Origin of the sequence: Sphingorhabdus sp. (assembly GCF_040079335.1) — a bacterium.
Taxonomy (GTDB): domain Bacteria; phylum Pseudomonadota; class Alphaproteobacteria; order Sphingomonadales; family Sphingomonadaceae; genus Sphingorhabdus_B.
Genome location: NZ_JBEBKL010000002.1, coordinates 1 through 115,343, shown reverse-complemented (window position 1 = coordinate 115,343; position 115,343 = coordinate 1). Strand labels below are relative to the sequence as shown.

Annotated in this window: 96 protein-coding genes, 2 tRNA genes and 1 pseudogene (1 of these 99 running past the window's edge); 52 read left to right on the top strand and 47 right to left on the bottom strand. The window is 57.2% G+C overall.

Annotation, left to right across the window (positions count from 1 at the left end; translation table 11 throughout):
* Both ABL922_RS01235 and ABL922_RS01230 read left to right on the top strand, forming a co-directional pair.
* A protein-coding gene (locus ABL922_RS01235) for a GNAT family protein (RefSeq protein WP_349022385.1) crosses the window boundary here: on the top strand, positions 1-133 show its final stretch. The gene continues 467 nt to the left of window position 1, outside the view; 133 of the gene's 600 nt are visible here — the last part of the coding sequence; its start codon lies beyond the left edge, outside the window; its stop codon occupies positions 131-133.
* A gap of 14 nt (positions 134-147) precedes the next feature.
* A complete protein-coding gene (locus ABL922_RS01230; RefSeq protein ID WP_349022384.1) occupies positions 148-579 on the top strand; it encodes a hypothetical protein in 432 nt (143 codons plus the stop codon).
* Here ABL922_RS01230 and ABL922_RS01225 read toward each other — a convergent pair.
* Positions 576-1,298, bottom strand: a complete 723-nt coding sequence (locus tag ABL922_RS01225) for a dienelactone hydrolase family protein (RefSeq protein WP_349022383.1) — start codon at positions 1,296-1,298, stop codon at positions 576-578. The two genes, ABL922_RS01230 and ABL922_RS01225, sit on opposite strands and share 4 nt — an antisense overlap.
* A 97-nt stretch (positions 1,299-1,395) precedes the next feature.
* Here ABL922_RS01225 and ABL922_RS01220 point away from each other — a divergent pair, with 97 nt between their 5' ends.
* From ABL922_RS01220 to ABL922_RS01160, 13 genes are all read left to right on the top strand, one after another.
* On the top strand, positions 1,396-1,647 hold the full coding sequence (locus ABL922_RS01220) for a DUF6489 family protein (protein WP_298604969.1): 252 nt from the start codon (positions 1,396-1,398) through the stop codon (positions 1,645-1,647).
* A 9-nt stretch (positions 1,648-1,656) separates the two neighbouring features.
* Positions 1,657-2,949, top strand: coding sequence for a tRNA uridine-5-carboxymethylaminomethyl(34) synthesis GTPase MnmE (gene mnmE, locus ABL922_RS01215; protein ID WP_349022382.1), 1,293 nt, complete (start codon positions 1,657-1,659; stop codon positions 2,947-2,949).
* A 70-nt stretch (positions 2,950-3,019) separates the two neighbouring features.
* The gene (mnmG, locus tag ABL922_RS01210) at positions 3,020-4,927 is read left to right on the top strand and encodes a tRNA uridine-5-carboxymethylaminomethyl(34) synthesis enzyme MnmG (protein ID WP_349022381.1); all 1,908 of its coding nucleotides are present in this window, start codon (positions 3,020-3,022) and stop codon (positions 4,925-4,927) included.
* Positions 4,924-5,604, top strand: coding sequence for a 16S rRNA (guanine(527)-N(7))-methyltransferase RsmG (gene rsmG / locus ABL922_RS01205; RefSeq protein ID WP_349022380.1), 681 nt, complete (start codon positions 4,924-4,926; stop codon positions 5,602-5,604). The genes mnmG and rsmG overlap by 4 nt, the downstream gene beginning before the upstream one ends.
* Entirely contained in the window at positions 5,601-6,380 is a 780-nt protein-coding gene (locus tag ABL922_RS01200; protein WP_349022379.1) for a ParA family protein, read from the top strand. Before rsmG ends, ABL922_RS01200 begins: the two co-directional genes overlap by 4 nt.
* On the top strand, positions 6,377-7,318 hold the full coding sequence (locus ABL922_RS01195) for a ParB/RepB/Spo0J family partition protein (protein WP_349022378.1): 942 nt from the start codon (positions 6,377-6,379) through the stop codon (positions 7,316-7,318). Before ABL922_RS01200 ends, ABL922_RS01195 begins: the two co-directional genes overlap by 4 nt.
* Before the next feature lie 210 nt (positions 7,319-7,528).
* Complete coding sequence (locus ABL922_RS01190; protein ID WP_349022377.1) at positions 7,529-8,029, top strand: DUF4402 domain-containing protein; 501 nt, start codon at positions 7,529-7,531, stop codon at positions 8,027-8,029.
* Between the two features lie 185 nt (positions 8,030-8,214).
* Positions 8,215-9,045 (top strand): molecular chaperone, encoded by an 831-nt coding sequence (locus ABL922_RS01185; protein WP_349022376.1) that lies wholly within the window; start codon positions 8,215-8,217, stop codon positions 9,043-9,045.
* A 32-nt stretch (positions 9,046-9,077) separates the two neighbouring features.
* On the top strand, positions 9,078-11,762 hold the full coding sequence (locus ABL922_RS01180) for a carboxypeptidase-like regulatory domain-containing protein (protein ID WP_349022375.1): 2,685 nt from the start codon (positions 9,078-9,080) through the stop codon (positions 11,760-11,762).
* Between the two features lie 36 nt (positions 11,763-11,798).
* The gene (fghA, locus tag ABL922_RS01175; RefSeq protein WP_349022374.1) at positions 11,799-12,641 is read left to right on the top strand and encodes an S-formylglutathione hydrolase; all 843 of its coding nucleotides are present in this window, start codon (positions 11,799-11,801) and stop codon (positions 12,639-12,641) included.
* Entirely contained in the window at positions 12,638-13,147 is a 510-nt protein-coding gene (locus tag ABL922_RS01170; RefSeq protein ID WP_349022373.1) for a molybdenum cofactor guanylyltransferase, read from the top strand. The genes fghA and ABL922_RS01170 overlap by 4 nt, the downstream gene beginning before the upstream one ends.
* Before the next feature lie 48 nt (positions 13,148-13,195).
* Positions 13,196-13,269: transfer RNA gene (locus ABL922_RS01165), tRNA-Gly, on the top strand.
* A 202-nt stretch (positions 13,270-13,471) separates the two neighbouring features.
* The gene (locus ABL922_RS01160) at positions 13,472-14,680 is read left to right on the top strand and encodes an integrase arm-type DNA-binding domain-containing protein (protein ID WP_349022372.1); all 1,209 of its coding nucleotides are present in this window, start codon (positions 13,472-13,474) and stop codon (positions 14,678-14,680) included.
* Positions 14,681-15,251: 571 nt separating this feature from the next.
* Here the strand turns inward: ABL922_RS01160 and ssb are convergent.
* Positions 15,252-15,620, bottom strand: a complete 369-nt coding sequence (ssb, locus tag ABL922_RS01155; RefSeq protein ID WP_349022371.1) for a single-stranded DNA-binding protein — start codon at positions 15,618-15,620, stop codon at positions 15,252-15,254.
* Positions 15,621-15,932: 312 nt separating this feature from the next.
* Between ssb and ABL922_RS01150 the strand changes: the two genes are divergently transcribed.
* The gene (locus ABL922_RS01150) at positions 15,933-19,442 is read left to right on the top strand and encodes a DNA methyltransferase (RefSeq protein ID WP_349022370.1); all 3,510 of its coding nucleotides are present in this window, start codon (positions 15,933-15,935) and stop codon (positions 19,440-19,442) included.
* Between the two features lie 35 nt (positions 19,443-19,477).
* Here ABL922_RS01150 and ABL922_RS01145 read toward each other — a convergent pair whose 3' ends face one another.
* The 3 genes from ABL922_RS01145 to ABL922_RS01135 all read right to left on the bottom strand — a co-directional run bounded on the left by ABL922_RS01145 (position 19,478) and on the right by ABL922_RS01135 (position 25,529).
* Positions 19,478-20,098: a thermonuclease family protein gene (locus ABL922_RS01145; RefSeq protein WP_349022369.1), complete on the bottom strand. Its 621-nt coding sequence runs from the start codon at positions 20,096-20,098 to the stop codon at positions 19,478-19,480.
* A 31-nt stretch (positions 20,099-20,129) separates the two neighbouring features.
* Positions 20,130-21,077, bottom strand: coding sequence for a hypothetical protein (locus tag ABL922_RS01140; protein ID WP_349022368.1), 948 nt, complete (start codon positions 21,075-21,077; stop codon positions 20,130-20,132).
* Positions 21,078-21,233: 156 nt separating this feature from the next.
* A complete protein-coding gene (locus tag ABL922_RS01135; protein ID WP_349022367.1) occupies positions 21,234-25,529 on the bottom strand; it encodes an AAA domain-containing protein in 4,296 nt (1,431 codons plus the stop codon).
* Positions 25,530-25,829: 300 nt separating this feature from the next.
* Between ABL922_RS01135 and ABL922_RS01130 the strand changes: the two genes are divergently transcribed.
* Positions 25,830-29,252: a TM0106 family RecB-like putative nuclease gene (locus ABL922_RS01130; RefSeq protein WP_349022366.1), complete on the top strand. Its 3,423-nt coding sequence runs from the start codon at positions 25,830-25,832 to the stop codon at positions 29,250-29,252.
* A gap of 218 nt (positions 29,253-29,470) precedes the next feature.
* Here the strand turns inward: ABL922_RS01130 and ABL922_RS01125 are convergent, their stop codons facing one another.
* The 12 genes and pseudogenes from ABL922_RS01125 to ABL922_RS01070 all read right to left on the bottom strand — a co-directional run bounded on the left by ABL922_RS01125 (position 29,471) and on the right by ABL922_RS01070 (position 42,429).
* A complete protein-coding gene (locus ABL922_RS01125; protein WP_349022365.1) occupies positions 29,471-30,922 on the bottom strand; it encodes a DNA polymerase in 1,452 nt (483 codons plus the stop codon).
* Positions 30,923-31,074: 152 nt separating this feature from the next.
* A complete protein-coding gene (locus ABL922_RS01120; RefSeq protein ID WP_349022364.1) occupies positions 31,075-32,592 on the bottom strand; it encodes an RNA-directed DNA polymerase in 1,518 nt (505 codons plus the stop codon).
* Positions 32,593-32,971: 379 nt separating this feature from the next.
* Positions 32,972-34,156, bottom strand: coding sequence for a tyrosine-type recombinase/integrase (locus ABL922_RS01115; protein WP_349022363.1), 1,185 nt, complete (start codon positions 34,154-34,156; stop codon positions 32,972-32,974).
* Complete coding sequence (locus ABL922_RS01110) at positions 34,153-35,016, bottom strand: site-specific integrase (RefSeq protein WP_349022362.1); 864 nt, start codon at positions 35,014-35,016, stop codon at positions 34,153-34,155. Before ABL922_RS01110 ends, ABL922_RS01115 begins: the two co-directional genes overlap by 4 nt.
* Positions 35,017-35,076: 60 nt before the next feature.
* A pseudogene (locus ABL922_RS01105) lies at positions 35,077-35,238 on the bottom strand (Arm DNA-binding domain-containing protein); the annotation flags it as partial.
* 511 nt (positions 35,239-35,749) lie between these two features.
* Positions 35,750-36,973, bottom strand: a complete 1,224-nt coding sequence (locus ABL922_RS01100) for an iron-containing alcohol dehydrogenase (RefSeq protein ID WP_349022361.1) — start codon at positions 36,971-36,973, stop codon at positions 35,750-35,752.
* Complete coding sequence (locus tag ABL922_RS01095; RefSeq protein ID WP_349022360.1) at positions 36,973-37,296, bottom strand: hypothetical protein; 324 nt, start codon at positions 37,294-37,296, stop codon at positions 36,973-36,975. The genes ABL922_RS01100 and ABL922_RS01095 overlap by 1 nt, the downstream gene beginning before the upstream one ends.
* Positions 37,297-37,344: 48 nt before the next feature.
* Positions 37,345-38,931: a heme-binding protein gene (locus ABL922_RS01090; RefSeq protein ID WP_349022359.1), complete on the bottom strand. Its 1,587-nt coding sequence runs from the start codon at positions 38,929-38,931 to the stop codon at positions 37,345-37,347.
* A 37-nt stretch (positions 38,932-38,968) separates the two neighbouring features.
* Complete coding sequence (locus ABL922_RS01085) at positions 38,969-39,289, bottom strand: hypothetical protein (protein ID WP_349022358.1); 321 nt, start codon at positions 39,287-39,289, stop codon at positions 38,969-38,971.
* A gap of 45 nt (positions 39,290-39,334) precedes the next feature.
* Positions 39,335-40,591 carry a homogentisate 1,2-dioxygenase gene (locus tag ABL922_RS01080; protein ID WP_349022357.1) on the bottom strand — a complete coding sequence of 419 codons (1,257 nt, stop codon included), beginning with the start codon at positions 40,589-40,591 and terminating at the stop codon, positions 39,335-39,337.
* Positions 40,592-40,674: 83 nt separating this feature from the next.
* On the bottom strand, positions 40,675-41,319 hold the full coding sequence (locus tag ABL922_RS01075) for a TetR/AcrR family transcriptional regulator (protein ID WP_349022356.1): 645 nt from the start codon (positions 41,317-41,319) through the stop codon (positions 40,675-40,677).
* A gap of 270 nt (positions 41,320-41,589) precedes the next feature.
* The gene (locus ABL922_RS01070; RefSeq protein WP_349022355.1) at positions 41,590-42,429 is read right to left on the bottom strand and encodes a LysR substrate-binding domain-containing protein; all 840 of its coding nucleotides are present in this window, start codon (positions 42,427-42,429) and stop codon (positions 41,590-41,592) included.
* A gap of 80 nt (positions 42,430-42,509) precedes the next feature.
* On the opposite strand from ABL922_RS01070, the gene ABL922_RS01065 reads away from it, so the two are divergent.
* From ABL922_RS01065 to ABL922_RS01025, 9 genes are all read left to right on the top strand, one after another.
* The gene (locus tag ABL922_RS01065) at positions 42,510-42,950 is read left to right on the top strand and encodes an OB-fold domain-containing protein (protein ID WP_349022354.1); all 441 of its coding nucleotides are present in this window, start codon (positions 42,510-42,512) and stop codon (positions 42,948-42,950) included.
* The gene (locus tag ABL922_RS01060) at positions 42,947-44,083 is read left to right on the top strand and encodes a thiolase family protein (RefSeq protein ID WP_349022353.1); all 1,137 of its coding nucleotides are present in this window, start codon (positions 42,947-42,949) and stop codon (positions 44,081-44,083) included. The genes ABL922_RS01065 and ABL922_RS01060 overlap by 4 nt, the downstream gene beginning before the upstream one ends.
* 14 nt (positions 44,084-44,097) lie before the next feature.
* Positions 44,098-44,877 carry an SDR family NAD(P)-dependent oxidoreductase gene (locus ABL922_RS01055; RefSeq protein ID WP_349022352.1) on the top strand — a complete coding sequence of 260 codons (780 nt, stop codon included), beginning with the start codon at positions 44,098-44,100 and terminating at the stop codon, positions 44,875-44,877.
* Positions 44,878-44,890: 13 nt separating this feature from the next.
* The gene (locus ABL922_RS01050; RefSeq protein WP_349022351.1) at positions 44,891-46,030 is read left to right on the top strand and encodes a CoA transferase; all 1,140 of its coding nucleotides are present in this window, start codon (positions 44,891-44,893) and stop codon (positions 46,028-46,030) included.
* Between the two features lie 32 nt (positions 46,031-46,062).
* Positions 46,063-46,848 (top strand): enoyl-CoA hydratase/isomerase family protein, encoded by a 786-nt coding sequence (locus ABL922_RS01045; protein WP_349022350.1) that lies wholly within the window; start codon positions 46,063-46,065, stop codon positions 46,846-46,848.
* Between the two features lie 3 nt (positions 46,849-46,851).
* Positions 46,852-48,000, top strand: a complete 1,149-nt coding sequence (locus ABL922_RS01040; RefSeq protein WP_349022349.1) for a PrpF domain-containing protein — start codon at positions 46,852-46,854, stop codon at positions 47,998-48,000.
* Between the two features lie 346 nt (positions 48,001-48,346).
* A complete protein-coding gene (gene pabB / locus ABL922_RS01035) occupies positions 48,347-50,116 on the top strand; it encodes an aminodeoxychorismate synthase component I (protein WP_349022348.1) in 1,770 nt (589 codons plus the stop codon).
* Between the two features lie 70 nt (positions 50,117-50,186).
* The gene (locus ABL922_RS01030) at positions 50,187-51,389 is read left to right on the top strand and encodes a pyridoxal phosphate-dependent aminotransferase (RefSeq protein ID WP_349022430.1); all 1,203 of its coding nucleotides are present in this window, start codon (positions 50,187-50,189) and stop codon (positions 51,387-51,389) included.
* A gap of 111 nt (positions 51,390-51,500) precedes the next feature.
* Entirely contained in the window at positions 51,501-51,671 is a 171-nt protein-coding gene (locus ABL922_RS01025) for a hypothetical protein (protein WP_349022347.1), read from the top strand.
* A gap of 256 nt (positions 51,672-51,927) precedes the next feature.
* Here ABL922_RS01025 and ABL922_RS01020 read toward each other — a convergent pair whose 3' ends face one another.
* The 13 genes from ABL922_RS01020 to ABL922_RS00960 form a co-directional block, all read right to left on the bottom strand.
* Positions 51,928-52,611, bottom strand: coding sequence for a PepSY domain-containing protein (locus ABL922_RS01020; protein WP_349022346.1), 684 nt, complete (start codon positions 52,609-52,611; stop codon positions 51,928-51,930).
* A gap of 4 nt (positions 52,612-52,615) precedes the next feature.
* Positions 52,616-53,242 (bottom strand): trimeric intracellular cation channel family protein, encoded by a 627-nt coding sequence (locus tag ABL922_RS01015; protein WP_349022345.1) that lies wholly within the window; start codon positions 53,240-53,242, stop codon positions 52,616-52,618.
* Positions 53,242-54,636: a dihydrolipoyl dehydrogenase gene (lpdA, locus tag ABL922_RS01010; protein WP_349022344.1), complete on the bottom strand. Its 1,395-nt coding sequence runs from the start codon at positions 54,634-54,636 to the stop codon at positions 53,242-53,244. The genes ABL922_RS01015 and lpdA overlap by 1 nt, the downstream gene beginning before the upstream one ends.
* A 10-nt stretch (positions 54,637-54,646) precedes the next feature.
* Positions 54,647-55,873 (bottom strand): 2-oxoglutarate dehydrogenase complex dihydrolipoyllysine-residue succinyltransferase, encoded by a 1,227-nt coding sequence (odhB, locus tag ABL922_RS01005; RefSeq protein ID WP_349022343.1) that lies wholly within the window; start codon positions 55,871-55,873, stop codon positions 54,647-54,649.
* A gap of 21 nt (positions 55,874-55,894) precedes the next feature.
* The gene (locus ABL922_RS01000) at positions 55,895-58,705 is read right to left on the bottom strand and encodes a 2-oxoglutarate dehydrogenase E1 component (RefSeq protein WP_349022342.1); all 2,811 of its coding nucleotides are present in this window, start codon (positions 58,703-58,705) and stop codon (positions 55,895-55,897) included.
* Between the two features lie 151 nt (positions 58,706-58,856).
* A complete protein-coding gene (sucD, locus tag ABL922_RS00995; RefSeq protein WP_349022341.1) occupies positions 58,857-59,741 on the bottom strand; it encodes a succinate--CoA ligase subunit alpha in 885 nt (294 codons plus the stop codon).
* 26 nt (positions 59,742-59,767) lie between these two features.
* A complete protein-coding gene (locus tag ABL922_RS00990; RefSeq protein ID WP_349022340.1) occupies positions 59,768-60,091 on the bottom strand; it encodes a hypothetical protein in 324 nt (107 codons plus the stop codon).
* On the bottom strand, positions 60,091-61,053 hold the full coding sequence (gene mdh, locus ABL922_RS00985; RefSeq protein ID WP_349022339.1) for a malate dehydrogenase: 963 nt from the start codon (positions 61,051-61,053) through the stop codon (positions 60,091-60,093). Before mdh ends, ABL922_RS00990 begins: the two co-directional genes overlap by 1 nt.
* A gap of 358 nt (positions 61,054-61,411) precedes the next feature.
* Positions 61,412-62,800 (bottom strand): M20/M25/M40 family metallo-hydrolase, encoded by a 1,389-nt coding sequence (locus ABL922_RS00980; RefSeq protein ID WP_349022338.1) that lies wholly within the window; start codon positions 62,798-62,800, stop codon positions 61,412-61,414.
* A gap of 22 nt (positions 62,801-62,822) precedes the next feature.
* Positions 62,823-63,935, bottom strand: a complete 1,113-nt coding sequence (gene zapE / locus ABL922_RS00975) for a cell division protein ZapE (RefSeq protein ID WP_349022337.1) — start codon at positions 63,933-63,935, stop codon at positions 62,823-62,825.
* Entirely contained in the window at positions 63,932-64,429 is a 498-nt protein-coding gene (locus ABL922_RS00970; protein ID WP_349022336.1) for a PaaI family thioesterase, read from the bottom strand. Before ABL922_RS00970 ends, zapE begins: the two co-directional genes overlap by 4 nt.
* Positions 64,426-65,205, bottom strand: coding sequence for a succinate dehydrogenase iron-sulfur subunit (locus ABL922_RS00965; RefSeq protein WP_349022335.1), 780 nt, complete (start codon positions 65,203-65,205; stop codon positions 64,426-64,428). Before ABL922_RS00965 ends, ABL922_RS00970 begins: the two co-directional genes overlap by 4 nt.
* Before the next feature lie 35 nt (positions 65,206-65,240).
* The gene (locus ABL922_RS00960) at positions 65,241-66,038 is read right to left on the bottom strand and encodes an NTP transferase domain-containing protein (protein WP_349022334.1); all 798 of its coding nucleotides are present in this window, start codon (positions 66,036-66,038) and stop codon (positions 65,241-65,243) included.
* A gap of 101 nt (positions 66,039-66,139) precedes the next feature.
* Between ABL922_RS00960 and ABL922_RS00955 the strand changes: the two genes are divergently transcribed.
* The 3 genes from ABL922_RS00955 to ABL922_RS00945 are packed head-to-tail and all read left to right on the top strand — an operon-like array spanning position 66,140 to position 68,850.
* Positions 66,140-66,841 carry an HAD-IB family phosphatase gene (locus ABL922_RS00955; protein ID WP_349022333.1) on the top strand — a complete coding sequence of 234 codons (702 nt, stop codon included), beginning with the start codon at positions 66,140-66,142 and terminating at the stop codon, positions 66,839-66,841.
* On the top strand, positions 66,842-68,017 hold the full coding sequence (locus ABL922_RS00950) for a hypothetical protein (protein ID WP_349022332.1): 1,176 nt from the start codon (positions 66,842-66,844) through the stop codon (positions 68,015-68,017).
* Positions 68,014-68,850 (top strand): FkbM family methyltransferase, encoded by an 837-nt coding sequence (locus tag ABL922_RS00945; protein ID WP_349022331.1) that lies wholly within the window; start codon positions 68,014-68,016, stop codon positions 68,848-68,850. The genes ABL922_RS00950 and ABL922_RS00945 overlap by 4 nt, the downstream gene beginning before the upstream one ends.
* Here ABL922_RS00945 and ABL922_RS00940 read toward each other — a convergent pair.
* From ABL922_RS00940 to ABL922_RS00915, 6 genes are all read right to left on the bottom strand, one after another.
* Positions 68,836-70,479 carry a methyl-accepting chemotaxis protein gene (locus ABL922_RS00940; RefSeq protein WP_349022330.1) on the bottom strand — a complete coding sequence of 548 codons (1,644 nt, stop codon included), beginning with the start codon at positions 70,477-70,479 and terminating at the stop codon, positions 68,836-68,838. The two genes, ABL922_RS00945 and ABL922_RS00940, sit on opposite strands and share 15 nt — an antisense overlap.
* A 110-nt stretch (positions 70,480-70,589) precedes the next feature.
* Positions 70,590-71,498 (bottom strand): alpha/beta hydrolase, encoded by a 909-nt coding sequence (locus ABL922_RS00935; RefSeq protein WP_349022329.1) that lies wholly within the window; start codon positions 71,496-71,498, stop codon positions 70,590-70,592.
* Between the two features lie 79 nt (positions 71,499-71,577).
* Entirely contained in the window at positions 71,578-72,069 is a 492-nt protein-coding gene (rpsI, locus tag ABL922_RS00930; protein WP_349022328.1) for a 30S ribosomal protein S9, read from the bottom strand.
* Positions 72,069-72,548, bottom strand: coding sequence for a 50S ribosomal protein L13 (gene rplM / locus ABL922_RS00925; RefSeq protein WP_349022327.1), 480 nt, complete (start codon positions 72,546-72,548; stop codon positions 72,069-72,071). Before rplM ends, rpsI begins: the two co-directional genes overlap by 1 nt.
* Before the next feature lie 135 nt (positions 72,549-72,683).
* Positions 72,684-72,995: a divalent-cation tolerance protein CutA gene (gene cutA / locus ABL922_RS00920; protein WP_349022326.1), complete on the bottom strand. Its 312-nt coding sequence runs from the start codon at positions 72,993-72,995 to the stop codon at positions 72,684-72,686.
* 11 nt (positions 72,996-73,006) lie between these two features.
* Entirely contained in the window at positions 73,007-74,062 is a 1,056-nt protein-coding gene (locus tag ABL922_RS00915; RefSeq protein ID WP_349022429.1) for a COX15/CtaA family protein, read from the bottom strand.
* Between the two features lie 228 nt (positions 74,063-74,290).
* Here ABL922_RS00915 and ABL922_RS00910 point away from each other — a divergent pair, with 228 nt between their 5' ends.
* Positions 74,291-74,656 carry a hypothetical protein gene (locus ABL922_RS00910; protein WP_349022325.1) on the top strand — a complete coding sequence of 122 codons (366 nt, stop codon included), beginning with the start codon at positions 74,291-74,293 and terminating at the stop codon, positions 74,654-74,656.
* 96 nt (positions 74,657-74,752) lie between these two features.
* On the opposite strand, the gene ABL922_RS00905 is transcribed toward ABL922_RS00910, so the two are convergent.
* Together ABL922_RS00905 and ABL922_RS00900 are read right to left on the bottom strand one after the other, a co-directional pair.
* On the bottom strand, positions 74,753-76,810 hold the full coding sequence (locus ABL922_RS00905; RefSeq protein ID WP_349022324.1) for a protein-disulfide reductase DsbD domain-containing protein: 2,058 nt from the start codon (positions 76,808-76,810) through the stop codon (positions 74,753-74,755).
* Positions 76,810-77,175 (bottom strand): response regulator, encoded by a 366-nt coding sequence (locus tag ABL922_RS00900; protein ID WP_349022323.1) that lies wholly within the window; start codon positions 77,173-77,175, stop codon positions 76,810-76,812. Before ABL922_RS00900 ends, ABL922_RS00905 begins: the two co-directional genes overlap by 1 nt.
* 68 nt (positions 77,176-77,243) lie before the next feature.
* Here ABL922_RS00900 and ABL922_RS00895 point away from each other — a divergent pair, with 68 nt between their 5' ends.
* Genes ABL922_RS00895 through ABL922_RS00880 form a run of 4 tightly spaced genes read left to right on the top strand, consistent with a single transcriptional unit; the run spans position 77,244 to position 79,792 of the window.
* The gene (locus ABL922_RS00895) at positions 77,244-77,531 is read left to right on the top strand and encodes a DUF3572 domain-containing protein (protein ID WP_349022322.1); all 288 of its coding nucleotides are present in this window, start codon (positions 77,244-77,246) and stop codon (positions 77,529-77,531) included.
* Positions 77,528-78,175, top strand: a complete 648-nt coding sequence (locus tag ABL922_RS00890; RefSeq protein ID WP_349022321.1) for an HAD family hydrolase — start codon at positions 77,528-77,530, stop codon at positions 78,173-78,175. The genes ABL922_RS00895 and ABL922_RS00890 overlap by 4 nt, the downstream gene beginning before the upstream one ends.
* Positions 78,172-78,630, top strand: coding sequence for a RidA family protein (locus ABL922_RS00885; protein WP_349022320.1), 459 nt, complete (start codon positions 78,172-78,174; stop codon positions 78,628-78,630). Before ABL922_RS00890 ends, ABL922_RS00885 begins: the two co-directional genes overlap by 4 nt.
* Before the next feature lie 10 nt (positions 78,631-78,640).
* On the top strand, positions 78,641-79,792 hold the full coding sequence (locus ABL922_RS00880) for a GNAT family N-acetyltransferase (RefSeq protein ID WP_349022319.1): 1,152 nt from the start codon (positions 78,641-78,643) through the stop codon (positions 79,790-79,792).
* Here the strand turns inward: ABL922_RS00880 and ABL922_RS00875 are convergent.
* The 4 genes from ABL922_RS00875 to ABL922_RS00860 are packed head-to-tail and all read right to left on the bottom strand — an operon-like array spanning position 79,789 to position 83,665.
* Positions 79,789-81,108, bottom strand: a complete 1,320-nt coding sequence (locus ABL922_RS00875; protein ID WP_349022318.1) for an amidohydrolase family protein — start codon at positions 81,106-81,108, stop codon at positions 79,789-79,791. The genes ABL922_RS00880 and ABL922_RS00875 overlap by 4 nt on opposite strands.
* Positions 81,108-81,527, bottom strand: coding sequence for a DUF2497 domain-containing protein (locus ABL922_RS00870; protein WP_349022317.1), 420 nt, complete (start codon positions 81,525-81,527; stop codon positions 81,108-81,110). Before ABL922_RS00870 ends, ABL922_RS00875 begins: the two co-directional genes overlap by 1 nt.
* 33 nt (positions 81,528-81,560) lie before the next feature.
* Positions 81,561-83,024 (bottom strand): TolC family outer membrane protein, encoded by a 1,464-nt coding sequence (locus ABL922_RS00865; protein ID WP_349022316.1) that lies wholly within the window; start codon positions 83,022-83,024, stop codon positions 81,561-81,563.
* A complete protein-coding gene (locus ABL922_RS00860; protein WP_349022315.1) occupies positions 83,021-83,665 on the bottom strand; it encodes a protein-L-isoaspartate O-methyltransferase in 645 nt (214 codons plus the stop codon). The genes ABL922_RS00865 and ABL922_RS00860 overlap by 4 nt, the downstream gene beginning before the upstream one ends.
* A 267-nt stretch (positions 83,666-83,932) precedes the next feature.
* Between ABL922_RS00860 and ABL922_RS00855 the strand changes: the two genes are divergently transcribed.
* Together ABL922_RS00855 and ABL922_RS00850 are read left to right on the top strand one after the other, a co-directional pair.
* A tRNA-Cys gene (locus tag ABL922_RS00855) sits at positions 83,933-84,006 on the top strand.
* A gap of 46 nt (positions 84,007-84,052) precedes the next feature.
* Complete coding sequence (locus ABL922_RS00850) at positions 84,053-85,033, top strand: aldose epimerase family protein (RefSeq protein ID WP_349022314.1); 981 nt, start codon at positions 84,053-84,055, stop codon at positions 85,031-85,033.
* On the opposite strand, the gene galK is transcribed toward ABL922_RS00850, so the two are convergent.
* From galK to ABL922_RS00835, 3 genes are all read right to left on the bottom strand, one after another.
* The gene (galK, locus tag ABL922_RS00845; protein WP_349022313.1) at positions 85,020-86,192 is read right to left on the bottom strand and encodes a galactokinase; all 1,173 of its coding nucleotides are present in this window, start codon (positions 86,190-86,192) and stop codon (positions 85,020-85,022) included. The two genes, ABL922_RS00850 and galK, sit on opposite strands and share 14 nt — an antisense overlap.
* Complete coding sequence (locus ABL922_RS00840) at positions 86,189-87,220, bottom strand: UDP-glucose--hexose-1-phosphate uridylyltransferase (protein WP_349022312.1); 1,032 nt, start codon at positions 87,218-87,220, stop codon at positions 86,189-86,191. Before ABL922_RS00840 ends, galK begins: the two co-directional genes overlap by 4 nt.
* A 434-nt stretch (positions 87,221-87,654) precedes the next feature.
* Entirely contained in the window at positions 87,655-88,362 is a 708-nt protein-coding gene (locus ABL922_RS00835; protein WP_349022311.1) for a hypothetical protein, read from the bottom strand.
* Between the two features lie 778 nt (positions 88,363-89,140).
* Here ABL922_RS00835 and ABL922_RS00830 point away from each other — a divergent pair.
* The 12 genes from ABL922_RS00830 to ABL922_RS00775 all read left to right on the top strand — a co-directional run bounded on the left by ABL922_RS00830 (position 89,141) and on the right by ABL922_RS00775 (position 104,773).
* A complete protein-coding gene (locus ABL922_RS00830; protein WP_349022310.1) occupies positions 89,141-90,664 on the top strand; it encodes an exopolysaccharide biosynthesis polyprenyl glycosylphosphotransferase in 1,524 nt (507 codons plus the stop codon).
* 66 nt (positions 90,665-90,730) lie between these two features.
* A complete protein-coding gene (locus ABL922_RS00825; RefSeq protein WP_349022309.1) occupies positions 90,731-92,002 on the top strand; it encodes an oligosaccharide flippase family protein in 1,272 nt (423 codons plus the stop codon).
* A 34-nt stretch (positions 92,003-92,036) separates the two neighbouring features.
* Positions 92,037-93,935, top strand: coding sequence for an asparagine synthase (glutamine-hydrolyzing) (gene asnB, locus ABL922_RS00820; protein ID WP_349022308.1), 1,899 nt, complete (start codon positions 92,037-92,039; stop codon positions 93,933-93,935).
* Between the two features lie 31 nt (positions 93,936-93,966).
* Positions 93,967-94,806, top strand: a complete 840-nt coding sequence (locus tag ABL922_RS00815; protein ID WP_349022307.1) for a class I SAM-dependent methyltransferase — start codon at positions 93,967-93,969, stop codon at positions 94,804-94,806.
* A gap of 374 nt (positions 94,807-95,180) precedes the next feature.
* The gene (locus ABL922_RS00810; protein ID WP_349022306.1) at positions 95,181-96,056 is read left to right on the top strand and encodes a hypothetical protein; all 876 of its coding nucleotides are present in this window, start codon (positions 95,181-95,183) and stop codon (positions 96,054-96,056) included.
* Positions 96,057-96,110: 54 nt separating this feature from the next.
* A complete protein-coding gene (locus tag ABL922_RS00805; RefSeq protein ID WP_349022305.1) occupies positions 96,111-97,202 on the top strand; it encodes a glycosyltransferase family 4 protein in 1,092 nt (363 codons plus the stop codon).
* A gap of 10 nt (positions 97,203-97,212) precedes the next feature.
* Positions 97,213-99,384 (top strand): bi-domain-containing oxidoreductase, encoded by a 2,172-nt coding sequence (locus ABL922_RS00800; RefSeq protein ID WP_349022304.1) that lies wholly within the window; start codon positions 97,213-97,215, stop codon positions 99,382-99,384.
* 1 nt (position 99,385) lies between these two features.
* Positions 99,386-100,552 (top strand): hypothetical protein, encoded by a 1,167-nt coding sequence (locus tag ABL922_RS00795; RefSeq protein ID WP_349022303.1) that lies wholly within the window; start codon positions 99,386-99,388, stop codon positions 100,550-100,552.
* Positions 100,549-101,316: a WecB/TagA/CpsF family glycosyltransferase gene (locus ABL922_RS00790; protein WP_349022302.1), complete on the top strand. Its 768-nt coding sequence runs from the start codon at positions 100,549-100,551 to the stop codon at positions 101,314-101,316. Before ABL922_RS00795 ends, ABL922_RS00790 begins: the two co-directional genes overlap by 4 nt.
* 249 nt (positions 101,317-101,565) lie before the next feature.
* Entirely contained in the window at positions 101,566-102,699 is a 1,134-nt protein-coding gene (wecB, locus tag ABL922_RS00785; protein WP_349022301.1) for a UDP-N-acetylglucosamine 2-epimerase (non-hydrolyzing), read from the top strand.
* Positions 102,696-103,976 (top strand): UDP-N-acetyl-D-mannosamine dehydrogenase, encoded by a 1,281-nt coding sequence (gene wecC, locus ABL922_RS00780; protein ID WP_349022300.1) that lies wholly within the window; start codon positions 102,696-102,698, stop codon positions 103,974-103,976. The genes wecB and wecC overlap by 4 nt, the downstream gene beginning before the upstream one ends.
* Positions 103,977-104,050: 74 nt before the next feature.
* Entirely contained in the window at positions 104,051-104,773 is a 723-nt protein-coding gene (locus ABL922_RS00775) for a methyltransferase domain-containing protein (protein ID WP_349022299.1), read from the top strand.
* A 142-nt stretch (positions 104,774-104,915) separates the two neighbouring features.
* Here the strand turns inward: ABL922_RS00775 and ABL922_RS00770 are convergent, their stop codons facing one another.
* On the bottom strand, positions 104,916-107,054 hold the full coding sequence (locus ABL922_RS00770) for a polysaccharide biosynthesis tyrosine autokinase (RefSeq protein WP_349022298.1): 2,139 nt from the start codon (positions 107,052-107,054) through the stop codon (positions 104,916-104,918).
* An 801-nt stretch (positions 107,055-107,855) separates the two neighbouring features.
* Here ABL922_RS00770 and ABL922_RS00765 point away from each other — a divergent pair.
* Both ABL922_RS00765 and ABL922_RS00760 read left to right on the top strand, forming a co-directional pair.
* Positions 107,856-110,198 (top strand): O-antigen ligase family protein, encoded by a 2,343-nt coding sequence (locus ABL922_RS00765; protein ID WP_349022297.1) that lies wholly within the window; start codon positions 107,856-107,858, stop codon positions 110,196-110,198.
* A gap of 11 nt (positions 110,199-110,209) precedes the next feature.
* Complete coding sequence (locus ABL922_RS00760; protein WP_349022296.1) at positions 110,210-111,229, top strand: NAD-dependent epimerase/dehydratase family protein; 1,020 nt, start codon at positions 110,210-110,212, stop codon at positions 111,227-111,229.
* Positions 111,230-111,396: 167 nt separating this feature from the next.
* On the opposite strand, the gene ABL922_RS00755 is transcribed toward ABL922_RS00760, so the two are convergent.
* Positions 111,397-112,584 (bottom strand): O-antigen ligase family protein, encoded by a 1,188-nt coding sequence (locus tag ABL922_RS00755; RefSeq protein WP_349022295.1) that lies wholly within the window; start codon positions 112,582-112,584, stop codon positions 111,397-111,399.
* Between the two features lie 601 nt (positions 112,585-113,185).
* Here ABL922_RS00755 and ABL922_RS00750 point away from each other — a divergent pair.
* Both ABL922_RS00750 and ABL922_RS00745 read left to right on the top strand, forming a co-directional pair.
* Positions 113,186-114,001 carry a hypothetical protein gene (locus tag ABL922_RS00750; protein WP_349022294.1) on the top strand — a complete coding sequence of 272 codons (816 nt, stop codon included), beginning with the start codon at positions 113,186-113,188 and terminating at the stop codon, positions 113,999-114,001.
* Positions 113,901-115,343, top strand: a 1,443-nt coding sequence (locus tag ABL922_RS00745; RefSeq protein WP_349022428.1) for a DNA polymerase Y family protein, incomplete at its 3' end; no start/stop codon positions are given. The genes ABL922_RS00750 and ABL922_RS00745, both read left to right, overlap by 101 nt.

The window sequence follows — 115,343 nt, the reverse complement described above, 5'->3', positions numbered from 1 at the left end:
CGACGGCCTAATCCGCAACCACCAGATTCTTGACGGTCGCGTTCGAGACACCGTGCTCTATTCGATCCTCGCCAATGAATGGGAAGGCGTGAAGCGCAATTTGCAATTTCGTCTTGCACGGAACGGCAACTGACCTAAGTTTCTTGCATGGCGGGCAAAATGGTTCCGATAGCGCATATCGTTTCACGGTCTGAGGCTTTGGTGGTTGCTTCGATGCTGGATGCCGCCGGAATTATCGTCCGAATCAGCGGCGAAGCCCACGCATCTGTCTCAGTCAATTCTGTGGCACTGGGCCATTATCTGCTGACCGTTCCCGATTGGCAACATGACGATGCCAGCCAGATTGTCGCCGAAACCTTTGCGGCGTCGGATTGGCAGTTCAGTGAAGGTCTACAGACAGCGGTTATCAAGCTACTGCTAGCAAATCTGGGTTCGGCCTACGCGGTGTTGCTACTCACCACGATGAAAATCGGCCTAAGTTCCCCATTATATCTAGGCCTGCCTTTTTTGATGTTGTTTAGTACTCCCGCCAATCCGCAAGGCCGCAGCGACTATTATCTGGCCGAGACCAGTCGCTAACCCAAATGCTCCGAAAAGAACGCAACAGTGCGTGAATCGGCGAGCTTGGCACCTTCCTCATCCCTGCGATTGCCCATCTCGGCGGCAAAGCCATGATCGAGCCCGACATAGTCGTGCAAGACGACTTTGGGATGACTATCCAGACCAGCATGCATCGCAGCCTGTGCTTCGGGGCCGACAAAATGGTCGGCGGTCGGGATATGCAGCATCAACGGATTGGCGATGGCGTGGCTCTCGCCCAGCATCGTATCAATCATGACGCCATAATAGCCGACCGATGCGTCCACATCGGTGCGCGTTGCGGCCATATAGGCGAGGCGCCCGCCAAGGCAGTAACCGACGCAACCGACCTTCTGCACAGCAGGCGTGCCGAGTTCACCGCGACGGATGGCTTGGACGGCAGCCTTGATATCCTTCACCGCGCTGTCCGAACCCTTGGTGTCGGCAAAGGTCTGGAAATAGCCAAAGGCTTCCTGCAGCTCCGCCTCGACGTCGGGGTTAAGTTCGACGCCCGGCGCGAACCGCCAGAAAATGTCGATCGCGACTGCAAGATAGCCCGCAGCAGCCCAAGAGTCGCATTTCTGCCGGATACCGGGATTCACACCGAAGATTTCCGGAATCACGATAATCGCAGCCTTGGCTTCGCTTGACGGTTTGGCAACATAGGCACCGAACAGGGCTTCTTCGTCAAATGCGCGGATCGTGGTCATTTCACCCATGGTCTTTCTCCCGAAATCAAAAAATTGCCCCTCGCGCTTATGCGACTATAGTGTGATCGACAATCGGGTTATTGCCCGAAAGGCAGGGAGGCTAACCATGAAATTCAACATTGAAGTCGATACGACCCCCGAAGAGGTTCGGCGCCTGATGGGGCTGCCCGATCTGTCCGAAGTGCATGAGGTCTATCTCGACAAGCTGAAAAAGGTCGCCGACAAAGGCCTGACGCCCGATATGGTGCAGGGAATGATCCGCAACTGGGTCCCAATGGGTGATCAGAGCATGGATTTCATCAAAAGCTTGATGGGCGGACTCGCTGGTGGTGGCCTGGGCGGCAAGGACAAGAAGTAGCTTCACCCTATGGACAGCGTTGATACGATCTTCGCGCTGTCCAGCGGCGCGCCGCCTGCCGCGATCGCGGTTGTGCGGATCAGCGGGCCCAAGGCGCTCGAGGCGGTAAAGCGGCTCTCAGGCACATTACCTCCCCCGCGTAGGGCTACGTTGCGCAGTCTGACCGATCCCCATGACGGAAGTCTGCTTGATCAGGCACTGGTGCTGATCTTTCCGGGGCCTGCGACGGCTACGGGTGAGGATTTGGCCGAACTCCACCTGCACGGCGGCCGGGCTGTGGTTCGGGGAGTCGAATCAGCACTTGGTGCGATTCTGGGGCTTAGAAAGGCTGAGGCGGGCGAGTTCACCCGCCGCGCCTTTTCCAATGGCCGGATCGATCTCAACGAAGCCGAGGGGCTGGCCGATTTGTTGTCCGCCGAAACCGAATGGCAGCGCCGTTCGGCAGCGGCGATGGCGGGCGGGGCATTCAGTCGTGCCGTTGAGGGTTGGCGCGAAACCCTGTTGCGGCTTGCCGCGATGCTGGAGGCGGAACTGGATTTTTCCGACGAAGGCGACGTTGATGAACAGGATTATTCTAAAATAACAAATGGTTGTAGAAAACTTCATGACGCCATAGAAGGGCATCTGAAGCTGCCTGCTGCAGAGAAATTGCGCGATGGTTTGCGCGTCGTGCTGGCTGGCCCACCCAATATCGGCAAATCCACCTTGCTCAACGCTTTGGTCGCGCGCGAGGCTGCGATTGTGTCCGATATTGCCGGCACCACGCGCGATGTGATCGAGGTGCCGGTGGCGCTTGAGGGGATACCGTTCCTCTTCACCGACACCGCCGGGCTTCGTGATGATAGCGGCGATGCCATTGAGGCGATCGGCATAGAGCGCGCGAACAAGGCGATCGCAGAGGCGGACATGCTGTTGTGGCTCGGGCCGGAAGGTCAGGGACCAACGCATTCGAAGTTGATCGAGATTGAAGCGAAGGCGGATATGGCCAAACATGTTCGCAAATCTGAAGCGCTCATCGTATCGGCCAAGACAGGGGACGGTATGGGTGAACTGGTTCAGCTGCTCGCCACATATGGTCGCGACATGCTGCCTCCGCCCGATGCTTTCGCGCTCAACCAGCGGCAAAGGCATTTGCTGCGGGATACGGTGCTGTTCCTGTCACACGCCATCAAGGCGGAAGATCCGCTGATTATGGCTGAGGAGTTGCGGCAGGCTCGACTTGCGCTCGACGCGCTGACGGGGCGAGCCAGTACCGAAGACATGCTCGATGCACTGTTCGGGCGATTCTGCATCGGTAAATAGCGCCTGTTCCACGTGGAACATCTTCGACATATTTTGACGCTTGGGAGCGGGTGCGCTATGCGCAGCGGCGATGAGCAATCGGGCAGATATAGATTTTGACGTTGTCGTGATCGGCGGCGGGCATGCGGGTGTGGAAGCGGCCACCGCTGCTGCGCGCATGGGTGTGCGCACAGCATTGGTCAGCTTTGCCAGAGACACCATCGGTGCCATGTCGTGCAACCCGGCCATAGGCGGATTGGGTAAGGGGCATCTGGTCCGCGAGGTAGATGCCTTTGACGGGCTGATCGCGCGGGCCGCCGATGATGCAGCGATCCATTACCGCATGCTCAATGCCTCCAAAGGGGCTGCGGTGCAGGGGCCGCGTATTCAGGCCGACCGCAAATTGTTCAAGGCATCGGTCCACGCCCAGGTTGCGGCAACGCCCAATCTTACCGTTATCGAGGGCGAGGCTGCCGAGCTACGTTTCGAATCGGGTAGCAGTGAACGCAAAGTGGCGGGGCTCGATCTTTCGGACGGCACCGCTTTGGCAGCCAAAGCTGTCATTCTCTGTACAGGGACATTTCTAGGCGGAACGCTGTTTCGCGGCGAAGAGCGCCTGACCGGCGGTCGCGTCGGTGAAGCGTCGGCGATCAAACTGGCCGAGCAGATCCGCAGCGCTGGTTTGCCGATGGCGCGGCTCAAAACCGGCACGCCACCGCGCCTTGACGGGCGCACGATCAACTGGGCGGTTCTTGAAGAGCAGCCCTCGGACGATGGCAGTTGGACAATGTCGGCGATGACTGCGCGTCGCCATGTGCCGCAACTATTCTGTGCAATCACGCGGACAAATGCGCAAACCCACGACATCATTCGCGGCGGTCTCGATCGTTCGCCGCTCTTCGGTGGGGCAATTCAGGGTCAGGGCCCGCGCTATTGCCCATCAATTGAGGACAAGATTTTTCGTTTTGGCGACCGCGAAGGTCATCAGATCTTCCTCGAGCCCGAGGGGCTCGACAGCCATTTGATATACCCGAACGGCATTTCGACCTCGCTGCCGTCCGATGTCCAACTGGCGATGGTTCGTTCGATGCAAGGGCTGGAAACGGTTGAAATGGTCGTTCCCGGCTATGCCGTGGAATATGACTATATCGATCCGCGGGCACTCGACCGGACGCTCAAAGTACGCGAGTTTGAAGGGCTTTATTGCGCCGGCCAGATCAACGGCACCACCGGCTATGAGGAGGCGGCGGCGCAAGGCTTGGTAGCTGGTATGGGGGCCGCGAGCGCGATATTGGGTCGGAACATGCCCCCGCTCGATCGCTCGAACAGCTATATCGCCGTGATGGTCGATGATCTGGTGCTTCACGGTGTGACCGAGCCCTATCGTATGCTCACGGCTCGTGCCGAGTATCGATTAAGGCTTCGCGCCGATAATGCCGCCACACGACTCACGCCGTTGGGGATAGAGGCTGGTGTCGTCGGTGCTGGTCGAAAGGCGCAGTATGAAGCGAAATCATCCGAGAAAACGCGGCTTGCTGCACTATTGGATAACGAGGCAACGGCTGACCAACTGATCGCGGCAGGCTTATCTGTAAAGCGCGATACAGGCAGAATGGCGCTAATCGATTGGCTCCGCTTCCCGGATGTCCGCTTGGCCGATCTGTTGAATGTTTCACGTGAAACACAAGCACAACTGTCAGAGTATTGGTCTGAAGATGTGATGGCCGAGCTGGAGCAGGATGGCCGCTATGCGCCCTATATCGATCGGCAGGCAGCAGAATTACGCGACTTGGCGGCAAATGAGCGCATCGGAATTCCCGACAGCATCAATTATCGCGCCATGGCTGGACTTTCGAACGAGATGGTTGAGCGGCTCGATAGCGCACGCCCTGATACGCTTGCAGCGGCGAGCCGGATTCGCGGGATCACACCCGCAGCACTGGCCGCCATTCTCGTCCATGCCAAGCGCGCGCAAGCCAGCGCCAAGCAGGCCGCATGATCGAAGATGAAGCCCGGAAATGGCTCGAACAGAATTTCGATGTTCCACGTGAAACATGGGAGAAGCTGGAGGCCTTTGTCGCTTTTCTCAAGGCTGAGGCGACGGAGCAAAACCTTATCTCTGCGTCAACGCTTGACCAAATCTGGGTGCGGCACATCGTTGACAGCGCACAATTGCTGGCCTTTGCGCCTTCCGGCCCTGGCCAATGGATTGATCTTGGAGCCGGCGCGGGCTTCCCGGGTATCGTCATCGCGTTGCTTAGCGACTGGAAAGTCGCTCTGGTTGAATCGCGCGCCAAGCGTATCGATTATCTTGAGCGGACCTTAGCACATCTTGGTCTTGAAGGTCGGGCGGAGGTTGCCGGGATGCCTGTCGAGCGCGTCGAAACGCAGAAATATGATGTAATCAGCGCCCGCGCCTTCGCACCTCTCCCTAAATTGCTGAACTTATCCGCGCGATTTTCCACAGATAAGACGAAATGGCTGCTGCCAAAGGGACGAAATGCGGTTAATGAACTTGAGGAAGCCCGAAAGGCGTGGGATTTGGATTTCTCGGTCCAACCCAGCGTGACCGACCCCGAAGCGGGGATTTTGGTGGGCACAGTGCGCGGAACCAATATTCGGCCCGTTTCCGGGACAAATGCTGGTGCTGCGGCGAAAGGACGGCGGAAGAGATGATCCGGATCGCCATTGCGAACCAGAAGGGCGGCGTCGGCAAGACGACGACCGCGATCAATCTGGCCACAGCCTTGGCCGCCTGCGGTCGTCGTTGCCTGCTGATAGACCTCGACCCGCAAGGCAATGCCTCGACAGGCCTCGGCGTGAAAGCCGCCGATCGCGAATATAGTAGCTATAATCTGTTGATGGGCGAATCCACGCTCGCCGAAGCTGTCGCTGGAACCATGATCCCGGGCCTCGATATCCTTCCGGCCACGGTTGACCTGTCGGGCGTAGAGGTAGAGCTGGTCGACCATCCCGATCGCGCGCATAAACTGCAAAAGGCATTGGCGGTTGAAGAAAGCCGCTGGGATGTTTGCCTGATCGATTGCCCGCCTTCGCTCGGCATGCTGACGATCAACGCGCTGGTCGCCGCGGATTCGATTCTGGTGCCGCTGCAATGCGAATTTTTCGCGCTAGAGGGATTAAGCCAGCTTTTACAAACAGTTGAGCGGATCCAGAATCGCTTCAATTCATCGCTTTCGATCCTCGGCGTGGCGCTCACCATGTTTGATCGCCGCAATCGCCTGACCGATCAAGTGGCAGAGGATGTGCGCAGTTGTCTGGGCGATCTGGTGTTCGAAACTGTGATCCCGCGCAATGTTCGCCTCTCCGAGGCGCCGAGCCACGGCCTGCCCGCCTTGATTTATGATCACCGCTGCTCGGGCTCGGAGGCCTATATGAACCTCGCGCGCGAACTGCTGGCGCGCCTGCCCGCACAGGAGATGGCAGCATGAGCGAAGGGGAGAAGCCGCTGCGCAAGAAAATGGGGCTGGGCCGGGGCCTTGATGCGCTTTTGGGTGAAGTGTCGCTCGATCGAAGCGCGAGCCGCGTTGCAGGTGGGGGCGAATCTGCCTCTTCCGGAGGATCGCAAGCGTTTGACGGTGTATCGACTATCGCCACAGCCGACATCCACCCCAATCCCGCGCAGCCGCGCCTGCATTTCAGCGAGGAATCGCTGCAGGAACTGGCCGCGAGCCTCAAGCGCCACGGGTTGATCCAACCGATATTGGTGCGCCCGCATGGCGGCAGCTATCAGATTGTGGCTGGCGAGCGACGCTGGCGCGCGGCGCAAAAGGCGCAACTGCACCAGATGAAGGCGGTTGTGCGCGAGCTTTCCGACGAGGAAACGCTCGAAATCGCACTGATCGAGAACATCCAGCGCCAGGATCTGAACCCGATCGAAGAGGCGGAGGCCTATCGCAAGCTGTGCGACGATTTCGGCCATAGCCAGAACGAATTGTCGGCGATTGTCGAAAAGTCGCGCAGCCATGTCGCCAATATGATGCGTTTGCTCGAATTGCCGACGCTGGTCCGCGAGCTGGTGATCGAAGGCAAATTGTCGATGGGCCACGCGCGCGCCTTGCTGGGCAGCGAAGACAGCGCCCGTCTGGCGGCGGTGGTCGTCAAGCAAGGTCTGTCGGTTCGCCAGACCGAGGCATTGGTCCGCCGTTCACGCGTCGACGAGGGCAAGGCTCCCAAGCCACGTATTCAACAAGGCTCGAACAACGATGCTGATATCCGCGCCGTCGAACAGCATTTGGGCGACCTTCTAGGACTCAAGGTAAAGATCGCACATAAGGGGCAGGGCGGGGCAGGCGCTGTCACCTTCGAATATCGCAGCCTCGACCAGCTCGACATGCTGTGTCAGCGCCTGACGGGCGAGCAATTCTGAAATTTTACGTGATTTTATAAGGCTATTGTGTACCAATATCCGCCGCGTTAATCCTATAAATATCTGTATCATATGCATTTTATGTGCGAATTAACTATAGCGCGTTAACCATGCGCAGAAGCATCATCTTATGATTCGATGTCCATAAGCGACCGTGAATGCAGTGGGGCATTCCGAATTTTTTAGTTTGTCGCAAAAGGGACCAGATAAATGATCAACAAGATGAAGCTTGCGCTTGCTGGCGCAATCGTCGCTACCGGCATGGTTTCGAATGCCGCTTATGCTGCCACTGAACAGGCCGATGCCACCGTTCAGGTGCTTGCCGCTGTGCAGCTTTCGGCTGTTACCGACCTTGATTTCGGTGTTGTCGCTGCTTCGGCCGCTGGCGGCACGGTTTCGCTCGGCGCCGCTTCGGGCGCAACGCCTTCGGCTACCGGTGTTATTGCCATCAGCGGCGGTGCTCCGGCCAGCTTCCAGGTGACTCAGGCCACCAACGGTGAAGTCATTGACCTGACCGTCGGCAACCCCGCTCCGTTGACCGGACCGGGTGCTGACATAGCGCTTTCTGGCCTGACGCTGTCGAATGCCAGCATCACCTTTAACTCGGCTTCGCTGCAGACCGTCTATGTTGGCGGCACCATCTCGCTGAACCCGAACCAGGTTGCAGGCACCTACACCGGCACGTTCGACGTGACCGCTGAATATCAATAAGAACTGAAACGCAGCCCAAAGCTGCGACCAGACCTCAAAAACCCCGGCAGGCCCAGCGCTTGCCGGGGTTTTTCCTTGGTTCCCGCCGCATCGTTAGCGGCTTGGTAACCATGTCCTGTTAGTCCGAAATGGAGGGATACCCGTGTTTCCCATCCGCATTGGACCAGATGAGACAGGTTAAATATATGAAGTTTCTTCGGAATATGGCTGTGGCTACATTGAGCGGGCTGGTTGCGATCGCGGCCTTGTCGGGTGCGCCCGCACAGGCTGCCGGCGATTTGCTGGTCGCGCCGACACGCGTCATTCTCGATGGCAAGCGCGGCACACAAGTGATCCTCAACAATGTCGGCGCCGAAGAAACCACCTATCGCATCTCACTCGAGATCAAACGGATGGGGGAAGACGGCCGTCTGGAGGACATCGATCCGGCTGGAACCAACGAAGCCGAAAAGGCCGCACTGGCGCTGGTCCGCTATGCGCCGCGCCGCGTGACCTTGCCGCCCAACCAGCCACAGTCGATCCGCATTGGCCTCAATCCCGCCGATACCCTGCCCGATGGTGAATATCGCGTGCATATGCTCTTCCGTGCGATTCCGAAGACTCAGGCGGTAACCGATGAGGCAGGGGCGAGCGATCTCAAGATCCAGCTGATCCCGCTCTATGGCATCACCATCCCCATCATTGTCCGCAAAGGCAATCTCTCGGCTACCGCCGCGCTCGCCAACGCCCGTTTGGGCCGCGACGAGGATGGTCCGGTGCTTGAGCTTGATGCGACCCGCAAAGGAACCCGATCGGTCTATGGCGAATTCCGCGTGATGAAGCCTGGTCAGGCGAAACCGATCATCGTGCAAAAGGGCATCGCCATCTATCCCGAAATCGGCAAGCGGAGGGTCGACCTTCCGCTCAGCGACGAAGAGGCGGCGGCCATTCGCGGTAGCGAGGTCATCATCGCCTATCATGACACGCCGGAAAATGGCGGTGGAATGATCGCCGAACTGCGCACGGTCGTGCGTTGAACAAACGGAGCTGAGCCAGAACGGCAACGGCCATGAAGTCGTTTCTTTCCAGACTATGCCGGGGCTTTATCGCCCTGGCCCTAGCCACCGGAGCCATATTGGCCCCGGTGGTTCCTGCGTTTGCGGCAGGATGGAAAGCCAATGACGATGACCAGTTGCTCCTTGATGTGCGCGTCGGGCGCTATCGCGTGGGCGATGGCGTGCGTGGATATCAGACCGATGCCGGCGCCTGCATCGATTTCGCCGATCTGATCATTGCATTCGACCTTCCGGTCCGGCTCGACAAAAAGTCGCGCCGCGCGACTGGCTGGTTGTTTGAAGAAAGCCGGACATTCACCCTCGACCGCGAAGCCAATAGAGTACAAATCATGAACAAAAGTTCGGCGCTTGCAGCGTCGGACATTTATGACACTCCCGAAGGCTGGTGTGTCGACAGCAAGGCGCTGAGCCGCTGGCTCGAAGTGTCGCTGACACCCGATCTCTCCGATGCGTTGCTGGTGGTCAAGGCCGATCGCAAACTGCCCTTCGAAATGGCCGAAGAACGCAAGGAACGCGCAGCGAAGGTCCGCCCTGCGGCGACATTTGACCTGCGCACGCTGCCACAGGCCAAGGATGCCTATCGTTTTTGGCGGACGCCCTCGGTCGACGTCGTGGCGTCAACCGGCTTTGCCAAGGAAGCGCAGGGTTCGGGCAAGTTCAACGCACGCTATGATATTTTTGCCAGCGGTGAAGTTGCTGGCGCCTCCTTTGATGCGCGGCTTTCCTCCAATGAAAGTGGTGTTCCAGAAAGTTTCCGCGTCCGTGCCTATCGCACCAGCGCAGAAGGCGATCTGCTTGGGCCGTTCAAGGCAACGCATTTCGGTGTGGGTGACGTGAATCTACCAGCATCCTTCGTTGGTAGTCAGTCGACACCCGGCCGCGGCCTGTTCGCGACCAACCGGCCGCTCTCGCGCCCCGACAATTTTGATCGCACCAGCTTCCGTGGCGAATTGCCCGATGGCTGGGATGCCGAACTGTACCGCAATGATCAGCTGATCGGCTATTTCCAGAGCCGCGGCGACGGGCGCTACGAATTTCTCGATGTGCCTTTGCTCTATGGGCAGAACCGGATGGAGGTTGTGCTCTATGGCCCGCAGGGGCAGATCAAGCGCGACGTTCGAATGATCCCGGTCGGGGCCAATTCGATCCCGCCGCGCGAAACTTACTATTGGGCCGGGGTCCAGGATGCTGGGCGTGACCTGTTCAACTTCGGTGATAGCGACGATCGGCCCTATAATGGCCTGCGCGCCGGCTTTGGTGTCGAGCGCGGGCTCGATGCAAAGACCTCGATCGGCGCTTCGGCGATCAGTTCGATCTATGAAGGGCGCCGCGACAGCTATGCCGAAGCGATGATTCGCCGTGCGGTCGGCCCGACGCTGATCGAAGTGGCGGGTGCGGCCAATATCGACGGCGGTTATGCCATTCGCGGGCAGATGCTGGGACAATTTGGCCAGGCGATGGTCGGTGCCCAGTCACTCTGGCTGTTTGGTGGCTTCCGCAGCGAGCAATATCTGCCCGGATTGCGCGCCGAACATATGCTGTCGGTCGACCACAGCCTGAAAATCGGCAATAAATCCATACCTTATGGTGTCAGCGCGACCTATCGCGAATGGCTCAACGGCAATAGCTCGCTTGAGGCCAAGGCTAGATTATCGTTTAATATCAATAATATAAATGCTTCCACCGACCTTGTCTGGGAACAGATGAAATTCGCCTTTGGTACCGATCCCCCGCAAAAGCTCGATGCATCGCTGCGCCTGAGTGGCCGTGTCGGCGGATTGCGCCTGCGCGGCGAGGCGCGCTTTGGCCTGCTCGGTGATGCCGGTTTCAAGGAATCGCGCATCACCGGCGAATGGCGTGCTGACGACAAGGCGAATTGGCGGGCCGAATTTGGCTACGACGCGCTCAACAAGCGCGGGCGGGCGACTTTCGGCTATACGCGGCATTTCGACAAGTTCGCACTGACTGGCCAGGTCATGGGCGCAACCGATGGCGCAGTTGCCGCACAGCTGAGTATTGCTTTCAGCATGGGGCCAAACCCGCATGGCAAGGGCTTCCACATCTCTTCGGAGAAACTGGCGTCAAGCGGTCAGGCGGCGGTGCTGGTTTATCAGGATCTCAATGCCGATGGTGTCCGTCAAACGAATGAACCTGTTGAAAAAGCTGTAGAAATTACGGCCGGCTTGAATGGCCGCGGGAAAGCTACCGACGATAACGGCCAAACGATCATCGGCGGTCTAGAGCCGTATAAGCCGATCCTGATCGGGATCGACGCAGGCAGCCTGCCCGATCCGTTCGTGCAGCCTGCCAATAGCGGCATGGTTGTCACCCCGCGCCCGGGCGTGCCGATCATTGTCGAGCTTCCGCTTGTCTCGGCGGGGGAAATCAGCGGCTATCTGCTCAAAGAGGGCGGCAAAGCGATGAACGGGGTCGATCTGGAACTGCTCGACAAGGCCGGTCGTGCCGTAAAAACCACGCGTGCCGAATATGACGGCTTCTTCCTGTTCGAAAGCGTGCCTTATGGCCAATATCGCCTGAGGGTTGGCGCGGTCGCGGCGGGCATCGTCGGGGTTCAGCCCGAGATCAGCGTTGCAGCCGCGCTCGATCGCAAGAACCCGACGGTGGATCTGGGTCAGATCGTATTGAAACCCGCGCAAAGGATCGCGGCAAGCAACTGACTTGACCCGCTGGCTGCAACAGGCTTTGGCTGCGGCATGACATATGAAATGCTATCGACCAATCGGAGCTTCGGTGGAACGCAGGGGGTTTACACCCATGACTCCGCCGAAACCGGAACCCGCATGACCTTTTCGGTTTTTGTCCCCGACCACGCACCGGGTGCGAAACTGCCGGTGATCTGGTATCTCTCCGGCCTCACTTGCACCCACGCCAATGTGACTGAGAAAGGCGAGTTTCGCCGGGCCTGCGCCGAACTCGGGTTGATCTTCGTCGCGCCCGATACCTCCCCGCGCGGGGAGGGCGTGCCCGACGATGCCGATGGCGCCTATGATTTCGGACTGGGCGCAGGTTTCTATGTCGATGCGACCGAAGTGCCCTTTGCCAAGCATTACCGGATGCGCAGCTATATCGAGCGCGAACTGCCCGAATTGATCGCGGGCCATTTTCCCGTCGATATGTCCGCCCAGGGTATCATGGGCCATTCGATGGGCGGCCACGGCGCGCTGACAATTGCATTGCGCAACCCGGGGCGGTTCCGTTCGACCTCGGCCTTTGCGCCGATTGTCGCGCCAAGTCAGGTGCCTTGGGGGCATAAGGCGTTGGGCGGCTATCTGGGGGAAGATCGCCAAAGCTGGGCGGACTATGACGCTTGTGCGTTGATCGAGGGTGGCGCGAAGCTGCCAGATTTGCTGGTTGATCAAGGAGAGGCCGATAATTTCCTCGCCGAACAACTCAAGACGCACTTGCTCGAGGAAAGCTGCGCCAAGGCAGGACAAAAGGCGAAGATCCGGATGCAGCCGGGCTATGATCACAGCTATTATTTCATCTCGACCTTCATGGCCGAACATCTCGCCTGGCACGCAGCCCGGCTGAAATGAGGCTATTGGGCGCGATCCTTGCCGGCGGGCAATCGCGCCGTTTTGGATCTGACAAGGCCGAGGCGCTTTTTGAGGGAAAACCGCTGCTCGACCATGTGGCAGACGCGCTTCGCCCGCAGGTTGCGGATCTGGTTGTCGCTGGAAAGCAATGGCCCGGGCTGGAAACGGTAGCGGATATTCCGGAAGCGAGGATCGGTCCGCTCGGCGGTCTTGCAGGCGCGCTCGATCTTGCATGGCGTCATGATTTTGATGCGGTGCTCAGTTCGGGTTGTGATGTCATCGGGTTGCCTTCCAGCCTTTCCGCGCTTTTGGGCATAGGTCCGGCCATCGTCGCGGACATGCCGATTGTCGGGCTTTGGCCCGTATCCGTCCGCACGACGCTGATCGACTGGCTTGCCGATCCGCAAAATCGATCGGTCTATCGCTTCGCCGATCACATAAGTGCGCGTCGAGTTGAGCTGGATGTTCCCTTACGGAATATCAATCGTCCTGACGACTTACCTTAGCGGACTGGTGTGAGTGCTATTCAATGCGTATCTAATGGAAGGCGAATCGCGGGTGTAGCTCAATGGTAGAGCAGCAGCTTCCCAAGCTGACGACGGGGGTTCGATTCCCCTCACCCGCTCCAGCCCTCCCTTCCCATAACATCCCGAAAATGCTACGAAACCCCTGGAAATTCTAGGGTTTTCACAACGCATTTGTCCCGCTTACGCCCGCATTTTCTCGCCGCATCTCGCGAATCAGGGGGCCATTTTGGGGGCCAAGTGGGTTTCGGTCAATTCGAGTGGCCCCCAGGCTGGGGGCCACTTGGGATGGAAGGGATTGAAATCGTGGCACTTACTGACCTCGCCGTCCGCAATGCTAAGCCGGGACCAAAGCCCTACAAGATGGGTGATTCCCACGGCCTGTTCCTGCTGGTCCAGCCAACGGGCGGAAAACTCTGGCGGTTCAAGTACCGGGTCGATGGTCGCGAGAAGAAACTGGCGATTGGTCCCTACCCGGAAATCGGCCTGGGCGAGGCACGTCGGCGGCTTGACGAAGCCCGCGAAGCTATGTCCGCCGGCAAGGATCCGGCACGTGAAAAGCAACGCGACAAAGTCCGGTCGAAGCTGGAGGCCGAGAACACCTTTGCTGCCATCACCGCAGAATTCTGCGACAAGCGCAGACGGGACGGTCAGCGCGCGTGGGCACCGGCTACCGCCAAGCGTTGCGAGTACCTTCTGTCAATCCTGTGCGGTTCAATCGGCACCATGCCGATCGCCGAGATTGAGCCGGCTGACGTGCTGGTCGCGGTTCGCCGGATCGAAGTCAAAGGCAAACTCGAAAGCGCCCGGCGCACGCTCCAGCTGGCAGGCTCTGTGTTCCGCTATGCGGTCGCCACAGCACGCCTCAAGTCCGACCCAACGCGTGACCTCAAGGGAGCACTGACGAGCCCCACCGTCACACATTACGGCGCGGTTATCGACCCCGCTGGGGTGGGCGAGCTACTCCGGTCAATCGATGGCTATGAAGGCCAGCCGATCACCAAATTCGCGATGCAGCTCGCGCCACATGTGTTCGTCCGGCCTGGTGAGCTTCGGCACGCGGAATGGCCCGAAATCGATTTGGATGGGGCGCTGTGGACGATCCCGGCGAGCAAGACCAAGATGCGCAAGAAACATGTCGTCCCGCTCTCGCGCCAAGCCATTGCGATCCTAAATAGCGTGCAGCCGCTGACCGGCCCAAGCGGCTATGTCTTCCCCTCCGTCCGCACCCGCCGACGCCCAATGAGCGACAACACGATCAACGCCGGGCTGCGTCGCCTAGGCTATGCGACCGACGAAATGACCGCCCACGGTTTCCGCGCGATGGCATCCACACTGCTCAACGAAAGCGGTAAATGGAACCCCGACACCATCGAACGCGCACTGGCCCACGGCGACACCGACAAGGTACGCGCCGCGTACCATCGCGGGGCCCATTGGAAGGAGCGCGTGGCCATGGCGCAATGGTGGAGTGACTACCTCGACGAGCTGCGGAACGGGACGAAATCGGTCTGATGGGCGATCTAACGAGCTGATCGCTGGCAACTGGCGCGCAAATCGCGACTTGCGCGCGACTTGTCAGGATAGGTTATTGTTATTACAGTATTTATCCTCTTCGCAGACGCGATTGCAAATCGCGATTTGCAGGCAAATCGGATTGACACCAGCTCGAAATTTCCAGTTTTTGCCAATTCTACCAATAACTTGCACCCTGCAGCCCACTGCGTACGGTGTGCTTGCATTTTCAGTGCTCCAAAGGTGGATTCTATGACCTAAACCGACTTGGAAATAAGCCCATGAAACTGCGGGTTTCGACGGATTTCATAGCCCGATTGGCGCCTGAATGGAATCAAAAACGGGCAGACATCGCCTCACTATTTTTGGCAGTTTTCCGTCAAATGGTCAGCAAATAGCCATATTTGGTGGTCAAAACGCGAGGCGTTCCGCGCCTCTCCGCCAACCCCCTGCCCTGCGAATGGCGGGTCATTTTTGGCAGATCATGTGTTGCGGCGTTGGCACTAAAAAAGGCCCCGCAGCGGGTGCTGCGGAACCTTTTTTTTGTTCGACGATCAGTGATGCTGCGGCGCTACTTTGAGCGCCGCTTCTTGGGTTCATCATTGAAGGCTTCCTTCGCCTTGGCGAGGAAGTCGACCTGCTCGGCGATGATCTCGCATCCATAACGGTCGGTACCATTCTGATCGGTCCATTTGGTGTAATGGATACGTCCCGTGACCATGATCATCGCACCCTTGGCGACATGCTCAGCAACGCATTTGCCGACGCCGTTGAAGCAGGTGATCCGGTGCCATTCGGTCTCGGTCTGGCGATTGCCTTCGCCGTCTTTGAAGCTGCGGGTGGTTGCGAGTGATACCGTGGTAATCGTTGCGCCTGACTGGGTGTTACGGACTTCGGGAGTGTTGCCAACGAAGCCGACGAGAGTGACTGTGTTTTTCATGGATTTGACCTTTCGAAGCTGTTTCTAACTGTCCAAGGGACCATCCCTTTGACTGAGCCCCGTTAAGACCGGGCACGGGCAGGACTGCACCGAGCGCAGCGAGGGAAACCCCGCTCACAGGAGTGGTGCGGGCAGCGGCGCGAAGCGCAGCAACACGGTCCGCATGAGTGCGGGTTGCAGACCTGCCCGGGTCCGGTCAGGGGCGTGGATTAGTCATGAAAGGGGATGCTCATTTGGGCGGCTACGGCTTTGATTTGGAACGCCCATGAAGAAGGCTCTGCCCGCCATTGTCATTGCTTGGGAACCCGTGCTGTGCTTAACACCAGAACCATGCAGGGGCTTTCCGACATCGATACATTTATTGCCGCATGGCGCGATACGGGAGGTTCGGAACTCGCCAATACGCAGAGCTTCATCAACGGACTGTGCCAGATACTCGGAATTGACGCGCCTGCGGGCAGCCGGACCGACGATGTGCATAATGATTACGTGTTCGAGCGCCGCGTATTTCAGGATAATGGCGATGGAACGCAAAGCTTCGGCCGCATCGATTGCTACAAGCGGGGCGCGTTCATCCTCGAAGCTAAGCAAGGCAGCGAGGCCGATCGGGCGGCGGCAGAACGTAACGAAGACGATCTCGACATTTTCGGCCAGACCGCCAGTGCCCGCGTCAAGCGAGGAACTGCGCGGCGCGGCACGCCGGGCTGGGCCAAGGCGATGGTGCAGGCCAAAGGGCAGGCCGAACGCTATGCCAAGGCACTGCCCATAGACCATGGCTGGCCGCCCATTTTGCTTGTGGCAGATATTGGCTATTGCATCGAAGTCTATGCCGATTTCACCGGAACGGGGAAAGCTTATGCGCAATTCCCGGATCGGGCGCGCTACCGCATCATGCTGGAGGATCTGCACGATGAGGCAGTGCGTGATCGGCTGCGCGCGATCTGGACCAACCCCAAAAGCATCGACCCCGCCGCGCGCGCCGCCGCCGTCACACGTGATATTGCCAATCTGCTCGCGACGGTAGCCCGCAGGCTTGAAAAGCGCGGCTATAATGCCGAAACGACGAGCGGCTTTTTAATGCGGGTACTGTTCACGATGTTCGCCGAAGACAGTGGTCTTATCCCGCACAAGAGCTTCACCAATCTGCTTAAAAACCAGCGCGCGCACCCGGAACATCTGGAACATCAATTGGCCGCATTATGGGCGGCAATGGATGAGGGGCAATTCTCGCCTGCGCTGGGCGTGCCGCTCAAAAAGTTCAACGGCTATCTGTTCAAGGAACGCACCGCGATTCCGCTTGATGCCGAAGAACTCGAGGTGCTGATCCAGGCGGGCGAGCATGTGTGGACAGAGGTGGAGCCTGCGATTTTCGGCACACTGCTGGAACGCGCGCTCAACCCCAAAGAGCGGGCAAAGCTTGGCGCGCATTATACCCCGCGCGCCTACGTGGAACGCCTGATCAGCCCGACGATTATGGAACCGCTGCGAGCGGATTGGAACGGCGTGCGCGTCGCCGCGTCTGAGCTGATCGGCGAAGGCAAGGCCAATGAGGCCAAGGCGCATGTCGAAGCGTTTCACGCTAAGCTGGCGCAGACCAAGGTGCTTGATCCGGCGTGCGGTACCGGCAATTTCCTCTATGTCGCAATGGCGAGGATGAAAGAACTAGAAGGCGAAGTGCTTGATCTGCTGATCGAGCTGGGCGACGACCAATATGTTGCAGAGATTAGCGGCCACACCATCACGCCGGAAAACTTTCTGGGAATCGAGATCAACCCCCGTGCCGCCGCGATTGCGCAGCTGGTGCTGTGGATCGGATATCTACAATGGCATTTCCGCGTCAACGGCGCAGACAAAGCCCCGCCTGAGCCTATCCTGCGCGATGTGCGCACAATCGAAAATCGGGACGCCCTGATCGATTGGGACAAGCGCGAACTCGTCTGCAATGATACAGGCAAGCCGATGACGCGCTGGGATGGCGAGACGATGAAGGATCATCCTGTGACGGGCAAGAAGGTGCCCGATGAAGAGGCACAGGTTGAGGTTTATCGCTACATCAAACCGCGCGCGTCCAAATGGCCCAAGGCAGATTTCATCGTTGGTAACCCGCCGTTCATTGGCGGCAAGGATGTTCGCGAACGATTGGGCGATGGCTATTTTGAGGCTTTGTTTAAAACCACCGATGTCCCCGAAAGCGCGGACTTCGTGATGCACTGGTGGGACAAGGCGGCGTTGGCTGTGAGCAAATCTGCCACGCGGCGTTTTGGCTTTGTGACGACCAACAGCATCACGCAGGTGTTCAGTCGGCGCGTGATTGCCAAGTATCTGGAAGCCAAGGACCGCGTGAGCCTGCTCTTTGCCACTCCCAACCATCCTTGGGTCGATGAGAAGGACGGGGCAGCCGTGCGTATTGCGATGACGGTTGCGGCCAAGGGCAAGGCCGAAGGGCGGTTGCTCTCGGTCTCAGATGAAAGCGCAGCGCCGGAGCGGGTGGAGTTTTCGGAAAGTATCGGCGCGATCAGCAGCGATCTGCGCACCGGAGTCGATGTATCGAGCACCGGTCCGCTGAAAGCGAATGAGAAGCTGGCTTCGCGCGGCGTTCAGTTGATGGGCGACGGTTACATCGTCACGCCAGAACAGGCCGCACAGCTTGGCGCGAGTGAATCCCAGAGCAGGATTCGAAGCGGAAGCAGTGTGGAGCCCGACGTGATCTTCGACTATCGCAACGGTCGCGATCTCGCGTCCCGTCCACGCGGAGTGAAGGTGATAGACCTTTACGGTCTGAGCGAAGCGCAAGTGCGCGATGGCTATCCGGCAGTGTATCAGCACTTGATCAATGCCGTGCGACCGCAGCGCGATGGACAGGCATCGAAGAGCAAGACCGCCGACGCTAAGAAATATGCCGAAGAATGGTGGTTGTTTGGCAAGACCCGCCCGGAAATCCGCAAGGCCTTGGCGGGCGTGAAGCGCTACATCGCCACCATCGAAACCGCCAAGCACCGCGTGTTCCAGTTCCTGCCCATGTCGATCCTGCCGGATAATATGCTGGTCTGTATTGCGCTGGACGACGCTTATCATCTTGGCGTCCTGTCGAGCCGTTTCCATGTCCTTTGGGCAATGGAGGCGGGCGGAACGCTTGAGGATCGGCCTCGTTACAGCAAAACCCAATGCTTCGACCCCTTCCCCTTCCCCACCGATGTCCCCGAGCCTTTGAAGGACAGGCTCCGTGTCGAGGCTGAGGCGCTCGACGCGTTGCGCAAGCGCGTGCTAGCCGAGCATGATGATCTGACGCTCACCAAGCTCTACAATGTGCTGGGCGCGCTAAAAGAAAACCGCGCGCTGACCGATGGGGAGCGGGACATTCATGACAAGGGTCTCGTGACGATGATCCGCCAACATCATGATGCTATCGATGCGCTGGTAGCGCAGGCTTATGGCTGGGATGCGAACTTGGCGGACGAAGAAATATTGACCCGCATCGTCGCGCTGAACAAGGCGCGCGCCGCCGAAGAGTCCAAGGGCGTAATCCGCTGGCTCCGCCCCGACTATCAAGCGCCCGACTATTCTGCGCCCGTCAACGCCACGCTCGATCTGGGTGAGGCTGCCGCGCCGCAACCGGACAATATCATCCCTTGGCCCGAAAAGCTGCCAGACCAAGTCAGCGCAATCGCCGCCGTCCTCGCAGCAGCACCAACCCCGCTTGCCGCGCAAGACATCGCCCGCAATTTTAAGGGCAAACGCGCCGCTTCGGTCAAGCCTGTGCTGGATGCACTCGCGGCAATCGGCCAAGCAAGACGGTTAAAGGACGGTCGGTACGCTGCATAACCAGAAGCCGAAAAACTTAAGTCGTCATTTATCGCTTACAACAATGTGCCCTGCCCACTTTCTTCGGGTTTCTTGCGCCGCTGACGCCGCTTGAAATCCCATGGCGGCTCGGGGTTATCCATAGCCCATAGCCCGCGCCGATTTCGCTGCGCGTCCTGCTGCGCCCTGAAATATTCGTCTTCGCGCTCGAATGTCCATCGCTCGACCACCCAAGCCCAGCCATTTACGATCATCTCAAGCTCAATGTTTCGGGTAGCTGGGCGAGCGTTCTTAACGGTGCCTGTGCTGCACAGACCGTTTAGATAATAGTTGATCCTGCCTACCTCCAATTGCTCGGTCAGGTATCCCATGCACAACATCCGTTTGTACGGATCAATCGGAACACCGCCGGTTGATTCCTTACCTATTGGATCAAGACGAAGTGTTTTCCCGGCGATCAAACTTTGAAGAAATGCCTGCGATTCAGGGCCGAAAGGCTGTTCAATCTCAGGTGCATCGATGAATGCGAAGCGAAAGGGGATGCGTGGAACCCAGGCTTCGCGCAAAGGATGCCAGACGTTCGCCAAAAAGCCGTCACCATCAAACACCTTAACGACGTTGGCCTTCAAAAACTCAGCTGGTGAGGCTGGGCCGGGATCATCGGGAACAATGATCATGACAGACCGTTCGTCTCGTTCGTCTCGTTCGTCATTTTCTGAGCAACCAGCCAAAGCGCTCAGGATCTTGTTCGATCAAAAACTCAATTATCCGCTGCCTCTGCGATCTTGGTGTTCGGGACAGCAATGCGCGCAAGTCTTGATCGATGGCGTGTCTGTCCGCGCCAAGTTTCTCGGCCCTCACATACCATTCGCGCCCCGCTATCAAGTCACCGAGCTCGATATGAACAGCGCCGAGCAACGTGCATGGACGAAAGTCCTTCGGCGTCAATGCATGCGCTTCTAGTCCCATCGCCTTTGCTTCATCAAGGTTATGCAGGTCGCGGAACGCTCCTCCACGTGTAGTTAGAAGCGCAGAACGCACTTTGGCTTCAGTTCCCGCTTTTGCGAGTGCCTCGTCCGTCAATCCCAACGCCGAGCTCGGTTTCGCTGCCTTTCGCCAGTGACTGCTTGCGTTGATGGCGTTCCAGGGGTCGTGTGATCTTTCCCATTCGCGCGTTAGCGCTTCTGCCTCAATCGTATGCCATGCTCGTTGAAGTTCTTCGGTCCAGCAATCCTCAGCTTCGGTCTGAAGCCAGACAACATCATCCGCAGTCAGCCGATCGCCGCTGGAAACGCGCCGAAGCAGCGACATCACGCGCGGATACTGTTCCGAATCTACAAATCCGATCCCGAAACGTTGTCTCAGTTCTTTAGCTTCACGTTGCCTTCTGAGTTTGGGATCGCGCGCCTGTGCGGCAAAAAACTCCTTGAGTTCGGCAGCGCGCTGCATGGCCTGTGCAGCAAGCGCTTCCGCGCTTTCAGCGGCGCGCTTATCAGCAAGTGCAATACGATCCGCGCGCTCTAGTTTTGCCTTTTGCTGAAAGGCCTCCCAACAAATCTCTCCGGCAACCAACAGGCAAAGGGCGTCGAGTTTATTTGTCGCCAAAAATCCTAGCGACAATCCGCTAAGCGGAACACCGTCGTCGATCTTCTTCAATATTCCATTGAGCCGAGCACCCGACTGCGACGCACCCGGGAGGTCGTCGAGAAAATACCGGCTAGCTAAACTACCTATCATATTGCCTATTCACAGGATCTTTGGTTCGTTTACGCTAACGATAACATCTTAATCGCCAGATTTTAAAGAATGTCGCTAACGCCATCGTCTGCGATAGCGCCGATTGTTACTGAAACTTCCCCGCGGTTTTGCTGCCTTCTGGAGTTGAGCGGCCCGTTTACAAGCCATGCAAACTCTTCCAATTGCACCTGTGCCACCATTCAAAGCAGGATCAAAAAAGTCAGATTGCGGCCTGATGCAATTGCATTTTGTGCAGGGCTTCAGTTCTTTCGACGCAAGGCCGCCCGCTATCGCTTGCACTTCCTCAACTGCCTTAACATCTTTTTCGCCTTCAATCTGATCGACAAGTCTGCTCAAGCGATCCGACAATGTCGTGATCGGGTCATTGCCTAGGTTGAAGCGATTGATGCGCACAAACCGATATCCATAGCTTTCAAGCGTGAGTTGTCTCTCGATATCGGACTCCAGCATATACCGCTCATGTGTTCCGACATTAATCGACTTTCCTGGCTGGAAGTGATATTCGAACCCGTCATATTCGATAACAATACTAGCCGAGCCTTTGTCCGTGGAATATGTGACGAGAAAGTCCACTCGCCACGCAGGATGATTGTAAGTCGGATCGAGTTGCCGGAGATAATCCCCGATTGGAAATTGAGGCAAAATTTCAATGTTGTCCCGGTTTTCCTGGAAAAATGGTGTTTTTTGCAGCCAGTCGAGAACTTTAGCTTCCATCGGGCTATTCTGGTCAGTGAGGTCGACAGATATGTCACCCCTTTGAAGAAGATTATTATAATGGTTAAGAACGCGTCCGATTGACCCTTTAAAGGTGGCTATTGGTTTCGACAAAACGAACCAGATCATTTCCTCAGCGCGGCTAAATCCAACGTTGAGCCTTTGAACTTTAAGCTTTTCTTCGACCCGCTCTTCGGCGTCTGTAAGATCGACGGGGAACACATAATTCAAAGCATCTTCTTGAGAAGTCGCAACCATCGAATAGAAGATAATTTGCCTTTCTTCGCCTTGGCAGCTGTCGAACGTCATAACTTTAAGGCGAAGCCGATCCTGAAAATCAGCGCCCGAAGCATGAGAGAAAAGCATCTTCGAAAGTAGTGTCTGTTGCTCACGAAATGGCGTGATAACGCCAACGGTGGGAGGATCGTCTTCCTCGAGCAATTCTAAAAGCTGCAAAAGGATGAACCGGGCTTCCGCTTCATTGGTACCGCGCGTTGTCTTTGCGTCGCCGACGTCAATCTGATCAAAACGGATAACCTCATCGACCGGTACACCACGAATTTTTATCGCCTGAAGCTGACTGCCGTAAAATGTCTGCGACGAGTAACTGATGAGTTCCTGATATGAACGAAAATGCTTCCTAAGCATTATCGAATAATTGGCGCAAAGCTGACAGAATTCCAGAATTGAGCATTTCACATCGAACCGGGACAGGCGTTGAAGCGTACCTGCATCACTCGCTACTTTTTGTTTGAAATAGGCATTGAGTTCTGCCTTGTACTTCTCGTTGAGTGCAATGCTAGCGTTGGAAGATTTTGTGTTGCTGAACTGCTTGCTGTCTCCCAGCACAACCAGTTTTTTTGCGCGAAGCATCGCCGGAAAGGCTTGGGCAACAGAAACCTGTGACGCCTCATCAATCACGACAACATCGAACACGCCTGGCGCGAGCGGCATATATTCACCAAATTGCCGAATGTTTGCGATGATAACCGGAAAGGCATTCTTGACGTTGTCAAATTTTTCTTCCGGAAATTTTTGACGATTTGCGATGATCGAAGACAGAACCCGGGCATCTGCGCGTGATGTGTCCATGAAATCGACAAGGCGCTTGTCTACTTCAGTGTTCATGACCGAGACGTTAAGTCTTTCGAGGACCGATTTGCTTCCCGCATAGTCGAATTCCGGTGCTTTGATAAAAGCTGAACGCGTGGTAATCCAACAGCGCAGATATTTGAGCCCGACTACCCATCGTCCAGCGATTTGCTCCGGGTCGCCAATGAACAGTTTGTCTGGCATTGTTCCACCCATGCGGGACAGAAGGGCTGCTAATAGTTTTGCAACATTCGTCGCGATCCGAGGCGCTAAACGGTTCTGCGCTATTCTCGAGTACACCTCGGGAAGGTCTCTTTCATCAAGTGAAAACTCCGCCAAGCCCATTTTCAGTTTGGTCGTGCCGCTTTGCATTTCGCGAAGCGTGTCGACCTCGCGCTTTAACAAAATTGGACGTGTCGCGTTCAACTCTGTGTTTAAGTCGCGCTCGATCCCACGGATCGCTGAGCCTCGAAAAAGATATCCAAACACCGGCATTTTCATTTGGTCAAATTCGAGAAGCCAACGGCTTATATTAGCCAATTGTTGAATTGAGCAACTTTCAAAAAGTGCCAAGGCTGTTGAATCAACCTGTTCATAAAGATCCAAGGCTGCAACGTCCAACCGAGCTTCCTTTTCCATCGTCGCCAAATCGGTGGCACCACGGTTAATCAGCTCATGCAAATATGGTTGCAAAGAAACAGTGTTGTTCACACATTCAGAGAGATTGGAGATCAGGGTCTCGTGACCTACTGCCTGCAGGATCGGCACGAGTTCTGGGCTGAAGTGCTCGACCTCCTGTTCGAGTGTATGAAGGTCGGCTAGGTCTTTGAGTGAAATACTGCCCAGCGTCTCGCTTGTGCGAGCTATTCTGTCCTTCATCATCTCACGCGTGTCTGAGAGCTCACCGACTATTCGTGGCTGATTTGCCTTGCTAGCCCGAACATAGGCAGAAATCTGCGTAAGAGTTTGCTGCGAAGTAAGTTTTTTGAAATTTGCTTTATCCTGCCCAAGCCGCAGTATTGGGTTGACGAAATCCTTGCTGTGTCGAACTTGGCTCATTGTTTTGGACAATTTGTCTTCGACGACATTCAACGCCTCCGTCTTATCAGACAAAATAAGGCAAGATTTTCCCTTTAGCGCGCAGTCGGCTGCGATCGCGGTAATCGTGTGCGATTTCCCAGTTCCTGGTGGGCCTTCAACCACGATTATACGACCTTGAGGGTTCTGGATCGCAGAAAGGATTTTAATTTGCTCTTCGTTGAGAGGCACTGGCGAGTCGATTACCACGCGATCAACAATTGACCTGTTATCCCATTCGGCATCTACGTCAGCTGATATGCTAGTTGGATTTTCTACCAGTACATTGCCGACGATGCCTTCGAACAGCTCCATTACTCCCGCCTGATTGAGGCGTGCTTGCGTTATCATTTCCTCGTAATCATTGAGGAGCGCTTCGTCTGACCGATCAGAGACGGCGAAATGAAGCGCTGTCGATAGATGCACATTTGTATTCGAGGCTTCTGCAATAGAGCCGGCCTTGAGCTCAATTTCTCCTCCAAGATCGAGAGCATTGGCAACCTTCGTAAAGAGCGGCTGCACAATTTCGAAGAGATTTTGGTCGGGCGACACATAGACAATGCGATCGCTTATCGGGTTGAGCCACTGTCTTTTTGCGCGCTCACCCAACTCCTGCAGCACATAGTCAATCGCCCGCTTGTTTGCGTACAAATGGTTAAGGAGGCTAAAGAGGTAGCCGCCTTCCGACAGGCGCTCAACTTCAATAGGTACGTAAAACAGTGGGTAAGAGTGCCCTCCAAATTTCATTTGGCCAATGTAGAGATAAAGCTGAAGACCTTCGCCTGTCATCGCGTATGTTTCTAGATCGCGGAACTCAAGAAAGGCGTCAGCCGCCATAAAATTTTCGAAATAGCTGATCAAATCGCCATGGATCAGTTCGATGGATAGGAGTGCTTCCAAAGCCTCTGCCAACTCGGCTTTTTCCCCTGTGGCTAGAAATCTACTTAAAATTTCCGGCAAAACCTCATCGAGCTTACTGATGACAATGGGTATAATGTCAGACTCAGCCGAATATATTGAATCATGAGCGGAGTACGCTTGTTGCGATAATGGACCGTCAAGCAATGCGAGTAATGGAGCGACAATCTGGCTACCGACCTCTTCAGCTAACTTGGTCCTGATATGATCGACCCAATTCTCTGGGTTATCTATTGCCATACCAACGCTTTTACCAACCTCTGTGAGCAGGACAGAACGGACATTGCGCAATTCGGGTTCTGAGATTGCCTTGATCTGTTCCTTGACAATCGCGCGAAGAGTGTTGCTGATAGGGCGTGAATAGACCTTCGGCTGGAATTTCAGACCTGGGGCGCGGTCAAATTGTTTTCCCAGAATTTGCCAAAGATTGTGCTGAAGCAGGGGGTAAGCAGCAACACGCATAGCAGATCGAAAACCGCTGTCATTTTGCAAAACTATCCGTCGGCGTGGCGCTTGCTGACGCTTGAAATCAGATTCTAAGAAATCCAAGAAATATTGGGAAACCTTAATTGAAATCTCTTTTATGGTCTCGCTCGCTATTCCCACCTTTTCACCCCCGCACTTAACCAAGCGTCCCTTTAGCGCAGACCTGTCGACCAGCCTAACATTGAACAATCAACAGAAACGCTTCGGATCTGCAACATGTAAGTCTGTGCTAGCATAATTGTTGTCGAAATAACTGCTGCAGCATAACATAATCGGAACGCATTCAGCGAGAAGTCCGGGCGGGACAAGGAATTCGCTAGTGCAATTTCGTGATCCTTTGCATTGTGTTAAGCAAGGCTATTCTTGCCGATTTCGGAGGAGCTCGTTTTGCAAATTCTAGATGATCAACTGCGCCTAAGTGCAACCGATCTGGCAGGGTACCTAAATTGCCGTCATTTGACGCAGCTTGAACAGGCAGTCGCTCGCGGAGAGCTTTCGCGTCCGAAATTTTTTGATCCGATGCTGGAGGCTCTCTGGGAACGCGGCAAGCAGCACGAGCAAGACTATGTTGCGCATCTTCAAAGCCTGGGCTTGGCTATAACCCTGATCGAAGGCATTGAGGTGACAGATGCGGCCGTGGCCGATACTGTCGCCGCCATGCATTCCGGCGTCGATGTGATCGTCCAGGGGGCACTTAAAGGCGGCACTTGGGCTGGTCGGGCTGACATTCTAAGACGTGTCGAGACAACCAGCGATCTTGGTGCTTGGTCCTATGAAGCTGTCGACACGAAACTCGCCCGCGAAACCAAAGGTGGCACGGTCCTTCAGCTGTGCCTCTATTCGGAACTAATTGCTGAAATGCAGGGCGCCATGCCAGTTTTTGCCAGCGTCATACCACCTAAGACGAATTTCGAACCTGAGCGATTCCGATTGGCAGACTTCTCCGCTTACTATCGGCAGGTAAAGGCGGAATTGGCCGCGACTGTCGTTAGCGAGCTGCCGGTCCAGACCTATCCTGAGCCGACTTCGAACTGCGATGTTTGCAGCTGGAGCGCGAAATGCTCAAAGCAGCGACGCGATGATGATCATTTGTGTCTAGTTGCTGGCATTTCGAGTATGCAGATCGCCGAGCTAAAGGACCACGGCGTAATGACTGCAACTGCATTGGCGGAGCTGCCTTTGCCGCTGCCTTGGAAACCGGAGCGGGGTTCGAAGGAAGCGCTGGCTCGTGTCCGCGAGCAGGCTCGAATCCAGATCGAGACCCGCGCGGCAGGTGAACTCCGCTATGAGATGCTGATCCCGGTCGCCGGTTTCGGGCTCAATTGCCTGCCGGAACCCTCGGATGGCGATATCTTCCTCGACTTCGAGGGAGATTCCTTCGTTGGCGAGCACGGCCTCGAATACCTTCTCGGCTTCCACTTCCTCGAGAATGGCGAAACCCAATATCGCGGCCTCTGGGCATTCGATCGCGCGGCCGAAAAGAGTGCGTTCGAGACCTTCATCGACTTCGTACTTGAAAGGCTCGAGGTTCAACCCGACCTCCATGTCTATCACTACGGCGGTTACGAGACCGGTGCCCTCAAACGCCTGATGGGGCGCTACGGCACGCGCGAAGACGAACTCGATCGGCTGCTTCGGGGTCAGGTCTTTGTCGACCTGCTAAGCGTTGTCCGTCATTCGCTGCGGGCCGGCGTTGAAAGCTACTCGATCAAGAAGCTCGAACCGCTCTTCGGGTATGTGCGCGATGCGAGCCTGCCCGATGCCAATCTGGCGCTCAATCGCCTCCAAGTAAGCCTTGAGCTCAGTGATCCCGACGGGATTCTTCCGCAGGATCGCGATACAGTTGAAGCCTATAACCGGGACGATTGTGTCTCGACCCGCAAACTGCGCGATTGGCTCGAAGGCGAGAGGGCCAAGCTCATCGCGCAGGGCACCGCGATCACAAGGCCGGAGCCAGCAGATAGCGCACCAAGCGAGAATTTGGCCGAATGGCTCGAAGTCATTGGACCACTTGTCGAACAGTTGGTTGCCGATGTCCCGGTTGAACCTGCTGAAAGAAGCAGTGAACAGCATGCGCGCTGGCTCCTCGCCAATCTTCTCGAATGGCACCGCCGCGAAGAAAAGGCGACCTGGTGGGAGCTCTTCCGTCTCCGTGATCTTTCGGCAGACGAGCTGCTCGATGAGCGCGCGGGTCTGGCGGGACTGACCTTTATCGAGACTGTGGGCGGGACAGCGAAATGTCCGATCGATCGATACAGTTTCCCTGCCCAGGAAGCCGATATCCGGCCTGAGAAGAGCGTAAAAGCACCCGGCGGGCAGAGCCTCGGTACTGTCGAGGACATCTCGAGAGAGAACTGGACCATCGACATCAAGAAGACGTCGGCCATGGCGGGCGAACATCCCGAAGCTTTGTTCGTCCACGAGTTCGTATCCTCCAAGCCGATGCAGGAGTCGCTCGTTCGCCTAGCGACTTACGTTTGTGAAAACGGCATGATCGGCAGCGGCTCCTATGGCGCGGCGCGCGACATGCTGATGCGCGTTGCCCCGCGGGTCGGCGAAGATGCCGCATTGCGCCTGGACGGCGAGAAGCCATTGGACGCTGGTGTGCGGATAGCTCCGCTCATCGCCTCCGGCGTGCTGCCAATTCAGGGGCCTCCTGGCACGGGCAAGACCCACACCGGCGGTCACATGATCTGCGAGCTGGTCAAGCAGGACAAGAAGGTAGGCATCGTTGCCAATGGTCACGAAGTGATCCGCAATCTGCTTAACAAGACCATCGAGGTCGCAGAGGAAACCCACACGCCGCTCATCTGCATTCAGAAGCCGAAAGGCGGTTCGAAAGAGGATGCGACCGACCGGTTGCGTTTCGCCAAGAAGAACAACGCCGAGGTTTACGCCGCACTGCAGGCGGATTGCGGCGTCGCCGGTGGAACAGCCTGGCTATGGTCGGATGCGGCTGCCTTCGAGTGCCTCGACGTCCTTTTCGTTGACGAAGCGGCACAGATGTCGCTCGCCAACGTTCTCGCCGTCTCGCAAGCAGCCAAGACCATGATCCTGCTGGGCGATCCCCAGCAACTTGATCAACCGATGCAGGGCAGTCATCCGGATGGCACAGGATGCTCAGCGCTTGATCACCTGCTTTCCGGCAAACAGACGATTGGACCTGACGAAGGCCTATTCCTCGATGTGACCTGGCGCTTGCACCCGGATATCTGCGCCTTCACATCGGAGCTCTTCTACGAAGGCAAACTGACTTCGAAGGAGGAGACAGCCGGTCAGCTGATAAAGGCAAGTGGTATCGCAAATGGGACGGGGCTTCGCTTTGTGCCTGTCGAGCACAAGGGCAATCAGAACTGTTCGCCCGAGGAAGCCGATGTCATCGCGAAACTGGTCAGCGAGATCTTGGTCCAGGGCGCAACGTGGATTGATCGGAATGGCAATGAGAGACTGATCGATATCGCGGATATTCTGATCATCGCGCCCTACAACGCGCAGGTTTTCGAGATACAGCGCCGCTTGCCCCAGGGGCGGGTTGGAACGGTCGACAAGTTTCAAGGCCAGGAAGCACCGATATCGATCTACTCGCTCGCCAGTTCCTCGCATGCCGACGCGCCAAGGGGCATGGAGTTTCTCTACAGCCTAAACCGCTTAAACGTTGCAACTTCACGTGCCAAATGCGTGAGCATCCTTGTAGGGTCGCCGCAAATATTCGTCGCAGAATGCCGTACGCCGCGTCAAATGCAGCTTGCAAACGCCTTCTGTCGGTACCTTGAGCTTTGCCGTTAAACAACCACCCAGCATATACTTAGAGTAAGCAACATTCGTTGCTCGCGACGTGTTAAAACCATCTGCTTGGCGGATGAACCAATGGCAGTTTAGAATGGCCGATGCTCAAAAGCGCACTGTCGCCACTGTCCAACTGAGAAGTCAACCTGAATCCCTTAACTTTGCGGTCATCCAGTGTTCAAAGCATGACTGAAGAAACATGCCGTTCGTTCATCCGCTCAGTCGGTGAAATTACCCGCCTTAATCTTGGCGTTCACTCCAGGAATCCGATGTGTAAATCGCTCGACCATTATCTCACTCGCGCATTGCGCCCGTCGTTCGAAATCGCCGTCGTCAGGAAATTGGAGTAACACTGCATCATGTACGGGCAGCACTACCGGCTCTACGCCGAATTCTGCGATAATCCCGTTTAAGGCTTCTTTGAATATGAGCGACGCTGTGGACTGGACAGGTTGGTTCAGCGCCCAACGCTGTTCCTTCAAAGACAACGGCCCACCACCATTCGTACGAAGGCGCCGATTGCCGAACAGGCTCGCAACGTAGCCGTCTGCTATTAGCGCATCGTTTTGCCTGGCCCGAAAGCTCGCGAGCTCAGGGAAGGCTTCGAAGAACCCAGTGATCTTAGCAGCATATGTGGTTCTCTCGCCTGGGGGCGCATCTCCTGCCAACATTGTAGCAATTCGATCAGGTGTCATGCCGTATGAGAAGGCGAGAAAGACCCGCTTGGCGACCGGACGCTGCGCGGCGTTGTCGAAGAGCAGCTCCGCAAGAGCACTGTAGAGATCGCCCTCATTATAGGCGCGAATGAGCCCCGGATCTCCCGATAATCCGGCGAGTACTCCCGGCTCAAATTGGGCATAGTCAAGATAGATTAGCCGATGATGCGGCTCCCCGGTGATCAACCCACGGTATGCGCGCCGAAGCTGTTGGAGATAAGGGTCTGAGACCAAGATGCGACCGCTGATCGTGCCCAAGACATGGAAGATCGGAAAAAGACGATTGGTCCCACCGAGTGCGCGGCGGACTATGCTACCGTCACGTCCTGCCTTCATCATCGACACGAATGCCTCGGCAAAGGGAGATGCTAGCGCAGCCATCTCGAAGGCGCTTTGTAACTGGCCACCGGGATCAAGATCCATCAGATAGGCTACGTCGGTATCGGACAAATATTGCTGCACATTCCAATAGTTCAGGCCAGTGGGGTTCCTGTTTAGATGCTCCGCAACCCGTCGATAGGCGGCATATTTCTCGGCCGAGATTTGCTCGAGAAGGGCTTCCGCAATGGACGCGTCGACCCGGACACCGAGAAACTGTCGATAGGCGAAAGCGCTCTGCAATGGCCATTCAACAGTCGTAAGTCGATCATATTCCCCTTTCTGCCTCAGACGGGACTCCAAGCCACGCCAGACATCAGCTAAGGCTTCACCCGCCGCTTCCAATAAGCGTGTTAGCTCGCCTAGGTCTGGTCGGATCTCACGCGACAGTGCAAGTCGCTCAAACAGGTCCGCGTCGGTCTTGTTGGCAAATTGGCGCTTCAAGACAGGCCAAACGTTCCAAAGCTTTTCGCCGCCTTCATCCTTTGGCCGCCCCGCGAGAATTCGTAAGGCGTCGCCGAAATCTAAGATCTGCGTCGGCGGTCGATGGTTTAGGCGGCGTAGATCGTCGATCAACCGTGGCAAATCGTAAGTAAGCAATCGCGTAGGAAATCTGCTCAGTTCACGAGCATTGACATGCAAGCACTCACCTGAAGGCTTTCGAATGAGAAAGTGAGAAGTTTGAACCGCGAACGGGTCTGGAACGTAGGCTAGGAATGATATCTCAGTCATGAGGCGCGCTCAGTGTCGAGGATGCCGGTAATCGACACCGGGAGTGGTGGCGCGACATAGACGCCTTGGCGATTAAAGCTCCTGTAGACGTTCTTCAGATCATTGCGAAGTTTAGGTTGTACATGTTTGCGGATATAGGGCGCATAGTGGAGTTCTTGGATAGCAAGGAGCGCCGCGCGTTGTCCCATAAATGACTCAAGATCGCCAAATCTTTGTGCGATTTCCTCTCGGTCCTTTTTGCTACCAAATGCGCCAGCATAAAGCGTCGCGCCGCAGCGAGTCGCACAGTCGGGCTGATCCTGCACTACGGACATGGCGTAGGTAACTAGTTCAGACTGATTGAAATCCTTTTGGACAAGCAGCGCCCAGAGCCGGTAATTTTGCCAAGTGTAATAATTGCGTCCGTCGTCTTGGAGTAGCTGCGCAACACGATCGAGATCGTGGTTGGTCGTCGGAACAGCACGTAGATAGCGCGCCAGTTCGTCGGTCGCGGCCGGATGCGTAGAGAGAGCATCAATTACGAGTGGCGTAATCGGCGCGAAATATGCATCGGGCACTTCGAACTCTGGGCAGCTCGCAAGCGCTTCGAGGCGGCGAATGCAATACCGGAACGCGCGACTGCCGACCTCGCCGCCACGCAACAAACGCTGCGAGAGGTCCCTCAACAGCGGAAAAGAACGGCTAATCGAGCGAAGCGACCGAGTTTGCCAGATCGAATCTATCTGTTGTAGTTCAGCCTCACCCACATCAAGGCATTTCGAGACCTCTGCAGTCTGCGTCAAAGGCACAATCTCGGTCTTGCCTGAATTGACTGCAAGTCCACGTTTGCGCAGTTCGAGGCTAAGGGCTTTGAGCGCCTGGCGCGCCTGATGCTCACTGTCACAGGCGATTTTGATGTCATCCATGTAGCGGAAGTACCGGTAGCCTTTGTCGATCATCGCTCTGTCGACCGGTAACATATAAATGTTCGCCAGAAACGACGAAGCATCGCGATTCTGCGGTAGGCCCGCATGTTCAGAGTAACACCAGCTCTTTAGACATTCGAAAAGTGACGCGATGTAGGTGCGGATGACCGCTTTCTCGCCGGAATCGGTGTGAAGCTCGGGTAACAGATCAATGAGCGTTTCGTGTAACTTTTTTAGATCGATATTCTCAAAGTAGTTTGTGAGATCGGTTGAAAGAAGGAACCCAGCGCTAGTCAACCCATCGCGTACCACACCGGTAAAGTCTTGCCAGGCGGGAATTGCGCGCCGAAATAGATAACGGTCCTCCGATTTCTCAGCGGCGCGATGACTAAATACGCACCATGGAATAAGCGGGTCGTACAGTGGAACAAGACGCGCTGCGAGTGCATGATATAGGGCGCGCTCAGCGAGACTAATCTCCAAACCGTAGCGCAACGTGAAATTGTTCTTGGGTATGTTAAAGAGGGCGCGCTTCTCCGGCTTGAACGCGCCTTCGTTGCGGGCGAAGTTATCTCTTAGGATCGCTTCGATGTGCTCGTTATCGAGCATATCCTCGAACCGTCGGGGATCAGGAAACCAGTCATCCAATAGGTCTCGGCGCAATTGGCGCTTAATGATACCCTCATCGAATTCGATCGATCCAAGTATGACCGTCACTTATTTGACCATCGCTAGCGCCATTACTTTAGAGGTATAGCGACTTAGGTCTTGTTTTCAAGAACTCTGCCAACTTGAGCTTGCAGGAAGCGATCGATCCAGATTCCGCAGCTTTTGAGGGGTAGATATGTGGTGCGAATGGCGAAAATAGGGCAGCTTTGCTTCAGTAACCTACATCACCTCGGAATGTCAGCTAACACTTGGAGCATTCTTGAAAGCTGCCAGACCGGATCGTCCAAGAATTCGGAATCCAAGTTCGCTGACGCAAAAGTCATCCAGCCCGGCCTTCCAACAACTCCCCTACCCTTTCCGCCGCAGCAACAACCTGCCCGTCATCCAGATGCGCGTAACGCGCTGTCGATCCAATGCGGGCATGGCCAAGCAGCTTCCCGATCATGGGTAGCGTCTCGGACATTGCCGCAGCATGACTTGCAAAACTGTGCCTAAGATCATGCAGTCGGACATGGAGTAAACCTGCGGCCTTCCTAGCCTCGCGAAAATGGTGCTGCACCGATGACCTGAATTGCGTTGGCTTATCATGCCAAAATATCTGGTCATGCGTTTTATGTCGCGGCATGGCGTCGAGCAACGCTCTGACCTCTTCCCCGACCCAAACGGTGCGCGGTCCGGTCTTGCCGTCGTGCAATAACAAACGCCGCCCTTTGACCTCACCCCATGTTAGTCCGAGGATTTCGCTTTTGCGGCATCCGGTGAGCGTAATCACAAGCAGAGCCGTAGCCTGCATAGGAAAGTCCTGTTTCAGCTCTTCGAGCACGGCTCCAAATCGCGCCAGTTCATCAACGGACAGAAAGCATTGAAATTTGCGTTTGCGGTTGGGCCGGATACCGCGACAGGGGTTTGAACATTCCTCGCGGTAGCCCCAGCTTTCCGCCTTGTTGAACATGGCGCGTACCAGTTCAAAGCAGCGGTTTCCGGCACCCGGCCCTCCCCTGTCGGTTACGCGCTTGAACCATTTGAGCACCTCGGCTTGCGTAATCTCGTCAACGAAACGACCGGGAAAGGCATTGTCCAAATATATCCGGCGCGAAATGTTATGGCTGGCAATCGTCGATGGTTTCCACTGGATGGCGACCTTCTGCCAAAACTCTTCCAAAAATACGTCAAAGCGCGGTGAGGAACGGATACGTTTTGCCGCGTCGGCTGGATTGTCGCCGGTTTGTGCGCGCAACAATATGCGCTTTGCGACATCGGTAGCTTCGGCATTGGTGAGCAGAGTGGCATTTCCAATCGTAACGGTGCGCACGCGGCCCGCCATCATGGTCTGCACGATATAGACTTTCCGGCCTGAGGCATAATGGCGAATGCCAAAGCCCGCCAAGGTCAAGGACCAGATGGTCTGTCTTGGACGGCCCCAGCGACGTATCCCGTTGAAGGGAGCGATACCGACGGTTGCAAGTTCTTCTGCAACAATGCGGGCAAGGCTATGGGCGGTCATGCTTTTACTCCCATTGCTGAAGCAATCGAGGAACAGATGCGTGACGCGGCATCCATTACGGCGTCGTCGGCCAAATGCGCATAACGCGCGGTTGTCTCTGGAAGTGAATGACCCAAGAGCTTACCGATAACGGTGAGCGAGATGTCATCCCGGATAGCAACCGAGGCAAAACTGTGTCGCAAGTCGTGCATCCGGACATCGGGTAGTGCCGCGCGCTTGCGCAATATCCGCCAAATGGGATCGACGTTGAAGGGTACATGGGTTTTGCGGACACAGCCAAAGAGCAAGCCCGATTGCGAACGATTGGGTAACGCGTCGATAATCGCCTGTGCCTGTCGGTTGAGATAGATGACCTTAGGCCCTGTCTTGCTGTCGGGAAGAAACAGGCGCGGTGGCTTGATATACTCCCAGCGCAATGCGACGATTTCACTGCGCCGTGCGCCAGTGAAAATCAGCAGCCTGATGATAGCAACCGCCTTCGGGAATTCGCTTTCCGCGTCGCAAAGAACGGCAAAAAGACGGCGGTACTCAACAGGGCTGAGATATCGTTCGGGAAGTTTCCGCTTGAAACGCGGTGTTCCCCTGCACGGGTTCGAACCTCTGCGCCTATAACCCAATTGCTCGGCATAATTGAGCATCACTGCCAGCACCGGCAACGTGCGATTGAACACGCCCGAGCGCGAGGCCATCGCATCACGCCAGCGCATGACATCGCACCGCGCAATTGAGGCCAATGGCATATCGCCAAAGACCGGAATCAGTTCCGAATAAACTGCCTGGCGATTGCGATAGACCGTCAGTGGTTTCCAATGCCGCTCATAATCGCTCAAGAATTCATCGACATAATCGGCAAATATCACAGACTTTGACAAGCGCTCTTTGGCTCTTGTTGGCAGGCCATCGAGCTGGTTTGCCGCCAACCGTTCGCGCGCCTTCCGCCTTGCCTCTTCGGCGCTGACCTTGCTGATTGGTCCCAGACTGATCGTGCGTTGAACCCCGCGTTCGCGATAAAAGACGACCCAGCTTTTTCCATTGGGCGGACGGAAACGAAGACCAAAACCGGTAAGCTCGCTATCCCAGATCGTTTCGCTATGCTTGCCGCAACTTCTGCGCGCGGTATGATCGCTCAGCCGGACAGGTGGATTTTGTCGTCGGCGATCCGTTTTTGAGTGCTGATTCGTTTCCTCTTCAACGCCCGTATTCGGGGTAAGCGGATAGCCATTTTCACCCCCCGGAACGAGCGTGTCGCCCGCGACACAAACTCGTTCATTTTCAACAGTATAACTTTCTAAACTTGCCGAGATCGGCGTACGGTGTGCTTATGAACCAACTCGGAATTTGGGCTCGGCGCACTGTCTCTAAGTTTGTTGAAGGGATGAAAGTTCGACACAGCGGAGCCACAGCCCAGCGGCGCTTGAGACTTTCCTATCTCGCTGACATTGCAGCCGTTCGCTGTGCCGAACCCGGTCACCAAAACCGGCCTTTCGTTCAATAGGATGGCAAACTCCAAAATTAAGCGGTCTTAGCGGTGTCCAGCGCCAGCCCGTTCTCCCACTTTGTTGAAAGCGATCGAAAATGCTCTGATCGAGCCATTCAAATCAAAGTCGCAGAATACGTGCGGTCAGCCAGGCGCAATACCGCGCGCAGATCATCCGCCGTCGTGATAGGCCGGAGGTTGTTCCGGGTGACCTGGGGGTGGTCAAGGGCCGGTTGGATGCAGGCCTCAACCTGCTCGGCGCTCAATCCCAGGTCCTGCAGACTGCGCGGCAGGCCCAGGTCTGACAGCAAACCTTCCAGCACATCGGCAAATGAACCGGAGCGTCCCAGCAGACGCAGGACATTGCCATGCTGCACGGCGGCGTGCCGCTCGGACCAGCGGGCCTGTGCCAGCATCAGGACGCAGGCGGCTTCGCTGTGCGGAACATTGGCAAGCGGGCCGACGATGTGGACCATCCAGTGGCTGAAGCCGTGCGGCACCGATAGCTGCCCCATCCCGGTGTACCAGGTGGCCAACTGGCAGTTCGAAAAGGCTTCCAGGTCGGTGCCGCCCTTCAGCCGTGGCAGGTTCTCGATGAAGAGCTGGATGGCCTTTTCCGCCAACAGACTGGCAAGGGGGTGCGGCTGGGTGGAGCAGGCCGTGTTGATTGCATGGTCCAGCCCGCGAATGCCGGTCGAGAGCAGCAGCGACAGCGGCGTTCGCGCCAGCAGTTGCGGGTCGTAGACGATCCCTTGCGGCGCCCCGTCCACCGTCAGGAACCGCGCTTTCAGGTGGGTCTGTTCGTCGACCGGTGTGCTGACCGGCGTCCATTCCGAGGTGGCAAGCGTCGTGGGAATGGCGATCTGCCGGATCCGGGGCGGGGTGCGCGTGGCCGCAATCACTTCGGTGCCATCGGCCGATAACTTCATTTGCAACTTGAGCAGCCCTTCGCGGTCAAAGACCTGTTCGGAAATGCAGTGCTGCATGGTCTTGCACATGTCCATGACCGAGCCGCCGCCAACTGAGACGATCACGTCGGCATCGCACGCCTGCGCCTCAACCGCAGCGGCCAGGACGTTGGACAAGGGCGAATGCTCTCCAACCTTGTCAGTGATTCCGACGCAGCGATCCCCCAGCGCGCTCGCCAATCCGCTGATCACGTCCGTCCGGGCGTTGAGCGTGCGCGAGCAGACGATGTAGGCCCGGCGGTAGCCGAACCAGTCCATCATGTCCGGCAGCCCTTCGTGCGCGGGCGTGCGGTGCAGGATCCGTTCATGGCCCGAGAAGCGATAGCGCGTGCCTTCGCGGTAGGCCTCGCCGGCCGATGACGAGTCCGGCATCACTTGGTATCGCGCCAGGCGTACTTGCCGAAGTGCAGGGCCACGAACACGCCGGTCGACAGCGCGCCGAGGATGGCGGCAACGAAGCCCCCGTTCATGCCGATGGCAATCGGCGCCTTCTCGACCAGGACCAGGCCCGCGATGACATTGAACAGGCCCCAGAACACATTCACCAGCGCCGAGGAATGACCGATGGTGGGCGGGCTGGCAAAGGGCGAGGGAAAGGTGCGTCCTTGCAGGCCAGCGGCGAGGTGCGGGATGGCATTGCAGAGGAACATGCCGGCAAAATACTGCATGACGAGAATCTGGGTGCTGGCTTCCATGGGACGGCTCCTTACTGAGCGGTTTGAGTGCGAAAGGGAACGAAAGGATCAGGTGACCCCGGCGGCGGCGAGCGCGGCTTGGGCGACTTGCATATCCTGGCTGTAATGCCCGCCGCTGACCCCGATGGCGCCAACCAGAGTGCCATCGATCATCACCGGATAGCCGCCCCCGAACACCACGAGGCGCGGGGTGTGGACAAAGCCTGCGGCCAATGGCGGGTCATTCTTGATGAACTCGTGCAACCCGTCGGTGGGCATGCCGGTGGCCGCCGAAGTGTACGCCTTGTCCTGGGCGATGCCGACGCTGAGCAGCGAGGCATGGTCCATGCGCTGGAACAGCACCATGTTGCCTGCGCTGTCGCAGAGCGAGATAGACATCGGGACGCCCATGTCGCGGGCCTTGGCAACGGCACCCGTCATCAGCCGGGTGGCCAGTTCAGCGGACATATTCTGCTTGTTCAGCAGCAGATCGGCAGTGGCGGGGGCCGCCGCTTCGCTTTCCTCTGCCGGAATGCTGGCGGCCATTGCGGGCTGGCTGGCGCCATCCGGCGTGACCGTCAGCGGATCGCGCACGTTGAGCATGATCAGGCTGCATTGGTGGACGGCGGCGCTGGCGGCCCCGTCCTGGAACAGCTGCAGCAGCTGCGGTCCCGGTCCGTGGGTCACACCGCGCGGATCGAGCGTCATGAGGCCGGTTTCCAAGCCAAGGCCCTGGGCGTCCGGGTGCCCATCGTGCACGAAAAGGACGTGGTCGAACTCCACGCTGTCGCGGAACGAGGGCATTTTCAGGATGCCGGGATCGGTCGGGCCGGGCGTCGGCATGGCCGTGGCGATATGGAACCGGTCGCTCAGGAAGGTGATGTGGCCGCTCGGCACCACTTCGGCGCGGTGCGAGGAGATCGAGCGAATATCCCGAATGTTGAGGCGGATGGGGTAGAGATCGCCCTGCCAGCCCTCGGCGTCGAGCGGGTTGAACGGGTATTGCAGGTTGGACACCTTGCCGCCGTGCTTGATCCGAACCCTGGTTGGGCGTTCGCCCTGCTGGGCGCGGAACGCCTCGTCGATGGCGGGAACATCGAACAGGCCGGCATCGAACGGCAAGTGGCGACCGAGCATCGAGTCTTCCGGCAGCCGGTAGGGCGCATCGGTGGATTCGATCAGCAGGACCTCGACGCTGTTACGCACTTCGATCCGCCACAGGGTGCCGCGCGGCTGGATCAGGTAATCGCCCTTCTCCAGGCTGATATGGCCAAAGTCGCAGAACAGCTCGCATTCGCCCGCGTGGATGAAGAGCAGTTCATCGCCGTCCGCATTGCGCACCAGGTGATCCATGTCGCCGCTGCACTTCCAGAAGCGGATGCGCACATTGGCGTTGCTGGCCAGTTCGCGGGCATCCCACGGCGAAGTGCTGCCGGGGATGCCATGCCGGGTATCGAAGCGGTGCGGACGCGGCCCCTGCTCGTCGATGCTGCTCCAGCCGGTCGGCGGGCTCCGATGATAGAAATGGGTGGAGGCACCGAAAAAGGCGTTACGGGCAAGCTCGCGCTCCCAAAGCCCTTCTGGAACGTCGGCGTGAGCCTGGCGCGGGGCGATCCCGCGCGACAGCGGGGCCTTGAAATTCCACTTCTTGCTCACTGGTGTCCTCCTGTTTTCCTGCCCGGCCCGCGCTTGTTCAGCGCCCGCCCGCAGTGACCCGGCCAAAGTGCCTGGCAATGAAAATACCCGTGCCGATGGCGCCAAGCAGGGCGCTGATGCAGCCCGCGTTGAGGCCCACAGTCAGCGGGGCCGCGCTGATCAGGAGCAGACCGACGACGGCGTTGAACACGCCCCAGAACACGTTGGTGAGCGCCGAGGAGTAGCCGATGGTTGCCGGGATCGAGAAAGGTGTCGGGAACTTGCGGCCCTGCAATCCCGCCACCAGGTGCGGGACGCTGTTGCACAGGAGCGCGCCGGCAAAGAACTGCTGCACCAGTGCAAGGTATTGATCATTCATGAGACTGGTCCTCGCTCAGATGATGGGTCACGCGGAGCGGCTGGCTCAGTAGCAAGCCATCCGGATGCGGTAGCGCAGCTGGACATAGAGGAAGCGGGCGATGGCACCCGCCTTGGCCAGCTGGCGCAAGGGGTGGAATTTGCGCACCGCATCCGGGGCGTTCTTGATACCGTCGGCCAGCATCCATTCCACAGCGGGCAGCTCGTAATGCCGGGCATGCTTGCCAAGCTTCAGCGGATCGCGGGTATCGAACATCAGGACGATGAACTGGTTGTCCATCTCTGCCGCAGGGTTGTGAAAATACCGCTGCTGCTCAGGCAGAGGGCCGTGAGTCAGGCCGCGCGGATCGAGGGTCATCAGACCGGGGTCAAAGCTCTCGGTCAGGGCCGAAGGCTGGCCATCGTGTAGGAACAGCACCTCGTCACACTCGACGTTGTCATGAAACGCCGGCAGTTGCAGCGCGGTCGGATCGCTGGGCGATGGGTAGGGCAGGAACGTGCACACCAGGAACCGGTCGCTCAGGAAGGTGGCATGTCCGCTCGGCACCACATGCGCGCGGCTGCAGGAGATCGGGCGGATGTCCTTCACGTTCAGGCGGATCGGATAGAGGTCACCCTTCCACCCTTCCGCATCCAGCGGGTTGAAAGGGAAAGTGACGTCGGAAGTCCGGTTGTCCAGCTTGATGCGGATCTGCCATTCGGCATCCCGTTTCTGCGACCGGAAGCGTTCGTTCAGCTGGGGAACGTCCAGCACCCCCGGATCAAACGGCTGGTGCCGTCCCAGGATCGACTCTTCGGGCAGGTGATAGGGCGCGTCAGTCGATTCAACGAGCAGCATGTCCACGTCGCCATCGGCCTCGATGCGCCACATGGTGCCGCGCGGCAGGATGCAATAGTCGCCTTTGACCAGCGTGATGTGGCCGAAATCGCAGAACAGCTCGCAGGTGCCGCGGTGCATGAAGATCAGTTCATCCCCGTCAGCGTTGCGCACCAGATGATCCATGCTGCCGCTAGTCTTCCAGTAGCGGATGCGGATGCTGTCGTTGATCAGCAGCTCAGCCGCATGCCAGGGCGAACGGGTGATGTGCACGATATGCCGGGTGTCGAACACGTGCGGGCGCGGTCCCTTCCGGTCGATGGCGGTAAAGGCATTGGGCGGATTGCGGTGATAGAAATCGGTGGCCGGGCCGAAGAACGTGTCGCGCCCCAGTTCGCGCTCCCACATGCCTGACGGAATGTCGGCGTGCGCTTGCCGCGGCACGTCGCCTTGCACCATCGGCGCCGAGAAATTCCACTTGCCCATTGGCCTCTCCACGTTTTTTGCGGGTCAGGACTGCGAAGTGCCCGCTTTTATCTTTTCCGGCTTGGTGCCGCGTATTCTGCCGATCACCCGCTCTTTGCTGGCCCAGCCAGATCGCCCAACGTCAGCCGCGTGAAATCGGCCAGCATCTGGCGGAATTCGCTGCGGGTGAGCCGCCGGGTTTCAAGCCGTTGCTCGGCCCGCACACCCACCATCATCGACAGCATCGCCCCCGCTGCCACATAGGCACGCCGCTCTTCCGCCCCAGTCTCGGCGACAAGCTTGGCCGCGATCAACTGGCGCACATGTTCATGAAAATCGGCGTAAACCGTGCGGACCGCCTTATCGCCATCGAATTCCCACAGCGTCCGCGCAAAGAAATTGGCGATCGAGGAATTGTCGAATGCCCGGTCCAGTCGCTGTACCAAATCCAGCGTATCCGAGCTTGTGGCAGGGACAAGGTTGGCCTTTGCCTGTTCCAGCGCGCTGTCGAGACAGGCCTGAAGCAATCCGGCCTTGGTCTTGAAATGGAAAAACACGGCGGCCTGACCATAGCCCGCATGCTCGGCCACTTCTTCGGTCTTTGTCCCGGCGAAGCCTTGCTCGCCGAAAATATGGATGGCCGACGCGATCAGTTTGCGCCGCGCCAAGGCGGTGTTTTTGGAAACACCGCGAACCCGGCGTGGGGCGGGCTCGGGTGCTTCAGGTTCAAGTTTTGCGGGCTTTGGCATGGCGCCGTTATGTCAGCAGGCGAAATTACGAGCAAGAACTTAATTGAGTCACGACTTGTATTTGATTCACTTCGGCAATTTTTAATGATTTTAATCAAGCATTTGATAAATCCCGAATGCGGGCAACGGGCGCGCGCCGAACCCCTGTGGTTAGCACGATTTCAGGGGATCGCTTCGACACCCAAGAGACAATGCCACCGCCTCGTTCCGTCGAGTCGGATGTGCAATAGCCGGGGTGCGGGCAAGGTGGCGGAAGGCGCGCGGCTGGCTTCAGTCCACCACCGAAAGCAGCCACTCCCGAAACAGCTTCAACGGCTGCGTGTTTGCCTTCGCCGGATCGCACAGCAGGTAATAGCCAAACTTGGTGCGGACCTCCCGCTCCAGCGGATACACCAGCCGCCCGCTGGCAAGTTCATCGCGGACGTAGGCCGTTTGCGCGATTGCCACCCCCAGACCGTTGACAGCCGCTTGCACGCAGAGGGCCGCATTGGCCAGAGTGACATTGCGCGTCGGTTGCGCCGCACCAAGGCCCGCTGCGTCGAGCCATGTTGGCCAGCCTTCCGGCCGCATCATCGAATGCAGCAACTGGACTTCAAGCAGACTTTCAGGCGCGCGGATGGTGGCTGCCAGAGCTAGCGAACAGACCGGCACGAAAACTTCGTCAAACAGAGGATCGACGTGCAGGCCGGGCCATTCGCCGGTGCCATGCCGCACGACGAAATCCGCATTGTCCAGCTGCAGCTCCTCGGCTCTCGACACGGTGGCGATCTCGATCGCGATGTCGCTGTGCGCAGCGTAGAAGCCGGCCAGGCGCGGTACCAGCCACTTGATCGCGAAGGTTGGCAGGACCTTCAACCGCAGCCGCTTGGGGTTGCCGGCTGTGGTCACTTCATCGAGCACGGCCTCGATCCGGTCGAACAGGTCGGACAGGCCCTTCGCCAGCACCAGGCCCGCTTCGGTCGGTTCGATTTCCCGGCCCGCCTTGCGGACCAGTTGCACCCCAAGTTGGATTTCGAGCAGCTTGATCTGCTGGCTCACCGCGCCGGGCGTGACATGCAGGGCATCCGCTGCGCGGCTGATGCCACCGGCCCGGTAGACCGCGTCGAACACCCTGAGCGGGCCGAGGAGATGGCGCAACCTGTGCATTGGAGATTCTTTAGCTCAACTAAAATATCATTAAAAGATATGGAATGACATCGGCGGCTTTGTCTGGGAACTGGGATGAGACCCTGATCTTCGGAGCTTTCCCCGTGAAACTCAGCAAGCGCACCGAACCGCATTTTCGCATGACCGGAAACGGCATGCTGCTCATTGCCACCCGCACCGCCAGCCATCCCCAAGCGCAGTTCCCGCCGCTGGAATATGTCCACGGGGATGAGGCCGTGGAGGAGGTGCCGATCGGTCCCTTCGGGCGGCTCTACACCTACACGGTGGTGCATCCCGGCAAGGATCGCGAGCCCTATGGCCTGGCCATGGTCGATTTCGAACCCGGCGTGCGCGCCTTTGGCCGCCTGATCTGCACGGACGGCAAGGTGCCGGCCATCAACAGCACGATGCGCATCGTTCCGGCCGAACTGCCTAACGGCAGCCCGGACTATGCCTTCGAAGCGGTAGCGGGAGAAAGCGCATGAACGAGCCCATGATCGTCGGGGTCGGCATCACCGACTTTGGCCGCTTTCCCGATCTGACCGAGGAGGCCCTGGCCCAGTCCGCCATTCTCGAAGCCCTGAGCGACTCCGGCCTGCAAATCCGCGACATCGAGGCCTTTTACTGCGGCAATGCCATCGGCGCCTCATTGCCGGGGCAACGCGCCCTGCGCGAACTGCACACCGGCGGCAACGCGGTCTATAATATCGACAACGCCTGCTCCAGCGGCGCAACGGCCGTGAACGCCGCGCTCAGCGCCCTGCGCTCCGGGCAGTATGAAACCGTGCTGGTGTTCGGCATGGACCAGCTGAGCAGTCTGGGCGGCGGGCCACTGCCACTCAGCCGCAATGACTGGAACAACAAGCGCGGCATGATCATGCCGGCGCTCTATGCCATGCGCGCCACGCGCTACATGCACGAACACGGCATGGAAGTTTCGGCGCTGGCCGACATCGCCGTGAAGAACCGCCAGCACGGGCTGCGCAATCCGATCGCCACCTTCTGCAAGGCCACCACGCGTGAAGAAGTGCTGGCCTCGCGCCAGATCGCCGAGCCGCTGACCCTGCTGCAGTGCTGCCCGGCGGTGGTCGATGGCGCGGCTGCGGTGGTGCTCAGCACCAAGCCGTCCAAGGGCCGCGCCGCACCGGTGCGGGTGCTGGCCTCGGTGGTTCAGTCGGGCCTGTTCGAGACCGGCCCCGAAGACATGATCGAAGCCGAAATCACCGCCCGCACCGCGCGCATGGCCTACGAGCAGGCCGGTGTCGGCCCGCAGGACCTGAGCCTGATCGAGTGTCACGATGCCTTCACCATCAGCGAACTGCTCTATTACGAAGCCCTTGGCCTGTGCGACCGCGGCGAAGCGCCGCAGCTGCTGGCCAGCGGTGCCACCGCGCTGGGCGGCCGCATTCCGGTCAACCCCAGCGGCGGCCTGATCGCCAAGGGGCATCCGCCGGGCGCCACCGGCGTCGCCCAGATCGTCGAGGTCTGCGAGCATCTGCAGGGCCGCGCCGGGCAGCGCCAGGTAGAGGGTGCCCGCCTTGGCCTGACGCAAGTCACCGGCGGCGGCATCTGGGGCGTCGATCACGCCGCCTGCTCTATCCACATCCTGTCCCTGTGAACCGGGAGTCCCGCATGACCACTGACCTTACCGCAATCCCCGGCTCGCTGCGCGAGATGACAGCCGTCGTCACCGGCGGTGCGAAAGGCATTGGCCTGGGCATTGCCAGGGAACTGGCGCGCCAGGGTTGCCGCATTGCCCTATGGGACATGGATCAGGACGCCCTTTGCGCCGCCACCGAGGAAGTTGCCGCCCTGGGAGTCGAGGTGCAGGCGTTTCAGGTCAACGTTTCCGCGCAGGATCAGGTCGAGGCCGCCGTGGCGCAGTTGCAGGCTAGCTTTGGCCGCATCGATGTGCTGGTCAACAATGCCGGGATCGGCGGCGACAGGCTGGTCACCAAGATGGACCTCGACTTCTGGAAACGGGTCATCGACATCAACCTGACTTCGCAGTTCATCTGCAGCAAGGCGGTGATCCCGGGCATGGTCGAGCGCAGTTTCGGCCGCATCATCAACATCGGCTCACGCGCCTGGCTGGGCAACCGCGGCCAGGCCAGTTATTCGGCCTCGAAGGGCGGTGTGGTCAGCTTTACCCGTTCGCTGGCGCTGGAGTTCGCGCGCAATGGCATCACCGCCAATGCCATAGCTCCCGGGATCGTCGAAACCCCGCTGTTCGCCACGCTCAAGGACGAGGTCGTCGACGGCCTCAAAAAGAGCGTGCCGATGCAGCGCATTGGCCAGCCGGACGATATCGCGCAAGCCGTGCGCTTTTTTGCCGAGCCGGCCTCCAGCTACATCACCGGCCAGCTGCTTTACGTCTGCGGTGGACGCAGCCTCAGCAGCCCCTCGGTCTGACGGAGCAGCGGCCATGCTTTCCAATGCCCTAAAGGGGATCAAAGTCGTCGATCTGACCCAGGTGGTGGCCGGTCCGGCCTGCACCCAGACCCTCGCCGACATGGGTGCGGAGGTGATCAAGATCGAAGCGCCCGGCGGTGATCTTTGCCGCGCCCTACCGCCCTTCGCGGGCGGCGAAAGTCTGCCGTTCATGGTCCTGAACCGTGACAAGCAAAGCGTTGTGCTCGACCTCAAAGACCCGGCCCAGATTGCCCGGGCGATCGCGCTGATCGACGAGGCCGATATTCTGGTCGAATCCTTTCGTCCCGGCGTGATGGAGCGGCTCGGCCTGGGCTATGAGACCCTGCGCGAGCGCAACCCCGGGCTCATCTATTGCTCCATCTCGGCCTATGGCCAGAACAGCCCGGACAGGGGCCTGCCCGGTGTCGACGGCGTGATCCAGGCCGTATCCGGGCTGATGAGCGTGAACGGCCTGCCCGACTCCGAACCGTGCAAGCTGCAGGTGCCGGTCGTCGACATGGTCACCGGCTATCTCGCCAGCATTTCGGTGCTGGGAGCCCTGGCCCTGCGCCAGCGGGAAGGCACGGGCCAGCACCTCGACGTGAGCATGTTCGGCAGCGCCGTCGCCCTGCAGCAGATGGGCCTCGCGACCTATCTGCACGACAAGGAAGTGCCCGCCCGCACCGGCAGTGCTGCCCCCTATTCAACGCCGAACGAAGCCCTGCGCTGCGCCGACGGCTGGATCATGGTGGCCGCCTATCACCCCGCCCGTTGGCAAGCCTTTTGCCGCGTTCTGGGCGTGCCGGAACTGGCCGACGATCCGCGCTTTGCGGCGGCTGGCGTGCGCCTGCAAAACCGCGCCGAGTTGATCACTCTGCTGGAGCAGGCACTGATGGCGCGTTCCAAGCATGAATGGCTGCCTCTGCTTTACCAGGCCGACATCATCTGCGGTCCGATCAACGATTACCGCGAAGTGACGGAATCTGCTGCGTTCAAGGCAGCCGCCCTGATCGAGACCTCCACCCACCCGAGCGCGGGCGAACTGACCCTGCCGCGCAGCCCCTTCCGCCACCCAGGCAGCCCGCGACGTCCGGCACCGCGCCTGGGTGAAAACACCCGCGAAGTGCTCGGCGCGCCGCAAGCCGCCGAGTGACCAACCATTCCTGCGCCCACGAGGACAGCCACATGCCCGTTACCCTGCAGATCGAGGACCATGTCGCCACCGTCACGCTCGACCGTCCGGAAGCGATGAACTCGCTCGATCCGGAATCGATCGAACAGCTCAAGGACATCTGGGCGGAGATCTCGCGCAATCCGGAAATCCGTGTCGCCATCCTCACCGCTGCCGGGACGCGCGCTTTCTGCACGGGTGCCGACCTGAAAAAGACCATGCCGCCGAAGGAAAGCTTTGCCGAGCTGCACTATGGTCCGGCAGGCGCTGAATCCTTTGCCTCGGTGCTTTCGAAACTGCACACTGACAAGCCAGTGATCGCGGCGATAAACGGCTATGCGCTGGGCGGCGGACTGGAACTGGCGCTGCTGTGCGATGTGCGCATTGCCTCCACCCAGGCGATCTTCTCCCTGCCCGAAGTCTGCATCGGCAGCATTCCGGGGGCCGGCGGCACCCAGCGCCTGATCCGCGCCGTGGGCCGATCCGATGCCATGCTGATGCTGCTGACCGGGGAACGTATCGATGCCGCCGAAGCTCTGCGGATTGGTCTGGTCAGCCGGGTCGTCGAGCCCGAGCAACTGCTGGAAAGCGCCGAGCAACTGGCGTATAAAATCGCCGGCAATGCCCCGTTGGCCGTGGCCGCAGTCAAGCGTCTGGCCCAGATTGGCATCGAGATGCCGCTGGCGGCAGGTCTGGAACTGGAGCAGCACGCGTTCGGCGTCCTGCGTGACAGTGAGGATCGGATCGAGGGCCGCAAGGCCTTTGCCGAGAAGCGCAAGCCGCAATTCCGGGGCCGCTGAGCGATGAACAAGGAACGGATTGCGGTGCCCTGCACGATCATGCGGGGCGGCACCAGCAAGGCCATTTTTATGCGCATGGCCGATGTGCCCAGCGAGCCAGCTGCCCGCGAACGTTTCCTGCTGGCGCTGTTCGGCAGTCCGGACAAGCGCCAGATTGACGGATTGGGCGGCGCCGACCCCCTGACCAGCAAGTTTGCGATGATCGGTCCGGCCACCCGGCCAGATGCCGACATTGACTACACATTCGCGCAGATCGGCATCGAGGATGCCTATGTCAGCTACGAGATCGTCTGCGGCAACATCTCTTCGGCCACAGGGGTTTACGCGATCGAGGAAGGTCTGGTTCCCGCAGTCGAGCCTGTCACCACGGTACGCGTGCACAACACCAACACCAACAGCATCCTGATCATCAAGGTGCCGGTGCGCGATGGCGAAGTGCTGATCGAAGGTGACTTCGCGATCGACGGCGTGCCCGGAACCGGCGCCGAGGTCGCCCTCGACTATTCGGACACCAGCGGCGGTGCCACGGGCAGATTGCTGCCCACCGGCAACGTGCGCGACAGCGTGCAGGTGCCCTCGCTGAGGCGCACCCTTGACGTTTCGATTGTCGATATCGGCACCATCTGCGTGTACTTCCGCGCGGAGGACCTTGGCATGAATGGCAGCGAGCTGCCCGGTGAACTCCCGGCCGAAGCCTATCGGGCCGCCGAAGAAATTCGCCTCGCCGCCGCCGCTTTGTGCGGCCTGCCGCAAAGTGGCAGGGGGGACATCACCCCGTTCCAGATCATGATCGCACCGCCGCAGGGCTATGCGGCCCTGACCGGTGAGGCAGTGAAAGCCGACGACATTGATTTCGCCGCCCGCCAGATCAATGTCGACGGCTGGATGCACAAGGCCTTTTCCGGCGGCGCATCAACCTGCACAGCAGTCGCCGCACAGATCGAAGGAACCATTCCGCACGAAAGCAGTTCGGTCAGAACCACCCCACGCGGGGTTAGAATTGGACACCCCAGCGGCGCGCTGCCGATCTTCGCTCAAGTCGAACGCGACCCGCGAGGCGCATGGGTGGTGCGCGAAGTACACTTCTCACGCACCGTGCGCCGACTGATGGATGGTACTGCCTATCTGCTACGCTCGATCCTGCAGGACTGAGTGCGCCATCCCTGTCCGCTTTAGTGGAATTGCATCTGAGCAGCAGTCATTCGGGATCGGCCAACATAGCGAACAATCTTGCCTGGTATTGAGTTTGCAATTCTCAGGATTTCCACAGGCATCTTGCTCATCAGGGGGCCATATTGGGGGCCACAGCTCCATTGGAACATTAAAACCTGCATAAAAATCAATAGACAACGCTGACTTTTGGCTTCCCTTCACCCGCTCCAGCCCTTTCTTCGGAAAGGCCGGGGTTCGATTGTCCGCGCAGTGCGCGTTCGGCTGCGACTCCCCCTCACCCGCTCCAGCCTTCCCCAAATCAACAAAGACGCTATAGCGATGCGCGATGATCGACCCAACCGCGCCCTTTGTCCTGCTTGATGATGCCCGGCGCAGCGATGCGTCGGCTGCGCGATTATACACAGCACCACATAGGGTGATTGTCGCAACCAATGCGGTTGAATTGGAACGTGCCTTTGAAGGCCTGCAGGCGGCTCAACAAGCAGGGCTGCATATCGCGGGATATTTGTCCTACGAAGCCGGGTTCGCGCTGGAACCGAAATTGTCGGACAAGCTCAAAGGGCGGCAGATGCCGACACCTTTATGCTGGTTCGGCATTTTCGATAACTATACCGAAATCGCGGCAGATGATGTTCCCGGCCTGTTACCCAAACCCGAAGGCAGCTGGCTGGGCGCCGTGCGTCCCTCAATCAGCCGTTCTGCCTATGGCGAAGCCTTTGATGCCGTCGAAGACTATATCGAGGCGGGCGATATCTATCAGGCCAACCTCACCTTCCGGGCTGGCGCGCGTTATGCGGGCAATCCGCTCGCGCTTTATGCCGCGATCCGCCCGCGGGCAGCGGCTGGCTATGGCGGTGTGATCTGGACCGGGCAGGACTGGTACCTTTCTTTCTCGCCCGAACTGTTTTTCGCGCTTCGCGACCGGCGCGTCACGGCAAAGCCGATGAAGGGCACGGCGGTGCGCAGCGCGGATCCGGCGGCCGACAAGGCTTTGGCGGATGAATTGCGCAGCGATCCAAAGCAGCGCGCCGAAAATCTGATGATCGTCGACCTGTTGCGCAACGATCTGTCTCGCGTCGCCAAAGCGGCTTCGGTTGAAGTACCGCATCTGTTTGCCGTCGAGAGCTATCCAACTGTCCACCAGATGACATCGACCGTAACCGCCGAACTCGACGAAACTAAAAACGCGGTAGATCTGCTCCGCGCTATTTATCCCTGTGGCTCGATCACCGGTGCACCGAAGATCCGTGCGATGGAAATCATCGACGAGGTCGAGAACAGCCCGCGCGGCATCTATTGCGGGTCGATTGGCCGCATAGATCCCAATGGCGATGCTGCTTTCAACGTTGCCATCCGAACATTTCACTTGAACGAAGCGAGCAAGCAGGCAAGCTTGGGGCTTGGTTCGGGGGTGGTTGCGGATTCAGAAGTCGCGACCGAATGGGCAGAGTGCCTGGCCAAGGGGGAATTTGCGCGGGTGCAGCGACGCGACTTTGATCTGATCGAAACCATGCGTTTCGAACCCGCCTCCGGGATTTTGCGGTTGGAGCAGCATCTTGAGCGGATGAAGGCGAGCGCACAAGCGCTGGAGTTTGAATTCGACCGGCACGAGGCGCGCAACAGGCTGCACGCCGCGACCTTTCATCTCGATCATGACGCCAAGATACGCTTGCTGGCATCGCGCAGCGGCAGTCTGTCGATCGAGCTTGGTTCGGTTCCGGCGACGCCCGACGAACCCTTGCGGGTCGCGATTATCGCGCTTCCCGTCGTTAGCGCCGACTTTCGCTTGCGGCATAAAACGACTGACCGGGCCTTTTACGATAATGCGCGCAAGGCAGCGCCTGTGGACGAGGTTTTGTTCATCGACAGCGAAGGCAATCTGACCGAAGGCAGTTTTACCTGCATCTATGTCGAACGCGATGGCCGGTTGCAGACTCCGCCCTTGGCGCGCGGGCTGCTTCCATCGGTATTGCGCCGCGAGCTGATCGAAGGCGGACGCGCGGTTGAGGCTGACCTGAAGCCAGCCGACCTGTCGGGACAGTTTTTTCTCGGCAACAGCTTGCGCGGGCTGATTCCCGCCAGAAGGGTTGCGTAATTTCGACGCTGGCTCTAGGGGCAAGCGCGCAATCTTGCTTCGTCCAAACTAGTTTCGGGAATAAGAAATGATCGACAGGCTCTCCGCCGCCCTCGGCCGCATCGCGCCCTCGCCCACGCTCGCCATGTCGGGCCGGGTGCTGGAAATGAAAGCGCGCGGGCTGGATGTGATTGGCCTGTCGGCGGGCGAACCCGATTTCGATACGCCGGACTTTGTTAAAGACGCCGCGATCGAGGCGATCCGTTCGGGCAAAACCAAATATACCGCCGTCGATGGCATCCCCGAATTGAAGCTGGCGATCCAGGCAAAATTCAAGCGCGACAATGGCATTGATTACACCACCAAGCAGATCACCGTGAATTCGGGCGGCAAGCACACCCTGTTCAACGCGCTGGTGGCGACCGTCGACAAGGGTGACGAGGTGATCATCCCGGCGCCCTATTGGGTCAGCTATCCCGATATCGTGCAGTTTGCGGGTGGCACGCCAGTCGTGCTGCTGGCTGGCGCCGATCAGGGTTACAAGATCACCCCGGAACAGCTCGATGCCGCGATCACGCCCAAGACCCGCTGGCTGATCCTCAACTCACCGTCGAACCCGACGGGGGCTGCTTATACCGCGTTCGAGCTGGAGGCATTGGGGCAGGTGTTGCTCAAGCACCCGCATGTCATGCTGCTCACCGACGATATGTACGAGCATATCTGGTATGCGCAGCAGCCATTCGCGACGATGCTGCAGGTCTGCCCCGATTTGTACGACCGCACGCTGACCATGAATGGCGCCTCAAAGGCCTATGCGATGACCGGCTGGCGCATCGGCTATGCCGGCGGCCCCGAATGGCTGATCAAGGCGATGGGCGATCTGCAATCGCAATCGACCAGCAACCCCTGTTCGATCAGCCAATATGCGGTCGCCGCCGCACTCAACGGGCCGCAGGATTTCCTCAAGGAACGCAACGCCAAATTCAAGGAGCGCCGCGATCTGGTGGTGGCGATGCTCAACGACGCGCCCGGCCTCAGCTGCCCGACGCCCGAAGGCGCCTTTTACGTCTATCCCGACGCAAGCGGCGTGATGGGCAAGACCACGCCCAAGGGCAAGCTCATCGAAACTGACGCTGACTTGATCGACTATTTCCTCGAAGACTGGAATGTCGCTGCGGTGCATGGCGCGGCTTTCGGCCTCTCGCCGGGCTTCCGCATCAGCTATGCGACTTCGAACGAAGCGCTCAAGGAAGCGTGCACCCGAATCCAGTCGGCGTGCGCAGCACTCGTTTGACCGCATATTGCCGGTTGTTAAGTCGGGCTTAACCAGCGTCATGGTTGAGAAAGCGTCGATGCTGTACTAGCGGCGGCACCGACTGTTCGACTCCAGACCTGAAGCCTTTGCATGACCCGCATGATCGCCTTTTTCCGCTCTGACCTCTTCCTGAGCCTTGCAGGCGGTTTTGCCTTGGGCATTGCCGGTATCGCGCTGGTTCGTCCGGCAAGCGCCGAGACCGAACGGCAAGAGAGCAAGGCTGTTGTGATCGAGTCGCCGACTTCGCAATCGATTCGTTAAATTACAATCCTTTGCACGCGCCGGGGTTAAGCATGATCCCGAAGATAATCCCTTTAGATTCCCGCAAGATGAGCTCCCGCTTCTGCAGACATATCGGATTCGCTTTGTCGAAAAAGTGAGTCGTTGTAAATTTCGAGTCGTTAGGGGGATGGGGCCGTTGGTTCCGCCTTAAAATTCCCCAAGCAACAAGTTTTCTGCGACCCGAAGACTTGCTGCAGCTTCGCCCGCGACCGGGATTTCCGGCGCGGGCGTTTGTTTATCTGGCGTGCGCAGCCGCTTTGCGTCGCTGGCGCGCGATGAGCAGCCAGAATGCCATCAACAGGCTGATCAGTGAAAGTCCGGCAAAGCCGATGAGGATCGGATGACTCGTATCCTCACGCGTCTGCAGGTCCATGATGTGCAGCCCCCACATGAAATCGAACCATCGCCATTGCTGGGTGCGCACCGCCAACAGACTGCCGCTATCGGCATCGATATATAGATTGGCGCCGTCGGCCAGTGCCACCTGCCAGGCAGGTCGCCCGCGACGTAGTTCCTTCGGCTCCCGATCAGCCGGGAAAAGGCGGATGGAGGCAATTTTTGAATCACCCGCATAATATCCTTCGGCAAGCGCCCGAATTTCAGCCGCGCCCGGCTCGGGCAGTAATTTCCCTGTTGCGGGATCGGCACGCCGCTCCCCGCCATCGGCATAGCGAATGATCCAGACAGGGCCGCTAGCACGCTGTTCTAGAGTCAGCTTTTCGACGGTGCGTCCGCCGAGATAGGGCGCTGTCGGCGTGATTGTGGCTATCGGCGTGGGCTTGGCGCGCAAATGCTCGCCGCGCACTTCTTCGATAGGGCGGGCAACCATGAAAAGCCCCGAAGCCGTCCAGAGGATCAGCGGCACCCCAACCAGCCAGCCCAGCCAGACATGCCATTTGTGCAGTGTCGGATATTTCATCGTGTCACCCTTTATAGGCCGGAATTGCCAGACCTTTGGCGATTGCCGCCGCGCGCAAACCGAAGCCTGCGGTTACACTGACAACTGCCGCGATACTCAAGGGCAGGCCAAGCCCGAGCAGAAGCACGAACAGCCCCGATGCCAGGGCAGAGGCAGTCACATAAAGCTCAGGCCGCAGGATGATCGACGGCACGCCCGCCAGCATATCGCGGATGACACCGCCGACGCAGGCCGTAATCACACCCATCATCATTGCGGGGAGCAGGCCGATACCGAGGCTCAGCGCCTTCCAGGCACCAAAGACCGAGTAGATCGCCAGCCCCACGGCATCGAACCAGTCAAGCGCGCGCGGTTTCCAGATTCGCACAGGCGTCATCCAGACGAGAAGCGCCGTGGCGAGGCAGGTGGCGGGAAAACGCCAGTCCTGCACCCAGAATACGGGCGCGCCGATCAACAGATCGCGTACCGTGCCACCGCCCACGCCGGTTACCAGCGCGAAGAAGGAAAAGGTTACGAGCGTCTGCTTGAGCCGCGCTGCAGCAAGCGCTCCCGAGGCGGCAAAGACGGCGATGCCGAACAGGTCGAGCGCGGCGATCAGCGCCGGGGCGATCTGTGCGACCTCGTCTGCCATCACATGTGGATCGGTTTGCCCTGCACCGCCATCGCCGCTTCCTTCAGCGCTTCCGAATGGGTCGGGTGCGCGTGGCAGGTATAAGCGATGTCTTCCGATGTCGCGCCGAACTCCATCGCCAACGCGGCTTCGGCGATCATCGTGCCGGCGACGCTCGCGATGCACCACACGCCAAGCACGCGATCGGTTGCGGCGTCGGAGATAACCTTCACAAAACCGTCGGGCTCATGGTTGGTCTTGGCGCGGCTGTTCGCCATCATCGGGAATTTGCCGACCTTGATCTCGCCTTTCGCTTTCGCGGCTTCTTCGGTGAGGCCAACGCCGGCGATTTCCGGCCAAGTATAGACGACCGAGGGGATGACGTCATGATTTATGATCCCGGTCAGCCCGGCGACATTTTCGGCGCAGGCAATGCCTTCATCCTCGGCCTTGTGCGCCAGCATCGGGCCGGGAACGACATCGCCAACCGCCCAGATGCCGGGGACCGTAGTGCGGAAATCATGGTCGGTTTCGATCTGCCCGCGCGCATTGACCGTCAGCCCCGCCTTGTCGAGCGCGAGGCCATCGGTGTTGGGCTTGCGCCCGATGGAAACGAGCACGCAGTCGGCCTCGATGGTTTCGGCGGCACCGCCTGCGGCGGGTTCAACGGTGATTATGGCTTTCTTGCCCTTCACCTGCACGCCTGTGACCTTGGTCGACAGCTTGAATTCAAAGCCCTGCTTCTTGAAGATCTTGTTCGCTTCCTTGCGAACGTCGCCGTCCATGCCGGGCAGGATCTGGTCGAGATATTCGACCACAGTGACCTTGGCGCCCAGGCGGCGCCAGACCGAGCCAAGCTCAAGCCCGATCACCCCGCCGCCGATGACGACCAGATGGTCCGGCACCTTGGGCAGTTCGAGCGCGCCGGTCGAATCGACGACAATCCCCTTGGCGTTATCAACCTCGACGCCGGGCAGCGGTGTGACCGACGATCCCGTGGCGATGATGAAATTGTCGGCGGTGTAGCTCTTGCCCGCGACCTCGATGGCATTGGCCGAGGTGAAGGCGGCGCGGCCCTTGATCCATTCGACCTTGTTCTTCTTGAACAGGAACTCGATCCCGCCGGTCAGCCCCTTCACCGCGTCGCGGCGCTGGCCGTGCATGGTGTCGAGGTCGAGGCTCATCTTGTCGATCTTGACCCCCAGCTTGGCGAGCGCGCCGCTGGCGGCTTCGTTGTACAGCTCGGACGCGTGCAGCATCGCCTTGGACGGGATACAGCCGACATTGAGGCAAGTGCCGCCCAGCGTCTCGCGGCTTTCAACGCACGCGGTCTTCAGCCCCAGCTGTGCGGCACGAATCGCGGCAACATACCCGCCGGGTCCGGCGCCGATAACGATCAGGTCAAAATCTGCCATGGTCTGTTCCTTACAGGTCGATCAGCAAGCGGGTGGGGTCTTCGATCGCTTCCTTGATCGTCTTGAGCGCGGTCACTGCTTCGCGGCCGTCGATGATGCGGTGGTCATAGCTGAGTGCCAAATACATCATCGGGCGGATGACGATCTGGCCGTCGCGGACGACCGGGCGGTCTTCGATGCGGTGCAGGCCGAGCACGGCGGACTGCGGTGGGTTGATGATCGGGGTCGACATCAGGCCACCGAAAATCCCGCCATTCGAAATGGTGAAAGTGCCACCCGCCATGTCATCCATGGTGAGCGCGCCGTCCTTGGCGCGTTTGCCGAGATCGCCGATCGCCTTTTCGATATCGGCAAAGCCCATCTGCTCGACATTGCGCACGACGGGAACGACGAGTCCATTGGGGGCAGAAACCGCAACCGACAGGTCGACATAGTCGTGATAGATGATTTCATCGCCCTGGATCTGCGCGTTGACGGCAGGGAAGTCTTTCAGCGCGAGGCAGGCTGCCTTGGCGAAAAAGCTCATGAAGCCGAGCTTCACGCCATGCTTCTTTTCAAAGCTGTCCTTGTAGCGGTTGCGCGCGTCCATCACCGCCGACATGTCGACATCGTTGAAGGTGGTGAGCAGAGCCGCAGTGTTCTGCGCGTCCTTCAAACGCTTCGCAATCGTCTGACGCAGGCGGGTCATCTTCACCCGCTCTTCACGGCGCTCTCCGCTGGCCGCCGCAACGACCGGGGCGGCGGCAGGTGCCGCTGCAGGGGCTGCAGGCGCGCCGCCCTTGGCAGCGGCCAGCACATCTTCCTTGGTCAGGCGACCATCCTTGCCGCTGCCCTTGACCTTGGTCGGGTCGATCCCGAGTTCGAGCACGAGGCGGCGCACGGCAGGCGACAGTGTCAGGTCAGCCGAGGCAGAGGGCGCAGCTTCAACTGCGAGTGCCGCAGGTGCGGGCGCTGCGGCAGGGGCCGGTGCTGCGACAGGCGCGGAAGCAGGTGCGCCCGATCCAGCCTCAATCATCGCGATAACCGCGCCGACATTGACGGTATCGCCTTCTTTGACCATCAGCGCGCCCATCACGCCAGCGGCAGGCGCAGGCACTTCCACCGCGACCTTGTCGGTTTCAAGGCTGGCAATCGGTTCGTCAGCGGCAACCGCCTCGCCGGGCTTTTTCAGCCACTGGCCAAGCGTTGCTTCGGTGATCGATTCACCCAGCGTGGGGACTTTGACTTCGGTGCTCATCGGTTCAGCTCCTAGGGGAGGTTATTTCTTTTTGGTGGTGCGCTGGCGGCGGATTTCGTCGCGGACGCCGTGGCCAAGGGCATGTGCAATCAGCGCCGCCTGCTCTGCTTGGTGGCGTTTCATCAGCCCCGTTGCAGGTGAAGCGCTCGGCTTGCGCCCGGCATAGCGCGCGCGGGCAGGGCCAACCTTGGCCGCAGCAAGGCATTCTTCGATGAAGGGTTCGACGAAGAACCAACTGCCATTATTCTGCGGCTCTTCCTGCGCCCAGACCACCTCTTCGAGGTTGGTCATGCGCTTCAGCCGGACAATCAACGGTTCGCCCGGGAAGGGATAGAGCTGCTCGAGCCGGACAATCGCGGTGTTTCTATCGCCCGCTGCGTTGCGCGCCTCCATCAGGTCATAGGCGACCTTGCCGGAGCAGAGCACGAGCCGCTTCACATCCTTGTCCGCCGGTGCCCAAGGGTCCGAAAGGATCCGCATGAAGTGGCTTTCGCCTTGAAAATCTTGCGACTTTGAAACCGCCAGCTTGTGCCGCAGCAGCGATTTTGGCGTCATGACGACCAAAGGCTTGCGGAAGCTGCGGTGCATCTGGCGGCGCAGCAGGTGGAAGAAATTGGCAGGTGTGGTGCAATTGGCGACCTGGATATTGTCCTCGGCGCACAGCTGCAGAAAGCGTTCGAGGCGCGCTGAGCTATGTTCCGGCCCCTGACCCTCAAAGCCATGCGGCAATAGCATGACAAGGCCATTGGCACGCAGCCATTTGGATTCGCCCGAGGCGATGAACTGGTCGATAATGGTCTGCGCCCCGTTGACGAAATCGCCAAACTGGCCTTCCCACATCACCAGCGTCTTGGGGTCCGCTCCGGCAAAGCCATATTCATAGCCGAGCACGCCGAATTCGGAGAGCGGACTGTCATACACCTCGAACCGGCCATGCGGCACCGAGGACAGCGGAACATATTTGGACTCGTTGGTCTGATCGACCCAGACTGCGTGCCGCTGGCTGAAAGTGCCGCGGCCCGAATCCTGGCCCGACAGCCGAACGCCGAAGCCTTCGGACAGCAGCGAGCCGAAAGCGAGCGCTTCACCGGTTGCCCAGTCGAAATTCTCGCCGCTGGTGAACATGTTTTTCTTGGCTTCTAGCACGCGACCCAAGGTCGGGTGGATCGTGTGGCCGTCAGGAACACTCGTCAGGATTCGGCCAAGGCCGTCCATCAGTTTCTTGGCGATACCCGTCGGCACATTGCGTCGCGCGGTTTCGGGGTCGGCTGGCTTGTTAAAGCCTGCCCAGCGTCCGCCGAACCAGTCGGCATCATTGGCCTTGTAATTCTGCCCTGCCTCAAACTCCTGCTCGAGGATCTGGGTAAAGCGCATGGTATGTTCGGAGGCCCAATTGGCGTCGATCACGCCTTCGGCCTGCAGCCGTGTGGCATAGACTTCGCTGACGCCTGGTTTGCCCTTGATCACCTTGTACATCAGCGGCTGGGTGAAGCCGGGCTCATCGCCTTCATTATGGCCGAACCGGCGATAGCACCACATGTCGATCACGATGTCGCGGTGGAAACGCTGGCGGAATTCGATCGCCATCTTGCAGGCAAAGGTCACCGCCTCCGGATCGTCGCCATTGACGTGGAAGATCGGCGCCTGCACGCCCTTGGCCACATCACTCGGATAGGGCGACGAACGTGCGAATTGCGGGCTGGTGGTGAAGCCCACCTGGTTGTTGACGATGAAGTGGATGCAGCCGCCGGTGTTGTAGCCACGGATGCCGGAGAAACCGAGGCACTCCCAGACGATGCCTTGGCCCGCAAAGGCGGCGTCGCCGTGCAACAGCACGGGCAAAACTTGCTCATGCTTGCCAAGATCGTCGCGGATTGTCTGGTTGGCGCGGACCTTGCCGAGCACCACAGGGTTCACCGCCTCGAGGTGCGAGGGATTGGGAACCAGCGACATATGGACCTTGACCCCGTCAAACTCACGGTCGGTCGAGGTGCCGAGATGGTATTTTACATCGCCCGATCCGCCAACATCTTCGGGGTTGGCCGATCCGCCCGAAAATTCGTGGAAGATGATGCGATAGGGCTTGGCCATCACATTGGCGAGCACGTTGAGGCGGCCGCGATGCGGCATACCATAAACGATTTCGCGGATGCCGAGCTGACCACCATATTTGATGATCGCTTCGAGCGCCGGGATCATCGCCTCACCGCCATCAAGGCCAAATCGTTTGGTGCCGACATATTTCTTGGCGAGGAATTTTTCGTACTGCTCGGCCTCGATCACCTTGCCCAAAATGGCTTTCTTGCCTTCGGGGGTGAAGCTGATCGCGGCATCGCGGCCTTCGAGGCGTTCCTGCAGGAAGCGGCGTTCCTCGACATCGGCGATGTGCATATATTCCAGACCAACCGGTCCGCAATAATTGGCGCGCAGCGTGGCGACCAGCTCGCGCATCGTCACCCATTCAAAGCCCAAAGTGCCGCCGACATAGACCTGCCGGTCGAGATCGGCTTCGGTGAAACCATGATAGGCGGGGTCAAGGTCGGCAGGAATCTCCTGCTTTGACAGACCCAGCGGATCGAGATTGGCTGCCAGATGCCCGCGCACACGGTAAGTGCGCACCAGCATCATCGCGCGGATCGAATCGCCCGCTGCGGCAACCGCATCGCCCTGTGCGATCGGCTTACCCGCCGCCTTCGCCGCCGCCTTGATCTCGACCGCCATCTGCGTGGGGTCGAGCGCGCCAGTCAGCTCGTCTGTTTCGCCGAAACGCCAATTGGGGCGCTGCCAGCTGGGGCCCGTTTCGGTTTCGAACTCGTGACTTTCGTAACCCATGTCTCTTTCCTTTATCCTCCCCATCGACTTGCGATGGGGAGGTGGCAGTTGCACCGCAACTGACGGAGGGGAATTGCGCCGTCGCTGGCCCCTCCACCACCCTTCGGGCGGTCCCCCTCCCCATCGCGAGTCGATGGGGAGGATTGAGACCTCAGCCCTTCAATACGCTCATCAGCGTCGAGCCCAGTTCGCTTGGGCTGGCGGCAACCTTGATGCCGGCGGCTTCCATAGCGGCGATCTTTGATTCCGCGTCGCCCTTGCCACCCGAAACGATCGCACCGGCATGGCCCATGCGACGGCCCGGAGGCGCGGTGCGTCCGGCGATGAAACCGGCCATCGGCTTCTTGCGGCCGCGCTTGGCTTCGTCGATCAGGAACTGTGCGGCTTCTTCTTCGGCGCTGCCGCCGATTTCACCGATCATGATCATCGACTGGGTCGCGTCGTCGGCCAGAAACAGCTCGAGCACGTCGATGAAGTTGGTGCCATTGACGGGGTCGCCGCCAATGCCGACCGCGGTGGTCTGGCCGAGGCCTTCGGCAGTGGTCTGGAACACGGCTTCATAGGTCAATGTGCCCGAGCGTGAGACAACGCCGACCGAACCCTTGGAGAAAATGTTGCCGGGCATGATGCCGATCTTGCATTCGCCGGGGGTCAGCACGCCGGGGCAGTTGGGGCCGATGAGACGCGACTTCGAACCCGAAAGCGCGCGCTTCACCTTGACCATGTCGAGCACCGGAATGCCTTCGGTGATGCAGACGATCAACGGCACTTCGGCGTCGATCGCTTCAAGGATCGAGTCTGCCGCAAATGGCGGCGGAACATAGACGACCGATGCGTCGGCGCCGGTCATCTGCACAGCCTCGGCAACGGTATCGAACACTGGCAGGTCGATATGCGTCGTGCCGCCCTTGCCGGGGGTCACGCCGCCAACCATCTGCGTGCCATAGGCCAGCGCCGCCTGGGTGTGGAAGGTACCTGTTTCGCCTGTCATCCCCTGGGTGATGACCTTGGTGTTTTTGTTGACTAGGATAGACATTTATTTCGCTTCCTTAAGATTTTCGTTCAGAGTTCATGATCTGGAGTAGCCACAGTTGCTGCGGTTTTCGGCCGTAATACAGCTACCAATGCCGCTAGGACGACCATTATTATCGCACCTAGAAATGCGCCGGCGCCAAATACGAGATACCCGATCAATATCTGCCCATCACCACGATAGCGACCGAACCAGTCAAACCAAGTTTCAGCCGTGAAACCGACCAATCCGGCAAAACTCATTGTGCCCACTGCAAACAAAAGGGCCAGTGTCGCCGGCTTTCGTTGCCAAAGACGTACAAGTCCGATCAAACCAACAACGATTCCGGTGAGGGCAAAAAAAAGGACTTCCACTACTTCAGGCTCGGATCGATCTTTTTGCAGGCAACCAGCAGCTCTTTCACCGCCGCCACCGACACGTCAAAATTCTTTTGTGCCTTGGCATTCAGCTTGATCTCGACGATCCGCTCGACGCCGCCTGCGCCGATCACCACTGGTACGCCGACATAGAGGTTCTTCACACCATATTGGCCCTTCAGATTGGCGGCGCAGGGCAGTAGGCGCTTCTGGTCGCCCAGATAGGCTTGCGCCATTTCGATGGCGCTGGTCGCCGGGGCATAATAGGCCGAACCGGTCTTGAGCAAAGCTACGATCTCGCCACCGCCTGCGCGGGTGCGGGCGACGATCGCGTCGATCTTTTCCTTGGTCGACCAGCCCATCTTGATCAGATCGGGGATGGGAATGCCGGCGACGGTCGAATATTCGATCACCGGCACCATCGTGTCACCATGCCCACCCAGCACGAAAGCGGTGACGTCGCGGACCGAAACGTTGAATTCTTCAGCGAGGAAGTGGCGGAAACGGGCAGAGTCGAGCACGCCTGCCATGCCGACCACCATATTGTCGGGCAGGCCCGAAAATTCGCGCAGCGCCCAGACCATTGCGTCGAGCGGGTTGGTGATGCAGATCACGAACGCCTTGGGGGCGTGCTTCTTGATGCCTTCGCCGACAGCCTTCATCACCTTCAGGTTGATGGCGAGCAGATCGTCGCGGCTCATACCGGGCTTGCGTGCGATACCGGCGGTGACGATGCAGACGTCCGCGCCCTTGATATCCTTATAACTGTTGGTGCCCTTCAGCTTGACGTCGAAGCCCTCAACCGGGGCGGCCTGCGCCAGATCGAGCGCCTTGCCCTCGGGCATGCCTTCGGCGACGTCGAACAAGACGACATCCCCCAATTCTTTCGATGCTGCGAGGTGGGCGAGCGTGCCGCCAATCATGCCAGCGCCAATCAGCGCAATCTTCTTGCGGGCCATACCAATGTCCTTCCTTTGGGCCTGAGGCACACGCCATGATCCGGGCATGCCGTTGAGGGAATTAAGGGCGCGTTAGGCCGATTCGGCCGCTACGGCAACCCTATAAAGGTCCAAAGTTAAGGCTTTTTATGATATCAGTTCGCAATAGCGATAAATATCATTCCTCTCTCCTTTGGGGGAGAGGATATGGAGCCTTAGCGCTTGCGCTTAGGCGCAATTGGAGAGGGGGAGTCAGGGCGAAAACTCGCCGTTTCATCCCCTCTTCGCTGCGACTAGGCAGCCAGCTGCCAGGTGGCCTCCGGCCATCTCCTTTTGGTCGATTCCTCGCGCCTCTCCCCTGAAGGAGAGAGGGGTAGTGTTAACCCGCCAATCGCTTCAGCATCTCCATCCAGATCGGTATCTGGCCATGAAACCCATCGGCACTGACCCGCTCGTCCAGACCATGCGCACCCTCGCGTTCGCCGACAATGCCCCACAACCCGCCAAAACCGTATACGGGAATGCCATTGGCACGTAGAAACGCGCCATCGGTGGCACCTGCTGATTGATAGGGAACAACCGGCGCATCCTTGAACCGCGTAGCCACCGCCGCCTTATAGGCATCAAGCACATCCTGCCGGATCGGGGTCGGCGCGGTTTCTGGGGTTTGCGAGCCTTCGACTGCCGTCACCATCACATCGGGCCCGGCCAGTGCCTGCAGTTGCTGGCGTACTTCTTCCACCTTCACACTCGGAAAAATGCGGCAATTGACGTTTGCCTCCGCCTTTTGCGGCAAAGCATTGGGGGCATGTCCGCCCGACAACATGGTCGCGACACAGCGGGTCCGCGTGCTTCCGGGATCGTTGGCCTCGACCAGATCAGCCGTTTCCTTGTCGCTTGGATCAGCCAGAAAGCGCTTGATCAACTCGCCATATTGTCCCCCATCCTTGGCCGCGAGCAAGTCAAAGCCAGCACGGGTCGCATCGTTGATCATCGCAGGGAAGCGGAGCACCTCGAGCGCATTCAGTGCATTGGATAGCGCATATATGGCGTTATCAGGCCGCGGCGCGCTGCTATGTCCGCCCCGGTTGGTCGCGGTGAATTTGAAATCGGCATAGGTTTTCTCGGCGATCTGCATCGCGAACAATTCGACGCGCCCGTCCTTATAGACCGAACCACCGCCTGCATCGCTGTTGAGCCCATATTCGGCATCAATCAGCGAGCGCCACTCGGTCGCCGCACGCCGTGCACCGTTCCCCGTGGTTTCCTCGTCGCCAGTGAACAGCACGATCAGGTCACGTGTCGGCTGGAAACCCTTGGCTTTCAAATATTGTAGCGCGATCAATATGCCTGTCAGCCCAGCCTTATTGTCATTGGCCCCGCGCCCCAGATACCAGCCGCCTTCCTCGCGGAATTTGAACGGCGGATACTTCCAGTCGCTCTCCTTGGCCTCGACCACATCCATATGCGCCATCAGCAGGATCGGCTTTTTACCGCTGGGCTTTACCGCTGGCCAACGCGCAATCAGCGTTTGGGTGCCGTCATGGTCTTTGACCACGACATTGGTCATCCCGGCCTTGCGGAACTCGGCGGTCAGCAATGTGGTCAGCTTGCCAAACTCAGCCGTTCGTCCTTCGACAGTCGGGATTTCGACAATCTTTGCGAAAAGGTCGCGCTCCGTCTGACGATTTGGGCTTTCCGTTGCCATTGCCTGCGACGCCACACAAGCCAGCAAGGCTGCCGTCATCGCTGAAACACTTTTCACCATCAAACTCTCCTTCGGCCACAGCCTAACGCGCCCCATGGCCTTCGGCCAGATATTCTTCGGACTGCATTTCCATCAGCCGCGAAGCCGTCCGTTCAAATTCGAACCGACCGTCGCCCTCAGGATAAAGCGCATCGGGCGCAGCATCGGCGGCAGCCAGCAGTTTGACCCGATATTCGTAGAGCGCATCAATCAATGTGACAAAGCGTGCCGCTTCGTTGCGGTTGTGCGGGCCGAGCACGGGAATGCCGACAATAATGACAGCGTGGAAACGCCGCGCAATCGCCAGATAGTCCGCCGCCCCTCGCGCTTCCGCGCAAAGTCGCTTGAAGGAAAAGACGGCGACGCCTTTGAGCGCCTTGGGAACATGCATCGTCCGGCCCGCGCCAACGTTGATATCCGTCGAAGGCACATGCGCCCTGTCTTCGGGCGGATAGTCCGTCAGGCGGAAAAAGGTTTCGGACAGTTCCTTGGTCGCATCCGGCCCATTGGGAACCAGCCAGGTCCGCGCCTGACCCAACCGGTCGCGTCGATAATCGGTCGGGCCATCGAGCGCCATGACGTCAAGCCGCTCCTTCACCAGATCGATAAAGGGCAGGAAAAGCTGACGGTTGAGGCCATCCTTGTACAGGTCGTCGGGATGGCGGTTCGAGGTGGTGATCACCGTCACGCCCGCATCAAACAGCCCTGAAAACAGCCGTGACATGATCGCGGCGTCGGCCATATTGTTGACCACCATCTCATCAAAACAGAGCAACCGCGCCTCGTCAGCGAGTGCTGCCACGACGGGTGGAATCGGATCCCCCTTTTCCTTCTCGCGTTCGACCTTCAGCCGGGCATGGATGTCGAGCATGAATTCGTGGAAATGCGCGCGCCGTTTGCGGTTGACCTGCACATGGTCGAAAAACAGGTCCATCAGCATCGATTTGCCGCGCCCAACCCCGCCCCACAGATACAGCCCACGCACCGGATCGGGCTTCTTGCCGAGGAAGCGCCACAAGGTGCTACCGCGCGGTGGCACGGCTTCGAGTTGCCGCTGGATGTCCGCCAGTTTCGCGGCGGCTTGTGCTTGATCGGCATCTGGCTTGAGTTCGCTCGCCGCGACCAATGCTTGATAGGCAGCGAGAAGTCCGGTCATCTCTTGTCTTGGGAAGCCTTGCGGATCGTGCCGGAGAATGAAGCGACGATATATTCGTCATTCGGCCCCTGCACTACCATGCCGCGCAAGAAGATAAGGCGTCCGGTTTCGCGGACCTGCTCGACCACCGCGTCCAGCGGCTCTCCTAGTCGGCCTCCGCCGATAAACTGCGTGCCCAGATCAAGCGTCACCGAAAAACCGGCGTTGAGTGAACCGAATTGGTGGGCGGCGGCGAACAGCGCCACGTCGATCAGTGCCAGTGTCACCGCGCCATGAACATTGTCCCCCAGATTGCTGTGCTTGCGCGTCGGATGCATGCGGATTCGTGCGCGCGGGCGACCATCGGGCAAGGGCGCCTCAGGCCGTACAGCTAACGGCTCAATAAAGGCGTTGAACCGCGTCTTGTCGTTCAGGTTCCAGCTAAGCCAGCCGCCATCCTGCGCTTGCGCGTCGAAATGTCCGGCAGGTAACGGCGCTTCAATGCCGTCGTTCAAATCTGGCGCTCCGCCATCAACTTCTTGGTTTCTGCAATAGCCTTAGCTGGGTTCAGACCCTTGGGGCAGGCATTGGCGCAGTTCATGATGGTGTGGCAGCGATAGAGGCGGAACGGATCCTCCAGATCGTCAAGCCGCTCACCGGTCATCTCGTCACGGCTGTCGGCAAGCCAGCGATAGGCCTGCAGCAGAATGGCAGGGCCCAGAAACTTGTCGCTGTTCCACCAGTAAGACGGGCAGCTGGTCGAACAGCACGCGCACAGGATGCACTCATACAGGCCATCAAGCTTGGCGCGATCTTCGGGCGATTGTAGGCGTTCCTTGCCCGAAGGGGTCGGAGTTACCGTCTGCAGCCAGGGCTTGATCGAGGCATATTGCGCGTAGAAATGCGTCAGGTCGGGAACCAGATCCTTGACCACTTCCATATGCGGCAATGGGGTGATGGTGACTTCGCCCGTGCAATCCTCGATCGCGGTGGTGCAGGCAAGGCCATTCTTGCCGTTCATGTTCATCGCGCACGACCCGCAAATGCCTTCGCGGCACGAACGGCGGAAGGTCAGCGAGCTGTCCTGCTCTGACTTCATCTTGATCAGCGCGTCGAGCACCATCGGACCGCAATTGTCGGTATCGACCTCGAACGTATCGTAGCGGGGGTTTTCGCCGCTGTCGGGATCGTAGCGATAGACCTTGAACTTGCGCGCGGTGCCATTGCTGGTCGCAGCGTGGGTCTTGCCCTTCTGGACCTTGCTGTTCTTGGGCAAAGTGAATTCGGCCATGTTGCTCGTTCCGCTATGAGTGAATCGGCCTTGCCCTAATCAAACAAACCCGCCGACGCAAGAGAACGCGCCGCGAGTATTTCTTCTGCGATGGCATGGTCAGCTGGTTTGTCGACATCGATGGCCGCTACCGGGTCGTGCATTGGCACCAAACGCGCCGATAGCCCCAGCCGGTTTCCTGCCAGTTGAAGAGCTTGGGCCAACCCTATCGTGCGTGTGAGCGCTCGAAGCATCAGCCACACTCCAAAGTGCCGGAACAGTTTCCAAGGAATTTTGCGGTCCTTTTCCGCGCCAGCCCAGAGATCGAGTGCGCTGCGCACGTTAGGGCGGGCAAGCGCGAACAGATTGGCACCAGACCAGTGACCGTCTGAAAATTTCAGCCAGGTTCGCTTGCTCTTGGGAAAACGGCTCAGCAGCGCATCTTTTTCGACCATCGCAACCGCCAAATCGGAATCGCCAACATCTGCAATGAACTGTGCGACCATTTCAGGTGTTAGCAGCGGGTGGTCAGCGGTCGTAATCAGAACCGGGAAGGGCAGCATCCCTCCTTCAAGCACTTTGCTTATGCTTCCTGAAATCGAGGGACCACTTTCGGCGATCTGGTCCACACCGCCCGCTGCTTCCAGAGCATCGGTCAGTTTGGCGGGGTCCTGGGCCAAAACTGTAATATGACCAATTTCCGGGCATTTGCGCAGGCATCGCACGACATGGGTCAGCATTGCTGCTCCGGCGATTGGCACCAACGGCTTCCATTGCTCTCCAAAGTGCACAGCCAATGGATCAGAACCGGGGCGTTGCCCGGCGAGTATCAATGCTGTCCATTGAGCGTGCATGCTGCGCACATAGGCACAGTGTTTAAATAGTGCCAGCGTGGAAACGGCAGCCGACGACAAATGCGGATGACAGCCACGCGCCAATACCTTACGGACGCGCCGTGCAAAGCCGCATTGCCCTTTATGACCTCGATCGCACCGTATTGGCGACACCAACATTTACGTCATTTTTGCTGTTTGCGGCCCGCCGAGATGCGCGCTGGCGATTGCTGCTGCTGCCAATCTGGATTCTGGCTATGCTGGCGCATGCGATGAAATTCTATGATCGCGATGTTCTTAAGCCGCTGGGAATCAGCCTGTTTATAGGCCGGCGCATCGACCAGTCGCATATGCAATCGCTGGCGTCCGCCTTCGCCGACACACGTATCCCAAATGATATCCAGCCGGGTGCCCTGGCGGCCATGCAGGCAGACGAAGCCAACGGCTATACTCTGGTACTTGCTACAGCAGCGCCAGAATTTTATGCGTGCGAACTAGGTCGCAGGATGGGCTTTCAGGTTGTTCTGGCAACGCGGCATTGCCGTGCCGACAATGGGGATTGGTTACCCGCGATCATGGGAACCAATTGCTACGGCCATGAAAAGCGCCGCCGAATTGATCGATGGCTTTCCGACGCGGATATAAATACCGAAGGAGCCGATATTCGATTTTATTCCGACGACTTGAGCGATGCCCCTACACTCGAAGTAGCGAACCAAGGATTTGCGGTGAACCCAAACAGGAAGTTCGCGCGCGCTGCCGATCTTGCCGGTTGGACGATTGTTGATTTCCGAATTGCTCCAAGCGGTGCAGGGGAACGATAAATGTCGCGCATCGGGTTTCTTTTCAATCACGACCAGACCCACCAAGTGGCGCACAGCCTGCCTATTGCCCTTGAAATCGCAAGGTCGGGTGCCGCCGAAGTCAGCTTGCTGGTCACCAACGCAATGATGAAGGCGGCGGTCGAGGCTATGGCGGGCGAACTTCTCGCCAAGATGACCCTGATTGATCTTGCGCCGAAATCATTTGTGTCGCGTGCGGCAGCTGGCTTGCTTGACCGCTTCATCCCTGCGGGGAAATTGTCGATATACAGGGACCATCTCGATCTTTTTCGGACTTTCGATGCGCTGGTGGTTTCAGAGAAAAGTTCGCTGCTGTTGAAAACACGATACGGCCTCAATGACCTGAAATTTGTACATACGCGGCACGGAGCGGGAGATCGCGCGATAGGATTTAATCCCGAAAGCGCGAGGTTCGACCTAATTCTGGTCGCAGGGCCAAAGATACGGGATCGACTGATCGCAGAAGCGGAAGTGCCGCCTGAACGCATTGCGGTTACCGGCTATTGCAAGTTCGACCAGTTCCTAAACGAACCCGCAGCTCGAAAATTATTCCCGAATGATCGACCAGTGGTGTTGTATAATCCGCATCCCTCGCCGAAGCTGTCTAGCTGGTATCAATGGGGCGATTACATCCTCGATTATTTCGCGCGGCAAAGTCGCTATAACCTTATTTTCGCGCCGCATGTCATGCTGTTTGAGCGGAACTGGACAGTCACCATTGATCCACCGGCGATTGCCCGAGTACATAAGCCCGGCGCGCATTATTCCAACCTCTCGCACATGCTGGTTGACCTTGGCAGTGATGCGAGTGTTGATATGACCTATACAAATGCGGCAGACATCTACCTCGGCGATGTATCGAGCCAGGTTTACGAATTCCTTGTGAAACCCCGGCCCTGCCTGTTCCTCAACGCCCATAAAGTCGATTGGAGAAACGATGCCAGCTATACACATTGGCAGGCGGGACCGGTCGTGGAGTCTGTCGAAGCGCTTGATGTGGCATTGAGCTCGGCATTTGAAATATTCAAAAAATATCGCTCCCGACAGGAGGCAATGCTTGAGGAAACATTCTCTGTGAGCGAAACACCGGCGGCACAGCGGGGCGCGCAGGCAATTCTCGCGATGCTGAAACAATCCGGTAAGGGACAACCGCAATGAGCAGCACCACCGATTTTCTGCAATATGGGCTTGGTAAAGCGATCCGAAAACTGCGCTCGCAAATTGGTGCGCGGATTAATTTGGCGATTGATGGCGAAACGCCGGATTCGAAAATCGATGCGGCAAAGGCGGTCGCCTCTCGCTACGGCGTGCTGATGGCAGCAAACTGGCGGGACAAGACGTTTCGCTATTGTATCTACGCCACCTATGGCCGCGACCTGTCGGGCTATCTGGCCGCCATCGACCAAGAGTTTGTCTTTCTCGACATCGGATCAAATCAGGGTCTCTATGCGCTGCTGGCTGCGCAAAATCCCAATTGCAGGAAAGTACTCGCCTTTGAGCCGGTTGACCGGACCTACCGGCTGCTGCGCCGCAACATCGCATTGAACAAAGCCGATCCTATCGTAACCGCCCTGAAGCTTGCGATTTCATCGGAAAGCGGAACGGCCAGCATCGCGATCGATGACGCTCATAGCGGAACCGCGACATTGGTTGCGGATCGAACCGCGGCAGCTGCAGGGGCGCAACAGATCCGCACCATCAATGCCGCAGAACTCGATAAGCATATCCCCGAAAGGCTGCCGATCGTTATCAAGATTGATGTAGAAGGTTTCGAAGAAGTGGTTATCGCCGAGTTGGCCAAATCAAACCATCTCGGCAACATTATGGCAATTTTCTTCGAAGTCGATAGCCGCTGGAGCGATGCCGAAAGCATGATGGCCACGCTACGTGAGGCGGGCTTTGGCCATTTCACGAAATTCGGCCGCGGTCATCATTACGACGTTCTGGCCTACCGCTCTTTGCAGTGGCAGCCAACCTCAACCAACGCGTAAGCGTTGCAGGAAGGCGGCGCTTGCCTCACGCAGCGAAAGTGCCCGTGATTCCATTTCGCGCATCACCTGGTGCATTTCATCGGCAACTTCGCCGACTCGCAATGCATCCTGATTGACTTCCTGGCTCTGCGATCGGACCTCTTCGGCATTGCGCGCGGCATGTTCGGCATTGTCACCGATTTCGCGGGTCGCGGCCTGCTGCTGTGAAATGGCAGCGGCAATATTTCCGGCACCCAGATGAACCCGGTCGATCTTTTCGACCACCGATTCGACCTTTTCGGCAGTGGATTCCATTTGCCCGCGAATATTGGCCACGGTCCCTGATACGGAGGCGATGGCCTGATGCGTCTGGCTGGCTAGCGACTTGACCTCTTGTGCCACTACCGCAAATCCACGGCCGGCCTCTCCAGCGCGTGCGGCTTCGATCGTGGCGTTGAGCGCGAGTAGGTTGGTTCGGTTGGCTACATCCTCAATGATGGCTGCAATTTCCCCGACCTTGTCGGCATCCTGCGCCAGAGCCCCGATTGCGCTGCTGCTCAAGCGGCTGCTTCCGGTGGCCGCATTGGCGGCATCGACCTGATCATCGACTTGCTCTGAAATGGCTTGCGTCGCATCACCCAACTGTCGGGCAGCACCTGCGACCATCTGGATGGCCGTGCTCATGTTTTCGGCCATGATCGCCATCGCGTCGGCCCGGTTGCGTGTCTGTGCACCGATGCCGGCCAGCTGTTCGGCAGATTCGCCGACGGCGCGAATGGCTGTAGCTATAGCGTCCGCCGTCATGATCACCGATCGTTCAAATTCATGCGCGAGCTGCTCCATTTCAGCATGCCGCTGACTGTCCGCCTTGGAGCGGATTTCGGCCTCTACCTGTTCGGCGCGCTTGCGTTCGGCTTCGATCTCGTCGCGCCGTTCGCGTTCCTGTTCGTAGAAATCGGCGCGGGCATGGGCAAAGGCGTGGGCGTCATCGATCGATTTCAGGAAAGATCGCCATTGCCGCATCGCGATGCGGTGCAGTGCGAAGCCGTATATCGCCGTTGCCGCGTAGAAATACCAAGGGAGTTGCTCGTCCGAAAGCAGGGGCCCAGCTATGCCCCCGGCGGTCACGATCAACAGCCAGACAAACATCGATCGCGGCAAGCAAAGGAATGTTAGTGCGCCGACGCCAATCAGGCCAAAGGCAGTTCCTCCGGCGATGACATGGTTGATGTCTCCCTGGATGGTCCAGAGATCACAAATCAAACCCGCCCAGGCGATTGATCCGATGCCGACATATTCAACAAATCGATTGCGCAACATTTTCAGGCGCGCGCCATCTTCGTCAGCTTCAAGATCATAGGATTTGAGCGACAGATGCAGGCGAAAGATCAGAAATTGCGACAGGACGACAAAAGGTGCGCCCACGATTGAAAAATAGGGGATGATCAGCGTCGACATCAGCGCCGCTGTCGAAAGATAGAACAGAATGGCTGTAATCAATATTGCAACATTGGCGCCTGCCGCTGCCTGCAATTGTGCGAACAAGAGCGATCGGTTTTCGCCGCTCGCGCTGCGGCGCAGCGTATCGATCTCGTCCCTCAGATCTAGGACGATGGCGAACAGGTCGCGATATTTGCCGAATTTTTCCATCAAGCTTCCCGGAATCTTTGCCGGCCAGCTATCGCAGGAAGTTCCAAAGGAAATATTAACTATGCCTACCCGTTTTCGGCATTTCGGCGGGCAAGCAGTCGCAGCCTTGTCTATTTTGTTCGCCGTCTTGTGAATGTCAGGATATCGTCGATGACAGGGGCTTTGCTGCGGAATGGGCGGGCGATTGCCATGATTATCCCGCTATGAGTGACTTCAGGGTAGATCTTTACGTCTGCCTCGCCTGTGCTTTCATTGACCTTTGTCGCCAACGCCCTGCTGTTGCGTGGTTTGACCGTCGTATCGGCATCACCGGTCAGCAACAGCAAAGGCGGTGCCTTGCCATTGGCAAAGTGGATCGGCTGGGTCTCCTCGGGTTTGGGCCAGTGTCCAAGAGCGTCGCGTGCAGCATCGCTGGTGAAGGGGAGGAAATCATAGGGCCCCGCAAGGCCGATAATGCCGGCAATTGCCGAAGCGTCGAGGCCGTATCGCGGGAGCCACTTTGGATCGAGTGCGGCAAGCATGGCGATATGTGCGCCCGCACTATGCCCCATGACGAAAAGCCGCGCCGGATCGCCGCATGCATTTTGTTTCAGTTCACGGTTGGCGCCGGCAATGGCTTTCGCTGCGTCATCTACAAAATCGGGATAGCGATGCTCGGGCGCTTTCCGGTAATCAGCGATGAAGGTGATGAAACCGCGCGCGGCAAAGGCGCGACCGACAAAGGCATAACTGCTCCGGTTACCGTCGCGCCATGAGCCGCCATGAAAGAAAAGCAGCGACGGATATCTGCGGTCACCGCAGCTTTTGCCGACGCCAATCGGGTAATAGATGTCATAGCTTTGCTGCGAAGTCGCGGGGTCGCCATAGGTTACGCCTAGGGTCGTTGAACCAACCATGTCATTTTTGCCCGGCCACCAGCGGTCGGCGAGCTCGAGCTGGGCGGGGCCGCCCAATCGATAAAACCAGATTCCAGCTACAGTTAGCAACAGGGTTGTGACAATCAGCGCGGTTTTCATCATCACCCCGCGATACCCTATGACGTGCAAAAGAAAAGGGCGACCAGTGGCCGCCCTTTTCCAATATCCGGAAGTGATCCGATCAACGCTTCGAGAACTGGAAGCTCTTGCGGGCTTTCGCCTTGCCGTACTTCTTACGCTCGACCGCACGGCTATCGCGGGTCAGGAAGCCTTCGGCCTTGACCGCACCGCGCAGCGCGGGTTCGAACCTTGACAGTGCCTGGGCGATGCCGTGCTTCACGGCGCCGGCCTGGCCTGAAAGGCCACCGCCCTTGACGGTTGCGACTACGTCATACTGACCGGTCCGTTCGGTGACGCCGAAGGGCTGGTTGATAACGAGGCGCAGCGAGGGACGTGCGAAATACACTTCCTGATCGCGGCCATTGACTATGATCTTGCCGGTGCCGGGCTTCAGCCATACGCGGGCAACCGCGTCCTTGCGGCGGCCGGTTGCGTAGGCACGGCCCTGTGCATCGACAATTTTTTCACGCAGCGGAGCTGCGGGCGCGACCGGAGCCGAACCTTCCGCACCCAGCGTCTGGAGATCAGCGAGCGATTCTACGGTGTCGGACATTATGCACCCACCTTGTTCTTGCGATTCATGGAAGCGATATCGAGCACCTTGGGCTGCTGGCCGTCATGCGGATGTTCGGTACCGTTGTAGAGGTGCAGGGCACGCATCTGCTGGCGACCGAGCGGGCCGCGCGGAACCATGCGTTCAACAGCCTTTTCGAGCACACGCTCGGGGAAACGGCCTTCGAGAACCTTGGCAGCAGTGACGCCCTTGATGCCGCCGGCATAGCCGGTGTGGCGATAGTAAACCTTGTCGCCAAGCTTCTTGCCGGTGAACTTCACCTTGTCGGCGTTAATAACGATGACATGGTCACCGCAATCGACGTGCGGGGTAAAGCTCGGCTTGTGCTTGCCGCGCAGGATGTTGGCGATAATCGACGCGACGCGACCGACAACCAGACCGTCGGCATCAATGATATGCCAATCCTTCTGGACGTCCTGCGGGCGGATCGACTTCGTGACTTTGGACAGCGTTTTCATGGCTGCTGTTCGAACCTCCGATAGGGATGGGGTGCTGTAGAGAATCGAATTCCCTTCAGCGGACGGGCGCTATTGGCGCGTGCGAACCCAATAGTCAAGCAAATGCAGGCATTTTGAAGCGGGTATAATAATACCCTATGGTGCCGTTTCCGCATTCACCCATAAGGCATAGGCGGGATGGGCGGCATCCACTTTCCACGCCATGATCGCTGGGACCTTGTGGCGGTGAAACTTGGCAATGCGGTCGATCACATCCTGCTGTCGCGAGGCACTGGTCTTCAGAATGACCGGATGTTCCTCGCTGGTCTCGATCTCACCTTCCCAGCGATAGTGCGAAATCACAGGTGCCAAACGGTTGGCGCACGCGACCAGTCTCTCCTCCAGCAGCGCACGGCAGCAATCATGCGCCTCGCCCGCGGTTGGAAAAACGGCATAGATGATCGCCATATCCGACACTGCTATTTGTAATCCCCTATACTGCCCAACCTGTGCGCCCCCCAGACGGTTGACACCACAACCAACGCGCCAACGGCCTGGTGCAGCACCGCCAGCGTGATGTTCATGCCTGTCATTACCGTGGCAATTCCTAACAATATCTGCGTCCCGAATGCTGAATGGATGGCAATCGAAACCCGGCGAGCGCCGAGCTTTTTCAGGCGACGAGCCATGATGACGAGTGCGGCCACTGCCACCCAGGCCCACCAGCGATGGATGAAGTGGGTCAAAAAAGGATCATGGGTCAGCGCAAACCACGCTCCTTGGCTCCAATCCACGCCTTCGGGGTAAAGTTTCCCGTTCATGAGCGGCCAGTTGTTGGCGACGTAACCGGCATTCAAACCGGCCACCCAGGCACCGAAAAGCAGCTGGATAAACAGGATCAACAATATGGTTAAGCTGAAGCCGGTCAGTCGCGCAGCTTTGCGCACGCCGCTTTGAGCCAATGCGCGCAAGTCAAGCGCTGTCCAGATCAGCCCGGCCATAATGAACAATGCGGTCAACAGGTGCACGGCGAGACGGAAATGGCTGACGTCGGTGCGCTGGCTGAGGCCGGATGATACCATCCACCAGCCGATTGTGCCCTGCAGCCCTCCCAGCGCGAGCAGAGCCATCAGGCGTGGGTGGTAACCGGCTGGAATCTGGCGCTTGATCCAGAACCATGCCAGCGGGAGGGCAAAGGCAAGGCCAATTACCCGGCCGAGCAGGCGATGCACCCATTCCCAGAAATAGATGAACTTGAACTCGGTAAGTGTCATCCCTGCCGGGCCATTAATTTCCAGATATTCGGGGATCTTCTTGTACTTTTCGAACTCCGACACCCACTGCACCTCGTTCATCGGCGGCAGTGCGCCGGTGACGGGCTTCCATTCGGTAATAGACAAACCCGATTCGGTCAGACGTGTAATTCCGCCGACGATCACAATAAGAAAAACAAGAAAGGCAACGGACATCAACCAGTTGACCAGTTTCTGCGGGTTGCCGCCGATTGGCGGTGCGTAAGCAGGCGTATGTTGCATGGGGGCGATATGATTGGCGGGAAGCGTCAAAGCAAGGCCTGCCTACGCATAGCTATGCGTTAAATTTTTCGGGCCAAACAACAGGCGCTTACAATCTGTTACATCTATTTACGAGAGCGGATGGTAGCGACGCGGCATAAAATATGTTAGAAGAGTAATTAAATAACGTGCAGTCAGACTAATATGTCGCTGTAGCGAAAGCAACTTACGCTTTGTTTGGAATGACTTATGAGCGGCATGGCGAGCGGCTCGCTTTCGAGCGTGCCCAACGGGAAGATTATCGACTTTGATCGCGCCGAATTGCGGCGCGTTCCTTTTCAGGATTCGCTGTATCTCTGGGTGTCGGCACGCACACCGGGAACCAGCTTTGAACTGCGGCTTGCGCCGCGTATCTATCACGATCGTCCTGATTATTGGGGCATCGAAGTCGTTGCCATCGGCGCGTCGCAGGCGGACAATGACACCGGCATCGGAGCCGAGGCGGATATCGTCGAGCGTTCGGTGCCCTTGTCGGGGATTACCGGAACCAGAGGCATTTCGGTAATCGGCGCCAACCAAACCAAGCTTATCGAGATCGACAGCGGGTCCTATTAGGGTCGCACCCCGCTGTCATGGGGCGGGGGCAGGCCGCGATGCCTTTTCGAAGGCAACACCTCAACATCGGCCTGCCTCCAAACCCCGGCAGAAGCGTCAGTTCTCAACCGCTTCGGCGATGATATCCGGCGTCAATATTTGCGGCAATTCGCGCACCTGACCTTGCGCGGGGTAGAATAGATATAACGGAACGCCTGACCGGCCATGTTCGGACAGGAAGCGCGCAATCGCCGCATCCCGCCGGGTGAAATCGCCCACCATCACCTTGATCCCCTTTTCCCTGAACAACCGGATCGTATCGTCGCGGTTGATCGCGGCCGCTTCATTGACCTTGCAGGTCACGCACCAGTCTGCAGTGAAGTAGAGAAACACTGGCGCGCCCTTCGTCCGTAACTCCGCCAATTTTCCAGCGTCGAAAGGCAAGGCTCCGGGGAATGCGGCTTCGCGCTTGCCATTCGTATCAACAGTTTGTGGGAGGATTTGCACGCCTGTCGCGATAACAACGGTAGCCGCTATCAGGAGGGCGAAGGGTGCCTGCCGGAATTGCCCCTGCACCGTGCGATAGCCGAGGATAAGTGCCAGCATCGCCCCGATGGCAATGCTGCCAACCAAAAGGCCGCCCGATCCGGTCAGCCGCCACAGCAACCAAAGCAAGGCCAAAGCAGTCAACCCCATAGGGATCGCCATCAGGTGGCGGAACCGTTCAAGCCACGCGCCCGGCCTGGGAAGCATCGCACGCATGCGCGGGATATAGGCAATCAACAGGAAAGGCAGTGCTATGCCAATGCCCAGACACGCAAAGAGCAGCATCGCCTCCGCGGTCGGCAGCAATATGGCAGCACCCATTGCAGCGGCCATGAACGGTCCGGTGCAGGGCGTCGCCACCAGTGCCGCCAATATGCCAGTCCAGAATGAACCCGATATCCCCGGTTGCCGGGTGAGCGTTCCGCCAATGGCAAAACCCGGCAGTTCGAACAGTCCGGCAAGATTGGCGGTCACCGCTACCATCAGCACCAGCAACCCGAATACCACTGCCGGTTCCTGCAACTGGAAGGCCCAGCCAACCTCTTGGCCCGCCGCACGTAACGATAGCATGACGGCGCCGAGTGCGAGACAGCTCAATACAACTCCAGCGGTATAAGCCAGCGCGTCCCGTTGCGCTTCGTGCTCGTCACCTCCGGCCTTCGCAAGTGCCAGCGCCTTGAGGCCAAGGATTGGAAACACGCAAGGCATCAGGTTGAGCAGCAGCCCGCCGACCAGCGCCCCCAACAGCAACCACAGTAATGCGGGCAGTGCAGGGCTTGCCGCAGCAAGTTTGTCATCCGCTCTCAGCACCGCAACCGAATTGCCGCCTTTGGGAATTGCTCCAGCAGCCGTGCGGATCAGCAGTCCCTGTCCACCGCCAATACGCAACAGCCCCTCGACCGGCCCTGCCTGCCCGCTCGCCTCGGTTTCAATCACAAGCCAGTCCCCTATGCGCCGTGCCGATTGCGGCGCCGCATAGCGGACGCGATCGGTGGTCAGCGCAAAGAAATAGGGTCGGTCGAGCGGCGCGCTCGCCGGATAGGGAATAGCGATAGCAAAGCGTTTGCCGCTGATCGCATAGCGTGCGTCACGGTCGAGCGGTACAGGGATCGCAGATCGCCATTGATCGAACTGCCGCTGCGGTTCGGCCTTGATTGCACCATCGCCGGTGACCAGTTTCAGCGTGAACTGGTCTTGCTGTGGAACACAGATTGTATCGGTGCAGGCCAGCCAGTTGGCCTCTACCTCGACCGGTATGGCGCTTCCAGTCTTCAGTGTGGGCGCGAACTGGAGATCGACCAATATCGCATGCGGTTCTTCATAGACATGGTTCATCAGACCGCCGATCAACAGCGGCTTGGGAACTGGAAAGCGAGGTTTGCCAACTGCCACCCCCGCAGGCAGCCTCCATTCGAGTTGCAGCCCGAGCCCTGCATCGCCCGGGTTTTCCCAATAGCCGTGCCAGCCCGGCTTGGGTGCAAAGTGGAAAGCAACAGTTAGCGTGCCACCAGGGGCAGGTGTTTCGGTCTCGGCAACCAACCTGCCCGGAACGTTCAACTCCTGCGCAATCGATGCCTGCGCGGTCAGCAGCGCAAGGCACAGCAGCAGCAAGCGGAGCAGTCGTTGCATCAGCCGGTAATCGCTTTCACCGCGCCGAGGAATTGAACCATACCTACGGGCTTGGACAGATAGGCGCGCGCACCCGCGCCCAATATGCGTTCCTCATCGCCCTTACCGGCATAGGCAGTTACCGCCAGCACGGGGATCGGTTTCAGATCGGCCTCGCTTTGCATCGCCTCAATCAGGTCGAGCCCGCTGACATGCGGCATCTGGATGTCCATGATCACAAGGTCGGGGGCAAAGCCACGCATCCGGGTAAAGGCTTCGCGTCCGTCGCGCAGCCCTTCGACCTCAAACTGGTGCGCGCGCAACAGATCGGTGAATAGTTTGAGGTTCAGCTCATTATCCTCGACGATCAGAACCTTTTTGCTCACCGCATTTCCTTTAGCATGGGCTATTTTGCTGCCTAGGCAGCGCCGCCGCTTTCGCTTAAGCGAAAGCCATGTTCGAAACAAATGCGAAAAGTGCTGGCCAAATTCAAGCCGACCCGGCGACGCTCGCTCTGGGAGCTTTGGGCTGGATCCTGACCGATACGGATCGCGCCTCGCGGATGCTGGCGCTCACCGGGCTGACCCCGGACATTTTGCGCCATGATATTTCCGAACCCGCCACCCTCGCCGCTATCCTGATCTTTCTGGAAGCGCACGAGCCTGACCTGATTGCCGCCGCCGAACATATTGGCGTGACCCCGCAAGCGCTTGTCCGCGCCCGAATGGAGCTTGAAGCATGAGCCGCCCCTTGCTGATTTCCGATTGCGACGAGGTGCTGCTGCACATGGTCGTGCCGTTCCGTGACTGGCTCGACGAGGCGCACCATATCCATTTCGATCTGGTGCACGGCGATTGGGGCGAAGCTTTGCGTCATAAGCATGACGGCACACAGGTTGAACGCGGACATGTCTGGAACCTTTTGAACGGCTTTTTCTTTACCGAGATGCACCGACAGCAGCCGATTGATGGTGCGGTCGAGGCGATCAACCGGATCTCGGAGCATGCAGATGTCGTGATCCTCACCAATCTGATGGATCATCACAATGAAGCGCGCGGCGAACAATTGCGCGCGGTGGGCATCGAAGCGCCGGTCTATACCAATCAGGGCGGAAAGGGTGAGGCGCTGGCCCGCATCATCGAACGCTACAATCCCAGTGTTGCCGTTTTCGTCGACGATCTGGGCCATCAGCATGAATCGGTGGGCGAGCATCTCCCCGATGTCTGGCGGCTGCAACTGGTCGGGGAACCGATATTGTGGCAGCGGGTACAAGCCTCCACCTCGGCGCACGCCCGCATCGATGTGTGGCACGAGGCCGAGCAATGGATTACCGAGAAACTGCTCGCGGGGAGCGCCGCTCCCATCATTCAGAAAGAACCCGCATGATTGAAGAACGATTGGCCGAACTCGGCATCACCCTTCCCGAACCGGCCGCACCCGTCGCATCCTATGTGCCGACAGTTGAGGTTGGCGGGCTGCTCTATATTTCGGGGCAGGTGTCTTTTGTCGACGGCAAGCTGATGACCGGCAAGGTTGGCGATAGCCGTAGCGAAGAAGACGGTATCCTTGCCGCGCAAGGGTGCGGGTTGATGCTGATCGCGCAGATGAAGAAAGCGCTGGGTTCGCTCGACCGCGTCGAACGCATCGTCAAGCTCGGCGCCTTTATAGCCTCCACCCCTGACTATACCGGCCAGCCCAAGGTCGCCAATGGGGCATCTGACCTGATGGAGGCCGTCTTCGGCGATGCCGGCAAACATGCGCGTAGCGCTGTGGGCGTTCCCGTCCTACCGCTCGATTCGACGGTTGAGATTGATGCCATCGTCGCGGTGAAGCCTTTTTGAGGTAAGGAATATGGCGGAAGGCGACACGCCCGACGACCGGATCACAGCCCAAATTGCGGAAGGGGTTTCCGCGCTTGATTCCGCACAATGGGATGCGCTGAACGCGTCCGCCAACCCCTTTGTCAGCCACGCCTTCCTGGCTGCCCTTGAAGAATCAGGAAGTGTCGGCCCCGGGACCGGCTGGTCGCCAGCTCCGATTATACTCCGCGACGAAAACGGAGATATTTGCGGCGCGCTGCCCGCCTATCTCAAATCGCACAGCCAAGGCGAATATGTTTTCGATCATGCTTGGGCCGATGCCTATGAAAGGGCAGGCGGGCGCTATTATCCGAAGTTGCAAATAGCCGCGCCCTTTTCACCGGTGCCGGGCCCGCGCGTGCTGGCACGCGATGATGAAACCGCGCTCCGGCTGTTGCGCGCCGCCGAAAGCGTGGTGTTGCAAAACGGGCTGTCCTCGGCGCACGCAACTTTTGTCGATGAAGGCCAACTCGATTTGTTCCGCAAGGCCGGATGGCTGATCCGGTCGGGCACACAATTCCATTGGGCGAATGACGGCTATTCCAGCTTTGATGGTTTTATGGCGACACTGGCCTCGCGCAAGCGGCGCGCGATCCGCAAGGAACGGGCAGCGGCGCAATCGCAGGTCGAAATTGAGATCCTGCGCGGCGACCAGATCCTTCCTGAGCATTGGGATATGTTCTGGGTTTTCTATCAGGATACCGGCGCCCGCAAATGGGGCCGACCCTATCTGACCCGCGAATTCTTCGACCTCGTTGCCAAGAGCATGCGTGACAGCATCGTCTTGTTCCTCGCACATCGGGATGGCCAGCCGGTTGCGGGCGCACTCAACCTACTCGGGCCCGACTGCCTCTATGGCCGCTATTGGGGCTGTGTCGAAGACATCCCCTTCCTGCATTTCGAGCTGTGCTATTACCAGGCCATCGATTTTGCGATTGCCCATGGGTTAGCCCGGGTCGAAGCAGGCGCACAGGGCGAGCATAAACTGGCGCGCGGCTATTTGCCGGTGACGACATGGTCGGCGCATTTTATCGCCGATCCCGGCTTTCGGGAGGCTATTGAGGATTTTCTGGGACGAGAGCGCCGCGCGGTGGAGCGTGAACAGGAGTTTCTGGGCGAATTGGGGCCGTTCAAGCGCGGTTAGCGGACGATCTCGCCGCCTTTCATGACATGGTCGATTGCCTCCAGCGCTGCGATGTCGGCCAGCGGATCGGCCTTCACCGCTACCAGGTCGGCAAAGCGTCCGGTTGTAATGCTGCCCAGTTCATGCTCCTTGCCCAGTAATTCCGCCGCGCGGATGGTGGCGGACTGGATCGCCTGCATCGGCGTCATCCCGTACCGCACCATATAGGCGAACTGCCGCCCATTGGCCCCGTGCGGATAGACCCCGCTGTCGGTGCCGTAAGCGATCTTCACACCCATCTTCACCGCCTTGGTAAAGCCAACTCTCTGGACATCGGTGGTTTCGCGGTTCTTGCGCAGATATTCCTCGGGCCAGCCCTCTTTGGTGCCAATATCGTCAATATAGTCGCCATTGTAGATATCCATCACCAGCCAGATGCCTTTGGCCTTGGCCAGTTTGAGCGCCTCATCGTCAATCAGGCTGGCATGCTCGATCGAGCGCACCCCCGCGGCAATCGCATTTTTGATACCCTGCGCGCCATGCGCATGCGCGGTCACATAGACACCGCGCTTGGCGGCGGTATCGACGACCGCCTTCATTTCCTCGATACTCAATTCGGGCTCGCCCGGTTCAGTGCCGATGGCAAGGACCGCGCCGGTCGCTATCAGCTTCAGGAAATCGGCGCCTTCCTCAATGAAATATTCGGCATTGATTGCCGCCTGCTCGGGCCCGACCGTCACGCCATAGCGCATATCCTCGGGCAGCTTTTCATTGTCGACCACACCATTGAGTTCGCCGCCACCGCCGGGCTTGGTGATATAGCCGCCTGCGACAAACATGCGCGGCCCCGGCACCCGGCCCGCATTGATCGCGTCCTTCAGCGCAATATCGGTCAACCCGCGATAGGTGCCGACATCGCGCACTGTGGTGAAGCCTGCCATCAGAGTATCGCGCGCATTTTTGGCACCGATCAGCGCGGTGGCAGCGGGGGAGGTTTTCAGCGGTAGCGCAAGATCCGCACTTTGTCCGGCATCGGCAAGATGGGTGTGCAGATCCATCAGGCCGGGAAGGACGGTATAGGCAGACCAGTCTATGTGATGTTTACTGGCCTTGCCTCTAGTACGAAACTCACTTGCGGAGCAGGGCGATACTTCCGTGATCAACTGTTGGAAGATGTACACGCATTGATTGCGCCGTACTTCACCGCTTTCGACATCAAGCAGCTGCCCCGCTCTGACTATAGTCGTGTAGTCAAAAACCAGCGTATCGGACGCTCGCCCGTCAGATGTTGAACAGGCTAAGGCAATTCCAAGTGTCAGCAGTACAGCGCTGCGCATCAGCCCTTCTTGGTGATGCGTTCGATTTCGCGCGCAACCATTGCCTCGACAATGCCGGGCAAGTTGGTGTCGAGCCATTCCTTGAGCATCGGCTTCATCAATTCGCGAGTCAGGCCTTCAAGTGAGGTTTCGCCCGATCGCACGATTTGCGGTGCAACGCCGGGCTCGGAAAGCGTCTGCAATACCGAGAAGCTCTGGCGCAGGCTTTGCGCCTTGTTGTCATCGAGCAACTCTTCCGCGCTTTCGTCGGCGGCGGCTTCGGTCAGTTCGAGGACATCCTCGTCTTCGCTTTCCTCATTGCGTGTTTCGCGGGGCGTGCGACGTGAGCTGATGGCACGCGAACGGTCTTCATCAGCGATGATCTTCTTGATCGAAGACAGTATCGCTTCCATCGATGGTTCGTTCCGATCAGTCGCCATTTGCCAACGCCCCTAATTGCCCCATTGATTCCCTTAATATTTGGGAAGTGGCTCTATTTCTGCTTTTTGAGCTGGTGTGTCAACCGTGCGGGTGGCTTTGGCGGTGGGGTCGGGTTTGGACGACCAGTCGTTCCAACTGCCTTTGACCGCATCATATTCAGCGACAGGATCATAGAGCGGGCCGCCTTCGAGACCCAGATCGCGTGCTTCGGCGCGGCCCATAGCAGCAAGCAGCGAGAAGCCCGCGACATAGGCGTTGCGCCGTGCGGTGACGAGCTGGACCTTGCTGTTGAGCAACTCCTGCTCGGCGTTCAAAATGTCGAGGATTGTGCGGTTTCCGACGCTGTTCTCGGCGCGGGTGCCTTCGAGCGAGAGTTCATTTGCCGATACCGCGCGCTCGGAGGCGACGATTACATCCTGCGACGCCTTCCAGCTGGCATAGGCAGCACGGGTCTGTGCGATGGCTTCGCGTTCTGCCGCAATTTCCTGCTCGATTGCCTGCCCCATCCGCGCCTGTGCCTGGCGGATCTGGGCAGCAGGTTGGCCGCCCTGATAGAGCGGTAAAGTGGCGCGCACACCAACCTGTGCCGAGGTCGAGGTCTTGTCGAACGGAGCCAGAGCACCCGAATCGATGCTGCCGAAATTGTTCGAATAGCTGCCCGAGCCAAAACCGGTCACCTGTGGCAGACGGCTTGCTTCTGCACCTCTGCGGTCAAAGCGCGCGGCATCGCGCAGTTCCTTGGCGGCAATCAGGTCCGGATTGTTATCCAGCGCAACACCTACCGCCGCATCAGGCGATTCGGGCAGATTGGGGAGCGGTGGAGGTGCTTCGAGAGCCTCGGGCGCCTTGCCGACCAACTGGATGTAGATTTCTTTCGAGCGGATCAGGTTGGCGCGCGCGGCCTCCATGCTGCTCGTTGCCAGTGCGAGCCGCGCTTCGGATTGCGCGACGTCGGTGCGAGTCAGATCGCCAATCTCGAACCGGTCGCGCGTGGCTTCCAGATTGACCTGCAGCACGCCAACTTGCGCGCGGTTCAGTTCAACGATCGCTTCGTCGCGAATCACATCCATATAGGTGCCAACCACGGCCGAAAAAATCGCACTCTCGGTTGCGCGCAATCCGGCGATCCCGGCATCTACCCTGTTCTCGGCTGCACGCACCGCGTTTTTGACAGCGCCGCCCAGATAGAGCGGCACGGTGACATCGGCACGCCCGTTCAGCGTCCGGTCTGGCGTGAAGTTGGTGCCATCCGAGCGGGGGAACAGTTCGCTATAGGTTGCACTGCCCTGCACATCGGGTCGGCCGTTGGCCTTGGCAATCGGCACCCCCTCGTTCGTCGCCTTCTGTCCCTCACGCGCACCCGTCAGTGTCGGGTTGGTCTGATACGCATCCGCCAACGCACCGCGCAGCGTGTCGGCACGCGCGGGGGAGGCCAAAATCGTCGCAGCTGTCGCAGCAAGCATAAGTGCGCGAACGGTCACCATTCTATCGCTCAAAACACGAATTCCCGTGCGCGTTCAAAGCCTGGAAGCGAAGCGACTTCCGTATCCGCAAAGGCGCGCAACGCAACATGTCCGCCATGTTTGGTGCCGACGGCGAGGCGCCGCACTGGCCCTTCGGCCAATCCGGCGACGATCCGGCCACCCTCTGCCAACTGCGCTTCGATGGCGGCGGGCAACTGCTCGACCGCGCCATCGATGACGATGACATTATAGGGTGCGTCCTTGTCGGCGCCTTCGCCGAGGCCGCCTTCAACGAGGTTGAGCCCCGCGACATTCGTGCGGGCAGTCTTTGCCAGGTCCGCATCCGATTCGACCGCAACCAGCTTTCCGGCGCGACCCGATAGCAAAGCCGCCATATAACCTGTCCCTGCGCCAATCAGCAGCACATTGTCGCTGTCCGATACCTCTGCAATCTGCAGCATCTCTGCCGTCGCAAGCGGCGGGTTGAGCATGCGGCCATTGCCGAGCGGAACCGAACGATCAAGATAGGCAAAGGCTTCCTTACCCGCCGGCAGGAAGTTTTCGCGTGGCAGTTCGCCCATCGCTTTCACGATCCAGGCTGTGGTGATGCCGTTGGTACGAAGCTGGCTGTCGACCATGTGCCGACGGGTGGTTTCCGATTGCGCTGACTGCATAAGACTTTCCGCTGCCGCTATATTCTGGCTCGATTGTTTCTGGCACAACTGTATTGCCGTTGCAATACAGCCTTTGATTTCCCTTCTAGTCAGCGCAATCGCAAAGTCCAAGCCGCTTTCGGACAAACGGCCGATTTTGCCATGCCAGCGGCATCGCTTTCTATCCCGCCTGTTGCCAAATGGTCGCGAATCGGATTGCAAAGCGCAAATCCAGTCGCTAGGGACGCGCTCCTGCACCACATGTGACGCTTTTCTGTCGCAGCGAGAGGCCCGATGGCGGAGTGGTGACGCAGAGGACTGCAAATCCTTGCACGCCGGTTCGATTCCGGCTCGGGCCTCCATTAAAATGCTGTCGCAAAAACGCGATGTGCGTGGCACAGATCGGAAATGTCTGACACTGCAATAGCCTTTGATGCCCTAGGTGCACGCGTCACCGCCTTTCGCTTTTCGCACCTCGACGACAACGCGGTCGACATTGTCGTGGGGCCAGCAAATAGTAACGCAAGGCATCAAGACTGGACCTATTTCGGTGCGGTAGTTGGTCGGGTAGCAGGGCGCATCGCAAAGGCGTATTTCGACCTCGATGGTGTCGCATATAAACTTGAGGCAAATGACGGACGTAATCTGCTTCATGGGGGGCAGAAAGGATTCAGCAGCCAAATATGGACGCGTGACCCGCTTGGCGACTGTTCGGCGGATCAAATCCGCTTTACCCTGAAGAGTCGAGATCTACATCAGGGGTTTCCAGGCGAGGCTGAGGTTTCGGCATTCTATAGCTGGGAGGCCGACAATTGGCTGGAGCTGGAAATCACGGCCACCACGTCGAAGCCGACCCCATTGAATCTGACCCAACATATCTACTGGAATCTCGGCGGACCGAACACCGAAACGATTAGCGACCATCTATTGCAGGTGCATGCTGAGCGGTTCCTGCCGGTTCACGAAGACCTGCTTCCGACTGGTGAACTGCGTTTAGTAGAGCGAACACCTTTTGATTTTCGAAGTCCGCGCCCAATAGGCGAATGCCTCGACAGCTGCGATCCGCAAATTGCGATTGCGAAGGGCATCGATCATTGCTGGGCCTTAAATGGCATCGGATTTCGCGAAGTCGCAATATTGTCAGACCCGCACAGTCGAAGACAGATGTCGGTATGGACCGATCAGTCGGGGTTACAAATCTATACCGCCAATCATTTGGGTGATGGGCAGATCGGCAAATGCGACCGACCATATCAAAAGCACGCAGGCATCGCGTTCGAGACGCAAGGCTTTCCCGATGCTCTGAACCATCCGCATTTTCCAAGCATCATCGTCCGGCCCGGTGAGCTGTACCGCAATCGAACGCGGTTCGTTTTCACAAATGAATGACAGTCGCACCTTGTGCCGGCGTGATGACCGTTTGCAGGGGTGACTCCCGGCCGACTTTTTCCCAATATGCGGAAAGCCCGTCATAAACGGCGTCGATTTTGCCTTCCAGACAGATGGCGACTACACAGCCGCCAAATCCGCCGCCGGTCATCCGCGCGCCGCCTTCGCCGCCGAGCGAGCGGGCGATGTTTTCAACCAAGCTGTCGATTTCGGGGAGGGTGATTTCGAAGTCGTCGCGCATCGACTGGTGCGATGCCCGCATCAGGCGCCCGATTGCGGCGTAATCACCGATGGCCAAGGCCTCTGCCATTTCCAGAGTTCGGACGTTTTCGGTGACGACATGGCGCGCTCTGCGAAAGGTTGTTTCGTCCAGCCCATTCCGGTCAGAAATTAAGCGGGTTTCATCGAGATCGCGCAGTTCGGCGACGCCATAATGCCGGGCAGCTGCCTCGCATTGCATGCGCCGTTCATTATAGGCGCTGTCGACCAATCCGCGTTTGACGCCCGAATGTATGATCAGGATGCGCGCGCCATCGGGCATCGGAACAGTCTGGTTTTTGACCTTGCCGCAATCGATGAGCAATGCGTGGTCGGCTTCGCCATAGGCCGATGCCAACTGGTCCATCAGCCCGCATGAGCAGCCGACAAATTCATGCTCCGCCCATTGGGCTATTCGTGCGAGCTTGGTCCGGTCCGGATCGTCTTGACCGACCAGCGCCGACAAGCCGAGCGCCATGGCGATCCCCAGCGAAGCCGATGAGGACAGACCCGCGCCTTGCGGAACGTTGCCTGTGATCGCCATATTGGCGCCGTGCACGGGCAGACCGAACGCCAGTGAACCTGCGACAATTCCGCGCAGGTGATTTTCCCATTCGCCTAGGCCAAGTGGTGTGATGGCATCCCCGCCGATTGCGAAGTGATCCGTTGCATTGTCCAAGTCTAGGGCAACTGCGGAAATCTCGGGCGCGTTGCTCCGCCCCATGGCAATCGCGGTTCCATAGGGGATCGCGCAGGGAAGAACGAAGCCGCCATTATAATCAGTATGTTCACCGATCAGATTGACCCGCCCCGGTGCATAGGCAACGAGGTCTGGCTCAGTGCCAAAAGAGGCGCGATAGCCGGTAACTGCTTTGTCGATCAAAGCCTGATTGTCAGTCATACCCGAAAATGCTCCGTCGATTGCTCGCGCAGTTTTTGTGCCGCCTGTTCCGGAGTCAGGTCGCGCTGCGCATCGGCCAGCATTTCATAGCCGACCATGAACTTGCGGACGCTAGCCGATCGCAGCAGTGGCGGATAGAAATGCGCGTGCAATTGCCAATGGGATTGATCTCCGTCGAGATAGGGCGCGCCATGCCAGCCCATCGAATAGGGGAAGCTGCAACGGAACAGATTATCATAGCGCGTCGTCAGTTCGCGGAGCGCCAGCGCCAAACTGTCGCGTTGCTCGTTATCCAGGTCCTCGACCCGTCGAATGGGGAAGCGGGGCAACAATAGCGTTTCAAAGGGCCAACTCGCCCACCATGGGACGATAGCCAGCCATTGCTCGGATTGCACGACAACCCGCGGCCCATCGGCTTCACGCTCGGCCGTCTCTAGCAACAGATTCTGTCCCTTGTCCCGCAGCCATGCACGTTGCTGTGCATCTTCGATCGCGGGCTCGTCGGGAAGATGGCTGCTCGCCCAGATCTGGCCATGCGGGTGCGGGTTCGAACAGCCCATTGCCGCGCCCTTATTCTCGAACAATTGAACCCAGATATGGTCGCGGCCAAGCTCCGCGCTTTGCTCTGCCCAGTTGTCGATGATGGCGCGCAATTGATCAGGCGAAAGCTCGGGCAGGGTTTTCGAATGATCGGGTGAGAAGCATATCACCCGGCAGGTTCCCGACACGAGTTCCTGATGGAACAGATTGTCTGCGGAAACCGTGGGCGAGTCGACTGGTGCGAGCAGGGCCGGAAAATCGTTGTCGAATATCCATACGCCCGCATAGTCGGCATTCACGTTGCCATTTGCGCGCGTCGAACCGGGGCACAGATAACAGGACGGATCGTGGGATGGACCGCTTTCGCTCGATACTTCATCGAGCTGGCCGAGCCACGGTCTCCGGCTCCGCTGCGGTGATACCAGCACCCAGCGGCCCGTCAGCGGATTGAACCGCCGGTGGGGTGATGTGGAAGGCATGTCGTTCATTCCGGTCGTTCCATATGCTTTTCTATCCCATCCGCCCTGCTTTCAAGACAATCACCTTCGGTGGTATAACGCGTTTCGCAGGCACAATCGCTATGCATAGGTATTAACGCGACACGACCGGTTTGGTGGTGGGCCCTCACTGACGGAGAATTCAGCCAGCCAACGCTTGCGTTTCCTATTCCGCAGGCAAATCCATTGCTTATCGGAAAGGACTTTGAATGCTTGGAACGTTCTTCAGTTGAGTGGCAGAAATAGCCTTGAAAGTCCCGCGACAAGCGGGACCAAGAATTCGGAGTTGCCCATCGCGATTTTGCCGGGACGAGTGGTTTTGATGCTGCCTGGCAAGTGATCGATATTTTGCCGATACAAGGTTAGGAGCTTAGGTCTGTTCGCGCCAGGCGACTGCGGTTACGCGCTGAAAAACAGTTTTGCGATCAACGCGGGTACATGATTTCTTCCAAGCCAATACAGTCAGCCGTTCGGTCTGGCAAAGTTAGCCGACGCGGACGCAATGGCTGTCCGGTTTGCAAATAAACCTGGCAACGTCCGCACGAAAGTGAATAAGGCGACAAAAATTGGTACCCTACCTCTACTCCGATCAATCGCCGGGCGCCGGGGGAGATGAAGGAGCCGCCAAATTCGATCGCGGGAATCGCTTCGTTGATATATTTACGGTCGAGCATATTGACGGTAAAGGCGGTTAGGTTCCAGTTTTCGCCTTCAAGTCCAAAACGAAGGTTTAACGCGCCAAAAGTGTTACGCTTCGCCGCGCTGTAATTGGCATTGCCGACAAACCAGGGAAGTGCGAGTGCCGAGATTGGCAGCAGCTCGCTAAAGTTCGTCGCGCGGGTCTGGCCCTGGACGGTGGGGTTGCTGCTGCCCGGAGCGTTGTACAACTTACGTCTGACGCCCTGTCCGAGATCGGCACCCAAGCTTACGCCGACCGATCGGTCGATGTGCAAGCCGTAGACTCCCGATTGCCAGTTCAGCGGCCTATAGCCCGTCGAGGCCAGACGGACTTCACCTTTGATGTCCTTCTGGTTACGAATCTGGAGTTGTGTGCCGTCGCACGTGGTCGGGCTATAAGCACCGAAAGTCGAACCGGTTGCTGGAGCGAAGGTGAATGGTGCCGATTTGTCCAATGAAGCCCGGTGCGTTCACCGGGAACCCTGTGAGCGCCACCGTGGTCGCAATGCACTGGTTCTGGACGGCCAGATTGGTGGCATTCGCAGGTGTGCCCAGTGCTGGCGAGATGTACCGTGCAAAGTCGGCTGAAGTGCCGTCTGCTGTCAGACTCTGGCCGACATCCGAATACAGCGCCCGTGCGGTAAGACGGGTAGAGACTAAATTATGCTCCAGCTTCGGAAGAGGGGCTGCTGAGCAGCGAAGACAGTGAAAGTGGCATGCTTTATTGGCTGGGGCTAAGCTATGCATTGAGGGGGGTCATGGTCGAACAACGACCAAATGAGGAACAAGTCCAGATCCGGGTTTCCGAAACGCTAGTGCTAGGATTGACTGGTCTGGGGGTATCAGTCGAAAAGATCCGGCAGATCAATGAGTTCCACCGCGGTTCGATTCAAGACTGAACAGCCAAGCCCCAAGCGGGGCCGAACTGCTGTTTCGCCCTGTTGGATAGTCCCGCAAGCGCGGCTTTTATAATTGGAATAGCATCAATAATGTGGTTGGCCGTCTAGCTCGATACAAACAAAGTGCCAAGACAAAATTCAATAAAATAAATGCTTACTGGAAGCCCCACGTTTGATACTGGCATTTTTACCGACCGCAAGATATGTGGCGCGTGTCAAGAATTTGTAGTCAAAGCGACTGAGGCCATATCAAAGCTCAATTTTACAATTGGTGCTGCAGGTAAGTCATAGTGACGGTGAAGCGCTTGCCGCTCTCTACGTATTTGGAATAAAAATGAATAAAGATACAATACAATATTCACAGCGCAAAAAATATAACGATGAAATATCGATGCGAAACAAAAATATGTATTCTGATGATGGGATACATAAAGTATTGCTCAATCATCGAAAGCTAACCAATCTACGTGCTTCATTAATACTGGCTTTTGACCTTGCTGCACTATTTCTATCTATGATATTTGGCGCGATAACGGCTTCGGCTATCAGAAATATTTTACTAGATTCGGCTTCAGTATTTAAATTAAGTGAAGTAAATTTAACAAATATAGCAATTATAGTTTCTCTGGATTTCATATTACTTATATGGTTTCTTGCAAAAGGAAGATATACCAATAGAGATCCGTTATATAAACATACACTTATATCGATAAAGGGCACTACATTTGTTCTTTTAAGTATCGGTTTCCTGCAATATTTGTTACGAGATGAGGTGTCTAGGCTCTGGCTTGTCTCCACATCACTCTGGACCGGCCTGTTCCTCGCCGTATCGTGGTGGTGTGCAGCTACAGCCATGCGCTGGATCGGCATTTGGGCGACTCCGCTCTTTGTCATCGGTTCGGCGAAAAAGGCGACAGAAATCGAACGAATGTGCACAGCGCAACCCACGCTGGGCTACAGGCTGTTTGAAAAACTTGATTCGAGCATTATCGAGCAAAGTGACGAAGCACATGCGGCGCTCATACAAAACTGCGCCATTGCTACTGGCTATCAGGAATTCGAGATTGTTGTCGCTCCCGAAGTAGAGCAGCTTAACGATGCACTGCGCCTGTCTCGGTCGCTTGAACTTGCCGGGATCGGTAACGCGCTTCATTTGCCGCTGCAATCGCTTCCTTTATCCCAACTGCGACAGATCAGTCCGTTTGGATCCAACACAGTTCTGCTGGTAAAATCCAACAACCTCTCAAGACGCTTAAGCAAGTTGCTTAAGCGTCTGATAGATTTGAGTCTCGCCATTGCGATTCTAATTGTGAGCCTTCCCATCCTAGTACTCGTCGGCCTGGCCATCAAAAGCGACGGGGGGCCGATTTTTTATCTTAGCGAACGCATCGGCCAGAACGGGGATAGTTTCCCGTTTGTAAAATTCAGGTCCATGCACCGCAATGCGGAAAAGAAATTGGCAGCACTCCTTGCAAGCGATCCGGAGCTAGCCGCTCATTTCGCGGTTTTCTTGAAGCTGCCTAACGACCCCCGAGTGACGCCGTTTGGACGATTTCTGCGGAAATACTCGATCGACGAACTGCCTCAGCTGCTCAATGTTCTCGCAGGGCAAATGAGTCTCGTGGGACCCCGCCCGATTCTGCCGAACGAAATTGAACTTTACAAAGAGCTTAGTTTTTACACATCGGTTCGTCCTGGAATAACGGGCTTGTGGCAAATAGGCGGCCGATCCCATTTGTCGTTTGATGACCGGATTGCGCTGGACGAATGGTATGTCCGTAACTGGAGCGTTACCAATGACTTCGTTATTTTGGCCAAAACTGTAAGGGTTGTCCTGACAGGGCAAGGTGCCTACTAACGGCGCATTAACCGTGCATCAGGCGCTTTTGCCAATAATCTCAGCTGATCGACTGCCATCTGCCTAATGAATCTATTCGCCAAAATGCGTCAGGTAAGGGATTCTTCCCTAGTACAAAATGCGTTCGTCCTCACAGTGTTGCAGGCGAGCGGAAATCTGGCGCTGCTTATCACCTTGCCCTATCTTACGACCACTCTCGGCCCGCATGAATGGGGAAGGGTCGCCTGGATGCAGGTTATACTGGGATATTTCGTTATTCTGGTTGATTGGGGTTTTTCGTGGCATGGAACGGCTCATATTGCGCAGCTTCGCTCTGACATTGGCGTTCGCTCCAGAGCCTTTTTTTCCGGCTGGGCCGTACAGTGGATCGTTACGGCAGCGACAATCATCCTATTTGTAATCCTGCACAATTTTGCGGATTTTTATGCGCGATTCCGGGATTTCACAATCTGGAATTGCTTGTTCGTAATTTCGAGCATGCTTTTCCCGGGCTGGTTTCCGGGCGGGCTTGAACGACTGCGGGAAGTTGCTCTGGTTCAATTCGCGGTCCGGGCCGGATCGGTGCCGCTCGTTTTCATTTTGGTGCGCGGAACCGGCGATGGCCCGCTGGTGATAGCGTCGCTGGCAATCGCGGCTTGTATCAGCGGTGCTTTGGGCTTGCTCTGGATTTATCGCAACGTCGAAATCATTTGGGAAATGCCGACAAGGGCGGAATTTCGAAAGCAGCTGATTGCCGGGGGAAGCGTTCTGCTTTCCCGGCTGTCAATGACACTCTACACGACGATTATTCCTACTATTCTTGGGGTAATGATTTCTGCAACAGCAGTGGGCCACTATATGATTGCCGATCGCATAAGGAGCGGCATCGTGTCTCTGCTAAATCCTATTGCTCAAGCCTTATTGCCAAGGATGAGTTACTTGTATAAAGACAATAAAATCGATGCTTTTAAATTAGTTGTCAAATCAGGCTTTATATTGCTGCCAATGACAGCAATTATGGGAGTATTTATATTTATTTTCTCGGACTTGATCATTGATTTGATGGGTGGAAAAGATTTTAGAGAATCTTCATTAATATTAAAATGGTTTGCATTTTTACCACTAATTTCAATGATTTCCAATATAGTCGGAATTCAGATACTTATTCCCAATGGACTCTCGGGAACATATAATAGAATATTGTTCTCGACTGGCATATTTGGACTCGTTTCGGCGATCTTCCTTATAAAATATTCTGGAGCTCTTGGTGCCGCGATTACCATGTTTATTTCCGAGATCCTGATTGCCTTGTTTCTTTCATTTTACATATCCAGAAATCGCAAAGCGTTCTTCGGGTAGAATCGAATAGCATGAGCATGATCGGAGACAATGAATGTGCGGTATAGTAGGGGCCTGGCGCCTGCCGGTGAATCAGAGTCAGCGAAGTTCGGCGCTGAACGCGATCGCGCATCGCGGTCCGGACGCTTCGGAATGGCTGGAACTCGCTGCATCAGGGGGGGCGGTCAACCTCGGCCACAGGCGCCTGTCGATCATTGATCTGAGCTCGGCTGCAAACCAGCCTTTCAGGAAAGACGGCCTAGCAATTATATACAATGGCGAACTATACAATTTCCGGGAAATACGCGCGGAACTGGTGAGCTTTGGCGTCAGCTTTCGTACGAATTCAGACACCGAAGTCATCGTCGAAGCGTTTCGGAAATGGGGGGATGATTGCTTCCGGCGGTTTCGCGGAATGTTCGCCCTTGCGATCTACGACGAAGCTAAAGAGACGCTGATCCTCGCGAGGGATCATTTCGGAATCAAGCCGCTTTATGTTTATCGGGGTCCAAATGGGTCACTGGCATTTGCGTCGGAACTCCGTGCGTTGTTCGCCATGGGGGGGCCCAGGAACGTGAACCCCGATGCTATTTCGGCATCGATGCTACTGATGTTCGTTCCGGAATCGATCTGCGCGTTCAAAGATTATGAAAAGCTGCCAGCCGGGTCGTTCCTGAAAGTTGATGCGGGCGGCATAGAAATCCGCCGCTTCTGGAATCATGAATCGTTGATCTTACAAGAAAACCGACGAGACAATTGCTCGATCGAGAGGTTAAGGTCGGTCATCGAAGATTCGGTGGCGGCCCATATGACGGCGGATGTGCCGGTCTCGACTTTTTTGAGTGGCGGACTGGACTCGAGCATTCTGACAGTCCTAGCCAAGCGGCACAATCCGCAACTCGAAGCCTATACAATCCGCGTCGCTGAAGCCGATCTGGCGCTGGAAGGAATGCCTCAGGATATCCACTACGCCCGCAAATTGGCGAAGACGCATGGCATTCGCCTTCACGAAATTGAAGCTACTTCCGACATTGCAGAGTGGCTGCCGAGGATGATGAATACTTTGGAGGAACCGATATCTGACCCGGCCACCGTAAATGTGATGATGATATGTGAGGCGGCCAGACAGGCGGGGGCCAAGGTATTGCTTTCCGGGATGGGAGCGGATGAAATCTTTGGCGGATATCGGCGGCACCAGGCGATGATGCTGGCCCAAAACTATCGGAGATTGCCACAATTCCTGAAATCAGGCGTTGGGGTGGTGGCAGACGCCTTACCCGTGGCTGCGTTCGGACGCGCATTGACGCCCGTTCGATGGGCCAAGCGCTTTCTCTCATTTGCCGACTCTGGATCGGAGGCAGACGCTTATCTGCGTAGCTACTCTTATTATGATACCGAAACGCTGTCAGCACTTACCAACGGGCAGGCCGATCGTGTCCTGGACCTTCTGGCGCGGGAGCATCGCGAGCGTTTTGAATACGCGGTTGCGCACGATTTACCTACTAAGATGAATTTTGCCGATCTGCACTACTTCCTACCCGGCCTGAATCTGGCATATTCGGACCGTGCAAGCATGTATGCGTCAACCGAAGTGCGAACCCCTTTCGTCGATGTTGAAGTTGCCAAAGCTGCATTCCAGATCGGCGGTGATCGCAAGACAGACATGCGCAGAACCAAGATAGCGTTGAAGCAGGCGGCTGAAGCCTGGCTGCCCGACGAGATTGTCTATCGGCCCAAGGCCTCATTTGGTGTCCCGTTGCGGTCATGGATGCGCGGCCCTCTAGCCGAGCGGGTGAAAGCAATGGCCAGCGAAGGGAAGCTCGTCGACCTTGGATTTATCGATCGGGAACGAACTCAAACAATGCTGACAGAGTTTCTTGAGAACAAGTTCGATTGGTCCTATCAGCTTTGGCACTTGCTGGCGCTCGAAACCTGGGTGGACCAAGCTCAATAACATTACTGACAACAAAGAAGTTGGAATTTTTATGAACGAAGCCGAAGTCAGACAGTTTTGGCAGGCTCATCCATGCGGGGACAATTTGCTCAGTCGTGCTGATTTTGCCGCGCTCGAGGAGTTTTTCAGCGAATATGATCGCTTCAAGTACGATCTCGAACCCCACATTCCGGCCTGCCTCGACCAACTCGGACTGGATGGTCAGAAAATACTCGAAGTCGGGCTAGGACAAGGTGCGGAAAGCGAACAGATCGTACGCCGCGGCGGCGTCTGGACGGGCCTAGATCTAACCGATGAGGCTGTTGCGCGCGTCAAGGCGCGGCTCGACCTGCGCGGGCTGGGTTATGACGCTGTTGTCCGTGGGTCGATCACCGAGGCACCGTTCGCGGATAACAGCTTTGACATGGTATTCAGCCATGGCGTGCTGCACCATGTCCCGAAAATCGAAAAGGCGCAGCAGGAGATCCATAGGATATTGAAACCCGGTGGTCGGCTTGTCGTGATGCTTTATGCGAAATACTCGCTGAACTATCTTGCGGCGATTGCGATTGTGCGTCGGCTCGGGCTGCTCGCGATGGCGGCGACGGGTGCGAAAGGCCAGGGCATCTATGCGCAGCATCTGGAAAACGCGCGCAAAATGGGTCTTTTCAAATATTTGAAGCTGCAAAATTTCATACATGCCAACACCGACGGGCCGCTTAACCCGTACAGCAAGGTATATTCGCGCAATCTGGTGGAAAAGGATTTCCCCGATTTTGCGATCACGCGCACCTATAAGCGGTTCATGCACGCACCGCCTTTGCCGGTGCGGTGGATGCCGTTTGAGGATCAGCTCGGATGGCACCTGTGGGTTGAGATGGTTGCAAAATGATGGCGACCGCAAGGGCCGACCGTTTTCATCATGTACACTTGCCAGTCGCCCGTTTCCAAAATGGACTCGGACGCCTCTCATTTTATGACTATTCAGCATGTGCTATTTCCGTCATTACACTGGTCAGCTCGAACTTCTGGAAAGTTCAGGGGCCAGCGATACTATTCGCGTTCATACTTTTTTGCATGTCTTACGTTGTCTACTCAGCGATAAGGCGAAATATATTTTATAAAAATATAATTTTGTTTCTTTTTTCGTTAGTTGGATCCATATATTTGGCTCTCTCATGGTTTGATTTCCTTCCCGGAGAACCTGAGTTTTTTCTACAAGACTACGTTTTTAGAATGGGATATTTTGTTGCAGCAATATATCCCATGACAGCAATGTTTTATGCATTGTTTTGTATTCTAAGAAAGAACGACATGTTCACAATGTTTTCCTATATTTCTATTACTGGATGCATTGTTTCTGTAGTCGCACTTTACCTATTTCCTCCATATGACGGTCATTGGCTGGTTGAAGGGAGTCAGATTTCTTTTGTAGATACAGTATATTCCAATGTTAACTATACAATAACGAACATAACAATTCTTTTATTGTGGTCGGTATTTTGGATTTTCCGCAATAACAAGGCTCTGATTGTAATGTTTTTGCTATTTTTGTCGTCGTCTGCATCGGCGCAGATGCTTCTGTTCAGTATCTTAGCATTGGTCGTATGGAGCGTGAATCAGCCAGCCAAGGTCGTAAAGCCTATTGCCCTCCTCATTGTTTTTGGTTTCCCGTTCAGTGCTATTCTCATGGTTGTTTTCGGTCAACAATTGGGAATTGATCCAAATACGATACACAGGGCAAAATGGTGGACCGAAGCCCTGCTGGCAATGCTGGCGAACGGGGGAATTGGATTAGGCTTCGGCGCCGACAGCACGACAGATTTCATCGTTGAAGATCGATTTCATATGCTCGGGAAATGGGGTCAGCTTCCTATTCACGTGATCCACAACGACTTTGTGTATTCGTTTTATTCAATGGGCGTGATTGGCGGCGTACTGCTACTGCTCTATCATTTTCGCAGCCTGATACCGAGTATTTCGGTTGATAGAAATATTAATAGGCATCTTTCGCTCATTTTTCTGACAATATGTCTAACGACTAGTGTGAACTCAGCTTTTGTCAGCCCTACAATATTTGTAGGTTTGTGTTTTTTGTACGGATACCTTCAGAGCATGTCCAATCGAACTTTGTCGAGTTGATATAATATGCATTCCCGACCTAAAGTATTGTCACTAGTGCAAGTCCCGCCGCCGATGCATGGCGCAGCCTCTATAAATTCAGAGGTTGTCAATTGTACGTATCTGAACGATATATTCGAACAAAGCTATGTTGCTATACAACTTAGTTCTAAACTTCATGAAGTTGGATATTTTTCTATTTACAAGATATGGCGTGCATTTTTCAATATAATTTTAACGACAAAGGCCATTCTAAATAAAAGGCCAGATATGGTGTATTTTGCGATGCCTCCTCATGGCGGCGGGTTCTATGCATCTGTACCATTGGTACTTCTATTAAAAATATTTCGCTTGAAAATACTCTACCATTTTCATGGAAAGGGGTTCGATAACAATGCGCGTAGTTCCAAAATTTATCGAACTCTCATTCGGTGGGCGACAGCTGGGACTGCGTCTATTCTGTTATCAGATCGTTTGAAATCGGATGCAGAAAGTTGGGTCCAAAGCGAAACTATATGGTTTTTGCCAAATTTCGGCCCAAATGTTGCGCAAATAGAAGCGGTATCAGAAGACGGCGTCCCCCATATTATTTTTCTGTCGAACTTGGTGGAGTCCAAGGGACCGCTGGAGTTGTTGGAGGCGCTTCAATTGCTGAAATCACGGGGAGTGAAATTTAAAGCAACGTTTGCTGGAAACCCTCACCCTCCGATCACTTACGAAGGCTTCCTTGCCAATATTAAGGCAAAAGGGTTGAGTGACGTCGTTTCCTTTGGGGGTCCGGTATATGGGGAAGAAAAGGATAAGTTGCTTCGATCAGCTGACGCACTGGCTTTACCTACCCGGTATCCAAATGAGGCTTTTCCGCTCGTTGTGCTCGAAGCAATGGCGTATGGATTGGCTGTCGTTGCAACGCCAGAAGGCGCGATCCCCGATATGGTGGAGCATGGCGCCAACGGCTTTCTTGTTGAATCCCGAGATGTATCTGGCTTAGCGGATAGTTTGCAGCAGTTGATTTGCAATCCGACGCTTCGGACGAAAATGGGCGCAGAGGGGCAAAAGAAGATTGTCGAGCGATTTTCGAGAGATGTTTTCAACAAACGGATGGGCGAGATATGGGCCGAGTTGATCAGCAGCCCGCTGCCACATCGTTCAAAATCAAGACATTGAGAGATTAATTGTGAAGCAAGTAACCCAAACCCTTTCGACCGGCCAGATCGAGGTGAGCGACGTGCCGGTTCCGGCCCTGAGGGACTCCTTTGTACTCGTCAGGAATGTGGCTTCGGTTATCAGTGCCGGCACTGAAAAGACCAAGATAGACATGGGCAAGAAGAACCTTCTTCAGAAGGCGAGGGCTAGACCGGATCTGGTCAAACAGGTGCTGAAGAAACTGCAAACCGAAGGCTTGAAAAAGACCTACCAGACGGTGAGCACCAGACTGACGGCGCCGTCTGCATTGGGATATAGTTGTGCTGGTACTGTAATCGCGGCAGGCGGGATGGTCGAAGGCCTGCAACCTGGAGACCGTGTAGCCTGCGGTGGAGCCGACTATGCCAACCATGCCGAATTTGTCGCCGTTCCGAAGAACCTTGTCGTAAAGTTACCCGATAACGTCAGTGACGAAGCAGCAGCATTCACGACCGTTGGAGCCATCGCGATGCAGGGCGTTCGCCTTGCCGAACCAATGTTGGGCGAGACTTTTCTCGTAATCGGTTTGGGCTTGCTTGGACAGATTGCGGTCCAGCTTTTGCGCGCGAATGGTTGCAACGTCATAGCCAGCGATCTGGATCAGTCGCTTGTCGAACGGGCCGAAGCCTTTGGCGCGGTTGGCATTGGCAGTGGAGCAGATACCGAAGCGGTCTGTCTGGCGAGGACGGCCAATCAGGGTGTTGACGGTGTTTTGATATGTGCCGGATCCAGCAGCAATGCGATCATCGAGATGTGTGGTCGCGTCGTAAGGCAAAAGGGCCGGGTGGTCGTGGTCGGCGCGGTGCCGATGGATATTCCGCGGCAAGAATATTTCATGAAAGAGATCAGTGTCGTGATCTCCCGCTCCTACGGGCCAGGGCGATACGACCCGCGCTATGAAGAGCAAGGCCATGATTATCCAATCGGTTATGTGCGCTTCACCGAGAAACGGAATATGGAATCCTTTCTTGATCTGGTTAGCCAGGGGAAGGTCGACGTTGAAAGTCTGATAACGCATCGGTTTGCGGTTGAAGAAGCGGCGCGTGCATATCAACTGATCGAGGGCAAGAAGACCGAGCCTTATATCGGCATCATTCTGGTTTACGATTGCGAGAAGAAGCTCGCGCCAACGGCATCCATCGCCTCTGCTTACGCGAGCCAGAGTGCGAAGGATGGAATTGCCTTGTCATTCTTTGGTGCTGGTAACTATGCCACATCGACGCTTTTGCCGCCGATAAAGGCGCACAACCGCGCCACTTTGCACGGTTTGCTGACATCCAGCGGCAGGTCTGCACAAGGCGTGGCCCAGCGGTTCGGCTTTGGCTTTTCGACGGATCAGATTGACGACCTTTTGACCGACGAAACCGATGCATTGGTGATCACATCGCGGCACGATACGCATGCGGGCACAGCGATTGCAGCCCTGACCGCAGGGAAGCATGTCTATGTTGAAAAGCCGTTGGGCCTATCCGTAGAGGAGCTGATCGCCGTAAAATCTGCGATGATTTCACGGCCCGAATGCCAATTGATGGTGGGATTCAACCGGCGATTTGCTCCAGCCACCTTGATTCTGCGCGAACATTTTGCCGGCGTCGACAGTCCGTTGGTTGTAACGATCCGGGTGAACGCAGGCTCAATTCCTTCTGACCATTGGATCCAGGATCCTGAAGCTGGCGGCGGCAGGATTATTGGCGAGGCTTGCCATTTTGTCGATCTTGCCGCTTCGCTTGTGGGGGAACGCATCACAAGCGTATTTGCCAAAGGAACCGCTAAAGCCGAGAAGTCCGCCTTGCTCAACGACAATTGCTGCATCACGCTAGCATTCGCGAACGGAAGCATTGCGACGATAGTTTACACCTCAGACGGTAACAGTGCATTGGCAAAAGAGCAGGTCGAAATGTTTGGCGGAGGAAAGGCTGCTCAGATTGATGATTTCAAACAAGTGCGACTTTTCGGCGGAGGATCACCCCAGAATCGGCGACTTTCAACACAGGATAAAGGACAGGCCAGCATGGTCAAAGAATGGCTGAGCGGTTTGGACAGTGGTCAACCCTGCGTCCACCCAGCTGTATTGCTCAATTCAAGTCTTGCGACGGTTCTGGCGGTTGAGTCGATGATGGTCGGCATGCCGATGATAGTTGATAACCAGCTTCTGGGAGCATGACTTGGTCGACACTATTGAACGTAATCAGCAACTTCTGCACGCAATTCAGGCAGATGACTATGCGGGCTATGATCCATTTGACATGCTCAATAGCCGAATATTTCGAGCCACACCGCTCTACAAAAGTAGCCTACTGAGGCTTGCAGTTTTGCAATTTGGCAAAAAGTCGCCGATAAATTTCCGAAAGTTGCTGCTGGTGCCCAAGGCTCGCAACCCGAAGGCAGTCGCGATTTGCGTTCTGGGTTTGGTCGAAGATTTCCGACGAACGGGTGAGGCTATCTATATCGACGAAGCGCTGCGATTGGGCCAATGGTTGATCGAAAACAGAAGCGATCCGGCTGAGTGGCATAACGCATGCTGGGGCTACCATTTTGATTGGCAGGCGCGTGCTTTTTATGTGCCCCGCGGCAAGCCTAACATCATTACAACGGTATATGTCGCGAAGGCACTGCTTGCATTAGGTGAAGCGAGCGGGATCACGGCGCTGTCCGACTATGCTGTGGATGCTGCAAACTTCATCCGCCAACATCTGTATATTCCAAATGGCGGCGAGCCGTATTTTGCATACATTCCCGGTGAAAAAGCACTTGTGCATAATGCCAGCCTGTGGGGTGCTGCCTGGTGTTCGGTCGCTGCCAGAATATGCGGCGACAATGATTTGCAGGAAATGGCGCACGCGGTTGCGACAACGTCGGCCGTCGCCCAGTCAGATGATGGTTCATGGGAATATGGCGCGGCATCGCACCACCGTTTCGTCGACGGATTCCATACCGGATACAATATCGAGGCGCTCGATTTATTGCGAACGCAAACCGGAATCCGAGATTTCGACGAAGCGATCAGAGCAGGATTCTCATATTACAAAAATAACTTCTTTACCGAGGAAGGGATTGCAAAATACTACAACAACAATGTCTATCCAATAGATATGCACAGTTTTGCCCAAGCGATATTGGTATTTTTGAAGATTGATGGATATAGGAAAAATTCCCAGATCATCGATGGAATGATAGAATGGGCGTATAGAAATATGCTGTCCCGAAAAACTGATATGTTTTTCTATCAAAAATTAAAATTATACACAAACAAAGTTCAGTATATAAGGTGGACACAGGCTTGGATGTACTATTCAATCGCATGTTATAATCGACATCTGGACTCGAAATGAAGAGAATCGAAATTCTTGGATGCCCAATGGACGTGGCGACGATCGGTGAAACCAGCGATGTCATAACAAATGCCATAAAAGCAGACCAGTTTATCCAGCACGTCGTTGTTAATGTTGCAAAGCTGGTGAATATGAGATCGGATTCGGCGCTCGACCGTTCGGTCAGGGAATGCGATATTATCAACATTGATGGTATGGGGCTTGTATTCGCCGCGCGGCTTCTCGGATATGACGTTCGTGAAAGGGTTGCAGGCATTGACCTGTTTCATCGGCTGGTCGGAGAAAGCGCTGTTCAAAATATGCCTATTTTTCTGTTGGGTGGGACCCAGGGTGTTGTCGAAAAGGCGGCATCCAATATTGAAATTTCATACCCTAACGTACGCATAGCGGGCATTCATCACGGATATTTCTGGGATGACGAGCCTTCAGTGGTCAAGCTGGTTCGTGACAGCGGTGCGAAGCTATTGTTTGTCGCCGTCACGTCACCCAAGAAGGAAAATTTCATTGCCCGATGGCAGGCAGAGCTGGGTGTAAACTTCGTCATGGGCGTTGGCGGGACATTTGATATACTGGCCGGAAAAATCAACCGGGCACCATTTTGGATGCAATCGATCGGAATGGAATGGTTGTACCGCCTTCTTCAGGAACCCGTTCGATTGTTTGGGCGCTATGCACGGACTAACGGAATTTTTGCACTGCTCTTGGCCAGAGAAATGCTTCTCGAAAGACGCGCACCGCGCCACACTAATGGCCCGGAGACATAACATTACTAGAACTCAACGCCAATGTGCTTGCTGGCCACAGGAAAATCGGCCAAATAGCAGAGCCTTTTTACCCATTTTAGTTTGTTACAGACCATCGATCACTATGCATTCCTTGCCCTCGGGGCTCATTGAGCTCGGACCCTCTATCTTGCCTGTTCCTGAGGTGGTGCAGAAGACAATGGAGCCTCGATCCTGGAATCGGGCGAGCATGCAGTATGTCGATTCAACTCAGGACTGCATCGAAGCACCATGACTTATCGGATTCTGAGCGTTTTCGGTACCCGACCGGAAGCTATAAAAATGGCTCCAGTCGTAAAGCGGCTCGAACAGGCTCGCGATATGGAATCGCGCGTTTGCGTAACAGGCCAGCATCGCGAAATGCTCGACCAGGTGCTGCAGTTGTTTGCAATCGAGCCAGATTACGACTTGAATCTCATGCGCTCAGGACAGTCATTGGTGGATATAACCAATGGTGCGCTTTCAGGCCTTGATGATGTGCTTGGCGAGTATCGTCCGGATCTGGTTCTGGTGCACGGCGATACCACCACAACATTTGTGGCGTCGCTGGCATCCTATTATCGACAGGTCGCAGTCGGCCATGTCGAAGCCGGACTGCGGACCGGGAACATTTATTCGCCCTGGCCGGAAGAATTGAACCGGAAACTGACGGGTTCGATTGCTCGCCTCCATTTTGCACCAACCGCTCAGGCACGTGACAATCTGCTCGCTGAGAATGTTGATCCGGACAGCATCCTTGTAACCGGCAACACTGTGATAGATGCATTGAAGCATGCGGTTGGCCTGCTGGAGGATGATCAGCACCTTATGTTGGAGTTTGCAAGTCGGTTCGAACTTGATCCGGCGAAGCGGATGGTTCTTGTGACCGGCCATCGGCGTGAAAGTTTTGGCGGCGGCTTTCAAAGAATATGCGACGCGCTTTTAGGCTTAGCTGAACGGCAAGATATTGAAATCGTGTACCCCGTTCACCTTAATCCGAATGTCAGGGCACCTGTGACCGAACGGCTCGCTCACCTGCCCAATGTTCACTTGATTGATCCGGTGGAATATTTGCCGTTCGTCTATCTGATGTCGAAGTCAGCGCTCATTCTGACGGATTCCGGCGGTGTGCAGGAAGAAGCGCCGTCACTGGGAAAGCCGGTACTGGTGATGCGCGATACGACCGAACGACCCGAGGCTGTGGCTGCTGGAACGGTAAAGCTTGTCGGCACCGACGCCGGCCAAATCATGCGCGAAGCATTTCAACTGCTTGATGACAAGCAGGCCTATGAAAAAATGAGTGTTGCGCACAATCCGTATGGCGATGGCCTCGCCGCGTTGCGGATCGTTGACGCGATCCGCGAGTTCGCCCAGAGTGCAGGATGACTGAACCAAAAATGCAATTCGACAAAATCTCGGTCATCGGACTCGGCTACATTGGCTTGCCAACGGCGGCAATGTTCGCTTCCCATGCTGTAAAAGTTGTCGGCGTCGACATACGCCCTGACGTTGTGGCTACAATCAATGAAGGCCGCATCCACATAGTCGAGCCCGGGCTGGAGGATGTGGTCCGCAAGGCTGTCGAAAGCGGAATGCTGAGCGCCACGACAGTGCCCGAAGCGGCAGATGCATTCATCATAGCGGTGCCGACGCCCTTCAAGAGCCAGGACCATGAACCGGACCTGTCATATATCGATGCCGCGTGCAGGTCGATCGCACCCGTCCTTGCGAAGGGCAATCTTGTCATTCTGGAATCGACGTCTCCCGTCGGTGCAACGGACTGGATCGAGGAGATGCTGGCCGAATTGCGTCCGGACCTCCATTTCCCAAGATCTTCGGGCGAAAACACCGACATTTTCATAGCACACTGCCCGGAGCGTGTTTTGCCCGGCAAAGTCATGGCCGAGCTTATCAGCAATGACCGCGTTATCGGCGGCGTGACTAAAGGCTGCGCGGAAGCAGCCGTCGCGCTATACAATATTTTCGTCGAGGGCGAGTGCGTTATCGCAAGCAGCCCGAAAGCTGCCGAGATGGCCAAGCTGACGGAAAACAGTTTTCGCGATGTGAATATCGCATTCGCTAACGAACTTTCGTTGATATGCGACAAGCTGGATATCAATGTTTGGGAGCTTATCCAACTTGCCAACCGCCACCCTCGTGTCGACATATTGCAGCCAGGGCCTGGCGTTGGCGGTCATTGCATCGCTGTCGATCCGTGGTTCATTGTTCATTCGGCTCCGGAAGAGGCCAAACTTATTGCGACTGCACGGAATGTGAACGACGCTAAGCCCGAATGGGTGCTAGAAAAACTTCGTACGCTGATCGCGAATTGCCTGACTGCTCAACCGGATCGGCAATTGTCCGATATTGTAATCGCTTGCTATGGCCTTGCGTTCAAGCCCGATATTGATGATTTGCGGGACAGCCCAGCTCTTGCGATTGCGAAACGAGTTGCCGAAGAGCATATCGGCCCCGTGCTTTTAATCGAGCCCAATGTTTCGACCGCACCAAAAGGTTTAGGCCGCGCAGAGCTATGCAACATAGCTGATGCGCAAACCGCCGATATCCATTTGTTGCTCGTCGATCATAAAGAGTTTCGAGCGATTGCCCGACCGAAAGGCAAAATTCTCGATACTAGGGGATTGTGGAAACAGGCGTCGTGATATGGATCACCCGGAATCAGTTTTCCGGCCAGTTCAAATTAATTTCGACTTTACAGTCAATTGAGGAATAAGTTATGCGTGCAATCGATGTCACCTCGCTTGAGGGTGAGCGTTATCTAAGCGGTGAAATATTTTCCGACTATGGGAAGTTTGTGGCACCGATCCGTGCAACGTTTGCCAACCGGATTGACTGCCTGGTCGAACTCGTCAGAGGCAAGAAAATTTTGCACATTGGGTTTTGCGACCACCAGCCGCTGCTCGAAGAGCGCATTTCACAGGGACTTTGGCTGCATACTCATTTGATGCGCGCGGGAACGCGCTGCGTTGGCATCGACATCGACAAAGTAGCCGTTGAGAATGTCAGTCGAGTGACAGGAATTGCGGACATTTTCGTTGGCGATGTCACCCAACCCGGATTGGATATCATCACAGGTGAAAAATGGGACGTGGTCGTATTTGGAGATGTTATCGAGCATATTCCTGATCCCCGGAATTTTCTAAACCGTTTTCTGGAGCATTATGGGAAGAATATATCAAGCGTTGTGATATCGGTCCCAAATTGTCAAAGAATAGGCGCAATCAAGGGGTCTATTACCAACAGTGAAATGATAAATAGTGATCACACTGCTGAGTATTCTTTGTTCACTCTTGCTAAGCTCGCGAATAAATCTGGCTTGGAAGGACTGAATTTTTATTTTAGCGCTTATGCAAACGCGCCCGTCTGGAAGCGCTTAATTCTACGATTGTTCCCAAGATTCAGCGATTCGTTAATCGTAACAGGACGAGTTAAGAAGTAACCGAACAAGATATATATAGGGAGTGCCCGTCAAAACCTGAATCAAATGTTGGTTTCTCATGCCAACTGGGTTTTTTACAATCCTCTATAGACCTCGATCGTTTTACTCAGCAGCATGCTCTGGTAAGATTTCGACAAATTTATCAATCCAACGCTTTTGTCTGGGATTGCTCGCCATAGCCATAGCCATAGCCATAGCCATAGCCATAACCGGCCTGTCTGCTCTTGAGCTTTGTCAGAACGACACCGAAAACATGAGCTTGGACGGATTGAAGGCGACCCAGCGATGCCTTGATGCCCCGAAGTGCGACACCTTCCGCCTCGGCAACGAACACGCAACCTTCGACTGCCCGGGAAAGCAGCGGGGCGTCCGCTAGTCCTAGGATCGGCGGCGAATCGACCACGATGTGGTCGAAGCTTCCCAGAAGCTGTCTGATAAGCATGAGCATCCGGTCGCTGCTCAGCAGTTCGGCTGCGCTGGGTGGCGTTGGACCTGCCGGGATCAGGCTCAATCCCTTCATCGGTGTTGGCGCGATCAACTGGCGCCAATCATCTTCGCCGGCCAGAAAGTTGCTGAGCCCGATCAGGTTTGTTTGCCCGGTAAACTGATGCATGGACGGGGAACGCATGTCTGCATCAATTAGCAGGACATTTTTTCCGGTCCGGCCCAGAACTGTTGCCAGAGCAAGACTGGTAGTGCTTTTACCCTCCGCCGGCCTGGTGCTGGTGACCATGAACGAACGGGGAATGCCATGATCAGTCGAGAAAGCCAGGTTAGAGCGAATGCTCAGATAGGCTTCGGATAGTATCGATTTGGCATCTTCGAGAAGCTGGAGTGCGTCTTCATCCTCAACGTCAGGCACGCTGCCCAGCAATGGAATTTGTAGAAGGCGATGCACCTGGTGCGGGTCCCGAAGGCCCTCGTCAATCTGGTCGAGCGCGAATGCGGCGACGACCGAAAGACCAAGGCCGGCGAGGATTGCCATTGCCATATTCAGCAGCAAATTTGGCGACGAAGGCCGATCAGGTTCGGTCGCAACATCGACAATCGCGATGTTGTTCGTTCCGACACCCGCGACACCGATTTCCTTATACCGTTGCAGCAGCCCGTCATAGAGTTCCCTGTTGGTGTCGGCCTCGCGTTGATATATGTTGTACTGAATACTGTCGCGCTGTTGGCGGTTCATTATGGTCTTCAGCTCATCAACTCTGCGCTTGAGATCAGCCTCGCGAGTCACGGCTTCGCGATATTCCGATGATCGGCTGTTAAGCACCCGACCCTCTTCACGCGATATGCTCGAATCAAGCGCTTTCAACTGTTCTGACAAAGCCACGGCGGCTGGGTAGCCCGGTTCAAACTGGGCCATCATTTTCGCATATTCCGCTGCGACTTCTGCCCTTTTTTGACGCAACTGGCCTATGGCAATGTTGTTGAGCGATTCCGGATTTGCACCGCCACTGCGCTGAAGCGCCTTGCTTTCGGCGGATATGCGATCCGCAGTAGCTTGGGCGAGTGATGCATTCAGGGCTTCAAGATCGCTTGAAACAAGGGTGCGTTCAACCTCGGTCCGGCCGTCCGCATTCTTGCTTTTACCCAGTGCGACAATGCCTTTTGTTTCTGCATAGTTCACCAGATCACGCTCGGAGGTTTCCAGCCGGGCACGAAGATCCGCAAGGCGGCCTTCAAGGAATTTTCTTGCGTCTGCCGTGGAGGCGAATCGCCGGTCCATGCTTTGCTCAATGAACTGTTGCGTCCATGCATTGGCGATCTTCGATGACATTGCCGGTGAGGCGCTGGTATAGCTCACGTCCACCAGAGCCGAATTGCGGATCGGCGAAACCGTGATGTGGTCTAGAAGCAGCTCTACAGCACTGGTTTCCCGTTCCTGGCGTTCCTTTGCGGTAAGAGGCCGACCACTGTTTGTTGCGAAAAGTCCGCCGGTTCCAATTTGGGCCCCGTGTGCGTCGAAAAACCGCTGGTCATTCGCCAGCCGCAATTGCCGCACTACCCGCTCCGCGAGTGACCGTGCTTCCAACAGAGAGTGCTGGGTTTGATAGAATTCGAGATCCTGTCCGGATTCGGTCGATTCCACACCCTGCACATTGGTGATTTTCTTCTGTTCGCGGCTGATCTCGATGCGCGCTGTCGCGGTAAATTGTGGCGTGGCGAGCAACGTTGCGACAAAACCGGCGGCCAGCGAGAATGCGACTATACCAAGAATAATCCACTTCCAGCGGATGATAACCTGCCAATATTGAAGCAATATTGGTGGAGCGAGCATATTGTTGTTCTCGGCTTGCTCAGCTGTAGAAAACGCAAACTGATTAGATTCGATAGCCGCAGGGCTGGATTGTAACATCTTCTAATAATCCTGAAGGCAAAATTCATTCGCAAGGCAGATCGCTTCTACCTCAACCGACTGACGTTATTCAACAACTGACATTCGTTAAATCGCTCAAGCTAGCGCAGCCAGCTAGCCCAAAGCAGGAGGGACTTCCATCTATTTTTCGTGTCCCGAGGCTTAATCGAAGACAGCTTTTACCATACGGCTCAGACCTGCCGATGGAATGCGGGATTGACCACGCTAACTCTGTGCCTACCTTCCGTACCGCGATGTAGGTAGAGGAGTAAGTTGCGCTTGCAGCATTGGGACCAGGACATTAGTCCGTCCGCAGCCTAGGGCATGGGCAGGACCGTTTTAATGAAAAGTTCTTCTTTGCCTAGCCGATCAAAAACTGTCAGGTGAACCGTGAAAATCGACAAAAGCAACCGTCCAGCCCCGTCGCTGTATTTCTGGGGGATGGCCGCATTTCTGGCGCTTGTGTCTTTCACAGGAGGGGGGACCAGGGTCGACATCCAATCGTCCGCAATCCTGCTTCCGGCCTCGGTATTTATGTGCGGCGCGGCCCTCGTCACAATTCGAAGAGAGCATTTGCGCGGACAGGTCTGGTTCGCACTGCTGCTTGCGCTGTCGGCATTGCTCGTCGTTATTCACATAATGCCGTTGCCCCATGGAATTTGGAGTAAACTACCCGGCAGGCAACTGGTATCCGAAATAGATCAAGTCGCCGGGTTGGGTGCCATGTGGCGTCCGATAACGCTCACGCCAGCAAATGGCTGGCAAGCTCTTGCCTCGCTCCTTCCAGCACTGGCGGTGTTTCTGGTCGGAATTCAATTGGCGCGCGAAGATCTGTACCGATTGCTGGCGGTCATGATTGGTCTGGGGTTGCTTTCGGCGGTCTTTGGGTTGTTGCAGGTCGTCGGTGGTTATGACGGGCCCCTGTATCTTTATGACATTACAAGCAACGGCTACGCGGTAGGCCTGTTTGCCAACCGCAATCACGCCGCAACTCAGTTTGCATGTATTTTCCCGATGCTCGCTGTTTTTGCAACAACTCTCGATAATGAGAGCCATCTATCCCGCACGCGGTCAAAGGCAATCGTCGCCGCTTTGGTCGCCGCCATCCTTGTGCCTTTGGTTCTGATTACGGGTTCCCGGACAGGCGCGGTCCTTGCGCTTCTCGGGTTAGCAAGTACGATCTTGCTGTATAAAGGCCAACGGTCTCGGGACCAAGGCGGAAAGCATGGCAAATCCCCCCGTATCGGTCTGGGTGTCGGCCTCTCAATCTTTGCGCTATTGGCATTGATTGTGCTGAGCGTGGTTTTCGCTCGGGCCGCTTCGATCAACCGCTTCATGACGCAGTCCAATGTCGATGATGTACGCTTTGAATATTGGCAAATTGCAGTTGAAATGTTCTGGAAATATTTCCCATTGGGGTCTGGTGTCGGCTCCTTCGCCGAGGCGTTTCAGATCGACGAACCTGCCCGGTTGTTGGCGAACACATATTTGAACCGGGCACATAATGATTGGCTCGAAACAGCGGTCACCTTCGGCATTCCGGGGCTGGCAATCCTGTTGTTCGCTGTGCTCGCCTATTTGAAACGTGCAAGAATCGCCTGGTTTTCGAACGGCAGATTGTCGCGATCAATATTATATGCCCGCATGGCCAGCATATCTATCGGCCTGATAGGACTGGCCAGTGTCACCGATTATCCGCTGCGAACACCGGCACTGCTATGTTTTCTTGTTGTCCTGGTTCTATGGCTGAACCTTCCTTCGGCACCTCGTACATCGATGCAGGAATCGGGCGACATGGGCGAGGTTGATGGCTTGTCAGACCGTTCGATCGCCTCCCGACACTCGCGACCGGGCCGCCGACTGTCGACGCAGGTAAACAAGTTACGCCTGCTGGCTATTTGCGCTGGCGTGCTTGTCATTGGTTGGATGACATTCGCGCTTGCCGTGAGCGGCATTGCCCGCAACAAGGCGCCTTCAACGGCCTTGAAGTTTGTACCATTTGAGGCATCGGCGTTAGCAAGCCGGGCTGACGAGTTGTTCTTTTCCAACCCTACCCGACCACCTGAAGCGTCTTTTCGACTGGCAACGAAGGCGCTGGAAGGACAGGCGATCAACGCAAAAGCGCTAAGGCTGCTAGGTTATCGGGCAGATTTGCGTGGCGATCAATCTAGGGCGGCTGCATTGATGCAGATGAGCCAGAGGCTCTCGCGTCGCGATGCGGGGGCACAATTGTGGCTGATAGAGGCCAGCGCCCGGTCAGGCGACATCCTTAAAACTTTGGAGCACTATGATACGGCGCTGACTACGAAGCCCGAGACGTCTGCGTTGTTATTCCCCCGCTTGTTGGCCGCGCTCGAGGATCCTGACGTGCGCGACGGACTCGCATTGCGCCTTCGCAGGCCCAAGGACTGGACAACTAATTTCCTAGAATTCTCGATTGCGTCAGCTTCGGATTTGACGCCAATTGTGCGCTTGATCGACCAAATTGGCGGGGTGCCGACAAGTCCTGCCCAGCAGAAGCAACAGCTTTTGCTGCTTGATCGGCTGGTAGCCGCAAATCGGTTTGACGACGCGCGCACCATATTGCGCACTATGACCAAAACGGCCGACTCCCAGAACACTGTTGCGGGCTTCCGGAAATCTGACCTTTCAGGCAGGCTGGGTGTAATGGGTTGGCAGCTTCAAGATGACCCAAATGGAGGCGCAAGCTTTTGGGAAGCGGCAAACGGCAAGGCAATTGAACTGAATGTCTTTGCTAATTCTGCAACCACCAAGGGAGTAGCAGGAAGACTGCTGTATCTCGAACCCGGCCAATATGTTTTTCAAGCTCGGACAATCAGCTTTGAACGCGGCAATGGTGGCTTCCTTCGCTGGCAAATGCGATGCCCTGCAGCAGGCGGACAAGTTGTCTGGACAATTGACAGTATCGACACTTCGTCAAGGGCTACATTCTCCATCCCCGCGAATTGCGCTGTACAGTTTCTCGATTTAATAGCGTCTGGCGGTAGAGGACAGACGGGCCTTGAGGCGACCATTGCTTCGGTATCGATTTCGCCGATTGACTGAGAGACGGGATCTTGGACCAGAGACGCATTTTCATCACCGGGACGGCAGGCTTTATTGGCTATCATCTCGCCGAACTCCTGCTCGCGCAGGGCCATATCGTCGGCGGCTATGACGGCATGACCGACTATTATGACGTCCGGCTGAAACAACGCCGCCATGCGATGCTCAACCAGCATGAAGGGTTTTCGGCGACCGAGGCGATGCTGGAGGATCAGGAGCGGCTTGATGCGGCCATCTCATCCTTCCAGCCGGACGTGATTGTCCACTTGGCAGCGCAAGCCGGTGTTCGCTACAGTATCGACAATCCGCGCGCCTATCTCGATGCGAATATCGTCGGCACTTTCAATGTTATGGAGGCGGCGCGCGCGGCGGGAGTGCAGCATCTCCTCATGGCATCAACCTCCAGCGTCTATGGCGCGAATACAGACATGCCCTTTACCGAAACTGAGCGCGTTGCAACACCGCTCACCTTCTACGCCGCCTCCAAACTCGCCAATGAGGCGATGGGGCATAGCTATGCCCATATCTACAATCTCCCCGTCACCATGTTTCGCTTTTTCACGGTCTATGGACCTTGGGGACGGCCGGATATGGCGCTGTTCAAATTCACCAAGGGCATCATCGACGGCACCCCGATCGACATTTACAATAATGGCGACATGTGGCGCGACTTTACCTATGTCGAGGATCTTGTTCGCGGCATTGCGGGCCTGATCGAGGCCACCCCGCAGCGCCCCGAAAAGCCCGAGGGCATTGCGCCCGGCGATAGCCTGAGCCCCGCCGCGCCCTTCCGCGTCGTCAATATCGGCAATTCGGACAAGGTCCGCCTGATGGATTTTGTCGATGCCATCGAGGCGGAGATCGGCAAGAAAGCGATCCGCAATTATATGCCGATGCAGCAGGGCGATGTGCCTGCGACTTGGGCGGATGCGTCGCTGCTTCAGTCGCTCACAGGCTATCGCCCCGAAACGCCTTTCCGCGAGGGCGTGGCGCGCTTCGTGCGCTGGTATCGCGACTATTACGAGTGCTGAGCACTCTCTGATTTGCTTTGGCGTGCCCTTTTTACGGTTGCAGTTCCGAATCTACTCGTTTTGGTGCTTTAATGCCATTGATGGCTCGCTCAACGGCAATAGGGTGACGGTCGCGATTTGAACGGCTGCATGATTGCGAGGTCAGATGCAGTCCGGCTGTGTGAGCCTTACTTGTCAGGTGCAGATTGCAGCCCATCAGGTGCGAAAGCTAACGCCACGGCAACAGCTAGCATCATCAGCGGATAATTGTAGTAGAGCGCTGCATCGTACATCGCTAAGATGCAGGTCGTCGCTATCATCCCAAGGGCGGAGACGCGCACCAGAGAATCTAGCTGCAGCCTTGCCTTTCTTAATATGGGAAGGATCGCAACAGCCAATATCGCGCTTCCGACAAATCCTATCGATATCAAGGATTGCAGCACGATATTGTGTGGTTGCTTGAAACCTTGGAAACTTTCGAACCGAATCAACTGGAATTGGTCCAGCCCCCAACCGAAGATCGGTCGATCCAAGATCTTGGGGAGGGTTTCGAGCCATATTGTTGTTCGACCACTAGAAAGATATGTAATATCACTCGTGACATTTGTGAATCGGATAATCCCGTAGGACGGATGCGGAATTGGTAAGGCTAAACTTGCCAGAGCGCCAAGTATGAAAATTAAGAAACTGAACTTTAGGATGGCTATCCTGAAACTGGATGCCGCCCACAATAATATGCTCAGCGCTCCCAAAATAGCAACAATTGAGCCACGAGACCCTGACCAGAACGCTAGCAGAATAGATACAAATCCGCCTAAATAAGCTATGACGTATTCTCGTTTATTTGATTTTTCCGTAGGCATTTCAGGAAGCGACGCAAGCGCCATATAAAAACCACACACTACAAAAAAACTTAGTCCGCGAACGTGCGTCAAGCCGGGCACCTGTGATATCCACCCCGGGCCGACGGGAACGAAAAATAGGAGCGACACCCCCCAGATTATACAATAGGCGATAACACCCAGCGCGATGCATTTCGCGAGAAGTTTTCTCTGTGGATTCGAAAATCCGGCAATAAGCTGGAAAATGAGCAGTGCAAAAATCACATGCACCAGGAAAACGATGATAGCCATCGGTATCCGCCCCGGATCTTCCGCGCCGATGAACCATGGGATCATGCAAAAACCTGAAAGCAGTGGCAGTGCAATTTGCGTTGCCCGCGGCAAACAATGCCACGCTCTGGCTATCGAATGGCCGTTCCGCATTCCAATTAATATGATGGCAAGCTGGACAAGCGTTGGCGTCAGTGAAAAGCTACGAATGATAACACGATAGCGCGAGAAGTCGGTCGCAAAATCCCAAGGTACAATGGTCATCAGGGCGGGGCATGCCGCGAGGGTTAGGATGACTCCTATTTGTGTGGCTGTTAACCGAGCTTGCTGCACATTTCCCCCCTGAACCAACAGTCAGCCATTCAGCCGCCAACCTTCGTTTCATTGCAGTCCTTACACTGCTTTCTATTATTTTCAATCTGACCCATTTTTTTGAGCCTCCACAATAAACTTGGATGACATCAATAACTCCGGGTGCGGTAGCATAATGCAGGCTGCATTTTGGCTTAGTGAGGTGCCTCCGCCTTCTTGGACAGTTTGGCGGCGGTTTGAGGGTATCTCGGTTGTCATTGATGCCCCTATGTTTTGATTGTTGTATCCGCCGATTCGTATCGACCGAGATTCTCCCGGACAGGCCCAATTGGGGACGCTGGTGCTATAGTCGGTGATTCACCGGCCTAGACCAGCTCGCAGATTCGATCCGGTCTCAAAGCTGTTGGGGCTAGACGCACCCGTGGCTTCAGGGATCGCCAGAGGCATTCGATGAAGGCATTGTTCATCCACTGCCCGGCACGTCGCAGGTGCCACGCCATCTCACGGCACCCCTTGCTTGACCGCTTTTCAAAATAGAACATAATATGAACATATGCGAGTCGGTGATTCTCCTCTTTGCGTCCCCCGGGGCGGCAATGGCCTGTTGCGGGTCGGGGTGCAGCGCTGGGCGAGCGGCGTGGCATCGCTCGATACGGCGCTGGGCGGCGGGCTGGCTTATGGGCGCGTGCATGAGTTGTATGCGGCACAGGGAGAGGATGTTCCGGCGGCGGCCGGTTTTGCGCTTGCCCTGCTGACGGCCATGGCCGGGCTCGAAGCGGGAGATGGCCGTGCAGCACTCTGGTTGCGCTCGCGCCGGGCGGTGCGGCAGGGGGGTGTGGTGCAGGCCAATGGTTGGACGGAACTGGGCGGGCAGCCCGGAGACTGTATTTTCGCCATGATTGCCGATGCGAAGGATCTGCTCAAGGCCGCGGTCGATGGCTTGCGCAGCGGGGCGCTGGGGGCGGTTGTTGTCGAAACGCAGGGGAACCTGCCCGAGCTCGACCTGACCGCGAGCCGCCGCCTTGCGCTTGCTGCCGAGAAATCGGGGACGACGCTTTTCCTGCTGCGCAATGGGGCAGAGCCAGTGCCGAGTGCGGCTGAGACGCGCTGGCGGGTGGCGGCGGCACCTTCGCGCGCACTCCCCGCCAACGCCCCCGGTGCGCCTGTTTTCGATATTGAATTGTTGCGCCAGCGTTCGGGCCCGTCGGGCCTCAGCTGGCAATTGGAGTGGAACCGTGACCGACGCATCTTCACCGAAGCGGCGGCAGCTGGCGCTCTGGTTTCCCTACCTGCCCGCGGATCGCCTGCGGCAGCAGGAGCCGAACCGGATCGCCCAGAGGCCAAAGAGGCAATCCAGCGCGCCGCCTGACGCAGCGCCAGAGTCGCCTGTCGTCTTTGTCGCCAAACAGAAAAATGCGCTGCGGCTGGCGGCGGTGGATGCGGCTGCGCAGCGCCAAGGGCTAGCGCCGGGAATGGCGCTTGCCGATGCGCGGGTGCGCGTCCCCGGCCTGATTGCGGTCGAGGCCGATACGGCGGCGGACCGGCACTGGCTTGGGCTGCTGGCGCGTTCCTGCACGCGTTTCTCCCCGCATGTCGTGCCGCACCCACCCGATGCTATCGCCATCGACATCGCGGGGTGTGAGCATCTCTTTGGTGGCGAGGCAGGGCTGACCGAGGCGCTCGCCGAGCATGTCGAGCAGCGCGGCATGACGGCGCGCATCGCCTGCGCCGCAACGGCAGAGGCTGCGCTCGCGCTCGCCCGCCATGCCCGGCTGCCGGTGGTGGAAGAGGGCAAGGCCATCCGGACGCTTCCGGTGACAGCGCTCGGCCTCGATGATGAAGCGACGCTGGGGTTGGTGCGCGCTGGGCTGAAAAGCATTGGCGCGGTGGCGACACGGCCAAGGGCGGCGCTCGCGGCGCGTTTCGGGATAGAGGCGGTGCGCGCGCTCGAACGGTTATTGGGCGAAGAGCATCGCCCCGGCACGCCGCTGCGCCATCAGGCACCCTTGCGTTTCGAACGCCGCTTTGCCGAACCGGTCGCGCACGAAAGGGCGGTTGCGGTGGCCTTTGCCGAATTGCTGGCGGAAGGCGCGCAGGTGCTCGAGGAACGCGGGCTGGGCGGGCGACGTTTCCGCCTGACGCTCGATCGCAGCGACGGCGCGAAGCGGCGGCTCGTAATCGAAACCGGCGCGCCGACGCGCGATGCCGCGCTGGTGCTGCGGCTGTTCGATGAACGTATCGCTAGCCTTGCCGACCCGCTCGATCCGGGCTTCGGCTATGACCGGCTGCTGCTCCATATCCCGCTGGCGGAGCCGCTCGTCGCGACCCAGCCTGCGCTGGACGGGGCGGAAAAGGCCGATGGCCGCCTCGCCGAGCTGATCGACCGGTTGAGCACGCGTCTTGGCCCCGGGGCTATCCGGCGGCTGGTGCCCAATGACAGCCATATCCCCGAACAGGCGCAGCTCGCGCTGCCTGCCATCCATGCTCTCGCACCGGTGCGCTGGCCCGCCCCGCGCAGCGGCGAGCCACCGCTGCGTCCGCTCTTCCTCTTCGATCCGCCGCAACCGGTTGAGGTGATTGCCGAGGTGCCCGACGGCCCGCCGCACCGCTTCCGCTGGAAACGCAATTTGCACGAGGTGCGGCTCTATGAAGGGCCCGAGCGGATCGCGACCGAATGGTGGCATCTACCGCCTGCCCCCCTCCCGCCTGCG

Bases quoted from the DNA above. Each gene is read 5' to 3' on its own strand.
- ABL922_RS01120 (WP_349022364.1), bottom strand. From the start codon at position 32,592: ATGCTCGATAACGAGCACATCGAAGCGATCCTAAGAGATAACTTCGCC.
- ABL922_RS01230 (WP_349022384.1), top strand. From the start codon at position 148: ATGGCGGGCAAAATGGTTCCGATAGCGCATATCGTTTCACGGTCTGAG.
- ABL922_RS01060 (WP_349022353.1), top strand. From the start codon at position 42,947: ATGAACGAGCCCATGATCGTCGGGGTCGGCATCACCGACTTTGGCCGC.
- ABL922_RS00945 (WP_349022331.1), top strand. From the start codon at position 68,014: ATGAGCAGCACCACCGATTTTCTGCAATATGGGCTTGGTAAAGCGATC.
- ABL922_RS01095 (WP_349022360.1), bottom strand. From the start codon at position 37,296: ATGGAAGCCAGCACCCAGATTCTCGTCATGCAGTATTTTGCCGGCATG.
- ABL922_RS01180 (WP_349022375.1), top strand. From the start codon at position 9,078: ATGAAGTCGTTTCTTTCCAGACTATGCCGGGGCTTTATCGCCCTGGCC.
- ABL922_RS01040 (WP_349022349.1), top strand. From the start codon at position 46,852: ATGAACAAGGAACGGATTGCGGTGCCCTGCACGATCATGCGGGGCGGC.
- ABL922_RS00890 (WP_349022321.1), top strand. From the start codon at position 77,528: ATGAGCCGCCCCTTGCTGATTTCCGATTGCGACGAGGTGCTGCTGCAC.
- odhB (WP_349022343.1), bottom strand. From the start codon at position 55,873: ATGAGCACCGAAGTCAAAGTCCCCACGCTGGGTGAATCGATCACCGAA.
- ABL922_RS01015 (WP_349022345.1), bottom strand. From the start codon at position 53,242: ATGGCAGACGAGGTCGCACAGATCGCCCCGGCGCTGATCGCCGCGCTC.
- rplM (WP_349022327.1), bottom strand. From the start codon at position 72,548: ATGAAAACGCTGTCCAAAGTCACGAAGTCGATCCGCCCGCAGGACGTC.
- ssb (WP_349022371.1), bottom strand. From the start codon at position 15,620: ATGAAAAACACAGTCACTCTCGTCGGCTTCGTTGGCAACACTCCCGAA.
- rpsI (WP_349022328.1), bottom strand. From the start codon at position 72,069: ATGTCCGACACCGTAGAATCGCTCGCTGATCTCCAGACGCTGGGTGCG.
- galK (WP_349022313.1), bottom strand. From the start codon at position 86,192: ATGACTGACAATCAGGCTTTGATCGACAAAGCAGTTACCGGCTATCGC.
- ABL922_RS01200 (WP_349022379.1), top strand. From the start codon at position 5,601: ATGATCCGGATCGCCATTGCGAACCAGAAGGGCGGCGTCGGCAAGACG.
- ABL922_RS00895 (WP_349022322.1), top strand. From the start codon at position 77,244: ATGTTCGAAACAAATGCGAAAAGTGCTGGCCAAATTCAAGCCGACCCG.
- ABL922_RS00875 (WP_349022318.1), bottom strand. From the start codon at position 81,108: ATGCGCAGCGCTGTACTGCTGACACTTGGAATTGCCTTAGCCTGTTCA.
- ABL922_RS00770 (WP_349022298.1), bottom strand. From the start codon at position 107,054: ATGCTCGCTCCACCAATATTGCTTCAATATTGGCAGGTTATCATCCGC.
- ABL922_RS01025 (WP_349022347.1), top strand. From the start codon at position 51,501: ATGACCCGCATGATCGCCTTTTTCCGCTCTGACCTCTTCCTGAGCCTT.
- ABL922_RS01050 (WP_349022351.1), top strand. From the start codon at position 44,891: ATGCTTTCCAATGCCCTAAAGGGGATCAAAGTCGTCGATCTGACCCAG.
- ABL922_RS01000 (WP_349022342.1), bottom strand. From the start codon at position 58,705: ATGGGTTACGAAAGTCACGAGTTCGAAACCGAAACGGGCCCCAGCTGG.
- pabB (WP_349022348.1), top strand. From the start codon at position 48,347: ATGATCGACCCAACCGCGCCCTTTGTCCTGCTTGATGATGCCCGGCGC.
- ABL922_RS00880 (WP_349022319.1), top strand. From the start codon at position 78,641: ATGGCGGAAGGCGACACGCCCGACGACCGGATCACAGCCCAAATTGCG.
- ABL922_RS00850 (WP_349022314.1), top strand. From the start codon at position 84,053: ATGTCTGACACTGCAATAGCCTTTGATGCCCTAGGTGCACGCGTCACC.
- ABL922_RS00805 (WP_349022305.1), top strand. From the start codon at position 96,111: ATGCATGGCGCAGCCTCTATAAATTCAGAGGTTGTCAATTGTACGTAT.
- ABL922_RS01075 (WP_349022356.1), bottom strand. From the start codon at position 41,319: ATGCCAAAGCCCGCAAAACTTGAACCTGAAGCACCCGAGCCCGCCCCA.
- ABL922_RS00815 (WP_349022307.1), top strand. From the start codon at position 93,967: ATGAACGAAGCCGAAGTCAGACAGTTTTGGCAGGCTCATCCATGCGGG.
- ABL922_RS01065 (WP_349022354.1), top strand. From the start codon at position 42,510: ATGACATCGGCGGCTTTGTCTGGGAACTGGGATGAGACCCTGATCTTC.
- ABL922_RS01115 (WP_349022363.1), bottom strand. From the start codon at position 34,156: ATGACCGCCCATAGCCTTGCCCGCATTGTTGCAGAAGAACTTGCAACC.
- ABL922_RS01170 (WP_349022373.1), top strand. From the start codon at position 12,638: ATGAGGCTATTGGGCGCGATCCTTGCCGGCGGGCAATCGCGCCGTTTT.
- ABL922_RS00750 (WP_349022294.1), top strand. From the start codon at position 113,186: ATGCGAGTCGGTGATTCTCCTCTTTGCGTCCCCCGGGGCGGCAATGGC.
- ABL922_RS00825 (WP_349022309.1), top strand. From the start codon at position 90,731: ATGAATCTATTCGCCAAAATGCGTCAGGTAAGGGATTCTTCCCTAGTA.
- ABL922_RS00980 (WP_349022338.1), bottom strand. From the start codon at position 62,800: ATGGTGAAAAGTGTTTCAGCGATGACGGCAGCCTTGCTGGCTTGTGTG.
- ABL922_RS00840 (WP_349022312.1), bottom strand. From the start codon at position 87,220: ATGAACGACATGCCTTCCACATCACCCCACCGGCGGTTCAATCCGCTG.
- mnmE (WP_349022382.1), top strand. From the start codon at position 1,657: ATGGACAGCGTTGATACGATCTTCGCGCTGTCCAGCGGCGCGCCGCCT.
- ABL922_RS01185 (WP_349022376.1), top strand. From the start codon at position 8,215: ATGAAGTTTCTTCGGAATATGGCTGTGGCTACATTGAGCGGGCTGGTT.
- ABL922_RS00915 (WP_349022429.1), bottom strand. From the start codon at position 74,062: ATGCAACATACGCCTGCTTACGCACCGCCAATCGGCGGCAACCCGCAG.
- ABL922_RS01020 (WP_349022346.1), bottom strand. From the start codon at position 52,611: ATGAAATATCCGACACTGCACAAATGGCATGTCTGGCTGGGCTGGCTG.
- wecC (WP_349022300.1), top strand. From the start codon at position 102,696: ATGACTGAACCAAAAATGCAATTCGACAAAATCTCGGTCATCGGACTC.
- ABL922_RS00965 (WP_349022335.1), bottom strand. From the start codon at position 65,205: ATGGCCGAATTCACTTTGCCCAAGAACAGCAAGGTCCAGAAGGGCAAG.
- sucD (WP_349022341.1), bottom strand. From the start codon at position 59,741: ATGTCTATCCTAGTCAACAAAAACACCAAGGTCATCACCCAGGGGATG.
- zapE (WP_349022337.1), bottom strand. From the start codon at position 63,935: ATGACCGGACTTCTCGCTGCCTATCAAGCATTGGTCGCGGCGAGCGAA.
- ABL922_RS00775 (WP_349022299.1), top strand. From the start codon at position 104,051: ATGCGTGCAATCGATGTCACCTCGCTTGAGGGTGAGCGTTATCTAAGC.
- ABL922_RS00870 (WP_349022317.1), bottom strand. From the start codon at position 81,527: ATGGCGACTGATCGGAACGAACCATCGATGGAAGCGATACTGTCTTCG.
- mdh (WP_349022339.1), bottom strand. From the start codon at position 61,053: ATGGCCCGCAAGAAGATTGCGCTGATTGGCGCTGGCATGATTGGCGGC.
- lpdA (WP_349022344.1), bottom strand. From the start codon at position 54,636: ATGGCAGATTTTGACCTGATCGTTATCGGCGCCGGACCCGGCGGGTAT.
- ABL922_RS00950 (WP_349022332.1), top strand. From the start codon at position 66,842: ATGTCGCGCATCGGGTTTCTTTTCAATCACGACCAGACCCACCAAGTG.
- ABL922_RS01225 (WP_349022383.1), bottom strand. From the start codon at position 1,298: ATGGGTGAAATGACCACGATCCGCGCATTTGACGAAGAAGCCCTGTTC.
- ABL922_RS01220 (WP_298604969.1), top strand. From the start codon at position 1,396: ATGAAATTCAACATTGAAGTCGATACGACCCCCGAAGAGGTTCGGCGC.
- asnB (WP_349022308.1), top strand. From the start codon at position 92,037: ATGTGCGGTATAGTAGGGGCCTGGCGCCTGCCGGTGAATCAGAGTCAG.
- mnmG (WP_349022381.1), top strand. From the start codon at position 3,020: ATGAGCAATCGGGCAGATATAGATTTTGACGTTGTCGTGATCGGCGGC.
- ABL922_RS01190 (WP_349022377.1), top strand. From the start codon at position 7,529: ATGATCAACAAGATGAAGCTTGCGCTTGCTGGCGCAATCGTCGCTACC.
- ABL922_RS00810 (WP_349022306.1), top strand. From the start codon at position 95,181: ATGACAGCAATGTTTTATGCATTGTTTTGTATTCTAAGAAAGAACGAC.
- rsmG (WP_349022380.1), top strand. From the start codon at position 4,924: ATGATCGAAGATGAAGCCCGGAAATGGCTCGAACAGAATTTCGATGTT.
- ABL922_RS00755 (WP_349022295.1), bottom strand. From the start codon at position 112,584: ATGACCATTGTACCTTGGGATTTTGCGACCGACTTCTCGCGCTATCGT.
- ABL922_RS01080 (WP_349022357.1), bottom strand. From the start codon at position 40,591: ATGGGCAAGTGGAATTTCTCGGCGCCGATGGTGCAAGGCGACGTGCCG.
- ABL922_RS00860 (WP_349022315.1), bottom strand. From the start codon at position 83,665: ATGCAGTCAGCGCAATCGGAAACCACCCGTCGGCACATGGTCGACAGC.
- ABL922_RS01145 (WP_349022369.1), bottom strand. From the start codon at position 20,098: ATGATCATTGTTCCCGATGATCCCGGCCCAGCCTCACCAGCTGAGTTT.
- ABL922_RS01195 (WP_349022378.1), top strand. From the start codon at position 6,377: ATGAGCGAAGGGGAGAAGCCGCTGCGCAAGAAAATGGGGCTGGGCCGG.
- ABL922_RS01085 (WP_349022358.1), bottom strand. From the start codon at position 39,289: ATGAATGATCAATACCTTGCACTGGTGCAGCAGTTCTTTGCCGGCGCG.
- ABL922_RS00935 (WP_349022329.1), bottom strand. From the start codon at position 71,498: ATGATGAAAACCGCGCTGATTGTCACAACCCTGTTGCTAACTGTAGCT.
- ABL922_RS00910 (WP_349022325.1), top strand. From the start codon at position 74,291: ATGAGCGGCATGGCGAGCGGCTCGCTTTCGAGCGTGCCCAACGGGAAG.
- wecB (WP_349022301.1), top strand. From the start codon at position 101,566: ATGACTTATCGGATTCTGAGCGTTTTCGGTACCCGACCGGAAGCTATA.
- ABL922_RS00940 (WP_349022330.1), bottom strand. From the start codon at position 70,479: ATGGAAAAATTCGGCAAATATCGCGACCTGTTCGCCATCGTCCTAGAT.
- ABL922_RS00765 (WP_349022297.1), top strand. From the start codon at position 107,856: ATGTGGCGTCCGATAACGCTCACGCCAGCAAATGGCTGGCAAGCTCTT.
- ABL922_RS01100 (WP_349022361.1), bottom strand. From the start codon at position 36,973: ATGCCGGACTCGTCATCGGCCGGCGAGGCCTACCGCGAAGGCACGCGC.
- ABL922_RS01045 (WP_349022350.1), top strand. From the start codon at position 46,063: ATGCCCGTTACCCTGCAGATCGAGGACCATGTCGCCACCGTCACGCTC.
- ABL922_RS00960 (WP_349022334.1), bottom strand. From the start codon at position 66,038: ATGCACGCTCAATGGACAGCATTGATACTCGCCGGGCAACGCCCCGGT.
- ABL922_RS00905 (WP_349022324.1), bottom strand. From the start codon at position 76,810: ATGCAACGACTGCTCCGCTTGCTGCTGCTGTGCCTTGCGCTGCTGACC.
- ABL922_RS00830 (WP_349022310.1), top strand. From the start codon at position 89,141: ATGAATAAAGATACAATACAATATTCACAGCGCAAAAAATATAACGAT.
- ABL922_RS00885 (WP_349022320.1), top strand. From the start codon at position 78,172: ATGATTGAAGAACGATTGGCCGAACTCGGCATCACCCTTCCCGAACCG.
- ABL922_RS01055 (WP_349022352.1), top strand. From the start codon at position 44,098: ATGACCACTGACCTTACCGCAATCCCCGGCTCGCTGCGCGAGATGACA.
- cutA (WP_349022326.1), bottom strand. From the start codon at position 72,995: ATGGCGATCATCTATGCCGTTTTTCCAACCGCGGGCGAGGCGCATGAT.
- ABL922_RS00790 (WP_349022302.1), top strand. From the start codon at position 100,549: ATGAAGAGAATCGAAATTCTTGGATGCCCAATGGACGTGGCGACGATC.
- fghA (WP_349022374.1), top strand. From the start codon at position 11,799: ATGACATATGAAATGCTATCGACCAATCGGAGCTTCGGTGGAACGCAG.